Origin of the sequence: Pseudocalidococcus azoricus BACA0444 (genome assembly GCF_031729055.1) — a bacterium.
In the GTDB taxonomy this organism is placed as follows: domain Bacteria; phylum Cyanobacteriota; class Cyanobacteriia; order Thermosynechococcales; family Thermosynechococcaceae; genus Pseudocalidococcus; species Pseudocalidococcus azoricus.
On record NZ_JAVMIP010000009.1, the window covers coordinates 1 to 115343 of the forward strand.

General features: G+C 47.9%; 112 protein-coding genes, 1 other RNA gene and 1 pseudogene (1 of these 114 running past the window's edge). 55 read left to right on the forward strand and 59 right to left on the reverse strand.

Going from position 1 to position 115343, the window contains the following annotated elements; all coding sequences use genetic code 11:
- From RIF25_RS09745 to RIF25_RS09760, 4 genes are all read left to right on the forward strand, one after another.
- A partial coding sequence (locus RIF25_RS09745) for a hypothetical protein (protein ID WP_322878351.1) occupies positions 1–479 on the forward strand: 479 nt, incomplete at its 5' end.
- Positions 480–513: 34 nt separating this feature from the next.
- A complete protein-coding gene (locus RIF25_RS09750; RefSeq protein WP_407682388.1) occupies positions 514–906 on the forward strand; it encodes a DUF433 domain-containing protein in 393 nt (130 codons plus the stop codon).
- Position 907: 1 nt separating this feature from the next.
- On the forward strand, positions 908–1201 hold the full coding sequence (locus tag RIF25_RS09755; RefSeq protein ID WP_322878353.1) for a nucleotidyltransferase family protein: 294 nt from the start codon (positions 908–910) through the stop codon (positions 1199–1201).
- Positions 1198–1473 (forward strand): HepT-like ribonuclease domain-containing protein, encoded by a 276-nt coding sequence (locus RIF25_RS09760; RefSeq protein WP_322878354.1) that lies wholly within the window; start codon positions 1198–1200, stop codon positions 1471–1473. The genes RIF25_RS09755 and RIF25_RS09760 overlap by 4 nt, the downstream gene beginning before the upstream one ends.
- A 257-nt stretch (positions 1474–1730) precedes the next feature.
- On the opposite strand, the gene RIF25_RS09765 is transcribed toward RIF25_RS09760, so the two are convergent.
- A complete protein-coding gene (locus RIF25_RS09765) occupies positions 1731–3221 on the reverse strand; it encodes an isochorismate synthase (RefSeq protein WP_322878355.1) in 1491 nt (496 codons plus the stop codon).
- A gap of 223 nt (positions 3222–3444) precedes the next feature.
- On the opposite strand from RIF25_RS09765, the gene menA reads away from it, so the two are divergent.
- A complete protein-coding gene (gene menA / locus RIF25_RS09770; RefSeq protein ID WP_322878356.1) occupies positions 3445–4404 on the forward strand; it encodes a 2-carboxy-1,4-naphthoquinone phytyltransferase in 960 nt (319 codons plus the stop codon).
- A 596-nt stretch (positions 4405–5000) separates the two neighbouring features.
- On the opposite strand, the gene blaOXA is transcribed toward menA, so the two are convergent.
- Positions 5001–5870 (reverse strand): class D beta-lactamase, encoded by an 870-nt coding sequence (gene blaOXA, locus RIF25_RS09775; RefSeq protein ID WP_322878357.1) that lies wholly within the window; start codon positions 5868–5870, stop codon positions 5001–5003.
- A gap of 249 nt (positions 5871–6119) precedes the next feature.
- Between blaOXA and RIF25_RS09780 the strand changes: the two genes are divergently transcribed.
- From RIF25_RS09780 to RIF25_RS09790, 3 genes are all read left to right on the forward strand, one after another.
- Positions 6120–6665, forward strand: coding sequence for a protein-tyrosine phosphatase family protein (locus tag RIF25_RS09780; RefSeq protein ID WP_322878358.1), 546 nt, complete (start codon positions 6120–6122; stop codon positions 6663–6665).
- 267 nt (positions 6666–6932) lie between these two features.
- Positions 6933–7805: a bifunctional transcriptional activator/DNA repair enzyme AdaA gene (locus RIF25_RS09785; protein ID WP_322878359.1), complete on the forward strand. Its 873-nt coding sequence runs from the start codon at positions 6933–6935 to the stop codon at positions 7803–7805.
- 163 nt (positions 7806–7968) lie between these two features.
- Entirely contained in the window at positions 7969–8700 is a 732-nt protein-coding gene (locus tag RIF25_RS09790) for a DMT family transporter (RefSeq protein WP_322878455.1), read from the forward strand.
- Between the two features lie 121 nt (positions 8701–8821).
- On the opposite strand, the gene RIF25_RS09795 is transcribed toward RIF25_RS09790, so the two are convergent.
- Positions 8822–9382 (reverse strand): hypothetical protein, encoded by a 561-nt coding sequence (locus RIF25_RS09795; RefSeq protein ID WP_322878360.1) that lies wholly within the window; start codon positions 9380–9382, stop codon positions 8822–8824.
- 891 nt (positions 9383–10273) lie between these two features.
- Between RIF25_RS09795 and RIF25_RS09800 the strand changes: the two genes are divergently transcribed.
- Entirely contained in the window at positions 10274–10423 is a 150-nt protein-coding gene (locus RIF25_RS09800; RefSeq protein WP_407682385.1) for a phage integrase N-terminal SAM-like domain-containing protein, read from the forward strand.
- A gap of 324 nt (positions 10424–10747) precedes the next feature.
- On the opposite strand, the gene RIF25_RS09805 is transcribed toward RIF25_RS09800, so the two are convergent.
- From RIF25_RS09805 to tsaE, 6 genes are all read right to left on the reverse strand, one after another.
- On the reverse strand, positions 10748–11365 hold the full coding sequence (locus tag RIF25_RS09805) for a hypothetical protein (RefSeq protein ID WP_322878361.1): 618 nt from the start codon (positions 11363–11365) through the stop codon (positions 10748–10750).
- A gap of 146 nt (positions 11366–11511) precedes the next feature.
- The gene (locus RIF25_RS09810) at positions 11512–11874 is read right to left on the reverse strand and encodes a hypothetical protein (protein ID WP_322878362.1); all 363 of its coding nucleotides are present in this window, start codon (positions 11872–11874) and stop codon (positions 11512–11514) included.
- Positions 11875–12025: 151 nt separating this feature from the next.
- Positions 12026–12361 (reverse strand): NAD(P)H-quinone oxidoreductase subunit M, encoded by a 336-nt coding sequence (locus tag RIF25_RS09815; protein ID WP_322878363.1) that lies wholly within the window; start codon positions 12359–12361, stop codon positions 12026–12028.
- A gap of 95 nt (positions 12362–12456) precedes the next feature.
- Entirely contained in the window at positions 12457–13749 is a 1293-nt protein-coding gene (locus RIF25_RS09820; RefSeq protein WP_322878364.1) for a CHAT domain-containing protein, read from the reverse strand.
- A gap of 20 nt (positions 13750–13769) precedes the next feature.
- Complete coding sequence (locus RIF25_RS09825) at positions 13770–15038, reverse strand: metallophosphoesterase family protein (RefSeq protein WP_322878365.1); 1269 nt, start codon at positions 15036–15038, stop codon at positions 13770–13772.
- A 123-nt stretch (positions 15039–15161) separates the two neighbouring features.
- Positions 15162–15626, reverse strand: a complete 465-nt coding sequence (tsaE, locus tag RIF25_RS09830) for a tRNA (adenosine(37)-N6)-threonylcarbamoyltransferase complex ATPase subunit type 1 TsaE (RefSeq protein ID WP_322878366.1) — start codon at positions 15624–15626, stop codon at positions 15162–15164.
- Between the two features lie 167 nt (positions 15627–15793).
- Between tsaE and RIF25_RS09835 the strand changes: the two genes are divergently transcribed.
- The 5 genes from RIF25_RS09835 to RIF25_RS09855 all read left to right on the forward strand — a co-directional run bounded on the left by RIF25_RS09835 (position 15794) and on the right by RIF25_RS09855 (position 20421).
- Positions 15794–16507 (forward strand): biliverdin-producing heme oxygenase, encoded by a 714-nt coding sequence (locus tag RIF25_RS09835; RefSeq protein ID WP_322878367.1) that lies wholly within the window; start codon positions 15794–15796, stop codon positions 16505–16507.
- A gap of 148 nt (positions 16508–16655) precedes the next feature.
- Positions 16656–16862, forward strand: a complete 207-nt coding sequence (locus tag RIF25_RS09840) for a type II toxin-antitoxin system HicB family antitoxin (protein WP_322878368.1) — start codon at positions 16656–16658, stop codon at positions 16860–16862.
- Positions 16859–17068, forward strand: a complete 210-nt coding sequence (locus tag RIF25_RS09845; RefSeq protein ID WP_322878369.1) for a type II toxin-antitoxin system HicA family toxin — start codon at positions 16859–16861, stop codon at positions 17066–17068. Before RIF25_RS09840 ends, RIF25_RS09845 begins: the two co-directional genes overlap by 4 nt.
- Positions 17069–17097: 29 nt before the next feature.
- Positions 17098–18093, forward strand: coding sequence for a zinc-dependent alcohol dehydrogenase family protein (locus RIF25_RS09850; RefSeq protein ID WP_322878370.1), 996 nt, complete (start codon positions 17098–17100; stop codon positions 18091–18093).
- A gap of 171 nt (positions 18094–18264) precedes the next feature.
- Positions 18265–20421, forward strand: a complete 2157-nt coding sequence (locus RIF25_RS09855; RefSeq protein WP_322878371.1) for a CHASE2 domain-containing serine/threonine-protein kinase — start codon at positions 18265–18267, stop codon at positions 20419–20421.
- Between the two features lie 22 nt (positions 20422–20443).
- On the opposite strand, the gene RIF25_RS09860 is transcribed toward RIF25_RS09855, so the two are convergent.
- Positions 20444–20926, reverse strand: a complete 483-nt coding sequence (locus RIF25_RS09860; protein WP_322878372.1) for a hypothetical protein — start codon at positions 20924–20926, stop codon at positions 20444–20446.
- Between the two features lie 210 nt (positions 20927–21136).
- Positions 21137–21952 carry a carbon dioxide-concentrating mechanism protein gene (locus RIF25_RS09865; RefSeq protein WP_322878373.1) on the reverse strand — a complete coding sequence of 272 codons (816 nt, stop codon included), beginning with the start codon at positions 21950–21952 and terminating at the stop codon, positions 21137–21139.
- A gap of 190 nt (positions 21953–22142) precedes the next feature.
- On the opposite strand from RIF25_RS09865, the gene RIF25_RS09870 reads away from it, so the two are divergent.
- A complete protein-coding gene (locus RIF25_RS09870) occupies positions 22143–22295 on the forward strand; it encodes a hypothetical protein (RefSeq protein WP_015124692.1) in 153 nt (50 codons plus the stop codon).
- A gap of 63 nt (positions 22296–22358) precedes the next feature.
- Positions 22359–23690 (forward strand): helix-hairpin-helix domain-containing protein, encoded by a 1332-nt coding sequence (locus tag RIF25_RS09875; protein WP_322878374.1) that lies wholly within the window; start codon positions 22359–22361, stop codon positions 23688–23690.
- 27 nt (positions 23691–23717) lie between these two features.
- On the opposite strand, the gene RIF25_RS09880 is transcribed toward RIF25_RS09875, so the two are convergent.
- Both RIF25_RS09880 and rodA read right to left on the reverse strand, forming a co-directional pair.
- Positions 23718–23930, reverse strand: a complete 213-nt coding sequence (locus tag RIF25_RS09880; protein WP_407682386.1) for an NAD(P)H dehydrogenase subunit NdhS — start codon at positions 23928–23930, stop codon at positions 23718–23720.
- Positions 23931–24041: 111 nt separating this feature from the next.
- Positions 24042–25355 carry a rod shape-determining protein RodA gene (rodA, locus tag RIF25_RS09885; RefSeq protein ID WP_322878375.1) on the reverse strand — a complete coding sequence of 438 codons (1314 nt, stop codon included), beginning with the start codon at positions 25353–25355 and terminating at the stop codon, positions 24042–24044.
- A gap of 306 nt (positions 25356–25661) precedes the next feature.
- Here rodA and petG point away from each other — a divergent pair, with 306 nt between their 5' ends.
- The 3 genes from petG to der all read left to right on the forward strand — a co-directional run bounded on the left by petG (position 25662) and on the right by der (position 28700).
- A complete protein-coding gene (gene petG, locus RIF25_RS09890; RefSeq protein WP_015124688.1) occupies positions 25662–25775 on the forward strand; it encodes a cytochrome b6-f complex subunit V in 114 nt (37 codons plus the stop codon).
- 148 nt (positions 25776–25923) lie between these two features.
- Entirely contained in the window at positions 25924–27153 is a 1230-nt protein-coding gene (metK, locus tag RIF25_RS09895; RefSeq protein WP_322878376.1) for a methionine adenosyltransferase, read from the forward strand.
- 209 nt (positions 27154–27362) lie between these two features.
- Positions 27363–28700 (forward strand): ribosome biogenesis GTPase Der, encoded by a 1338-nt coding sequence (gene der / locus RIF25_RS09900; protein WP_322878377.1) that lies wholly within the window; start codon positions 27363–27365, stop codon positions 28698–28700.
- Between the two features lie 94 nt (positions 28701–28794).
- Here the strand turns inward: der and ssrA are convergent.
- The 6 genes from ssrA to RIF25_RS09930 all read right to left on the reverse strand — a co-directional run bounded on the left by ssrA (position 28795) and on the right by RIF25_RS09930 (position 35361).
- Positions 28795–29183, reverse strand: a transfer-messenger RNA (tmRNA) gene (gene ssrA / locus RIF25_RS09905).
- 83 nt (positions 29184–29266) lie between these two features.
- The gene (locus RIF25_RS09910; RefSeq protein ID WP_322878378.1) at positions 29267–31165 is read right to left on the reverse strand and encodes an FAD-dependent oxidoreductase; all 1899 of its coding nucleotides are present in this window, start codon (positions 31163–31165) and stop codon (positions 29267–29269) included.
- A gap of 219 nt (positions 31166–31384) precedes the next feature.
- Complete coding sequence (locus tag RIF25_RS09915) at positions 31385–32908, reverse strand: hypothetical protein (RefSeq protein WP_322878379.1); 1524 nt, start codon at positions 32906–32908, stop codon at positions 31385–31387.
- 149 nt (positions 32909–33057) lie between these two features.
- A complete protein-coding gene (locus RIF25_RS09920) occupies positions 33058–33405 on the reverse strand; it encodes a ribulose bisphosphate carboxylase small subunit (protein ID WP_322878380.1) in 348 nt (115 codons plus the stop codon).
- 24 nt (positions 33406–33429) lie between these two features.
- Entirely contained in the window at positions 33430–33846 is a 417-nt protein-coding gene (gene rcbX / locus RIF25_RS09925) for a RuBisCO chaperone RbcX (RefSeq protein WP_322878381.1), read from the reverse strand.
- Positions 33847–33933: 87 nt separating this feature from the next.
- The gene (locus RIF25_RS09930) at positions 33934–35361 is read right to left on the reverse strand and encodes a form I ribulose bisphosphate carboxylase large subunit (RefSeq protein ID WP_322878382.1); all 1428 of its coding nucleotides are present in this window, start codon (positions 35359–35361) and stop codon (positions 33934–33936) included.
- Between the two features lie 642 nt (positions 35362–36003).
- Between RIF25_RS09930 and hisS the strand changes: the two genes are divergently transcribed.
- Positions 36004–37293: a histidine--tRNA ligase gene (hisS, locus tag RIF25_RS09935; protein ID WP_322878383.1), complete on the forward strand. Its 1290-nt coding sequence runs from the start codon at positions 36004–36006 to the stop codon at positions 37291–37293.
- Positions 37294–37309: 16 nt separating this feature from the next.
- On the opposite strand, the gene topA is transcribed toward hisS, so the two are convergent.
- Positions 37310–39976 (reverse strand): type I DNA topoisomerase, encoded by a 2667-nt coding sequence (topA, locus tag RIF25_RS09940; RefSeq protein WP_322878384.1) that lies wholly within the window; start codon positions 39974–39976, stop codon positions 37310–37312.
- Between the two features lie 341 nt (positions 39977–40317).
- On the opposite strand from topA, the gene RIF25_RS09945 reads away from it, so the two are divergent.
- The 5 genes from RIF25_RS09945 to RIF25_RS09965 all read left to right on the forward strand — a co-directional run bounded on the left by RIF25_RS09945 (position 40318) and on the right by RIF25_RS09965 (position 48658).
- Positions 40318–44229: an EAL domain-containing protein gene (locus tag RIF25_RS09945; protein ID WP_322878385.1), complete on the forward strand. Its 3912-nt coding sequence runs from the start codon at positions 40318–40320 to the stop codon at positions 44227–44229.
- A gap of 42 nt (positions 44230–44271) precedes the next feature.
- Positions 44272–44952: a DsbA family oxidoreductase gene (locus RIF25_RS09950; protein WP_322878386.1), complete on the forward strand. Its 681-nt coding sequence runs from the start codon at positions 44272–44274 to the stop codon at positions 44950–44952.
- Between the two features lie 191 nt (positions 44953–45143).
- Positions 45144–46634, forward strand: a complete 1491-nt coding sequence (gene murC / locus RIF25_RS09955) for a UDP-N-acetylmuramate--L-alanine ligase (protein WP_322878387.1) — start codon at positions 45144–45146, stop codon at positions 46632–46634.
- On the forward strand, positions 46631–47548 hold the full coding sequence (gene murB, locus RIF25_RS09960) for a UDP-N-acetylmuramate dehydrogenase (RefSeq protein WP_322878388.1): 918 nt from the start codon (positions 46631–46633) through the stop codon (positions 47546–47548). The genes murC and murB overlap by 4 nt, the downstream gene beginning before the upstream one ends.
- Positions 47549–47563: 15 nt before the next feature.
- Positions 47564–48658 carry a glycosyltransferase gene (locus RIF25_RS09965; RefSeq protein ID WP_322878389.1) on the forward strand — a complete coding sequence of 365 codons (1095 nt, stop codon included), beginning with the start codon at positions 47564–47566 and terminating at the stop codon, positions 48656–48658.
- A gap of 44 nt (positions 48659–48702) precedes the next feature.
- Here RIF25_RS09965 and RIF25_RS09970 read toward each other — a convergent pair whose 3' ends face one another.
- The 4 genes from RIF25_RS09970 to cbiB all read right to left on the reverse strand — a co-directional run bounded on the left by RIF25_RS09970 (position 48703) and on the right by cbiB (position 51165).
- Entirely contained in the window at positions 48703–49116 is a 414-nt protein-coding gene (locus RIF25_RS09970; protein WP_322878390.1) for a DUF4168 domain-containing protein, read from the reverse strand.
- Between the two features lie 81 nt (positions 49117–49197).
- Positions 49198–49416: an Hfq-related RNA-binding protein gene (locus tag RIF25_RS09975; protein WP_015124668.1), complete on the reverse strand. Its 219-nt coding sequence runs from the start codon at positions 49414–49416 to the stop codon at positions 49198–49200.
- 133 nt (positions 49417–49549) lie between these two features.
- Positions 49550–50137 (reverse strand): prolyl hydroxylase family protein, encoded by a 588-nt coding sequence (locus RIF25_RS09980; RefSeq protein WP_322878391.1) that lies wholly within the window; start codon positions 50135–50137, stop codon positions 49550–49552.
- A gap of 5 nt (positions 50138–50142) precedes the next feature.
- A complete protein-coding gene (gene cbiB / locus RIF25_RS09985) occupies positions 50143–51165 on the reverse strand; it encodes an adenosylcobinamide-phosphate synthase CbiB (RefSeq protein WP_322878392.1) in 1023 nt (340 codons plus the stop codon).
- Between the two features lie 409 nt (positions 51166–51574).
- Here cbiB and RIF25_RS09990 point away from each other — a divergent pair, with 409 nt between their 5' ends.
- The 4 genes from RIF25_RS09990 (at position 51575) to petM (ending at position 53906) form a co-directional block, all read left to right on the forward strand.
- The gene (locus RIF25_RS09990) at positions 51575–52162 is read left to right on the forward strand and encodes a phosphate-starvation-inducible PsiE family protein (protein ID WP_322878393.1); all 588 of its coding nucleotides are present in this window, start codon (positions 51575–51577) and stop codon (positions 52160–52162) included.
- A gap of 66 nt (positions 52163–52228) precedes the next feature.
- A complete protein-coding gene (gene psb32 / locus RIF25_RS09995; RefSeq protein ID WP_322878394.1) occupies positions 52229–52948 on the forward strand; it encodes a photosystem II repair protein Psb32 in 720 nt (239 codons plus the stop codon).
- A gap of 52 nt (positions 52949–53000) precedes the next feature.
- On the forward strand, positions 53001–53735 hold the full coding sequence (locus RIF25_RS10000; RefSeq protein ID WP_407682389.1) for a 2-phosphosulfolactate phosphatase family protein: 735 nt from the start codon (positions 53001–53003) through the stop codon (positions 53733–53735).
- 69 nt (positions 53736–53804) lie between these two features.
- Positions 53805–53906: a cytochrome b6-f complex subunit PetM gene (gene petM, locus RIF25_RS10005; protein ID WP_322878396.1), complete on the forward strand. Its 102-nt coding sequence runs from the start codon at positions 53805–53807 to the stop codon at positions 53904–53906.
- A 149-nt stretch (positions 53907–54055) separates the two neighbouring features.
- On the opposite strand, the gene RIF25_RS10010 is transcribed toward petM, so the two are convergent.
- Together RIF25_RS10010 and RIF25_RS10015 are read right to left on the reverse strand one after the other, a co-directional pair.
- The gene (locus RIF25_RS10010; protein WP_322878397.1) at positions 54056–54190 is read right to left on the reverse strand and encodes a hypothetical protein; all 135 of its coding nucleotides are present in this window, start codon (positions 54188–54190) and stop codon (positions 54056–54058) included.
- A 27-nt stretch (positions 54191–54217) separates the two neighbouring features.
- Positions 54218–54397, reverse strand: a complete 180-nt coding sequence (locus tag RIF25_RS10015) for a hypothetical protein (protein ID WP_322878398.1) — start codon at positions 54395–54397, stop codon at positions 54218–54220.
- Positions 54398–54547: 150 nt separating this feature from the next.
- On the opposite strand from RIF25_RS10015, the gene RIF25_RS10020 reads away from it, so the two are divergent.
- On the forward strand, positions 54548–55072 hold the full coding sequence (locus RIF25_RS10020) for a P-loop NTPase family protein (protein WP_407682390.1): 525 nt from the start codon (positions 54548–54550) through the stop codon (positions 55070–55072).
- On the opposite strand, the gene RIF25_RS10025 is transcribed toward RIF25_RS10020, so the two are convergent.
- The 4 genes from RIF25_RS10025 to RIF25_RS10040 form a co-directional block, all read right to left on the reverse strand.
- Positions 55069–57771, reverse strand: coding sequence for an MGH1-like glycoside hydrolase domain-containing protein (locus RIF25_RS10025; protein WP_322878400.1), 2703 nt, complete (start codon positions 57769–57771; stop codon positions 55069–55071). The two genes, RIF25_RS10020 and RIF25_RS10025, sit on opposite strands and share 4 nt — an antisense overlap.
- A 334-nt stretch (positions 57772–58105) precedes the next feature.
- A complete protein-coding gene (locus RIF25_RS10030) occupies positions 58106–59302 on the reverse strand; it encodes a nucleotidyltransferase domain-containing protein (RefSeq protein ID WP_322878401.1) in 1197 nt (398 codons plus the stop codon).
- Between the two features lie 31 nt (positions 59303–59333).
- Positions 59334–61007, reverse strand: coding sequence for an ABC transporter ATP-binding protein (locus RIF25_RS10035; protein WP_322878402.1), 1674 nt, complete (start codon positions 61005–61007; stop codon positions 59334–59336).
- A 3-nt stretch (positions 61008–61010) separates the two neighbouring features.
- A complete protein-coding gene (locus RIF25_RS10040; protein ID WP_322878457.1) occupies positions 61011–61685 on the reverse strand; it encodes a glycosyltransferase family 2 protein in 675 nt (224 codons plus the stop codon).
- Here RIF25_RS10040 and RIF25_RS10045 point away from each other — a divergent pair.
- A complete protein-coding gene (locus RIF25_RS10045; protein ID WP_322878403.1) occupies positions 61678–62592 on the forward strand; it encodes a radical SAM protein in 915 nt (304 codons plus the stop codon). The two genes, RIF25_RS10040 and RIF25_RS10045, sit on opposite strands and share 8 nt — an antisense overlap.
- Before the next feature lie 21 nt (positions 62593–62613).
- On the opposite strand, the gene RIF25_RS10050 is transcribed toward RIF25_RS10045, so the two are convergent.
- The 8 genes from RIF25_RS10050 to RIF25_RS10085 all read right to left on the reverse strand — a co-directional run bounded on the left by RIF25_RS10050 (position 62614) and on the right by RIF25_RS10085 (position 68860).
- Positions 62614–63474, reverse strand: coding sequence for an SDR family NAD(P)-dependent oxidoreductase (locus RIF25_RS10050; protein WP_322878404.1), 861 nt, complete (start codon positions 63472–63474; stop codon positions 62614–62616).
- Between the two features lie 20 nt (positions 63475–63494).
- A complete protein-coding gene (locus RIF25_RS10055; RefSeq protein ID WP_322878405.1) occupies positions 63495–64247 on the reverse strand; it encodes a glycosyltransferase family 2 protein in 753 nt (250 codons plus the stop codon).
- Positions 64248–64251: 4 nt separating this feature from the next.
- Entirely contained in the window at positions 64252–64935 is a 684-nt protein-coding gene (locus RIF25_RS10060; protein WP_322878406.1) for a glycosyltransferase family 2 protein, read from the reverse strand.
- 11 nt (positions 64936–64946) lie between these two features.
- Complete coding sequence (locus tag RIF25_RS10065) at positions 64947–65702, reverse strand: glycosyltransferase family 2 protein (RefSeq protein WP_322878407.1); 756 nt, start codon at positions 65700–65702, stop codon at positions 64947–64949.
- Positions 65703–65796: 94 nt separating this feature from the next.
- The gene (locus RIF25_RS10070) at positions 65797–66537 is read right to left on the reverse strand and encodes a glycosyltransferase family 2 protein (protein ID WP_322878408.1); all 741 of its coding nucleotides are present in this window, start codon (positions 66535–66537) and stop codon (positions 65797–65799) included.
- A gap of 4 nt (positions 66538–66541) precedes the next feature.
- Entirely contained in the window at positions 66542–67291 is a 750-nt protein-coding gene (locus RIF25_RS10075; RefSeq protein WP_322878409.1) for a glycosyltransferase family 2 protein, read from the reverse strand.
- Between the two features lie 5 nt (positions 67292–67296).
- Positions 67297–68397, reverse strand: coding sequence for a hypothetical protein (locus RIF25_RS10080; protein WP_322878410.1), 1101 nt, complete (start codon positions 68395–68397; stop codon positions 67297–67299).
- A 34-nt stretch (positions 68398–68431) separates the two neighbouring features.
- Positions 68432–68860, reverse strand: a complete 429-nt coding sequence (locus tag RIF25_RS10085) for a PqqD family protein (RefSeq protein ID WP_322878411.1) — start codon at positions 68858–68860, stop codon at positions 68432–68434.
- Between the two features lie 101 nt (positions 68861–68961).
- Here RIF25_RS10085 and RIF25_RS10090 point away from each other — a divergent pair, with 101 nt between their 5' ends.
- Positions 68962–69699 (forward strand): class I SAM-dependent methyltransferase, encoded by a 738-nt coding sequence (locus RIF25_RS10090; RefSeq protein ID WP_322878412.1) that lies wholly within the window; start codon positions 68962–68964, stop codon positions 69697–69699.
- Positions 69700–69730: 31 nt separating this feature from the next.
- Here RIF25_RS10090 and thrB read toward each other — a convergent pair whose 3' ends face one another.
- The 3 genes from thrB to RIF25_RS10105 all read right to left on the reverse strand — a co-directional run bounded on the left by thrB (position 69731) and on the right by RIF25_RS10105 (position 72136).
- Positions 69731–70630, reverse strand: a complete 900-nt coding sequence (thrB, locus tag RIF25_RS10095) for a homoserine kinase (protein WP_322878413.1) — start codon at positions 70628–70630, stop codon at positions 69731–69733.
- A 129-nt stretch (positions 70631–70759) separates the two neighbouring features.
- A complete protein-coding gene (locus RIF25_RS10100; protein ID WP_322878414.1) occupies positions 70760–71536 on the reverse strand; it encodes an SDR family NAD(P)-dependent oxidoreductase in 777 nt (258 codons plus the stop codon).
- A gap of 93 nt (positions 71537–71629) precedes the next feature.
- Positions 71630–72136 carry an SRPBCC family protein gene (locus RIF25_RS10105; protein ID WP_322878415.1) on the reverse strand — a complete coding sequence of 169 codons (507 nt, stop codon included), beginning with the start codon at positions 72134–72136 and terminating at the stop codon, positions 71630–71632.
- A 338-nt stretch (positions 72137–72474) separates the two neighbouring features.
- Between RIF25_RS10105 and hemF the strand changes: the two genes are divergently transcribed.
- From hemF to RIF25_RS10120, 3 genes are all read left to right on the forward strand, one after another.
- The gene (gene hemF / locus RIF25_RS10110; RefSeq protein WP_322878416.1) at positions 72475–73500 is read left to right on the forward strand and encodes an oxygen-dependent coproporphyrinogen oxidase; all 1026 of its coding nucleotides are present in this window, start codon (positions 72475–72477) and stop codon (positions 73498–73500) included.
- A 131-nt stretch (positions 73501–73631) separates the two neighbouring features.
- The gene (locus tag RIF25_RS10115) at positions 73632–73895 is read left to right on the forward strand and encodes a hypothetical protein (protein ID WP_322878417.1); all 264 of its coding nucleotides are present in this window, start codon (positions 73632–73634) and stop codon (positions 73893–73895) included.
- A 41-nt stretch (positions 73896–73936) separates the two neighbouring features.
- Positions 73937–75265, forward strand: a complete 1329-nt coding sequence (locus RIF25_RS10120; RefSeq protein ID WP_322878418.1) for an aminopeptidase P N-terminal domain-containing protein — start codon at positions 73937–73939, stop codon at positions 75263–75265.
- A 5-nt stretch (positions 75266–75270) separates the two neighbouring features.
- Here the strand turns inward: RIF25_RS10120 and RIF25_RS10125 are convergent, their stop codons facing one another.
- Positions 75271–75738, reverse strand: a complete 468-nt coding sequence (locus tag RIF25_RS10125; protein ID WP_322878419.1) for a hypothetical protein — start codon at positions 75736–75738, stop codon at positions 75271–75273.
- Positions 75739–75963: 225 nt separating this feature from the next.
- Between RIF25_RS10125 and RIF25_RS10130 the strand changes: the two genes are divergently transcribed.
- From RIF25_RS10130 to RIF25_RS10155, 6 genes and pseudogenes are all read left to right on the forward strand, one after another.
- Positions 75964–77265, forward strand: coding sequence for a valine--pyruvate transaminase (locus RIF25_RS10130; protein ID WP_322878420.1), 1302 nt, complete (start codon positions 75964–75966; stop codon positions 77263–77265).
- Between the two features lie 630 nt (positions 77266–77895).
- Positions 77896–78573 (forward strand): annotated as a pseudogene (locus tag RIF25_RS10135) (IS630 family transposase); the annotation flags it as partial.
- Positions 78574–78749: 176 nt separating this feature from the next.
- Positions 78750–79895, forward strand: coding sequence for an iron-containing alcohol dehydrogenase family protein (locus RIF25_RS10140; protein WP_322878421.1), 1146 nt, complete (start codon positions 78750–78752; stop codon positions 79893–79895).
- Position 79896: 1 nt separating this feature from the next.
- On the forward strand, positions 79897–81078 hold the full coding sequence (locus tag RIF25_RS10145; protein ID WP_322878422.1) for an aspartate aminotransferase: 1182 nt from the start codon (positions 79897–79899) through the stop codon (positions 81076–81078).
- Between the two features lie 119 nt (positions 81079–81197).
- Positions 81198–81644: a fluoride efflux transporter CrcB gene (crcB, locus tag RIF25_RS10150; protein ID WP_322878423.1), complete on the forward strand. Its 447-nt coding sequence runs from the start codon at positions 81198–81200 to the stop codon at positions 81642–81644.
- Positions 81645–81666: 22 nt separating this feature from the next.
- Positions 81667–82800 (forward strand): glycosyltransferase family 2 protein, encoded by a 1134-nt coding sequence (locus RIF25_RS10155; RefSeq protein WP_322878424.1) that lies wholly within the window; start codon positions 81667–81669, stop codon positions 82798–82800.
- Between the two features lie 26 nt (positions 82801–82826).
- On the opposite strand, the gene mreD is transcribed toward RIF25_RS10155, so the two are convergent.
- The 4 genes from mreD to RIF25_RS10175 all read right to left on the reverse strand — a co-directional run bounded on the left by mreD (position 82827) and on the right by RIF25_RS10175 (position 86987).
- A complete protein-coding gene (mreD, locus tag RIF25_RS10160; RefSeq protein WP_322878425.1) occupies positions 82827–83375 on the reverse strand; it encodes a rod shape-determining protein MreD in 549 nt (182 codons plus the stop codon).
- Positions 83335–84105, reverse strand: coding sequence for a rod shape-determining protein MreC (mreC, locus tag RIF25_RS10165; RefSeq protein ID WP_322878426.1), 771 nt, complete (start codon positions 84103–84105; stop codon positions 83335–83337). The genes mreD and mreC overlap by 41 nt, the downstream gene beginning before the upstream one ends.
- Before the next feature lie 73 nt (positions 84106–84178).
- Positions 84179–85219, reverse strand: a complete 1041-nt coding sequence (locus RIF25_RS10170; protein WP_015124896.1) for a rod shape-determining protein — start codon at positions 85217–85219, stop codon at positions 84179–84181.
- Between the two features lie 133 nt (positions 85220–85352).
- A complete protein-coding gene (locus RIF25_RS10175; RefSeq protein ID WP_322878427.1) occupies positions 85353–86987 on the reverse strand; it encodes an alpha-D-glucose phosphate-specific phosphoglucomutase in 1635 nt (544 codons plus the stop codon).
- A 323-nt stretch (positions 86988–87310) separates the two neighbouring features.
- Here RIF25_RS10175 and RIF25_RS10180 point away from each other — a divergent pair, with 323 nt between their 5' ends.
- A complete protein-coding gene (locus RIF25_RS10180) occupies positions 87311–88123 on the forward strand; it encodes a hypothetical protein (protein WP_322878428.1) in 813 nt (270 codons plus the stop codon).
- 70 nt (positions 88124–88193) lie between these two features.
- Here RIF25_RS10180 and pxcA read toward each other — a convergent pair whose 3' ends face one another.
- From pxcA to cobG, 4 genes are all read right to left on the reverse strand, one after another.
- Entirely contained in the window at positions 88194–89621 is a 1428-nt protein-coding gene (gene pxcA, locus RIF25_RS10185) for a proton extrusion protein PcxA (RefSeq protein WP_322878429.1), read from the reverse strand.
- A gap of 141 nt (positions 89622–89762) precedes the next feature.
- Positions 89763–90488: a precorrin-2 C(20)-methyltransferase gene (cobI, locus tag RIF25_RS10190; RefSeq protein ID WP_407682387.1), complete on the reverse strand. Its 726-nt coding sequence runs from the start codon at positions 90486–90488 to the stop codon at positions 89763–89765.
- The gene (locus tag RIF25_RS10195; RefSeq protein ID WP_322878431.1) at positions 90485–91114 is read right to left on the reverse strand and encodes a precorrin-8X methylmutase; all 630 of its coding nucleotides are present in this window, start codon (positions 91112–91114) and stop codon (positions 90485–90487) included. Before RIF25_RS10195 ends, cobI begins: the two co-directional genes overlap by 4 nt.
- On the reverse strand, positions 91111–92601 hold the full coding sequence (cobG, locus tag RIF25_RS10200; RefSeq protein WP_322878432.1) for a precorrin-3B synthase: 1491 nt from the start codon (positions 92599–92601) through the stop codon (positions 91111–91113). Before cobG ends, RIF25_RS10195 begins: the two co-directional genes overlap by 4 nt.
- Positions 92602–92814: 213 nt before the next feature.
- Here cobG and RIF25_RS10205 point away from each other — a divergent pair, with 213 nt between their 5' ends.
- Positions 92815–93390: a (2Fe-2S) ferredoxin domain-containing protein gene (locus tag RIF25_RS10205; protein ID WP_322878433.1), complete on the forward strand. Its 576-nt coding sequence runs from the start codon at positions 92815–92817 to the stop codon at positions 93388–93390.
- Between the two features lie 5 nt (positions 93391–93395).
- Here RIF25_RS10205 and dpsA read toward each other — a convergent pair whose 3' ends face one another.
- Entirely contained in the window at positions 93396–93926 is a 531-nt protein-coding gene (gene dpsA, locus RIF25_RS10210; protein WP_322878434.1) for a DNA starvation/stress protection protein DpsA, read from the reverse strand.
- 450 nt (positions 93927–94376) lie between these two features.
- Between dpsA and RIF25_RS10215 the strand changes: the two genes are divergently transcribed.
- Positions 94377–94649, forward strand: a complete 273-nt coding sequence (locus RIF25_RS10215; RefSeq protein ID WP_322878435.1) for an Asr1405/Asl0597 family protein — start codon at positions 94377–94379, stop codon at positions 94647–94649.
- A gap of 124 nt (positions 94650–94773) precedes the next feature.
- Here RIF25_RS10215 and RIF25_RS10220 read toward each other — a convergent pair whose 3' ends face one another.
- Positions 94774–95406, reverse strand: a complete 633-nt coding sequence (locus tag RIF25_RS10220) for a hypothetical protein (RefSeq protein ID WP_322878436.1) — start codon at positions 95404–95406, stop codon at positions 94774–94776.
- A gap of 317 nt (positions 95407–95723) precedes the next feature.
- Between RIF25_RS10220 and RIF25_RS10225 the strand changes: the two genes are divergently transcribed.
- On the forward strand, positions 95724–96407 hold the full coding sequence (locus RIF25_RS10225) for a hypothetical protein (RefSeq protein ID WP_322878437.1): 684 nt from the start codon (positions 95724–95726) through the stop codon (positions 96405–96407).
- Between the two features lie 13 nt (positions 96408–96420).
- On the opposite strand, the gene ylqF is transcribed toward RIF25_RS10225, so the two are convergent.
- The 3 genes from ylqF to RIF25_RS10240 all read right to left on the reverse strand — a co-directional run bounded on the left by ylqF (position 96421) and on the right by RIF25_RS10240 (position 99604).
- Positions 96421–97329, reverse strand: coding sequence for a ribosome biogenesis GTPase YlqF (gene ylqF, locus RIF25_RS10230; RefSeq protein ID WP_322878438.1), 909 nt, complete (start codon positions 97327–97329; stop codon positions 96421–96423).
- 36 nt (positions 97330–97365) lie between these two features.
- Positions 97366–98025: a hypothetical protein gene (locus RIF25_RS10235; RefSeq protein ID WP_322878439.1), complete on the reverse strand. Its 660-nt coding sequence runs from the start codon at positions 98023–98025 to the stop codon at positions 97366–97368.
- Between the two features lie 181 nt (positions 98026–98206).
- Positions 98207–99604 carry a PP2C family protein-serine/threonine phosphatase gene (locus RIF25_RS10240; RefSeq protein ID WP_322878440.1) on the reverse strand — a complete coding sequence of 466 codons (1398 nt, stop codon included), beginning with the start codon at positions 99602–99604 and terminating at the stop codon, positions 98207–98209.
- A 302-nt stretch (positions 99605–99906) separates the two neighbouring features.
- Between RIF25_RS10240 and RIF25_RS10245 the strand changes: the two genes are divergently transcribed.
- The 8 genes from RIF25_RS10245 to egtD all read left to right on the forward strand — a co-directional run bounded on the left by RIF25_RS10245 (position 99907) and on the right by egtD (position 109079).
- Complete coding sequence (locus RIF25_RS10245) at positions 99907–100983, forward strand: isocitrate/isopropylmalate dehydrogenase family protein (RefSeq protein WP_322878441.1); 1077 nt, start codon at positions 99907–99909, stop codon at positions 100981–100983.
- A gap of 173 nt (positions 100984–101156) precedes the next feature.
- Complete coding sequence (locus RIF25_RS10250) at positions 101157–101450, forward strand: hypothetical protein (protein ID WP_322878442.1); 294 nt, start codon at positions 101157–101159, stop codon at positions 101448–101450.
- A 327-nt stretch (positions 101451–101777) separates the two neighbouring features.
- Positions 101778–102845, forward strand: coding sequence for an S-methyl-5-thioribose-1-phosphate isomerase (mtnA, locus tag RIF25_RS10255; protein ID WP_322878443.1), 1068 nt, complete (start codon positions 101778–101780; stop codon positions 102843–102845).
- 7 nt (positions 102846–102852) lie between these two features.
- Positions 102853–103485, forward strand: coding sequence for a precorrin-8X methylmutase (locus RIF25_RS10260; RefSeq protein WP_322878444.1), 633 nt, complete (start codon positions 102853–102855; stop codon positions 103483–103485).
- 88 nt (positions 103486–103573) lie between these two features.
- Positions 103574–104281 carry a Uma2 family endonuclease gene (locus RIF25_RS10265; RefSeq protein WP_322878445.1) on the forward strand — a complete coding sequence of 236 codons (708 nt, stop codon included), beginning with the start codon at positions 103574–103576 and terminating at the stop codon, positions 104279–104281.
- A gap of 27 nt (positions 104282–104308) precedes the next feature.
- Positions 104309–104887, forward strand: coding sequence for a ribosome maturation factor RimM (gene rimM, locus RIF25_RS10270; protein WP_322878446.1), 579 nt, complete (start codon positions 104309–104311; stop codon positions 104885–104887).
- A gap of 150 nt (positions 104888–105037) precedes the next feature.
- Positions 105038–108007: a translation initiation factor IF-2 gene (gene infB / locus RIF25_RS10275; protein WP_322878447.1), complete on the forward strand. Its 2970-nt coding sequence runs from the start codon at positions 105038–105040 to the stop codon at positions 108005–108007.
- A 79-nt stretch (positions 108008–108086) separates the two neighbouring features.
- Complete coding sequence (gene egtD, locus RIF25_RS10280) at positions 108087–109079, forward strand: L-histidine N(alpha)-methyltransferase (protein WP_322878448.1); 993 nt, start codon at positions 108087–108089, stop codon at positions 109077–109079.
- Between the two features lie 8 nt (positions 109080–109087).
- Here the strand turns inward: egtD and RIF25_RS10285 are convergent, their stop codons facing one another.
- From RIF25_RS10285 to glmU, 3 genes are read right to left on the reverse strand one after another with little or no spacing between them, the layout of a single operon-like run.
- Positions 109088–109573, reverse strand: coding sequence for a pentapeptide repeat-containing protein (locus RIF25_RS10285; protein ID WP_322878449.1), 486 nt, complete (start codon positions 109571–109573; stop codon positions 109088–109090).
- An 8-nt stretch (positions 109574–109581) separates the two neighbouring features.
- Positions 109582–110094, reverse strand: a complete 513-nt coding sequence (locus RIF25_RS10290) for a pentapeptide repeat-containing protein (protein ID WP_322878450.1) — start codon at positions 110092–110094, stop codon at positions 109582–109584.
- Positions 110095–110097: 3 nt separating this feature from the next.
- Entirely contained in the window at positions 110098–111459 is a 1362-nt protein-coding gene (gene glmU, locus RIF25_RS10295) for a bifunctional UDP-N-acetylglucosamine diphosphorylase/glucosamine-1-phosphate N-acetyltransferase GlmU (RefSeq protein ID WP_322878458.1), read from the reverse strand.
- 512 nt (positions 111460–111971) lie between these two features.
- Between glmU and RIF25_RS10300 the strand changes: the two genes are divergently transcribed.
- Positions 111972–112952: a TIGR04168 family protein gene (locus RIF25_RS10300; RefSeq protein WP_322878451.1), complete on the forward strand. Its 981-nt coding sequence runs from the start codon at positions 111972–111974 to the stop codon at positions 112950–112952.
- On the opposite strand, the gene RIF25_RS10305 is transcribed toward RIF25_RS10300, so the two are convergent.
- Positions 112935–113834 carry a DNA-methyltransferase gene (locus RIF25_RS10305; protein WP_322878452.1) on the reverse strand — a complete coding sequence of 300 codons (900 nt, stop codon included), beginning with the start codon at positions 113832–113834 and terminating at the stop codon, positions 112935–112937. The two genes, RIF25_RS10300 and RIF25_RS10305, sit on opposite strands and share 18 nt — an antisense overlap.
- A 374-nt stretch (positions 113835–114208) precedes the next feature.
- On the opposite strand from RIF25_RS10305, the gene RIF25_RS10310 reads away from it, so the two are divergent.
- A protein-coding gene (locus RIF25_RS10310) for an ABC transporter ATP-binding protein (RefSeq protein ID WP_322878453.1) crosses the window boundary here: on the forward strand, positions 114209–115343 show its 5' portion. It continues 653 nt past the right edge of the window; 1135 of the gene's 1788 nt are visible here — the first part of the coding sequence; the start codon lies at positions 114209–114211; the stop codon falls past the right edge of the window.

The window sequence follows — 115343 nt, forward strand, 5'->3', positions numbered from 1 at the left end:
AAATTATTTTACCCACTGTTGCTACTGTGCCAACTAGTCATGAAAAATGCTGTAACTTTCTCTCTTTCCATGCTTCTCATCTATCAGAAGTTAAATGTCCGCCTCAAGCTAGAAGTCTTGAAGTAAAGAGCAATAGCAGAGAACATTTAAAGTTGCAACATAAAAGAGTGTCGCTTGAAGAATTTATTGAACAAGTTCCTTCCGATACCTTTAATGAATATGACACTCTTGAAACTATTGCCCATAAAATTCAGCTTAGTTCAGTTGACTCTGAAGGTTTAGTTCCGGTTATTGAGATATGTGGTGATCTTAAAACTAAAGATATTAATTTAAAACTAAATCGCAACAGTTCAAAAATGCTGTTCAAGTCCTACAATAACGAACAAGTAAATATGAAGGGAAGGTTTTACTTTCCTGATTTATCCTCGGGAGCAATAATCTTAAAACATGGAAATCGAGAAATATTGAGGTTTGGTTAATCAACTACATAAATTAATTCTAAAAAAGATGGACATTACTCTCGGTGAAAATCAAGATTCATTAATTATTCGGACAGAGCGAGGGCTAACGATCTCAGGCACTCGGATTACCCTTTACGATGTGATGGATTATGTCATAGCTCAGTATCCTCCAAAATTTATCCAATCCTTATTTGATCTAACCGAGGCTCAACTTAACGCGGCACTCTCTTATATCGAGGCAAACCGTTCTGAAGTCGAAGCAGAATATCGGCAAGTCCCCCAAGAAGCAGAAGAACTCCGGCACTATTACAACCAGAAAAACTCTGAAATAGTCTCTCGTATCGCATCACAACCACCCCGGCCTGGAACAGAATTGGCCTGGGAAAAACTACGGTCAGCCAAGATAAAATACACCCAAAGTATGAATTTTCTCATCCTTAACTAATATGAAAACATTGGTAGAAATCATGGCCTGGCTAGAAGCAAATAAACCTCTATTGCAAGAACGGTATTTCATTAAAGAGCTTGGGATTTTTGGATCTTATGTCAGGCAGGAGCAAACAGATGCCAGTGATGTAGATATCCTTGTAGAATTTTCCCAAACACCTAGCTTGTTAAAATTTATTAACTTAGAAAATTATCTCAGTGATCATCTAGGGGTCAAAGTAGATTTAGTCCATAAGTCTGGCTTAAAACCTAGCATTGGAGAGCGCATTTTGAAAGAAGTAATTTACCTATGACTCAGCGACAGATCCAGGATTATTTGCAGGATATTTTAGATGCTGTCAGTGCGATTGAGCAATTTACAGATGGCGTTAGATTTGAAGATTTTTCCCAGAACTTAGAAAAGACGTTTGCAGTTTCCAGAGCAATTGAAATTATTGGCGAAGCTGTCAAGCAAATTCCACATTCAATTAGAGACCAATATCCTGATATTCTATGGAGAGACATTGCTGGTATGCGGGATAAACTAATTCATAATTATTTCAATACTGATGTAGAGATACTTTAGCAAGCTGTTATCGAAGATGTCCCACAACTCAAAACTATGGTCTCTCAGATATTAGAAGATATTCAAGATATAGCAATCCGTTTGTTGAGATACACAAAGACTCAAGGCAATTAGCTTGTGTATTGTAGACATTACAAATAAGAAGTAAATGAGTCATTATGAGTGGCTTCACGAGTGATCATTCGTAGAGATTACAGCCAATTTAGTGGGACTGGACATCCCGATTAATCTTATGCACCAGCAGCAAAATTTGCGGATTAATTCGAGCCAGCTAATGCGGTTAGCAAAGTTTTCAATTTCAGTAGAATTTCTTCCCATTCCCGTTCTGGCTCTGACCCTGCTACGATACCTGCGCCTCCATAGACCCTGGCTTCTTTCCCAGATAGCAATGCAGAACGAATTCCAACAATAAATTCTCCTTCTCCAGTGGCATTGATCCAACCCAGGGGAGCCGCATAAAGACCCCGTTCCCAATCTTCTTGGTTGACTAGGTGTTGACAGGCTTGACGTTGAGGATGCCCTGCAACCGCAGGTGTCGGATGTAAGCGCGCAACAATATCCAAAATGTGAACTTCGGTGCCTACCCAGGCCTGGATCAGGGTTTGTAAGTGTTGAATGTTTGCCAACTGGAGAAGAGTGGGTTGAGTAGGAATCATAATTTGACTCGTAAACTCCCCCAAGGCCTGACGCAGAAAATCAACAATAACCTGATGCTCACGGAGGTCTTTTTGACTTTGCTGTAGTTCCAGGCCAAGGCGTTGATCCACATCCGCCTGTTGATCACGGGGGGCAGAACCCGCTAAGGCATCCACCCGAATATGTCCTGCGGCTAAACTCACTAAACGCTCTGGACTGGCCCCAATAAATGTTTGTCCCTGGCCATTGCTAATACTAAAGCTGTAACAACTGGGATAGGTTTGGCGGAGATGGTGGACAGTAGGCAAGCCTTGGAGGTCTTGATTGGCACGAATATCTATGGCACAGGCCAAAACTAATTTCTCTAAGGTTCCAGTCGCTATTTCCTGGAGGGCCTGTTGGACTTGGGTTTGAAAAGCCTGGGCCTGGGCATCAAGGTTGGGTAAGGTGAGACTCAGTTTCGGAGGTAAGGGAAGGGACAAGGGGGTTTGGAGCGTTTGCCAGACCATCCATAGTTCTTTAATCAATCCCTGCCAGGCCTGATCATGACGAGGGCGTTTACTAGTTAAGGTTAAGGCTGTTCCTTGGTCAGTTTGGGCCAGTTGCCAGCGAGGAAGAACAGCCCAGGCGATGGGAAACCCAGGCGTTGTGGTTGGCGGCTCTAAGCCTGAATCATTGGCCTGATCAAAAAAACTAAACGTACAGAATATTCGTGTTCCCGTGGGGTCAGGCAGCCGCGGCGCAAGTTCTTCACTGAGGGGCCAAGCGGGAGTTATCTGGGTCAGTTCTGCGAGAGTTTGTTGACTAAAGAGACGGATTTGCTCAAAGCGGTCAGGTGCCTGGGCCTGGAAATCATGAAGAACCTCAACACCAAGGATGACCTGATGAGTATGAGGATGCTCCAAATAAAAATGCCAAGGCTGGGAACTATGGCAATGAGATAGTAATGCTGATAGCGCGGCTAAGGTGTCTAGTTCTGGTAAGGGCAAGGTCAAACTCACCCAGGTTGTTTCCATCTGGCTGCGCTCAGGAATTGCCGCTAACCACTCTGCCACAGCCGGATTGTCTAGGCCTGGGGAAATGGTTGTATGGGGAAGGGGTGAGACGGGCATATCATGTCACCCATATGGAGATGTCAAGGGTTGGGCGTAGGCGGGAATGGGGGCAAGTCCGAGGAAACTTGGTAGGCATTATCTTTAACATCTCTAGGTGTTTGGAAGCGTCACGCTATCGTTAGCGATTGAGAATAGGAAATCAGGCTGCCGTCATCAGATAGTCAAGGGTTCACCTCTCCATCGTAAAATTGTAGGGCTTTCTACGGTAAGGGATTATCAGATGGCTTCCACAAATCAGCCTTGGTCGCCGGAATCAGACCCCGCCGCAACCTCCCCTGCCTTGGCCCCAGCCCCAGCCCCAAGTACCGCTGGCAACCTTTGGTGGGCCGCCCTCAAACCGCCGATGTATAGTGTGGCTGTGATGCCGATTTGGGGGGGGACGGCCCTGGCCTGGCACTTAGAGGGAACCCTGAACGCGCCTGTTTTTGCGACATTTTTAGGGGCGGCAGTGCTGATTCTGGCTTGGTTGAATTTAACCAATGATGTCTTTGATTCTGAGACGGGGATTGATCAAAATAAACATCATTCGATTGTCAACCTAACGGGCCGCAAAACCCTAATTTTTGGGATTGCCAATCTTTGTTTGGGGTTGGGACTGGTTTCTTTAGCAATTTTATCGGTACTTCAAGGCAATTTTGTGGTGTTGGGGTTGGTTCTCCTCTGTTGCGGGTTGGGATATACCTATCAGGGGCCACCCTTTCGATTGGGGTATCTGGGCCTGGGAGAGCCGATCTGTTTTGTCACCTTTGGCCCCCTTGCGGTTGCGGCTGCCTACTATAGCCAGGCCCAGAGTTGGACTCCTCTCATTTGGCCGGTGGGGATAATCATTGGTCTAACCACAACCTTAATTTTGTTCTGTTCCCATTTTCATCAAGTGAAGGATGACTTAGCTGCGGGGAAATATTCACCCATTGTCCGGATCGGGACAAAAACTGGGGCTATCGTTACCCAAATTATGATTGGCTTGGTGTTTGGCTTAACGGTGTTAGGGTGGGGCCTGGGACAGTTTCCTGTAACTGTGTTGTTAGTTTTGGCAAGTTTACCCTGGGGAATCTACCTGGGGCAGTATGTGCAGCAATACTATGACATTCCCAGCATGATTCAATCCTCTAAATTTATTGCTGTGAGTCTCCATTTTTGGAGTGGCCTGTTGCTGGGCCTGGGCTGGATTTGGGCTTAAGGCTGAACCTCACAGCACCGAAGTCCTATATGTGCAAACAGGGATATATAGCAGTCCGTCTTGATTAGCAGAATGATTGATCATCACAGGCCTGGGGAAGGAATACCCCCTCTACACCAAGCCAAAACGGGGATAGATTTACCATTATGCTATCAAGATATAGCGTTACTCATTTCGGGTGAGACGGAGACAAGTCAGAAAATGCTTTATGGGCAGTCTTTTTAACATTTCTACTCTCTCAGAACAGTCTGCGTAACGCTATAAATCTAAAGCGAATGTCATACGAATGTAATCAGAATCAGGATGATGCTAAGAAAGGTAGAAAATTCTAGGAACTTTGACGGAACACAGAGTTGGAAAAATCAGGACAGGAGTAAATTTTTAGATGTTCCATATTATATCCTGAACTCAAGTTAATAAACTCGCGAAGAGTCAACATTTCCTCAATAGAGAACTAGAAATAATTATCTTGCCCTGAATAATTCTCTTGGGATAACGTTCCCAATCACTGGACGCAAATAAGCTTTGCATCCCAACGAGAAATGAGCCTCATTCCAGTGCATTGGGGTTGTTGTGCTGCATTGTGGAGTATAAACTTACAACAATCTCAGATCCTTCAAACAACGGCGTGTGACTTCCATTCGAGCAGCGGGATCTTTCTCGTTACGAATGTCGATATTAGTGGCAAAGAAGTAAACATCCTTTCCTTTCTCTAAGTACCCAACTAACCAACCGATTTGGGGTTTTACGCCATCGTCAAATCCGACCCAACCTGTTTTCCCTCGGATTGTATAGTCTGGAGTTTTCTCCAAAACCATGATGTCTTTGACAATTGAGAGTGATCGCTCAGAGAAGGGTAAATCATTCTTGTAAAAACGGTGAAGAAACTGAATTTGCTGTTCCGGCGTGATTCGCAACTCTCCTCGTAACCAGAATTTGTCAATATCTGCTTGACTCCCAATCTTTTGGTTGCCATATCCAACTTGCGTCACCCATTTTTGCATCCGATCGTGCCCTACTCGACGGGCTAAAACCTGATAAAACCAATAGGCAGAGAGCTTGATCGCTTCTCTCATATTCAGATCCCGATTCCATGCAGGCAGCTTTCTTTGAATGCCGTCCCATGTTAGAACCGCAATTTCATCTGAAATGACTCCCGTTTCTAAGGCAATCAAGGAATTCAGAATTTTGAAGGTCGAAGCAGGTAAAAAAGCAGTTGTGTTTCGAGACGGATCATGTTGAAAAATACGATCTCGGTTTGAGTCGTAAATCAGAATTGAACCTTCAATCCCTAGCTCTCGAAAGTGCGGCGCAAAATCAATGTTCTGGGCAATCTCTACGCGAGTTAGAGACTCAATCGGTGACTTTGGTGTTGTGGTTGCTGGTTGCACGGTCTGAAACAGGATAGTGGCAATGCAACCTAACGTAACGAAAACTATCATGGCATAGCGAACGATTCGATTCATCGACTTCCACCAGTAAGCGAGAGTATGAGCAGCCTTGAACTACATTAAGAGGCTATCAAATTTCGGAACTGGAGATGCATTAATCATCAATAATCCTGCACAAAAATAGACAAACCCCAAATCACTGCCTCAACCGATATTTTTGCAGCACAACGTTGCTACAGGACACCCGACCCTCGATTTGACACACTGCATTGATATAAAAACTTAAGAGTTAAGATTGGTTATTAACCATCTCGGCAATACAGCATGTACAAATTTGCTGCGGCTTCAGAGAATGAACTCATTGTATTTGGCTCTGCTCGACCCGGATACACCAACAAACAAGTCAATAGGTGGATCGAGTTCATGCAAAATCAAGGCATTCAGCGCGTCTGCTGTTTATTGCCCGAAACCCAGCTAAATCGCTATTCAAATTTGCTTAGCGATTATCGAAAAGTCTTTGGACTCGATCAAGTCTGTTGGTCACCAATCGAGGATTTTCACTTTGCGATGCCCGAAATTCTTGTTCACCAGATTTTGCCTTTTTTAGCCATTGCCAATCAACAGAATGAGAAGGTGGTTGTTCATTGCTCCGGTGGAATTGGGCGCACAGGACATATTTTAGCAGCATGGCTTGTAGCTGGACGCGAATTCTCCAAAAAATCGGCGATCTCTGCCGTCAAGCAAACTGGGAGAAATCCTTACGAAGCTGTAATCGCAGCCCCATTCAAAGGTCGAAATCCTTGGAAAGTTGCTGCGGAACTCAATACCCTCCTGGATGAGTGTAATCGTTTCAGAAACAAGCTGATCTAGCCTGATACCGAGCACCAACCAATAGGCTTGAAGCTACTGTCCCCAACGACAAACTAAGCAGCACAACGATTGCAATCAGGGGCGGCTAGTAGATCTTGCTGCTTCACCAGTATCTCCTACCGTCCGCTGCATTGCGATAGTTAGGTTGCCGTCAGACCCAGAGATAAGCTAGAAAACTCACTGCTCTACACCGCAAGAAACGGGTGGCTTTAAGTCTACGCCATCGCTAAAGTAAGGGAATACAAAAATTTCCTTGACCTAGTCTACATGATTTTGATGAAGAGTGAAAGTGTCTACAACAGTGAAGACTATGACCGGATTGCTCAAGCGATCGCGTTCATGCGTCAACATTATTTGAGCCAGCCCGATCTGGCAACGGTGGCACAACACATCGGACTCAGTGAATACCATTTTCAAAGACTATTTACTCGGTGGGCAGGCATCAGCCCAAAAAGGTTTTTGCAGTATCTGACGATTGAATATGCCAAATCGAAAATCAACCAAACCCAAAGCCTACTCGATCTAACCTTAGATGTGGGGCTATCTAGCCCAGGACGATTACACGACCTGTTTATAAACTTAGAAGCCATGTCCCCTGGTGAGTTCAAAGGAGGTGGAGCAGGTTTGCAAATTCACTATGGCATCCATGACACTCCCTTTGGTAAAGCTCTTATTGCCACAACTACCCGTGGTATTTGTAACCTTCATTTTTTAGATGCGGCTGATCAGCTAACCGCCGAGGAAACCCTGAGACAGTTATGGTCAAACGCTGAAATTATCCACGACGTAAAAGCCACTCAGCCCTTACATGACGTAATTTTTGATGCATCAATCTCCAAAGACAAAAAAACGCTAACGCTCTTAGTAAAGGGAACAAACTTTCAGATTCAAGTTTGGCGCGCTCTCTTGAAAGTGCCATTTGGGGGGATGACAACCTACCAAAGCGTCGCTGAAATGATTGGTCGCCCAACTGCAACAAGAGCCGTAGGAACTGCTGTCGGGAATAATCCCATCGGCTATCTAATTCCTTGCCATCGGGTGATTCGAGCATCTGGGGAACTCAGTGGCTATCGCTGGGGATTAGAGCGAAAGACCGCCATTCTGGGTTGGGAAGCCAGCCATGCAAGTTGTGAACCGTGAGATTATTGTATGAGATTTTCAGATGTCATCGAACTCCTTCTTTTAGCTGCATTGTGGGGTGGTTCTTTCCTATTTATGCGCATGGCTGCACCCGTATTAGGTCCAATTTGGTTGATTGAGATGCGAATCTTGTTAGCGGGTAGCGGGTCTTGCTTTACTCCCGATTCTCCTTCGCCTTAAACTCTGGAGTGAAGTTCGTCGGAGAGCAGTTCCATTATTTGTTGTGGGTTGCATCAATTCAGCATTACCATTTTTATTCCTTGCTTTTGCTTCTGTCTTTTTGCCTGCCGGATTTACTTCCATTTTGAATGCAGCTTCCCCTTTATTTGGTACGGTGGTGGCTGCTATCTGGTTGAAGGAAAACTTAGCCATTAGCCGGACGATTGGTTTTATTTTAGGATTTGTTGGAGTGACTATTCTAGTTGGATGGAAAACATTTACGGCAACACCCACATTTTTCGCTGCGGTCGGCGCTGGTTTGATGGCAGCCCTGATGTATGCGATCGCGGCTCCCTACGCTAAACGGCAATTATCCGGTGTTCCGCCTCTGGTGATTGCAACCATGAGCCAGCTTAGTGCAGCCCTATTTCTATTGCCTGCTTTACCGTTCACAGTGCCAAAGATAGCTCCCACAGCTATCATTATGCTTTCGGTTGTTGCCCTTGCCATATTTTCGACAGCAGCAGCCTATATTCTCTACTTTCGGCTTATTCAAAATGTCGGTTCAACCAAAGCATTGACTGTTACCTATCTCATTCCAGCATTTGCGATGGTTTGGGGTGCGGTCATTATAAAGGAGCCAGTCACCTCATCAATGATATTTGGCTGTAGCTTGATTCTGCTAGGTACAGCGATCGCCAACGATCTTTTTAAGAGCTTGCTAATAAAAAACTAACCAAATGATGCTGAGGATAAGAAACTGACCATTAATTTTCAAGTTATCGAACTCACCGGCGCAAGACCAACTTTGAGGCAAAATCAAGAGTGATCGCTGTGTGTCCGTGTGCAGTGAGTAGTTAGTAGTTTTGAGGCTCATGATATTCAATATGTAACATTCTTGCATCAGAAACTATTAAATCATAGCGTTCTACAAATGATTGAATCTTATTTCTATCTTTATCATATGTAAGACACCAGTTACTACATGCTTGAGCAATAATTTTAATCAAAGAAAACAAATTATAGCAACCTGTGTCTTTTTCATCTAGCTCAACATTAGGATGTAGTTTGCCGATATAGGGTATCAATGCTCTAACTCTCCCAGTTGCTACTTTTCTAGACTGCAAGTTGCTCATATGGAGTAATGAATTTCTATGCTCCCATAGCTCTTCAGCAGTAATTCCCAGACTACTTATTTCTGAGTAAGTCTTAAGCCACTTTATAAAAGTATTTTCACTTATGTCGCCATATTCGATAAAACCAATAGAATCTATAGCTACGACCAATAATTTAGATGCAGAAACATAATGCTTGGCATTAAAAAGTATTTTAACAAGTTGAAAAAAATCATCGTTTAGGAGCCTAGGTAAATCGAAGACTTCCTCATTAAAATACTTAACAAAATAATCAATAGCCATTGTTAATTCATGCAGCTAGCTTCAAAAAACAAGATTTTTGCCAAGTATATATGCTTACTGAGTCAACTCGGTTTCTCTCGCTTTGAAAGTGCGAAGAGCGGTGGATTGCTAACGGTGAAGCTCAGTGGTGCTCAATAAAATTAACGATCGCGTCAGCCGAATCCTGAAGCATCCACTATAGCGCATGTTAGACCTAATATAACCGAGGCAGCCAAACTTAAACACCCTACCAATCGCCAGCGCTTAGATCTTCATGCACTAACTTTATCGCACACTTAAAGTAAACCGCAATCGCCCCAAACTAATCTTTGAGCATCGCATTTAACAACCAAAGACTCCAAAACTGCACTTTTCGTTATGACTCGCAATGCTTGCCCGATAGCATTTCTAACCAAAAACCACGAATAATTGATATTTACAAAGACTGGAATCGCTGGCGGGGTCTAACTAGTGGATATACAGCGAAATGCTAGATAACCATCTGCATGATTTATTTATCAGGCACTTTGCTTGAAAGTAACCCAAATTTGCTAATTAATTATTTAATATTTTGCTGGATAATCACCCATATCAGCTTTTTATCAAGTTTTATGAGCGATAACATCCCACCACCAAAACCTAAGAAACTTTTAGTGCGGGGTAGCGATGCTCTGCGGATTAAGCATTACTCCTACCAAACTGAAAAGTCCTATATAGCAGTCCGTCTTTATTTGTGAGAATGACTGATCATCAGAAGCCTTGGTAAAGAATCCCCCCTCGTTGAGCCTAGGATGAAACCAAAACTTTGCAGGGATAGATAATTCTGGGCTATTCTCACGAATCATTACTGTTTACTATATTCACTAGATCCATCGGTACATCATTTTCTACAACAAGCAGCATCCTCAGGATATGGGGGCCGAGGAGATTACTGCTTTTTTGAGCCACTTAGCGGTTGAGGATAAAGTTTCCGCGGAAGAAGTTAAAGCCCTAATCCGTCAATTGTCCGGAGTCTATCGACTTCTGGTGCAGTTACTTTATGGTATGGCTTTACTCATTTAGGGTGAGATGGGGACAAGTCAGAAAATGCTTTTCAGCAGTCTTTTTGGCATTTCTACTCTCTCAGAACAGTCTGCATAACGCTATACCTAGGACTTGGAGAGCTTTCTTAATAGCTCCACAAGTCTCTCAGGCCTTAAATGCTGAAGAGCATCTAAAAATTGTGACTATCCAAAACTATAGCGTTACACAGACTGCCCTAGAGACGGGAGAATCTTGAAGGTTTACCTATCTTTCTGGGGAAGGCTATGCCAACAACTGTTTTTTAACTTGCGCCTGTCTAACCTGAAATCGGTAACACGATATCCCCTCAATTACCGATGCAGCTTACTTTACCTCACCTTTTAACCAAGGGGCACATTCTTTTTGGAGCCCTTGAAGGGTCAGATTAGAATAATTCTCCGCTTCAAAGGCTTCGGCTTCAACGGGAATTTCTTCCGGTGCATAACTGTGGTTTTGGCGAAGATTCAGCATGGTGCGCCGACTGACTTGTAGCCCCACTGGCATTAGGGTATTTGCGCCTTGCCCCGCTGCAAAACAGGCCTGGACAATATGCCACCCTTCATGACGCAGTGTTTCCAAAAAGATACCCCAATGGGCCACCGCAGAGGGGCGCAAGACCAAAACATCCTGGGTCACGTTGTAAGAGCCATAATTCCCATCCTGACTGGAGCGCAGATAAACTTCGGTACCCGTTTGGAGGATGGTGGTTAGCAGGGCATAGGCTTCTTTTTCTTCAGGGCCTTGGAGTTGGAAGCGTTGGGGATCTTGGCCCGGCCGATAGACTAAATCAAATAGGGCCTGAATGTCTGTATCGTCGCTAATCTGAATCCGGCGGGTTTGGGACTGGGCGGACGTAGCACTAGTCAAAATTGTCAGCGTAGTCAGGGTTACTCCCAGACAGGCCTGGTAAAACCCACGGGGGATCAGCCGAGAAATGGACATGGAGAGTTCAACAATTGGGGGGTGAAACTATGATAACGACCCAGCCCAGTAATCATTTGTTTCATGAGCCAGCCGTGTAATTGGCTCTCAGTTTCGGCCGAAGAACCCCAAATATCAATTATTTCTATTGTCCACAAAAATAAAGGCTATCCCCGAGCCAGAGGGGGTTGATTGCGCAGGGCCCGTAAGGCATTCAAACAGAGGGGACAATCACACCCAAAAAGCTGCACCGCAGTATTGCTTTCCTCTTCTGTAAATTCCAAGATAGCCTTGGGGTCAATCACGGTAGTGCGAGTTTTAGCCATCTCAACTGTAGGGACGGGGGCCGGGTTGGCGCGAGTACAAACAAGCTGAAACTTGCTGTGGGGGCTAGGGATACAAATCTGGTTCTCAGGGGACGGGACAGGGATAGTAATGGCAGTTTGTGCTAATGCGGGTTTAAGAGAGGCCACAAGACTAAAAGCCGACACTAACAGCGTGGGACTGGTCATGAGCACTAAGCGCAACATAAGCAATTTCCTGAGAGTCTTGAAACGTTTAAGGTATCAACGAACCTAACGGAGGTAATGATAAGTCACTAACACCATTGCTACAGATAATACCAGGGCAGTTGGGGTTTGATGCAGTCTGGAGAAGCCTAGCCTGACATCAAGGCTGAAATTAGCTTTCGGCTAAGCGAGGTAATCCCATGCTGTAGTTCTGGACTCGAGAGTTGAGGTTGTAGCTAATTTCGCCCTTGAGTAAGAGGTTGCGAATAAAGTGCTCCAAATCAGAGCCAATCCGGCGGATGTTGTATTCAATTAAGTCTTCCCCTTTGTAGCTGGCAACCAATTCACTAAATTTTTGCTCAACTTGGGCAATGGCCTGGGGGTTCCAAGTCAGTTCATTGTCAGGATCAATATTGAGGGTGAGACTATCCGTAGCTGGTGTAAGCTCCCCCTCATTGACGGTTGCGGCATAGATATGGATATGGCGGGTGGTTGACTTCAGGAGCATAGGGCTAATGATCTATTCCAAGGGAATTGTATGTGCGATTTTAGCATGGGCTGCTATGGGGATCATCTCTATGTTTTTTAGGTTATCCATAGAAATCACCAAGGGCTACCAATCATCGTAAAGCCAGCCCAATAGTATGGAGCTTGAAATTCCGGGTTTTGCTGGAGTTTTTGTTGGGCATGACGCAGAGCTAAGGCTTTGTAGGGGGCATTTTTCAAATCGGCATAAAATGCTTTCATCAGTTCAAAGGTGGCCTGGTCACTGACTTGCCATAAGCTCCCTAGGGCTGATTTTACCCCGGCCTGTAGTGCAAGCCCCGCAAATCCGAGTTCGGCTTGTTCATCGCCTAAGGCGGTTTGACAGGCACTCAAGACCAATAGTTCGGCGGGCGGACGGCCAAGATTTAAGCTGGGGAGTTGGTTGAGGCGGACAGAATTCTCTTGCCAGAGTTGAATAAAGGAATTATTGACTTTTCCGGGTTGAAACATGGCATGGGTTGCAAGATGCACAATCGGATAGCCGCGCCTCTGTCGTTCTTGACGGAGATTTTGAACCGTAAAGTCTTGATTGATTAGGGCGGGGCCACCCCAGAGGTCTTGAATGGTTTTGAGTTCGGCTGGGACATTGGGCAGAGGTGAGAAATTGAGAAACTCAGAAGCTCCCATCGCCAAAACTTGGCTATTTTTTAAGGACTTGTAACGCACATCTGTCAGGTCAAAGCCAGGAATCAGACTCATGTTAAATCGCTCAATCAGAAACTTTTTGCCATCAAATAAAGCTGCCCAAGGTAAGGAGCGTAAACCCGGCCCGACACAGAACAACAGGGTATCCACTTGATCCTTGGCCAGTTGTGCCTCGAGGGGCTTAATCCACCAGTCATAGAGCGTTTGTCCACTGCTGAGATAGGCCTTGGTGAATTGAGTCCGCGGGTCAGAAACATTCCGGCGAAAAGTGTTCATAACCCGATTCATTTCGGCCTGGGTAACAGCGGGTTGGGTGATCAGGATCGGCGGCGAGGCCCAAGTGCTGACTAGCAAGGCAAATTCATTTTCATGGGTAAAGAGGTGCAAGACAGCCGCACGACTCCCATTTTGGCGTTGAATCCGGGCCAGGGTGCGTTGAATGTACTGAGGAGTGTAGGTTTTGCCTTGGATATTCCGTTGGAAGTAGCTGGCATATTCCTCCCGCCAACCATTTTCCTTTAAGGCAACAAAATCAACAGCGCTGAGTCCGCGCCGATAATCCTGGGATGCTGGGGATGATGCTGTCCCTATTGGGGGGGTGGAGATGGCTGGCCATAGACCCAGGCCGAGGATCAGGCCCAATGTAACCACAAATAGCCCACCGTATAAGCCCAGGCGCCACTGCCGAAACCAGTTTGCCAGCATAAACCTTGCCCCGCTGAGAGTTAACCTTTCGTCCTGATGTTAAAGGATTCGCCCAGGGGTTGTTGATTTAGTTCCCAGGCCTGGGCTTGCCAACCCTCATTATTAGCTGTGAGAGTCATATAACCGAAATTTGCACTGGCCTGGCTGCTTTGAATCGTCTTCCCAGCAATAGTTTTCCCAACCAGGGGCGTTATGATCGGCTCATTTAACTCTGTCCCACTATTCCCCACAATAATTTGCCTGGGATCTGCGCCAAAGTTAAGAGACTGATAGAGATGAATATGTCCAGAGAAAATAGTATTAAGGGCAGTCAGATTCAGAGAAGAAACGGCTTGCTGGAGTGTGGCATTGATTCGATATAACGTCCCCTGAGCCGCTTCCCCAATTCCCCACACCGGCCGATGGGTGAGGAGCCAGGTTGGGCTGGAGTTGATTTTGAGAAAGGGGGAAAGTTGCTCCCGATAGGTTGCCGCAGAGGTCGGTTGTGCAATCAGGTCTTCAGCAGCGGCAGAATCCAACACGATGAGATTCAGGGGTGATAGGGGAATCTGGTAGGCCGGGGTGTAGTCTGAGCAGGGAGTGGGTTGGGGCCGAGGATCGAGAAAGTGAAACCAACCTTGTCCCCCACGGCTACACAGTTCATGATTTCCCCGCAGAAACACCCAAGGGGCCGCAGACAAAAGGGGTTGGGCTGGTGTGAAAAAGTCGGCATTCCAGGCCGGCCAGTTATCGCCCCAGGGACTACCTACACAACCGGCATGACCAGCTGGACAAGGAGCTTCTCGGTAATAGTAATCTCCCACATGGATAATCAGGTCAGGCTGCCAGGCCGCGGCTTCATGAGCAATCGTGGCCCAAGGCCAGGCCTGGGGGTCATTACAGGCTTGAAACTGTTTTCCCTTGAGTCGGCAGCCCGTATCCCCAACGACGAGAATTTTTTCGATCTTGGCTTTGGGCAATGCTAAAGGAGATGTCCCAATCCTGGCCTGGGTTGTACCGGGGGGAATTGTGGCTTCACAGACCATCACGGGAAACGCTACATTAGCTGCCCCATGAACGGTCATGGCCTGGAGTTGCTGATCAATGCGAATATCTGGGCAAGTTTTAGCAGTTGTGATCACTCTGGCAAGGGGAATAGCCTCTGGCCCCAACTCCACCCAGGCCTGGCTCAGTAGTTCTCCTTGACCGAAGAGAGTAGGCACAGTGGCCCAACTGCCCCAGCCCACCACGGACAAAAGCAATCCCAGCCCAAAGGCCCCGATCCATTTCCAGCGGTGACGCGCCAACATTACCGAACTTTGCCATCTTGCATGGGTTGAAACCTCTCTAGGGTATTACTGTCCTTTCTCCAGGCGAGGGGTTCAGTGATAAACCGTTACATAACATTCCAGGCCAGCAGATTTATCGCCATTTCAAGCGGTGATGACTTGCCAGGCCAATGCGCGCTGCCCTTCATCCAGCGTAGTTAACTGAAGCTCAATCACTGGCCCAGGGATGGGGAAAAGCTGCCTTAAGGTTTTCGGCCACTCAATCGCCACCAATCCCAAGGGAACGTCCGCCCCCTGCCAGTACACCTCAGGATGAAGAGCAAGGATTTCCGGTTCCGACAGGCGATAGAGATCAAAGTGATAAAGGGGTAAACGTCCCTCAAAATATTCCTGGATTAGGGTGAAGGTGGGACTGACAATCGGGTCGCTAATTCCTAGACCCAGGCCCAGACCTTGGACAAAGGTGGTTTTGCCGCTGCCTAAATCCCCATTCAGTAAAATCGTTGTGCCCGCGGGTAGATTCTCTCCCCAAGATTGGGCGAGGGCCTGGAGTTCCGCTTGGGTCAAGGGGATGGGAGTAAGGGATAGAGCCAGATCTGGCAAGGCCATAAAGGAGATAATCACCTCGTGATGAACGGTAAGGAGAAGCAGCGAAACTTAAAAATTTTTAACAAAAGGCACTGGCATCTCGGTTTAGGCTAGACATTAGGGCTACGAAGCTGAGAGCCATATAAACATTTTTTGCAAACCTTAACGCATCAATGGAACGGTTAACAATGAGCAGCAATTTAGCAATGCAACTTCGGGAAGGCACCAAAAAGGCTCACACCATGGCGGAAAACGTGGGCTTTGTCCGTTGCTTCCTTAAAGGGACGGTAGAAAAAACCTCCTACCGCAAGCTGGTTGCCTCCTTGTATTTTGTTTACAGCGCCATTGAAGCGGAAATGCAGCGGTTGCAAACTGATCCGATCATCAGCAAAATTTATTTTCCCGAACTCAACCGGAAAAATAGCCTCGAGCGGGACTTAGCCTTTTACTTTGGCCCCAATTGGCGCGACCAAATCAGCCCTTCTCCCGCCACCCAGACCTATGTTGCCCGCATCCATGAAATTGCTGAGTCAGCCCCTGAACTCTTGATTGCCCATTCCTACACCCGCTATATGGGAGATCTCTCTGGGGGACAAATTCTCAAGGGGATTGCGGAACGGGCCATGAACCTGACTGATGGCGGCACTGCTTTCTATACCTTTGAAACCATCACCGATGAAAAAGCCTTCAAAGCGAACTATCGGCAAAATTTGGATGATCTGGGTCTGGATGATGAAACCATTGCCCGGATTGTGGAAGAAGCGAACGATGCCTTTGGGATGAATATGCGCTTGTTCCAAGAACTGGAAGGCAACTTAATCAAAGCTATTGGGCAGTTGTTGTTTAATTCCCTAACTCGCCGGAAAATGCAAGGCAGCACCGAATTGGCCACCGCCGAGTAATGCATCTATCCGGCTCCAAGCCACGATTAAGCTCTGAAACTGAATGATTTAACGGGGGAGATGATTTTTACATCTCTCCTTTTTTGTGCAAGGTAGGATCAAGAGACATGAAAAAATCCTAGCAGTATGGATGTTGTAAGTTAATTCCATGAAAATTAAAGTCGTTATTTGGCAAGAGGATGGGGTTTGGTGTGGTTCCGTGCCAGCTTTACCCGGTAGTCACACCTGGGTTGAAAGCTATGAAGACCTCTTAGAAATGCTCAAGGAAGCTATTATTGGTTGGTTGGAGGTTGCCAGTGAAGATAGCAATATGGAGGTTAATTCTGAAAAGCAACTTGTTGAACTATCGTTATGAAGTCGGTTTCAGGAAAGACCTTTTGCCGGATTGTTGAACGTTATGGTTGGGTTTTACGGCGGCTTATGGGCAGCCATCATATCTATTCTCAAAAAGATTCTACGGTTCGCCTTGTCATGCCTGCGCATGGTAATCGAGACCTACCCATTGGCACTCTCAAAAGCCTAATGCGGTATGCGGGGCTACAAGAAGAAGATTTGCAGTAATGTAGGTTTTGCAATTTCCAGGATTGGTTATGAAAGCAATTTTGTTCCGCCAACCCGGCCCGGCCTCTGTCTTAGAACTCAGTGAAATTCCCAGACCCCAACTTGAAAACCCCGATGAAGTTTTAGTTAAACTCAAAGCCGCCGGAGTCAACCCGATTGATACCAAACTACGTCAACGGGGAACGTTTTACCCGGAGTTAATGCCTGCAATTTTAGGTTGTGATGGGGCGGGGGTGATTACGGAAGTCGGATCTGAAGTGACCCAATGGTGTGTGGGTGATGAAGTGTTATTTTGTCAAGGGGGATTAGGTAAGCGGTCTGGAACCTATGCTGAATATGCGGTTGTCTTTAGTCATTGCCTGGCCCGTAAGCCCCAACCTCTTTCCTTTACCCAAGCTGCTGCCTTACCCCTCGTCACCATCACGGCCTGGGAAGCTCTTTATGATCGGGCCCAACTGCAACCCGGCCAACGGGTTTTAATTCATGCTGGAGCCGGGGGAGTGGGTCATATTGCCATTCAGTTAGCTAAATTATCTAGGGCCGAAGTTGCCACCACCGTGAGTTCTACAGCTAAGGCTGAATTTGTTAAAACCCTCGGGGCCGATCTTGTCCTGAATTACCGAGAAACAGGCTGGCAAGGGGAATTACTGGCCTGGACAGGGGGAGAGGGAGTAGATGTGGGGTTTGATACAGTCGGTGGCGCAACTTTTTCGGAGACCGTTGCCTTAGTCAAGCCCTATGGTCAAGTTGTCACCCTCTTAGAGCCAGGCCCCGAAACCAATTGGAAGCTGGCCCGCCGCAAGAATTTGCAGATTAGTTTTACCCTGATGCTCACTCCAGAACTGGATAACCTTAAGTCGGCGCAAGTCCATCAAGCCCAACTTCTCCAACAGGCCATCGGTTGGGTCTTTTCCGACTATCTACACATTGAGGTTGCAAAAACATTTCCCTTGGGGGCTGTTGCCGATGCCCATCAGTTTTTGGAATCAGGACAGGGCCTGGGCAAGATTGCTTTAGTCATTTAAGGTATCGAAAAACCTAGATGGAGTAAATAATGGAGTAGGCTAATTTCAACCACAAGAATCCGCCACTATTGCGGGATTGAGGCTGTCTCCACCGATGAAGATCTCAGGCATCTGGCCAGTCATAGATCTTTCTTACTTGTCCTACCCTAGCCTTCATATGGATAACGCAATATGACTCCCAAACTGTGGCAAGGCTCTGCTCCCTTTTTGATCATTACCTTGGTGATCACGGGTTTGGTGGTAGGACTTCGCCAAGCGGGTGGCCTCCAACGGGTAGAGTTAAGGACTTATGATCTACTCCTCCAGGCCCGTCCTGATCCAGGCCCTGACCCCCGCCTGCTGACGGTTTTGATTACCGAAGATGATATTCAAGCTCAAAAGACTTGGCCCCTCAAGGATGCCACCATTGCCCAGGCCTTCCGCACCCTCTTAGCCGCCAATCCACGCGCCGTTGGCTTAGACATTTTCCGAGATTTACCCGTTGAGCCTGGCCACGCCGAACTGTCCCAGCTATTTGCCACCGACAACCGCCTCATCCCGATTTGTAAAGCTGCCTCTACCGATAGTCAAGAAGTGGGGCCGCCGCCAATGATTCCCCAAACGCAAGTGGAAGCTCAGGTGGGCCTGGTCAACATTCCCGTCGATATTGATGGAGTGGCCCGCCGTAACTTGTTTTTGGTTAGTCCCAGCCCTGGCCTCTGTCAGACTCCCTATTCCCTTGCCTTACAACTCACATTGCACTACCTGGCCAAGGAAAATATCGTCCCCAAACTCACGACCGCTGGTCTGTTGCAACTGGGTCAGGCTGAATTTCCCACCTTAAGCAGCAATTCCGGCGGTTATCACAATTTGGATGCTCGCGGGGCCCAGATCATGCTGAATTATCGCTCTGGCCAGGCGGTTTCTGAGACAGTCACTCTTACGGAACTTCTCAAGGGAAAAGTGCCAGCCAGTCAAATTCAGGATCGAGTCATCTTGGTGGGAGTTGCTGCCGCTAGTTTGAAGGATTCCTTTTTAACGCCCTATAGTGACTCGGCCAATAACTCCCAACTGATGCCTGGGGTCACGGTTCATGCCCAAATGGTGAGTCAGTTTCTGAGTACAGTCTTGGATGGTCGCCCCCTGATTTGGTCTTGGCCAGCTTGGGTTGAGGTAATTTGGGTCTGGGTGTGGGCAGGTGTGGGTGTGGGCCTGGCCTGGCGACTTCGCCAACCCCTCTGGCTCGGTGGGGCATTACTCGCGTCTTTGGTGGTTTTAGGCGGAGTGGCCCTTGGGGCGATGTTGGCCTCTGGCTGGATTCCTCTAGTCCCACCCTTCTGGGGCCTGGTTTTGGGGGCAGGGGTAACGATTTCCTATGTCAACTATCAGGGGCAACAGGAGCAAAAACGGTTTTTACAACGGGTCAAGGAACAGGAAGATGCCCTAGCCGTGTTAAGGTCGCTACTGGCAGAAAATACCGCCGCCAATGTTCAAGCCGCAACACCCATTACAGAGATTAAAAATAAGCCCAGTTCCCTCCTTAGCGGTCGCTATCAAATTAAAAAAGTGTTGGGATCGGGTGGCTTTGGCCGAACCTATTTAGCGGCAGATACGCAACGGCCTGGACAACCGATTTGTGTGGTTAAGCATCTCCGTCCGGGGCGTAAGGACGAACGGTTTATGCAGGTGGCCCGGCGTTTATTTGCAACTGAAGCGGAAATTCTTGAAGCTCTCGGACGCTATGATCAAATCCCCCTATTGCTGGCCTATGTTGAAGAAAATCAGGAGTTTTACTTAGTTCAAGAATTTATTGACGGCACATCCCTAAGCCGAGAGCTAACCAAGCCATTACCCGTGGCCTGGGCTATAACGTTTCTCCAGGATTTGTTAACAACCTTAAGTTTTGTCCATAGCTATCACGTTATCCACCGGGATATTAAGCCGGATAATCTCATTCGCCGAACCAGTGACCATAAAATTGTTCTGATTGATTTTGGCGCTGTTAAGCAGATGCAGCCCCCCCAAAAAGACCAGGCCAGTTCGGCCCAAGACAGTACGGTGATTATTGGCACGATGGGTTATGCGCCACCGGAACAACTGGCGGGCCAACCGGGATTAAATAGTGATCTTTATGCAGCTGGGATGATTGCGATCCAGGCCTTGACAGGGGTAAAACCACGGGACATTGAACGGAATCAGGAAACGGGAGAACTGGACTGGCAAAAGCATATCAGTGTTGACCTGGGCCTGGCCACGATCCTTAACCGCATGATCCGCTTTAATTTTACAGAGCGCTATCAATCAGCCCCTGAGGTTTTAGGAGATTTAGGAAAGCTGCGAGTGAAATAGCCTGGGTGGAGATAACGTCTGCCTAGCGACGGGTGCGTGATGACCAAATTGGATCCCCTGGCAAGTAAATCACCAAGTTGCCATCATTTTGCATGACCACAAAGGATTCTCGCCGCCCCACGGTTCCTGAAGACCATAAGGGTGACTGGCCTGGACTGTACAGCACTAAATTGCCATCATTTTGCATCACCAGTCGTTCAACAGCCCGATTATTTGTTTTGGATGACCATAGAGGAAATTCCTGACCACCCCGACGTTCATAAACAACTAAGTTGCCATCACTCTGCAACCGCAAAAAATAAACACCATTAGTCGAAGCTAAATATTCGCCTGGACGTAGAACTTCTCCTGGGTTGAGCCGATCTGATCCAGCCCCAGCCATGACCATCATTGCCCCCCAGGCCAGAATCAGGGATGCACCTACTCCAACAGTGGTTAACTTAAAAACTTGGCGCGACAAAACCTTGAGCATTTTTAAACTATTCAAAACATCCAACTGCACCATACCCTAAAAAAAGTCTTAGTTAAGCTGAGAGAGAAGAGAACAACACAACGTATTTTGAATAGATAAAAGCCACTGGGCATTACGGATTAGACCCTTATTTAGAGCCTCTATGTCTTAATCTATATGAGTAGAGCTACAGAGAATTTAAGGATATCTATAACTTTGAAAAGTGAAAATAGCTATCCCCCACTCATTGATGGCTGACCCGCATTAGGCGGACGGTGGGTTTTTCCTGGTACGGCTGGCCCTTGGTTTTGGAACTGGGGTAGGTTCAACAACGGCAGGCACGGCTTCAGCAATGGGTTGTTCTAGGGCTAGGGGTTGACTTGCCGAGGCAGGTTGGATCAAAACGGGGGCGGTTTCTTTTTGTTTAAGGCTCAGGGGAATCCGAATCGGTTGCAACTGCTCCAATAAACAACTGGCCAAGGGTAGGGTTTGATCCAATTCATCCAAAGGCCGTGGTACAAGCATGACTGCATGGAGTTCACCAATCCGGTCTGCTGCGGCCATCCCCGCCTCAAGAGCCATTGCTGCATTGGAGGCCGTTCCCCGAACAATCACCGTACAGAGGCCCGCCCCAATCACTTCATAGGCCGTCAGCACTACCTCAGCTGCTTTGAGCATGGCATCAGCCGCCCCGACCATGGCCGGAAAGCCCCTTGTTTCCAGTAAACCCACCGCATGACTACTGAGCCGATGTCCTGAATGTTTCCCGGTCAATTCCGCTAAACGACTACCAATGGGCAGAATCTGATCCAGGTTCGGGTCAGGGCGGGCTAAAACCAAGGTGGATAATTCTTGTCCAAATTGGCTGGCCCGTTCAGCCCCTTCCGCAACGGCCAAACGCACATCGGAAATATTGCCCCGCACAATTGCTGTACAGTGGCCACTACCAATTTTTTCATAGCCAATCAGATGGACATCAGAGGACTTGAGCATATGATCGGCAATCCCGACAATGGCCGGAAAACTTTGGGCCGATACTAAACCCAAAGCCAAATCAGTGTAGTCGGTGGGACGATTCATTCCGGTTGTTTGTAGGATATAAAGGCTGTGGCTTCATTTTACCGTGAGTCTCTTGTTTCCTGGGGTTGGGGCAGAATTAGCAATTGGGGCCTGGGCCGCAATTGGAGAAAATAATCAGGTCAGCAACCCTAATTTCCCCCGGCAGATTAACCAAGCTAAAATAGGGCAGAGTCTCTCTGGTAGTTAAGCCATGCGACCTGTGATTACATCTGTGGCGGTAGTCCTGGCCCTAGTCTCAATCTATGCCTGGGGTAACTTTTGGCTGCGGAATCTTGGGGCCTTCTCAGTCCTGGTACTTTGGTATTTCGCAGTTCTCCAACCCCCCAAGCAATCAGGCTTTTGAGGTAAGTGAGGACTGGGATGTTTCCCCTTGGCGATCAAGGATATTAACCGGAGGACAGGAATCATGGTCAAAATTATTAGTCGCCGCAGTTTAGGTATTCAACCGGTCTATGACATTGGTGTGGCAGAGGATCATAATTTTGTGATTCGGGGGGGCCTGGTGGCCAGCAACTGCTTTAATAAGTCCCACTCCACCGCCTACGGGTACGTCACCTTCCAAACAGCCTACTTGAAGGCCCATTACCCGGTGGAGTACATGGCGGCCCTCCTTACGGCCAACAGTGGTGATCAAGATAAGGTTCAACGCTATCTGGCCACCTGCATGACGATGGGGATTGAGATTCAACCACCGGATATTAATCGCTCTGGGGTGGACTTTACACCGATTGGGCAAAGTATTTTGTTTGGCTTGTCGGCGGTGCGTAACGTTGGCCTGGCGGCGATTGAAGCGATTTTGGCAGCCCGTCAAGACGGGGGAGAATTTCAATCCCTAGCCGATTTTTGTGATCGGGTTGATCCACGGGTGGCCAATAAACGGGCGGTGGAAGCCTTAATTTCATCTGGGGGCTTTGACAAAATTGAACCTAACCGCAACCAACTCCTCCATGATCTGGAACTGGTGCTGGAGTGGGCCCAGGGGCGGGCTAAAGATCGGGCGGTGGGGCAAGGCAATTTGTTTGATATGTTCGGTGGCATGGCCGCGGAAACCCCCACTAGCAGTTATGAAGCGGCTCCCAAAGCTCCCCCGGTGGCAGATTTACCCGATGGGGATAAGTTACGAATGGAAAAAGAACTGCTCGGTTTTTATGTTTCAGATCATCCCTTAAAAGGAGTCCAAACTGCAGCCCGGATGTTAGCCCCCATTAACCTTGGCGACCTAGATCAGCAAGGAGATCAAAGTCTCAGTGCCATTGTCTTAATTACAGAGCTAAAACCGATTGTCACCAAAAAAGGAGATCGGATGGCGGTCATCCAAATGGAAGATCTCACGGGTAAAGCCGAAGCAGTGGTTTTTCCCCGAACATTTGAGCGGATTGGGCATTTACTAGCAGCAGATCGACGGCTGATGGTTTGGGGCAAGGTGGATCAACGGGATGATCGGCGGCAATTTCTGATCGAGGATGCCGAACCCATCGAAGAAGTACGGATGATTATGGTTGAACTCCCCCCAGCCCAGGCCAGTGATCTCCAGGCCCAGCATCGTCTTTCCGAAATTCTCAAAGCCCAGGCCGGCGAAGCACCTAAAATCCCCATCATTGCCAAAATCACGGATCAACACCAGGCCCAGTATGTCCGGTTGGGGGCCCAGTTCCGGGTCGAGTCCGATGCAAGAACCGTGACAGCCTTGAACCAGGCCGGATTTGTAGCAAAATCTTCCCAATTAGTCCCAGCGTAGTTTTGAGTCGAAATTAGCTTAGGAGAATTACTTTTTCTTGCCCTTAGGTGGTTCTTGGGGAGTTAACTCAGCCAGCCGAAACGTCACCAGTTTGTCCCAATTCCCGCCTTCAAATAAAACCGCTGCTTTCCCATCTGTGATCCGCTGCACCAGGCCTTGAAAGCCATAGTAGGTATCCCCAGGATTAATCACTTTCACAATGGTTCCGGGCAAAATCAAGGTCTGAGTTAGGGCTGCCATAATAAAATATCCTTGTTGAGTCGTGACAAGATAGATAATAGTCTAGCCTAGAGTGGCTTATGTCATTGCAAATATCATCTCAGGGAAACCCTGCCTAGAACATTCTCCAAGTTAGGGACGGCGATTGGTCTGACGCGGACGAAAATTAGCCACTGACTGCACCAGGCCCAGGGCAATGGCATTGGCCATCAGGGAGGAGCGACCATAACTCAACCAAGGTAAGGGGATCCCTGTCACAGGGGAGAGGCCAATGGTCATACCAATGTTAATCACCACCTGAAAAATGATCATTGCGAACATCCCGATGGCAATCAGGGAACCAAAATCATCCGCGGCACTGTTGGCAATTTGAATAATCCGCAAACAGATAAACCAGAATAGGACCAGAACTAGAAAAGTCCCAATTAAGCCAAATTCCTCACCAATGGCCGAAAAGATAAAATCCGTATGTTGTTCGGGAATGAACCCCAATTGGGTTTGCGTGCCATGATTTAAGCCCCGTCCAAACAACCCCCCGGCCCCCACCGCAATCCGAGACTGAATCAGGTGATAGCCCCCCCCAAGGGGATCTTTATCGGGGTTGAGAAAGAGGGTAATCCGGTCTTTTTGATAGTCGTGGAGTAAATTCCAGAGGACTTGCCCCAGGCCCCCACTGGCTAAATTTAATACCCCGGCCCCAACCGCCCCCGTCAAGCCCAAGGGCAAACACCACCAGGCCAAGATCGCCATGCCCACTACCCAAGCCAACCAGAGCCAAAGGGAGAGATTGTAGGGCAACGCCAGTCCCAGGATAATTGCTGAGACTAAAGGAGAAATCATCAGGACAATCCAGCCCCCGTGAGCATTGGCCCAATAGAGCATTCCCACTGTAATTGCCACAAATACTAAAGCTGTGCCTAAATTAGGCTGGGCTAAAATTAAGCCCATTGGCAGGATCAAGGCTCCCACAACGCGGGCAATTCCCAATAAATTATTGGCCGGCCGCCGATTTAACAAAGCTGCGATAGTGACAATCACCCCGACTTTGGCAAATTCTGAGGGTTGGACATTAAAGCCCCCAATCTGAATCCAGCGTTGGGCCCCCAAGGCCGTAACCCCAAAGAGAGAGACCGCCACCAAAGCAAGATTTGTTGCCCCGTAAGTGTACCAATGCCAGGCCTGGAGGGTATCATAGCGCCAGCGGGCAATCCCTAACGTGGTGATCAACGCCACCCCAGCCGTGAGCAAATGATCGAGCCAGTTCATCTCACCTTTATTGAAATCAATGCTGTAAATGGACACGACTCCAATCAAGAGGAGACTGACTACGGCCCCCATTAACAACCAGTCAATGTTTTGCCAGGGCCGCCACCAAACAGACCATCCCTGCCAAAGACGGACAAAATAGGGAGGTTGGCTGGCCGAACGGGAAGGTGAACTAGGCATAGGCAATAAGCAAGTTGCGCCGATAAACGATTAGATGCCTTTAGAGAGGAAAAAACCACTCAAGAGGATAGATTTTTGTCAGTTCCCGATTGAAGATGGAGGTCATAGCCAAGGCTAATGCTTTTGAAGCAGTGACTTCATCGCCTCCGTCAGCCTCCATCTTAGAAGTAGTCTGGTTACTCTAGTCAGGGGATTGACAATAATCATGGGCAGCGGGGGCATCTCTGCGACAAACCGACCGCGACCCCTGTTATAGTAACTTGAGACCGTCTTAGGCGGATTCATTAAATTCTTTCAATGAAAAATATGATTGAACCTTTACTCTGTGGGATTGTTCTCGGTCTAATTCCTGTCACCCTAGCGGGCCTCTTTGTGGCGGCTTATTTGCAGTACAAGCGGGGCGATCAACTCGGAGTCTAACAAAAAACAGTTTGCCTTGAGGGTTTTGACATTTCCCCTCATCCTCAAAACAGGATCAGCCTTTGATAGATGATCGCTCCATTACTTTTAGCAGGAGTGAATCTATCAATTTGAGAAAGAACTAATACTTGGTTAAGGAGTCAGAGAATTGCGGTATCTATTCACCTCAGAATCGGTTACAGAAGGCCACCCCGATAAAATTTGTGACCAGATTTCCGACTCTATCCTAGATGCCCTCTTGACCCAAGATTCTCGGAGTCGGGTGGCGGCGGAAGTGGTGGTGAATACGGGCCTGGTCTTGATTACTGGGGAAGTGACAACCCTGGCCAATGTTAATCTGGTGGATATTGTTCGCCATAAAATTGCCGAAATTGGCTACACCGATGCGGACAATGGCTTTGCGGCCCATAGTTGTACCGTACTCACCGCTTTAGATCGTCAATCTCCAGACATTGCCCAAGGGGTTGACTCGGCCCAAGAGCAGCGGGAAGCCCTAAGTGAATCAGATCTCGATTGCATTGGCGCAGGTGATCAAGGGATTATGTTTGGCTATGCCTGCAACGAAACCCCAGAATTGATGCCTTTGCCCATTAGTCTGGCCCACCGTGCTGCCCGGAGACTGGCTGAAGTTCGCAAAGAAGGAAAACTCCCCTACCTCCGTCCAGATGGGAAAACCCAAGTCACGGTTATTTATGAAGATGGTCAGCCGGTGGGGATTGATACAATCCTGATTTCGACTCAGCACACGGCTACCATTGGGGACATTACCGAAGATAAAGCCATCCAGGCCAGGATTAAAAAAGATCTTTGGGACTATGTTGTCCAACCCATCTTTGCCGATATTGCGCTCAAACCCGATAGCCAAACCCGCTTTTTTGTGAATCCGACCGGGAAATTTGTCATTGGCGGCCCCCAAGGGGATGCGGGTTTAACGGGGCGGAAAATTATTGTTGATACCTACGGGGGTTATTCCCGGCATGGGGGCGGCGCATTTTCGGGTAAGGATCCGACCAAGGTAGATCGCAGCGCGGCCTATGCGGCTCGGTATGTGGCTAAAAATATCGTGGCAGCCGGCCTGGCAGATAAATGTGAAGTTCAATTGAGCTATGCCATTGGGGTTGCTCGTCCGGTGAGTATTTTTATTGATACCTTTGGCACAGGGAAAGTTGATAACCAAGTTCTCCTGGATTTGGTTGAAAAACACTTTGAACTCCGACCAGCGGGAATGATCCAAGCCTTTGGCCTGCAAACCCTTCCAGCAGAACGGGGTGGACGCTTTTATCAAGATGTTGCTGCCTATGGCCATTTTGGGCGGAATGATCTAGATTTACCTTGGGAAAAAACAGATAAGGCAGAGATTTTGAAAGCAGCACTTTAATGACTGGCAACAACCCGATGCAACATTACCTTTCTTGTTAAAAAACTAATTCTCCAAGGGTGGAGGGGTAGTCCTAAATTCAACCTATGAGGTTTTAATTATGACTGATACCTTCAAGCTGAGTTGGGGCTAAAAGCGTTACGATACTAGATCCATTGCGCCTCTTCCAGGCCTCGCTGTGACCAAACCCTTTTCCGGCAAATTTTTCTATGAGTCTTCCGATTGTGGCCATTGTCGGCCGTCCTAATGTTGGTAAATCTACCCTAGTCAATCGGCTCACGGGAGAAATGGCTTCAATTGTCCATGATCAACCGGGTGTGACCCGCGACCGCACCTATCGCCCTGCGTTTTGGCAAGATCGGGAATTTGTGGTCGTAGATACCGGGGGCCTAGTTTTTGGTGATGACAGTGAGTTCTTACCCTTAATTCGCCAGCAAGCGATAGTTGCCCTCAATGAAGCCAAAGTCGCCATCTTCATGGTGGATGGTCAAATTGGCCCAACAGCCTTGGATTTAGAAATTGCCGCTTGGCTCCGACAGCAACCCGTGCCTATTTTACTTGCAGTGAATAAATGTGAATCTCCCCAGCAAGGCCTGGCCCAAGCGGCAGAATTTTGGCAACTGGGCCTGGGGGAACCCTATCCGATTTCCAGTATTCATGGCAGTGGCACTGGCGAACTTCTAGATCAACTCCTGGACTATATCCCACCCACTGATCCCGAAATTACTACTGATGAAATTCGCGTTGCGATTGCGGGCCGTCCCAATGTAGGTAAATCTAGCCTACTTAATGCCTTTCTAGGGGCTGAGCGGGCCATTGTTAGTCCAATTTCTGGAACCACTCGGGATGCGATTGATACGGTTGTGGAGCGGGATGGCCAAACCTATCGCTTAATTGACACGGCTGGAATTCGGCGGCGTAAAAGTGTGGACTATGGCCCAGAGATGTTTGGGGTGCATCGCGCCTTCCAGGCCATCCATCGAGCGGATGTCGTCTTGTTCATTTTAGATGCCCTAGAAGATATTACGGAACAAGATCAACGCCTAGCTGGACACATTGCGGAACAGGGGCGGGCCTGTGTGCTGGTTGTGAACAAGTGGGATGCGGTCGAAAAAGATACCTATACAATCAATGATTACCGTCATCGTGTCTATCAACGCCTCAACTTTGTGGATTGGGCTGAGGCAATTTTTGTCAGTGCCTTGACCGGGCAGCGAGTTAATAAGGTTTTTGACTTCGTGAACCAGGCCGTAGAGCAACATCGCCGGCGGGTGAGTACCGCTGTGGTGAATGAAGTTGTTCAAGATGCCGTCAATGGGCATAGCCCGCCTGCAACCCGCCAAGGTCGTCAAGGGAAAGTGTATTATGCCACCCAAGTCAGTACTCAGCCCCCAACTATGGCTATTTTTGTCAACGATACTAAGTTATTTAAGGACAATTACCGCCGCTATTTAGAAAAACAGTTTCGGGAACAATTGGGTTTTAAGGGAACACCCATCCGATTGCTGTGGCGCGGTAAAAAACCCCGACATGGTGTACCCGAATAGCGAGCACAGTCCTAGTATTATTGACTCAATTGCTTGGACAACATAAAACCGCTCAAGCCCATCAGGAAGAATTAGGCAGTTGCGGATAATATTCAAATGGAGCTGACGGGAGTCGAACCCGTGTCCGCCCAAGTTATTAAGTGTCCTACTCATTCACAGGTTTAGCCTTTCTAATCCTTAGGCGGGAACTGCTCCTTATTCCGAACAGTAGGATTCTCAGAGAGGGTCTTGGTTAATTACTGTCCCCGAGAGCAGTAACTAAAGCATCCGTTGGGGGGTTAATCTATAATCTTTAACGGAGTCAGACTATAGATGCTCGAACCAAAAGAGTGGTATTTAGGCTACAGCAGCAGCTTTACGAGCAAAAGGAACGATGTTGTTCGCAGTTACATTTTTTTGAACTCTTGATTTGCGAGAGGGAGTTCGCTCTCGACCTGTATCATAGAACCCGGTTCACAAGAACGTCGAAACCGTTACAGCCCCGTGTCTATATCTTCAATTATACAGAGCAGAAACTATTGTTGCAGAACAAAAGCTCCCCGAATATGGAATTTGGCCAACAGGGTTCAAGGCCAGGCCTGCCAGTTATCGTTAAAAATTGACATTCTGGGAAAGGCAATCGGATTATCATTGGCTATCAAGTGCTGTTGGAGTTGAGCTAAGGGTTTGCTTTCCAGGGGTAGGGGTTGAATTAAGTCCGGCGGTAACAGGTTCCGTTTCAAGACAAATGCTGCGGCTGTTCCGGCTCCGGCTCCGGCTGACCACTCATAGGCCTGGACTCGATAGGCAGCAGCGGCAATATGACTGACGGCAATATTCTTGCCTGTAGCAATTAAATTATCAATCCGGGGGGGAATCATGGCCCGCAAGGGAATTTGAAAAGGATAGGTTTCCGCTGCCCCTTGGCGTTCTCCCGGCCGTTCAATATTGCCTGGTTTTTCCGGGGGATTTTTTAACATACAGGGATGAAAATCAATCGGATAATGCCCAATCCCCACACTATCGGGATAGAGTCGTGCTCGGGTGCGCCAGGCCATGTCTTGAATTGCCAGTTCTCCCGTCATTACCTTCAGTCCTTGTAAGCCCCCCAGGCCAATGGATAAATCCTGAAACAGTTCCGGTGGTAACTGGGTTTGATAGTAAGGATCTTTGGCGTAGTCCTTCCGAGAAATATCCACCTCGTTTACCTGAAACCCCTGGGGCCAGCCACTGGCATACCGGCCAATCAACCGCCGCCCTTCGCGCACATAGGGAAATTTTGAAAGGCCGTGAGCCGTTCCCATGGGAGAATCCAGGCCAGATAAATATCGTAAATAGGGGTTCGGGCGTTTGGGTTCCGTCAGTTTAGAGTCCGTTGTGCCGCCCCAGAGCCAATAGAAATAGCCTAAGGCCAGGTTTTCCCCGCCGGCTAAACTTTCAGCGCGAATTCCCCCTAACCAGCCCCCTGGATTGAGTTGCCCCTTGGCCTGGAGTTGAGCGCGGGTATAAATCCAGTTATCAGTAGCATTTCCCGGCCCGTAATCATTGCCACCGCCCCAGTTCTGCATCGAAATATCCCCAGGGGTGACGGAGCGGAAATTTTGCCCGACTTTGGCACTGTGGATCCGGCGATAGGTAAACACTAACTCTGGCTCTAGGGCATAACGGGGCAGATCAAAGCTATAAAACGGCTCGAATTGGGGATAAAACTCCGGTTTAGTGTAGTCCTGTGGTGTTGCGGTTGCCTCCATTGCAAAGGTATAGGTGAAGGCCTGGGGGCAGTAGGGATAGGGGGTTTTACTTGACGAGGAGGGGTTTTGGGCATCTACCGGATCAATCCCGAGTTTGTAGGGTAAGTCGGCCAGGCCTAACAGTTCTCCGGTTTCCGTGGCTTCGATGACAATCCAAGGGCGATTCGGGGGCGGCGTGAACTGAATAATCTTCTTCATAAAGTTAACTGAGTCGGTTTCGGTATAAATATCTTTGAGAATTTGCGAGAGTAAAAATGTATTTAGGGGCGGGGCGTTGGCGGCGGGTTGATGTTGGATTGCTCTCAGGGTTTGAATTTGCTCCCCATTTCCCACGGGCTGAATCGTTAACTCTTTGGGTACGGTGTTCAAAAATAGATGGAGTTTCCCTTTACCTTCTTTCTCAGCTTCTGTCAGCATTTGGCTAATGATTTCGTGACCGGCCTGGGGGAGAAAACACACTTCACTCACCCAACAATCACCGGGGCGCGGGTTCTTGGCCTGGGCAATCAGTCGCTGTCGGAGTGTGTTGTAGCCTCTAGGAAAATACAGTAATTCCCGTTGGCGCGGCCGTTCATCCAGAGCCGCAGTCCCCTGAGCCGAAATTTGTCCTCCCAGCCAATCGGTAAGTTCGGTTAAGCAAACGGTTTTTCCCGCTAACAAGGCTTCATAGGTCGCTGCAACACCTGCTAGGCCGCCACCAACAACGAGAATGTCACAGGTGATGTTTTGAGCCATTGGTCGTAACGTGTTTGCCTGGCCTGGTTCAATAACACTCCAACCTAAACTTAGCAAGGTGAGAGAAAGCAAACGAAAACCTAGCTTAACTCTTTCCCCCAAGTGCCTAGCATTCAAACAATTTAGAAAGATTTGAGCAAAAAAGATCATAACAAATTCGGCTTTAGATTTAAGTGATCCGACAATCACCAAGCCTAGACTTACATAATAATGAACAATCTAGGAAGATAATTTTCGCAATGTTGATGCCAGATCACCAAATGTAATTACCTTTAATGAGTATTTTCTTTCAAGGTCGCGAGCAGTATCACGATTTAAGCTATAAAATACAATCAATATTACGTTATCATCTCTACCAAAACGCTCTTGTATGGATTGATAGCGAAGAAAAGACTCTGGACAATCACGATGAGATGCGGACTTACACTCAACAATTAAATACTTTTTGGGAAGCTTGAATATCAAGTCGATCTCGGCATCTAAGTTGCCATTGTTATTTTCTGAGAAGTATATTTTGACCTTTTCAAGATACTCAACCTGTTTTACTACAGAAAGTACTTTTTGTCTGGTAGCAACTTCAAACCAATCACCATTTATAAAATTGCGAACATTCGGATCATCCTTGATTTTGATATTAAGAATATTTGAAGTCTTATCATAATGATATTCTTCAGTTAGCCCATGTTTATGGAATGCCTCGGCCAACTTCAAGCAAGAATTCCTTACGATTTCATGTTTCTTCTCAAAATCAATTTCAATAGTGGTTTCATTCCCGGAGATGGCTTGTTTTATCGCTTGATGTAAAGGAGAAATTTCAGTTTTTTGGAGTTTATCTGCGAGAGATTCAAAACAAGACTGGGAAGAACTACATGACTTGACAGAAACCCCTTTTGATTCAAGCCAGCTAGCTATTGTTGGAAAATTACTAGAGTAAGAATCTTTCTTATGAAGAAATGAGTGATAATCATCCAGAAATTTTCTAAGAAAGACCCATTGGTAATGAAAGTCACCTTTGATAGCTTCTAACCGTTGTGCTAAAAGATTTAACCATTCGATGTAGTCTTGCTTTTGCTGACTATGCAGTTTATGGTTATCGTCAATTGTAGTTTGCAAAATTCCTGAAGTATTAGTAGTATAAGTATCTAAATTTTCTACTACCTTATTTTTCTGTTGAGGGGGCTGATCAATTTTAATAACCTCTGAATTTAGCTGAAGTTGAACAAGTTTTTCTAGATTGATAAGGCTATTTTCAATAGATGCTATTCTTTCTTGATTTTTCTGTTCGTATTGATCCAGTTTTTCGCTAAATTTCGATAAAACAGTCATTAAACTTGCCATGTCAATTTGATCTTTCTTCCTATTCGACTTTAATATCTTATCTGGAGATTGATAACTTTGCCCTAACTGGCGATTATTACGAGAGAACAAAAGAAATAAACTGATTGAGACAGTACTACTTGCTACAAACGTTAGAACGAGAGCAGAAAAACCATGTTTAATGACGATTTGATCCAGAAAAAATTGGGGATTATCTACTTGATAAGTAGATTCAGGGTTAGAGTCTATGGCAGGAGGATTATTTTGGGCAATAAGCGTCTCTGAGGCAATTTCGCGAAAACCTATGTGATGAGTGTTTGCTGCATTAAGCTCTTGATATTTTGGAGAACTACCAGCAAATGTAGAAAGCAGAATAGTGGCCAGGCCTGGAATTAAGACTTGAGGAACAATCCAAGAGTAGGTCATGGGGCTTGATACGACTATTTTTTGAGCATTTTAGCTTATGTGAGCGGCAACCCTGTTCGTTGTATAGAAATTTTAACCTTATGATTCCATAAAAAAAGAGGAGCTAACTGCCCCCCTCTTGATATATCTAATTCAACAGAGTACTGAGATTAGTAACGATAGCCACTCCCGCTTTGGTTAGGTTTGTGAACGATAAAGCTCATCACCTGGCACTGTTTGATGTTGTCAAAGGCGACAATCCGGATGTAGCAGTTGGGATATTCAGAGCGGCATTGTTGGACTTCATTCAAGACTTCTTGGGGAGAAGAGCAATCAAACAAGGGCAACTTCCACATTGTCCAGTAGTAGATTTCAGCGGCAGAGCTTTCGTTAAATTCCACACAGGGGTGGTAGCCTTGGTCGATGGTGTACTGGATTTGGCGGGCAATCTGGGCATCGCTCAAGGGAGGCAAATAGGAGAAGGTTTCGTAACGCCGCTCTTTGGGTAATGTTTTCATAATGTCGTCAATGTCCTCAAAGGTTTAGGAATTAGATTGATGGGTTGAATCGGTCAAATCGGCAGCAGTCGGGCTAGAGGTCTCGGGTGAGGCCTGGGGAGTCGCAACTTGGGTCATCCGTTCCAGTTGTTGACAGCGTTGGTGCAAATTAGCTTTTTGAATCCCAGTGCGTAACATTTCAGGCAGAAAGTCAGCCACTTGATCCGCTAAATCCTCGCGCACCGTCAAAATCCGAAAGGCTAAGTCTTGCTTTTCCTGAAACAGGTCTTGCAAGTAGCGTTCACCATCCTGCACCCGTTCTTTGGTTGTAAACCGTTGTAGCCAGAGAGAGCGTGGCGGGTCTGTTTCGTCCAGTTGGGCAATCACAGTCCGCACGGCCTGGTAAGTTAGGTAACTAATCAGGGTTTTGGCGGTCTCTTTGGCAACGTGCTTGACATCCATAGACTGACCTAGACCAAGGGGGAGAAGCAGATGATATTGGGGATAGGATAACCAACTTTTTCTACTTCCCACCACCAGGCATCTGGCTTAGACGGTATCCACAGCCTCAAATTCAAACTTGATTTCTTTCCAGAGTTCGCAAGCTGCTGCCAATTCCGGTGACCACTTACAGGCTTCCCGGATAATATCGCCACCTTCACGCATCAGGTCGCGACCTTCATTCCGGGCCTGGACACAGGCTTCAAGGGCGACCCGGTTGGCAGTTGCACCCGGCGCATTCCCCCAGGGGTGACCCAAAGTCCCACCACCAAACTGGAGCACAGAATCATCACCAAAGATTTCCACGAGGGCAGGCATGTGCCAGACGTGAATCCCCCCGGAAGCGACGGCCATCACCCCACCCATAGAAGCCCAGTCTTGGGTAAAGTAAACCCCCCGCGAGCGGTCTTGTTCGATGTAGTTTTCCCGGAGCAGATCAATGAACCCGAGGGTAATGGCTTTGTCACCCTCCAATTTACCGACAACGGTACCGGTGTGAATGTGGTCACCGCCGGACATCCGCAAACACTTGGCCAGCACCCGGAAGTGGATCCCGTGGTTTTTCTGCCGGTCAATCACGGCGTGCATGGCCCGGTGAATATGGAGTAACACCCCATTATCCCGACACCAATGGGCCAAGGTTGTGTTGGCGGTGAAACCACCGGTTAAAAAGTCATGCATGATGATCGGCATTTCCAGTTCTTTGGCGAACTCGGCCCGCTTCAGCATTTCTTCACAGGTGGCGGCGGTCACGTTGAGGTAGTGGCCTTTAACTTCGCCCGTCTCGGCCTGGGATTTATGAATGGCATCGGCAACAAAGAGGAAGCGATCACGCCAGCGTTGGAAGGGTTGGGAGTTGATGTTTTCGTCGTCCTTGGTGAAATCTAAACCACCCCGGAGACATTCATAGACTGCCCGCCCATAGTTTTTAGCCGACAAGCCCAGTTTTGGTTTAATCGTACAGCCGAGCAGGGGACGACCATACTTGTTAATTTTATCCCGCTCAACTTGAATCCCGTGGGGTGGGCCTTGGAAGGTTTTCAGGTAAGCAACGGGAACACGCAGGTCTTCCAAACGCAGAGCTTTTAGGGCTTTGAAGCCAAACACGTTCCCGACCAGTGAGGTCAAGAGGTTAGTGACAGAGCCTTCTTCAAATAGATCCAAAGGATAGGCAATGTAGGCAATGAATTGATTATCTTCACCGGGAACGGTTTCGATGTCGTAGCAGCGACCTTTGTAGCGATCTAAGTCGGTCAACAAGTCTGTCCACACCGTTGTCCAGGTTCCGGTCGAGGACTCAGCCGCCACAGCCGCAGCAGCTTCTTCATAGGGGACACCGGGTTGGGGCGTGACCCGAAAGGCCGCTAAGACATCCGTATCTTTGGGGGTGTAGTCCGGTGTGTAGTAGGTGAGCCGATAGTCTTGCACCCCGGCTTTGTACCCAGCTTTACCGGGGGCTTTTTGTGCGTAGGACATAAAATGAGCTTCCTCTTGGTTTAGTCACCTGTACATCAAACAGGTGGTGCGTCGCAAAATCCAACCCTACAGTTTTGAGATCACTCCCAGGCCCAGTGTTCCTAACATCATTAGCCATAAAAATCAGACCAGAATTAAATCTGTCAATTAACAGAGATAAATTATGACATCAAAATGCTGAAGAGGGATTAAGCTCTCCGGAGTGCTCACAAGTTTGTAGGCTATCTATATAAAGCATTAGCTTAAATGACCCCAATTGCAATAACTAGGGCTTTGGAGATTCTTAATGTTTGTATAGGAACTAGTTATCAATCTTTGCGTTTATTTACAGCTAAATTCCTATCACCAATTATGCCATAGAAACAAGTCAATTGTCATCGAGTTTTTTCATTCTTATATTCAATGATTGTAGGCTGTGTTTCCTGACCAAATTGTGCTTTCAAAGCCTTGGCAGGGGAGTCCCCCTCAGGAAAAAATGATTGCTAAGGGGTGGGCCGCTGGTCTGGAGAATGACGACTTCTCGGTAGGTCTAATCGTGAAGTTATGAAACAGATAATTTTTAGATTCTCTGTAAATATTTAATCGGAGTTCGCTAGACTGAGAAATGATCAGGAACAAGATAAGTCGTATCGGGATGAGGCAATGGCAGGGATGCAAGCTCCACGGGGAACCCGGGATATTTTGCCCACAGAAGTCTCCTATTGGCAGCAAATTGAAGGCATCGCTCGGCAGATTCTTCACCAGGCCGCGTTTCAAGAAATTCGTACCCCACTATTTGAACAAACTGAATTATTTCAACGGGGAATTGGGGAGGCGACAGATATTGTTGGCAAGGAAATGTACACCTTTACGGATCGGGGCGGGCGTTCTTTAACCTTGCGGCCAGAGGGAACAGCCAGTGTGGTGCGGGCCTATATTGAGCATGGGTTCCAGGCCCAGGGGGGAATCCAACGCCTTTGGTACACCGGCCCGATGTTTCGCTATGAACGTCCCCAGGCCGGCCGGTATCGGCAATTTCATCAGTTGGGGGTGGAAGTTTTAGGTACTCATTCGCCCCGAGCCGATGCGGAGGTGATTGCCTTGGGCCTGGATATTCTCAAAGCCCTGGGCCTGGGGGATGTGACCTTAATGCTCAATTCTGTGGGAAGTCGAGAAGATCGGCAGCGGTATCGCCAGGCCTTGGTGGATTACTTAACCCCCTTTCGCGACGAATTAGATCCGGACTCTCAAACGCGGCTGGAGCGCAACCCGTTACGGATTTTGGATAGCAAAGACCCGAAAACCCAGGCGATTGCCCAAGATGCTCCCCAATTACTCGCGTACTTAGCTCCCGCCTCCGCAGAACATTTTGAACAGGTACAGCAGTATTTAACGGATTTGGGGATTACCTACACCATCAATCCCTGCCTAGTGCGGGGCCTGGACTACTACACCCATACGGCCTTTGAGTTTCAACAACTAGACCTGAATCAAGAGGCAACGGTCTGTGGGGGAGGACGTTATGATCACCTCGTCAGCGAATTGGGCGGCCCAGAAACTCCGGCCGTGGGTTGGGCGATGGGGCTAGAACGGTTGATTTTACTCCTCCAGGCCCAGCAGGTGGCTCCAGAGATTCATCTAGATTTCTATGTCGTGGCCAAAGGTGACACAGCAGAACGACAAGCCTTAAAACTCGCCCAGCAGCTTCGACATTTAGAATTTGCCGTCGAGCAGGATTTAAGTGGCAGTGCCTTTGGGAAACAGATGAAACGGGCCGACCGCAGTGGGGCCAAACTGTGCCTGATTATTGGCGAAACTGAAGCCACTCAGCAAACTGTCCAAGTCAAAGCCCTCAGAACTAGCGAGCAAACCCTGATCAGCCAGGCCAAACTCGTTCACAATCGTGCTCAACTTCAGCAATGGCTCAATGGAGCGGGCCTGGAACTGCCTTAATCTTAGCCCTCCCTAACTAACCGGACGTTGTTTTCTTGGCTCTGGTTGAGGTTGACTGCGTGGATTTTTTGGGCGTAGTTTTGCGGGTTGTGGTTTTCTTTGGGGTAGATTTATTGGCTGTGGTGTTTTTTGTGCCCGCTTTACCTTTGGGGGCTTTTGCGGCTAACAAGGGGAGTGCTAACTCTAAGGTCATCTCCTCAACTGTGACTCCTTCCGGTAATGAAGCATTCACCTTGCCATGATTCACATAGGGGCCGTAGGGGCCATTAAAAATCTGGATGGGCGCGTCATCACCAGGATGGTTGCCTAAGTTTTTGAGAGCTTCTTTCTTGGTGCGGCCGCGGGTGGCTTTCGGTTCTGCCAGGATTTCTAAAGCACGCTCCAAGGTGATGGTAAACAGGTCATCCCCAGCTTTGAGGGAGCGGTATTCTTTTTCCCCATCGGGATCTACCACCACATAGGGGCCAAACCGACCTTGATTGGCCTGGATGAGTTTGCCCGTTTCAGGATGAAGGCCGAGGGTGCGCGGCAGAGATAGCAACGTTACCGCCAGATCTAGGGTCACTTCTTCAGCGGTCACTCCCTTTGGCAAAGAGGCACGCTTGGGTTTTGGGTTTTCCGTTGTCGCTTCACCCAATTGCACATAGGGGCCAAACCGGCCTGAGAGCAAGAAAATAGGTTCCCCAGTTTCAGGATGGAGGCCTAATTTGTCGGGGCCTTCCAGCTTTTGGCGAATTAGTTGTTCAATTTGCTCGTGGTTGAGACTGCCAGGGGTGGCATCTTGGGGCAAGGAGGCTTTAACGGGGGCATCCCCATTCTCCATGACCACAAACGGGCCATAGCGACCGACCACAACTTCGGCTTTGACATTGGGTAAATGAATCGCTCGGGCGGAACTGGGATCAATGCCTTGTTCGCGCTCCTTGACTTGGGTTTCCAGGCCCTTATCCCCTAAATAAAACTCCTCTAGGTAGGGTAACCAGTTCACCTCCCCTGTAGAAATATCATCTAAGGTTTGTTCCATCCGGGCCGTAAACCGTAAATCCACTAAGTCCGGGAAATTTTGCTCCAAAAGTCCGGTAACGGCAAAGGCCGTGAACGTGGGTTCTAAAGCATTACCGCGGCGGATGGCATATTCCCGATCCAAAATCGTGCTGATGATCGTGGCGTAGGTACTGGGGCGGCCGATGCCTTCACTTTCGAGGGCTTTAACGAGGGTGGCTTCCGTAAACCGGGCCGGGGGTTGGGTTTCATGGGCTTGGGCATCCAGCTTCTGACAAACCAGAGCATCCCCTTGGGTGAGGGTGGGAAGAATCACCTCTTGGCTTTCAAGGGCCGCATCTGGATCATCAGACCCTTCCACATAGGCCCGGAAAAATCCTGGAAAATCAATCTGCTTGCCACTGGCGCGGAAAATGGCATTGTCGGCCTGAATCTGAGCCGTGATTAAGGTCAAGCGGGCCTCAGCCATCTGACTGGCAATAGTGCGTTTCCAGATCAGGTCATAAACATCTAACTCCCGACCACTTAATCCCGTCGCGTTCGGCAACACAAAAGCACTTCCCGCCGGACGAATCGCTTCATGAGCTTCCTGAGCACCTTTGGATTTAGTCGTAAACTGGCGGGGCTTGGGGGCAAGGAAATTCTGCCCATACATCCGGCTGACACAAGCGCGCGCGGCGGTAATCGCTTGCTCCGAGAGATGCACTGAGTCTGTCCGCATATAGGTAATTAAGCCCTCTTCATAGAGTTTTTGGGCAATCCGCATTGTGTCTTTGGCCGAGAGATGCAGTTTCCGGTTGGCTTCCTGTTGGAGGGTCGAGGTGGTAAAAGGGGGGGCCGGTTTGCGGGTTTGGGGCCGGGATTCCAACTGACTGACCCGCCAATCAGTTTGGATCAGACGGTCTCGCAAGGCCTGGGCCGTGGTGGCATTGAGTAAAACCACATTCCGATTGGCCTGGATTTGCCCAGTGGCGGGGTCAAAATCACTCCCTGTGGCGACGCGCTGCCCTCCGAGTTCAATTAAGGTGGCCGTAAAGGGAGATTTATTTTTATCTAAAGTCGCCTTTAAGTCCCAATAGCTCCCAGAATGAAAGGCCAGCCGCTCCCGTTCCCGATTGACAAGTAAGCGCACCGCCACCGACTGCACCCGCCCGGCCGAGAGATGGGGAGCAATTTTCCGCCACAACAGCGGGGAAAGGGTATAACCCACTAAGCGATCTAAAATCCGGCGCGTTTCCTGGGCCCGGACTAGCTTCTGATCCACTTGTCGGCAATTTTCTAGGGCAGCTTGAATGGCTTCGGCGGTAATTTCATGGAAGACCATCCGTTTAGTGGGGATTTTCGGCTTCAGTAACTGCAACAAATGCCAGCTAATACTTTCCCCTTCCCGATCTTCATCCGTGGCCAGGAGCAGTTCATCGGCATCGGCCAAGGCAGATTTCAGTTCTTTAACGATTTTTTGTTTATCCTTTGGCACGATGTAAAGGGGTTCAAATCCTTCCTCCACATTTACCCCTAAGGTGGCCCAGTCCAGGCCCTTGAGATCCGTGGGAATATCTGCCGCACTCCGAGGTAAATCGCGCACATGGCCCATTGAGGCTTCAACCCGGTAGTCTTTGGGAAGATATTTACGAATCGTGCGGGCTTTTGTGGGCGATTCAACAATGACAAGGGTGGACATAAGCAGAAGAAAGTTCCAAACCAGAGAGAAAGTAATTAAGACAAATTAGCAGTCCTGACGAAAAACCGCTTAGATCTCACAGGGTAGCAGTAGAGGCTCAGGAATGGGTATGCCCAGGCCCTAGGGAGGGGTGAATGTAACATCATTATTGACGATACATTGCCCAGAAGTTGGAGCAGCCCCGCTCCGAAAAAAGTTTATTTTGTGTAATTCGTAGCTGTGCCCCTGGTCCGAAGTCTGCTATGAAAGTTGGATTATAACTTTTTTTATTGTTTTAACTACTTTAGTAAACCCTTTTTAATCTACCCTTGGGGTAAAGGAAATTTGCCAGCTTGGCCCCAATGAATCCGCTGTCGCCCTTGTCCGAGTCCAGTTTCTTCACTCCAGTATCAGCCCAGGCCCCATGGGTTGGTGGCCTATTCCAGTCCCTTTTGTCTTTTACTGCTGAACCGATCTTTTTAGTGGGAGTCCAGGCCATAACCGGGGAATTTTTCTTCTTAGAGTCTAACGAGCAGGCTCGCCAAGTTTTAGGCCTCAAGGCATCAGGTAGTTTGCCCTGTCGGGTGGATCTGGCCCTTGTTGAGAGCGTAGGCAGTTGGCTGATGCCCCATCTCCAGGCCTGCTGGCAGCAACAAGAACCCTTATCTGTCGGTGGCGGACCATTGCTCCTCGATTTGCAGCCCTTAAGTGCCGCACTGGGCCTAGGGGATTTAATTTTAGGGAGTTGTCATCATGCTACTGCCCCCGCCGCGCTCCAAGACTCAGCCCACCGCCTCGGTAACCTTTTGAATGGATTACCTGGGATTGTTTTTTCCTTTGCCAATAGTTCTCATTGGCCGATGCAATATCTGAGTCAAGGCTGTCGAGAACTGACGGGTTACACCAATACGGAGTTGCTCTATCGCAGTGGAGAAGCCTTTAATGCCATTACCCACCCCCAAGACCTCGGCCGAGTCCTCCAAACCCTTGAATTGGCCATCACTCAGGCAAAATCCTATGAAATTGAATATCGGATTATCACCAAAGCCGGCCTGGAGCGTTGGGTGCGAGAATATGGCATCCCGGTGTTAGACCCGACCGCCTCAAGTGGTGCCGCCCCAGTCATTGCGGTGGATGGTTTTATTCGGGACATTACCGATTGGAAATTTATTAACCAGGCCCTCGACCTGCCCTTATCCCAGGTCAGTTCCAACACTGGGGATGACTTTTGCCGGGACTTAGCTCTCCATTTGACCGAGGGCCTGCGGGTAGATTTTGCCATGATTGCTGAATTAACCCCACCTCACCAGGCCGAGACGCGGGTCGTTTGCTATCAGCAGCAGGTAGAGGAAAATTTTTGCTATGACCTCAGGGGCGCGCCCTGTGAAATGGTCGCAACATCCCCAGAACCCTGCTTTTATCCCTGTAACGTTCAAGCTGCCTTTCCCGAAGATCGTCTCTTACAAGAGATGGAGATTGAAGCCTATGCAGGGATTCCCTTAATTAATGCCCGGCAAGAATGTCTGGGTTTAATGGCCGTGATGCATCAGTCCCCGATTGAAAACTTGTCCCTGATTGCCGCTGTTCTCCAAATCCATGCCCCGCGAGTTACTGCCGAACTGGAACGTCAACGGGGCGAACGGGCTCTCCAAGCCGCAGAAGCGAAATGGCGGGCCTTGGTGGAATATAGTTCTGACTTGATCTCTATTCTGGCCCCCAGTGGTGAAATTCGCTATCACAGTCCCGCTATTAACCGCTTACTGGGTTACACGGCTGCAGAACGCTTAGGTCGAAGCTTTTGGGAATTGATTGATCCGGCGGATTATCCCTTTCTTCAGCAGGCCTGGCAACGGTTAATTACCCAAAACAGCATTCTGATTACGGTTGAATATCGGGCTAAACATCGGGATGGCACCTGGCGATACCTCGAATCCACCGCCCAAAGTTATATTGACGATCCCTTCATTGCTGGCATTGTTGTCAATACCCGGGATGTGGGGGAACACAAGGAAACCACCGCTAACCTCAAGCAACTGATTCACTTTGAACAATTAGTTACCACCCTGGCCACCCAGTTTATTAACCTACCCATTGAAGACATAGATGGGGGTTTACAACGTATTCTCCAGGCCACGGGGGAATTTACAATGGCCGATCGGAGTTATTTATTTTTACTTGATGATGCCAGTGGAACTACCATTAGTAACACTCACGAATGGTGTGCTCCGGGGGTTCGTCCAGAAATCCAGACCCTCCAACACCTTGTTGTGGCGGATCTCTATCACTTTTTTCAGCCTCTATTTGACTTAGAATCCATTTGCTTAACCCGCATTGACCAGTTCCCAGCCGATAGTCCCACTCGGGAAATTTTAGAACGCCAGGATATTCAAGCCCTCTTAGCCGTCCCCTTAAGTTCAGAAGGGAAATTCATCGGCTTTCTCGGCTTTGACTATGTCCATCCTTGCAATCATGATTTGGAAACCTACATTCCCCTGCTAGAAATTTTGAGTGAACTGTTTATTAACGTCTTAGGGCGACAGCAGCAAGAAAAAGAACTGCGCCAGGCCATTGTTCAAAGCGCAAAATCCGAAGCGAAATATCGGAGTATTTTTGAGAACACCATTGAGGGTATTTTTCAATCCAGTCCCAGTGGCTCCTACATCAGTGCTAATCCCGCCCTGGCGAAAATTTATGGCTACAGCACCCCTGCCGAGTTGCAAGCGAACTTGACCGATATTAGTAACCAACTCTATGTCTTACCGGAACGCCGCCAGGAATTTGTTGAAATCCTCAGTCAACAGGGCTATGTGACAGATTTTGAGTCTCAAGTCTATCGGCGGGATGGGCAAATTATTTGGATTTCTGAAAATGCCCGGGTTGTTAAGGATACCGAGGGCCAGCCCCTTTATTTTGAAGGCACAGTTGTTGACATTACCGAGAGGAAACTAGCAGAAAGTACGATCTACTACCAGGCCTTTCACGATTTGTTAACGGGCTTACCCAATCGGGTCTTGTTTGATGATCGCTTACCCTTGGCCTTAGCGGAGGCTCGCCGTCACCATGATTTTGTGGCTGTGATGTTTTTAGACCTGGATCGTTTCAAAGCCATCAACGATACCCTCGGTCATGCCATTGGCGATCAACTCCTCCAAGAAGTGGCGGCCCGTCTAACGCGATGCTTACGGGAAGTGGATACTGTTGCCCGCTGGGGTGGCGATGAATTTACGATCCTGTTGCCCGGCCTGGCCCAACCCCAAGATGCCGCCCTCGTGGCCGAACGCATTATTACCACCCTCAAACCCAGCTTTAATCTGGAAGATCATCATCTACACATCACCACCAGTCTCGGGATTGCGATTTTTCCCCAGGATGGCGAGGATGCGGATACTCTCCTGCGTAATGCGGATGCCGCCCTTTACCGAGCCAAAGATACGGGCCGGGATAACTATCAGTTTTATCAAGCGACCTTTAACGCCCAGGCCAGCTTTTTACTCCAACTGGAGCAGGATTTACGCCAGGCTCTCCCCCAAGCGCAACTGCAACTGTTCTATCAGCCCCAAGTTGATTTGGTCACTGGCGAGATTTTACATTTAGAAGCCCTGGCCCGTTGGCAACACCCGGTACACGGCTTGCTCTCCCCAGGAGACTTTATTTTAATGGCTGAGGAAAACGGCTTAATCGTTAGTATTGGCCAGTGGATATTGCACCACGCCTGTGGGGAATGCCAGGCCTGGCAAAGCATCGAGGGACTTCAAGGAGTCGGTGTTTCTGTTAATTTATCTGCTCGACAATTTTTGGATCCCAATTTGGTCCAGACCATTAAAACTGCCTTAATAGAAAGTCAATTACCCCCAACATTATTGACCGTAGAAGTGACGGAAACCATTGCCATGCAAAACCTCCAACGCAGCCAAGAAATTCTGGCCGAACTGCGGGACTTGGGCCTGGGCATTGCCTTGGATGATTTTGGCACGGGGTATGCGTCTTTGAATTACTTAAAACGGTTTCCCTTAACCAGCTTAAAAATAGATCGCAGTTTTATTATCGACCTAGCTGAAGATGCCCAAGATCAGGCAATTATCCGGGCAATTTTGTCCCTTGGGCAGGGCTTAAACCTAGAGATTGTGGCTGAAGGTGTCGAAACCCAAGCCCAACTGCAAGTTTTACAAGCCCTCGGCTGTCATGGGATCCAAGGCTATTATTGCTCTCGTCCTTTACCCTATGCCCAACTCCTGGCCTGGGTCGCAGCGGGCGGCTGTCATTGGCCTTGGTAAAATGTGCTATGGGGATACCTCACCGCTGGAGAGGATTTAATCGTGACAGAGCCAATTCGGATTGCTCATTTTTCGGATATTCTCTGTATCTGGGCTTATATTGGCCAAATTCGCCTCACTCAATTACAGGAAACCTTCCCAACTCAGGTAGTTTTTGACTATCACTTTGTCGAGATATTTGGAAACACCCAGGAAAAGTTAACTAAACGGTGGCAAGCGCGCGGGGGCCTGGCAGCCTACAATCAGCACGTTCTGTCTGTGGCCGCGAAGTTTGACCATATCCAGGTACATCCAGAGATTTGGACAAAGGATATTCCCCCTTCCTCAACGGCTTGTCATCTGTTCCTTCACGCCATCAAACTCCTCGAACAAAACGCTTTGATTGATTCAGCCAAAAATCTCTATGCCCAGGCCATTTGGCGGTGTCGAGAAGCCTTTTTTATAGATTTAGCCAATATTTCCCAGCGGTCAGTGTTGTTAGCGATTGCCGAAGACCTGAAGCTCCCCATTGCCGCCATTGAGTCGGAAATTAACTCGGGCGCGGCCTTTGCTCAACTAGTCGAAAACCTTGATCGAGTCAAAGACTATGGTGTTTCCGTCAGCCCAACCCTAATTTTTAATGAGGGCCGCCAGCGATTATCTGGAAATGTTGGCTATCGGGTGATCCAGGCCAATGTTCAAGAATTGCTCCATAATCCGCCTGGGGAATTGTCTTGGTGTTAATTGCACCTTGATTCTGGGTCTTAATACCTGCCCAGTTTTAAGCCTCATCTGTCAAAGTCTGGGTTAATCTTCCTGGCTGAGAGTCACATAGAACTCGACCGTTTTCAGTAATACTCAGGGAATACAAAAACTTCCTGCTATCATAAGCCTGAGGTTTTTATACCTATTGACTTCCTTGTGGGGTGAGTGTAATGGAGTTGGCTAAACCACAGTCTATACCGATGAGTTTTAATGGGCGACCCTTCCATTTCATTGGTATCGGTGGGATTGGGATGTCCGCCTTAGCCTATATCTTGGCCAAACAGAAATTTGCGGTTTCCGGTTCAGATTTACGCGCCACCAACTTGACCCATCAGTTGCAAGCCATGGGTGTGACCTTTTTTGAGCACCAAGTTGCTGAGAATTTAACGGACTACCCGGCCCGCACTGGCCATCGCCAACTCCCCCAAGTCATCTGCTCCACGGCAATTCGGGAGAACAATCCTGAGTTTCAAGCCGCCCAGGCCCTTGGTTGCCCAATTTTTCACCGCTCGGATATTTTAGCGGCCCTGATTGAACGCTCCCAAGGCATTGCCGTTGCTGGCACCCATGGCAAAACCACCACCAGTAGCATGGTCGGCTATGTGCTCTTGGAAGGGGGATTGGATCCCACCATTGTGGTTGGCGGCGAAGTGGCGGCTTGGCAGGGGAATGCCCGGATTGGCGATGGGTCTCATCTGGTTGCGGAAGCGGATGAGTCCGATGGGTCTCTGCAAAAATTTGCCCCTCGTTTAGGAGTGATTACAAATATTGAGTTGGATCATCCCGATCACTACCAAACCCTGGATCAAGTGGTGGCGATTTTTGCACAGTTTGCCCAACAATCTCAGGGCCTGGTGGTCTGCTGGGATTGTCCAACTGTCCGGGAGCGCTTAAACCACAAAAACTTGATTACCTACAGCCTCAGGCGGGAATCGGGGGCTGACTATACTGTGGATCATGTCCAATACGGGGCCAATGGCACAACCGCCCATGTATCGGAGCGGGGAAAATCCTTGGGAATTTTGCAATTGAAGCTCCTCGGGGCCCACAATCTCCAAAATGCCCTTGCGGCCATTGCGGTGGGTCGGGAAGTTAGCCTGGATTTTGCCACAATTTCCGCAGCTTTAGCCAAGTTTGAGGGAGCTAGGCGGCGGTTTGAGGAACGGGGCCAGGCCAATGGGGTGCGGTTTATTGATGACTATGCTCACCATCCCAGTGAAATTCAGGTGACGCTCCAGGCCGGTCGGTTACAAGTGGGCCATGATCAACCCTGGCGGCGGCTGGTGGCAGTGTTTCAACCCCATCGTTATAGTCGAACCTTCACCTTTCTGGAAGAATTTAGTCAAAGTTTCCAGGCCGCGGACGTGGTTGTGATTACGGATATTTATAGTGCCGGAGAACCCGATCAAGGTCTTGTCGAAGCGAAGGATCTGGTTAACCGCTTAAGTCAGTATCATCCCCATGTGAGTTACGCCCCAACCGCCACCGATGTGCGTTATCATTTGCGGCAAGTCCTATCTCCTGGAGATCTGGTGATTTTCCTAGGGGCCGGCAACCTCAATCAACTCATTCCTGATGCGATTGCGGATCAAGTCCCCTCACCAGTGAATGGAGCCGAGGTGATTGCTGTTAATGCTTGCGTGCAGGTGGTGGCTCAATGATTAAAACACCCACAGCCCAGATTATTCCCGGCACTCAATGTGTCATTTCACCCCAAGTCCCCCTGAATGGGTTTACGACTCTGAATGTGGGGGGTGCAGCCCAGTGGTTTGTGGCCCCGGAATCCATTCAAGACCTGCAAGCGGCCTATCGCTGGGCCCAGGAATATGATTTACCGATTACAGTCTTGGGGGCTGGCTCCAATTTACTCATTAGTGATCAAGGGCTGCCTGGCCTGGTGATTGCCACCAAACATCTACGCCGGATCAAGTGGGACAAGGAAACTGGCCAAGTCACCGCCGGAGCCGGACGCGCCCTGCCCCAATTAGCCCATCATGCGGCTCGCCTTGGGTGGTCAGGGATGGAATGGTCGGTGGGAATTCCGGGCACTGTGGGGGGGGCAGTAGTGATGAATGCGGGGGCCCACGGCGGCTGTGCGGCTGATTATTTAGTTTCGGCCTTAGTGTTAGAACCTGATGGCTGTTTATCTGTGGTGACTGGCTCAGATTTAGCCTATGGTTATCGCTCTTCCGTCTTACAGGGAACCCAACGCTTAGTCCTCCAGGCCACTTGGCAAATGGAACCGGAGCAGGATCCGCAGCGGGTCAAGGCCACAACCCAAGAGCATCTCAATCAACGGCTTTCGACCCAGCCCTATCATCTCCCCAGTTGTGGCAGTGTGTTTCGTAATCCCCAACCCCATACCGCTGGCTGGCTGATTGAGAAAGTTGGCCTTAAGGGGTATCAAATTGGCCAGGCCCAGGTGGCAGAACGGCACGCAAACTTTATCCTCAATCGGGGTGGGGCGAAGGCGATGGATGTGTTTCAACTGATTCGCCATGTCCAGGCCTGTGTTTCTGAGCGTTGGGATGTCCTGTTACACCCGGAAGTGAAAATCTTGGGCGAATTTGCCTAATGTGATGCGTTGACGATGACTGCCTCCCTTGGCCTGGCGATGATTGTCCGGGATGAAGCCCAGGATTTACCCAGGTGTCTTGCCAGTGTCCAAGATGTTGTGGATCAAGTTGTCATTGTTGATACGGGGTCAAGGGATCAGACCATAGAAATAGCCCAGGCCTGGGGTGCAGAGGTCATTTGTTCCCCTTGGCAGAATGATTTTGGCCAGGCTAGAAATATCAGTCTCCAGGCCATCCAAACCGACTGGATTTTAGTCCTTGATGCCGATGAAGCCCTAGTACCAGAGATTAAGCCAAGGATCCAGGCCAGCATTCAGCAAGATAATTTAATTGCCATTATGCTGCTGCGTCACGAAGTCGGTGTCATTCCCCCCTACTCGGCAGTATCCAGGCTATTTCGCCGCCATCCAGATATTTACTTTAACCGGCCCTACCATGAAACCGTGGATGATGCGGTTTTAGCCCTTGTTCACAAGGAACCCCATTGGCAGATTGGGCAGTTAGAGGGAGTGGCCATTGAGCATTGGGGCTATACAGGGGCACAACTACAAAAACGGGATAAAACCACCCAGGCCATTGTCATTATGGCGGACTATTTCGCGACTCACCCAGATGATGCCTATATATGCTGTAAATTGGGCGGGATGTATTTACAAACAGGTCAAGGGGAATTAGCCCAGGCCACCCTCCAACAGGGCCTCAAGATTAAGAACCCGGAAGCCCCTGTCACCTATGAACTCCACTATCACCTCGGCAATTATTACGGTCAAATGGGGGATCAAGCTCAGGCCATCCAGCACTATCAAGCCGCAATTCATCAAGAAATTCCCCCCATCACCAAGATTTCAGCCCATATTCGCCTTGCCCAGGCCTGGAGCCAGCAAAAAAAATACTCCCAAGCCATCCAAGCCTATGAAACGATTCTGCAAATTGCCCCGGAGGTTCCCCTGGCCTGGCAGAATTTAGGGGTAATTTATCTCAAGCTTGGACAAATTCAAACCAGCCTCAGTTATTTTCGCCAGGCCATAGATTGTCTTAAGATGACAGACCCACCTGAAGCACAACGCCTGCAAACCGAACTGGCGGCAATGGGTTTTCCACTTTCTTAAACCTTGACCAAATTGGCAAAAGAGTAACGCGCAGATTAATGAATCTAATCCGACTCTTGCAATTGGGTCACAATCCGCTGGCTCAGTTCTGGATATGTATTGGCCAGACCCAGGAGTTGTAAATATTCGGGCCCCGTTAATCCAGCCGCTTCAATTTGGGTAATGGCCGCTGTTTCAATATCCTGCTCAATTTGCAAAGCTTCGGCCTGGGTTTCAGCACTGCGTAATTCCGCTTCTCGGGAATCAATCAGGGCAATCACTTGGCGGTAGGCCTGGGCAAACTGACTAATTTTCTCAGCGGATATATCACTAGCGGTTAATTCCGGAGTTTCTGGCGTAGTTGCGGCCCAGGCCGGCCCACTAAAGTTACTTAGGCCACCGATGACTAACCCTAAAACAATGAGTAAGCCCAGACCCCAGCGAGCTAGAGCTTGTCCATAAGCACAAATTTTATTCATGTACAGTCTCCTGATTGGCAGAATTTCTAACGGTGGCTTGGAGAGATCAGGCTTTTTGTCTGGGGCTATGTCAGCCAGACCTTAAGAAACTTTTGGCTTGATAAAGACAATGGACTGCTTCCAGACAATAGTTGGCTGATCGTAGTGATCGAGAATGCAGAGGCAATTATTATCCTGCCAGCGAACCTTGCCCACCACCAAATCGCTCGTTACCAGTTTGACCTCAACTTCGGTGTTATCTTTAATCAAAGTTTGGACTTGCCGGACACTGGGTAAATTGGCATCAAAATCATCACCCATGACTGATCTTCCTCCTTGATGAGTAGCGCATTGGGGGTACTAGCCTTGCCTCACTCACTGTAGCCTACTGACGGAATTGGCCCAACCCTGCCCCCAGCTATCCCCTGTCACTTGCGTCATTGTTCCTGAATTATTAGTAATACAGCCAAGTGGTAAAGGCATATTTTACTCCCGATTGAACTGGCAAGGCCTGGTGGGGATGGGTAAAGGAGGAGGGAAAAACCAACACAGAACCCGTTTGGGGGATGACCTTCACATCTTGCCGATCAAAAAAAGTTTCTCCGCCGCTAAAGTCCTGATTCAAGTAGCCGACAATACTAATATCCCGAGTCGGAATCCCCTCGGCCACCTCCATCATGCGGCTGGCTAAGAGCAAATTATCCACATGGCGGCGATACCCTTCCCCGGCCTGGTAACGCAGAATTGAAAACCTCTCAACATTGGGAAAATCAATCCCGTAACGCCCATAGATCAGGCCTTGGATGATTTTAATTTTCTCATATAACAAATCTTGTGTGGACTTTTGGAGGGGATCATCGCCATCGAGGGGTAATAATCCCCCACTGCGCACCTCCCTATCCACAACACCCATCAGAATCTTGGAGGGATCAAACTGGATACATTCGGCCACTTGGATAATGTGCTGACAGAGGGTCGCATCCAGTAACTTCTCAACCAAGAGAATATCCTGTCCCAAATCAAGTAACCGAGGGGAAGTCATAGGGTTCAGCCAGATACATTCAGTTCAAATAGATGCCGTAACCCAAGGATGCCCACCAGTAACAGTAACCAGGCCAGGGAAAGCCAGCGGGTTAAATTCAAGGCTTGCTCAATTGTACCCACCGTCATTGGCTGCTTGGGTTCACCCAAAAGGGGCTTAACTTTTCGTTCCCCCTGATAATAGTTTTCGCCCCCCATTTGGACCCCTAAAACCACTGCATAGGCACATTCACTCCAGCCAGCATTGGGACTTGGATCCAAGGGGGCATCGCGACAACAAATCTCCCAGGCCTGGCGCGGGTTTTGGGCCCATAGCAGTAAGGATAAAACCACCAACCGACAGGGAAACCAGGTTAAAACATCCTCTGTTTTCGCCGCCACCCAACCCAGATCTGCATAGGGAAATCGCCGATAGCCAATCATCGAGTCGAGGGTACTAGCCGCTTTGTAGGCCATTGCCAAGGGAACTGGCCCCAGGCCTGGGATTAAACAGCCCAATCCGGCATAAAACAAGGGGGCAAAAACTCCATCGGTGGCATTTTCCGTCACAGTCTCCAAAACGGCCCGCAAAATTTCCCCAGCCCCTAGATTTGCTGTATCTCGCCCGACATAGCGACTTAATCGGTCTCTAGCTGTGATCAAATCTCCCTGTTGCCAAGGAGTCAGGACATCTACTGCCGCCGCCCGCAAACTCCGCCCTGCCCAACAACTGGCCAAAAGAATGACGGAAATCACGAATCCCAGGCCTGGCCATAATCGCTCTCCCCCTGCAACCAGCAACCAACTCACCCCGCCTGTGCCCAAAATGATCCCCCAGGCCAAGAGTCCCCCACTGATGCGGAAATAGAGCCGTTGAGTTGTGGCAGACATGGGAATTCGTTGGCCCAGTCCGAAAATGAATTGCTGACCCGCTGCAATCGCCGCCCCCATGACCTGGACTGGATGGAGCCACGACCAAGGATCCCCCAGCCAAAAATCGAGGAGGGCAGCCCAGCAGAGAATATAGCCATTGTTTAAGGAAGGTGCCATCATCTTCTCTAGGGTGACGCAGACTATGCTGGCTTAACAAATTGGCCAATCTAGCCTTTCGCAGCCTGTTTTGAGAGCGTAGAACTGTTACCAAGACGGCCCATCAAGCATTTTTTGACTTAGCTCCATCTCACCGTCAAGCAGTCACGCTAGTCAGGAATGCTAGTCACGCTATGGTTGCCCAATCAGCCCCTTACTAATTTGCCCCAGGCCTGGCCATAACCTAGGTCATCTCATACCGCTCCTGTTGGCAACCCCATCCTCCAGCAGTCCTAGTTGTTGATGAATTTAATTAGTAAATTTAATCGAAAGACTCTCGACCGATAAGCCAAGATAAACTTTAATCAATTTTAGGCCTCATCAACATTGGGCCAGGGTAGTTCATCTCCGTGCAAAGCGAGGTTTCTCTATGGCCCCTAGAATCGCGGCAAATTCTAACATTGCGCCCCAAATCACTTGGTTCAGTCGCCAGGGCCTGGTGGCAATTCTAGAAACCATTCAGGACTTAATTGTGATTTCCCTTTGCATTGGCCTGTTTAGTTTCATGGTCTTGGAGTTACGGGAGATGTTTATTTCCCTGTTGCCCCCCCTAGATTTTCCCAATGTGACGGCCGATATTCTTTTCCTACTCATTTTGGTTGAGCTCTTTCGGTTGTTGATCATTTACCTCCAAGAACAGCGTGTCTCCATTGGGGTCGCGGTTGAAGTGGCCATTGTCTCTGTCCTGCGGGAGGTGATTGTCCGTGGTGTCTTGGAAGTGCCTTGGAGTCATGTCCTATCAGCCTGTGCATTTTTATTAGTCATGGGCGCGTTATTAGTCATTCGGGTTTGGTTACCACCGACCTTTGCAGGGGTTGATCCCGAACGGGAAATTCGCCGCCGCTACCAACTCAGCAGTATTCTCCCCAACAATCTGACTCGGGAAGACCCACCCCCTCAAGATTTATTGACGAGTCACAATGACGCAAGGGCCAATCAAGCTGATAATAAAACTTAATGACGGTTATTCGATCCGCTAATTTCCATGTTGGCAGATCAGTAAAATTTATTAGATTCTCCAGTTATGAACGGTTTTAACTCAGCATCTCGGCCCTTATCCCTTGGCCGGTTCAAGGCTTTCACCCAGGCCCTTGGGATGATCATCAGCTTTTTTCTCTTGATTGCCCCACCTGTTTTAGCGACCGGAGCCTATGCCTTTCCTATCCCGAATGACAGTAATCCCCTCTGGGTGGTGGATCAGGGAGATATCATTAGCCCATTAACAGAGGGCCGCCTGGAGGGGATTGCCAAGAACCTGGCTCAATCCACAGACACTCAGGTACACTTTGTGACAGTCCATCGCCTCGACTACGAAGAAACGCCCACCACTTTTGCAACCAAACTCCTCAATCGCTGGTATCCTGAACCAGAGGATCAAGCCAATCAAGCCATTCTCGCCCTTGATACTGTTACCAATGGGACCTATTTAATCACAGGGGAAGCCGTTAAAGCCAAGCTACCCGATGATATTGCTGAGAGTATTGCCCAGGCCACAATGCGCGTCCCGATTAAAAATGGCAACTATAATCAGGCTTTTTTGGATGCCAGTGCCCGGATTGAAGCGGTTTTAAGCGGACAACCTGACCCTGGCCCCCCAGTTGAAAAGGAAGTTGTCGCCGAAAAGACCTACAAAAGCCTTGACGAAACCGATGATCGCTCAGCCACTGTGATTGTGATTGTTTTACTGATTGCCGCTACCGTCATTCCAATGGTCACCTACTACTGGTATCAAGGTTCGTCATAAGATTGGGGACAGTGTGGCGGACAGAATCAATCCGGTGGAGGCTATTACGATTATGCAGGTTTACATTTATCACACCCCAGAGCGTGTTCCCCCGGATTGGGTTCCCGATTGCGCCATTGCTGTAGATGTCTTGCGGGCCACGACAACTATTGCCACCGCCCTGGCCGCTGGAGCCGAAGCCGTCCAAGTATTTAGTGACCTAGAAGATCTAGAGCAAGTCAGCCAGGCCTGGCCAGCAGAGCAGCGGATTCGGGTTGGAGAACGGGGCGGGAAAAAAGTTGAGGGCTTTGATCTGGGAAACTCCCCCTTTGATTGCACCCCAGAGCGAGTCAAAGACTGTCGGTTGTTTATGAGTACGACCAATGGCACCCGCTCCCTAGCCCGGATTCAATCGGCCAAAATTGTCCTCGCTGCTGCCTTAGTGAATCGGGCTGCGGTGGTGAATTATGTCCATCAACTCTATCCGCCCACAGTTTGGATTGTTGGCTCCGGTTGGGAAGGGGCCTATTCCTTGGAAGATACGGTTTGTGCGGGTGCTATCGCCCATAGTTTATGGATGTTGACAGGACTGTCAGTGGCAGAATTTGCCGGGAATGATGAAACAGTGGCGGCCTTGGCTCTCTATCGTCACTATGAGCATGATTTACTGTCTCTCTTCCACCAGGCCAGTCATGGACAACGGCTCCTGAAACTTGGCTCGTTGGATGATTTGAAATACTGTGCCCAGACGGATATTTTGGATGTGCTGCCGATCCAAACGGAACCCAAAGTATTAGTCGCCGGATAGGGCTAAGATAAGTTTTGATTGTTTTTTGATGGGGCGACCCGTCTTTCATTTTGGAGAGGTTGGAGCATCATGGCTGGAGAGATTTTTAATACCGCAGTAATTTCCTTTACCTTAGTCCTCGTTGGCCTGGGCCTAGGTTACTTTCTGCTGCGGGTTACCCCTGATGAGTAAATCGAGGGCCAGGGTCTTGGATCCATGAGGGCTAGATAGTCCCAATCGAGAACCTGAATCAGCGAATCTAACCCTATCCCTCCCCAGTCCTCCCCTGAAAACAAAAAAACCTCGCTGCCACTACTGGGGAGTGAAATTGGCACATTACTTTAACCCAATACATCAGCACTCACAGGGACATCCATCGAAACAAATGCTTTGCTACCCTGTAGAGCCGGAGGAGTCGTGACCCGGTATTCACATTGATTGTTGGCCACAGATTTGACATGGGCAGATTGGGTCATGATCGGTGGGAAAGTGGCCCCATTTAATCACTTGACCTTGAGTTGAGAACAGATACCGGGTGCACTATTGAGGAAGATTTTTCCGCTAACCGTGGGGGCAAGTTCAATCCGGTTGGGAATCCCATTAGGCTTCAGGGTTGGGTTGTTAATTTGGGTTGATACAGTTGCAGGGATTTCCGCGTGAACTGCCGTTGGGGTGAGAGTCATGAGGCTAACTACGGAGCAGATCGCAAACCGTTTCATAATAGTGTTACGCAGGCTGTTCTGAGAGAGTAAAAATGTCAAAAAGACTGCCCATCAAGCATTTTCTGACTTGTCCCCATCTGACCTTAAATGAGTAACGCTATAGTGAGAGCTATGCAGAAAGTTGCGATCTTTGGCAATGCTGGGGGCGGAAAATCAACACTCAGTCGCGAACTAGCTACAATAACCGGTTTGCCGCTTTACACCTTAGACAAGATTAAGTTTCAATCTGATGGGCAAGAAGTCCCCCAGGCCGAGTATGAGCAAGTCCACCAGGCCATTTTAGACTCTGAGAGATGGATTATTGATGGCTTTGGATCACTGGACACCCTCTGGCCCAGACTAAATGCTGCTGATACCCTGATTTATGTTGATTTACCCCTAGCCCGGCATTTCTGGTGGGTGACAAAGCGATTCCTGACAGGGTATATTTCGCCCCCAGCTGGTTGGCCAGAAAACAGTCCCATTCTCAAGAGCTCGCTGCGGAGTTACCAAGTCCTCTGGCTATGCGATAAACGTCTTACCCCCAAATATCGTGACTATGTGCACCAGGCCCGCAGCCGAAAAACGGTTTATCACCTCCGCACCACTGAGGAAATGGCTCAGTTTTTGCAATCCATCCAAAATCAGTCGGGTTAGGCCGTCCCAATGGTGGTGGAGACGGCGGACATATAGGTTTTTTCCAAGACTTCTTTGCTGGAAAGGGAGGCCTGGCCTACTAAGTTACGGGCTGCTAATCCAGACCATCCAGTTTGGTGGCTGGCCCCAATCCCGGCCCCATTGTCGCCATGGAAGTATTCATAGAACAAAATTAAATCCCGCCAATGGGGATCTGTTTGAAACTTCTCGGTTTCCCCATAGACTGGTCGCCGTCCTTCGGTTTGCAGAAAAATATTGTTCAGGCGGGTCAGAATTAAGTCGGAAACATCCCAGAGGGTCAGCCAATTCCCGGAGCCGGTGGGACATTCCACCTTAAACTCATCGCCATAATAGCCATACATTTTTCGCAGAGCTTGGACAATAATGGCATTCACCGGCATCCAGACCGGGCCGCGCCAATTGGAATTTCCGCCAAACATCCCCGATGTTGATTCGGCCGGTAAGTAATCCACCCGGTAAATGTCGCGCCCTAAGACGAATTTATAGGGATGCTCGAGATGATAACGGGATAGGGATCTCAGGCCGTAATCACTCAAAAATTCTGATTCATCCAGCATTTTACTCAGGATACGCCGGAGCTTTTCAGGGCCAACCGGACAGAACAGATGGCGGTTTTTCACTCCGAGAGCATTGGGATCGTTGATATTGGCCAAAAGTTCGGGATGGCGGGCATTAAACTCGGCGAGGCGGGCTTTGAATTTTGGTAAACGCTCAAGAATTTCATCACTGACAACGGCCGTGGCACAGAGGGGAATCAGGCCCACCATGGACCGGACTTTTAAGCGTTGGGCCCGGCCATCGGGGAGGTGGAGAATGTCATAGAAAAAGCCGTCCTCTTCGTCCCAGAGTTCATCTTTGTTGTTTCCAACCCGATCCATCGCTCCGGCAATGTAGATGAAATGCTCATAAAACTTGCAACAGAGGTCTTCGTAGGCGGGATTGTCGAGGGCCAACTCCACAGCCATGTTCAACATATCGAGGGAATACATGGCCATCCAACTGGTGCCATCGGCTTGCTCTAAGCGTCCCCCCATCGGTAATGGTGCGCTGCGGTCAAAGACTCCAATGTTGTCCAGGCCAAGGAAGCCGCCTTCAAAGACATTATTGCCTGAGGTATCTTTGCGATTCACCCACCAGGTAAAGTTAAGCAGGAGTTTGTGAAACACACTTTCGAGGAAGACCTGATCGCCTTGACCGCCATTCAAAGCCTTGTCCAACATATAGATTTGATAGGTGGAAATGGCGTGAACCGGCGGGTTAACATCCCCAAAATTCCATTCGTAGGCGGGGAGTTGACCATTGGGATGAAGATGGAGTTCATCGACCATCAGGCATAGTTGTTCTTTGGTAAATTCCATATCCACCAGGGACAAGGCGGCACAGTGAAAGGCCAGATCCCAGGCGGCAAACCAAGGATATTCCCATTTGTCGGGCATGGAGATAATGGCAGAACTCTGGAGATGAAACCAATCTTTGTTGCGGGTGGGGAAGCGTTCCGGGCAATCAGGGGGGAGAATTTCATCTTCAAGCCATTCTTTAACTGGGAAGTTGTAATACTGTTTTGTCCACATCATCCCGGCAATAGCCTGGCGGGCAATATTTTTAGCATCAGGACTGAGGGTATCGGGAATCACTTTACCGAAAAATTCATCGGCTTCTTGACGGCGGGCCTGGAATGTTTCTGTAAAGGTGGGGCCAAAGTCCGAGTTAGGAGTTGGGCCGAGGCGAACTTGAATGATTTGACTGCCCCCGGCCGGAATTTCGAGAAAATAATCAGCCGCAGCTTTTGTCCCGACTCGGCCGGGATTCACAGCATCGGTTTGACCATGGACTAAATAGTTATTAATCCCATCTTTGACGTAGGGTTGCGGATTCTCCAGGCCAAACACCCGTTCCAGATTCGTTTCATTCTCGGTAAACAACAGAGGTGGGGCCCGATGACAGGATAAATAGCGAGTTCCCAATTCAGGATGTTGGGCGGCAATGATTCCAGCACTGGTTTGGCATAATTGGGGTTTTGTAACGGGGTGTTTAAACCAACTCCAAGTATTACGGAACCAAATAGAAGGCAACACATGGAGGCTTGCGGCTTGATCTCCCCGATTAAAGACTTCAATTTGAATTAACCAATCTTCAGGAGATTCCTTGGCATACTCCACAAAGACATCAAAATAGTGATCTTCGTCAAAGACACCCGTATCAATAAGTTCATATTCTTGGTCGTAGTAGCCGCGCCGGGCATTGGTCTGCACTAAGTCATCATAAGGAAACTCAGCCTGGGGATATTTGTAGAGATATTTCATGTAGGAATGAGTTGGCGTACTATCTAGGTAAAAATAGTATTCCTTAACATCTTCACCGTGATTCCCTTCACTATTGGTTAGACCAAAAAGTCGTTCTTTAATAATGGGATCAACGCCATTCCAAAGGGCCAGGCCAAAACAGAGTTGCTGTTGATCATCACAAATCCCCGCTAGGCCATCTTCTCCCCAGCGATAGGCCCGTGAACGTGCTTGATCGTGGGAAAAATAATCCCAAGCATTGCCATCGGTAGAGTAATCTTCTCGGACAGTCCCCCACTGTCGCTCACTCAGATAAGGACCCCATTTTCGCCAAGGATGTGTACCGGCTTTAGCTTGATTGAGTCGTTGAATTTCAGGAATATTTTGGGTTGACATCGTGAAGTCCTTAGGTAGGGGTAGTTCTGTATCGGATTTGACAGGGGTAACAACTAATCAAGGATTTTAGGCGTATTTAGCTTAAACGTACCAAAGTAAGTCCTAGGCCTGGTTAATCTTCAAAAATTCTTTATAGTTACCCATCTCTAGCCTTCCCTATTCCAAACATTGACGAGTCAAGATAGTTTATTCCTAGAACTGATTATTTTAAGCATAAGCATTTGATCTACTTGGCAAAACTAGTTATGGTGGAGTCTGCGATGATTTAAGACTGATAAATCAAATAATCTCACTGATATAAACTGATAGTATGGATGAATAAATTTCATGGTTTTTATCGACAAATCTTGAAGAAAACTATCAATATTGTGTTAAATAGTTTATTAATTCTATGTATGAGCTTTTTCCAACAGAATTCTGATCGAAAATACGTCCATAGAAAAGATAATAGGTTTTTCTTTGGTTTTGATAATTGACCTGGGTATGAATTAAAACTCTGATACATAAGCTGTAAGCTCATGAACTCCGCCAAGATAGAGTTAAGAGGATTTTTAGAGAAAACATCCACAGAGGAATTAGTTCTTATATAATGTGCGAACTTCTCCTTTTTAGTAGCAGAGTGATGATTGATATCAATAAATATATTTCTGGGAACTGACAGTTCTAGATTGTCATTAAGATAATTTAATGTGGTCAACAAAGGAAGATTAAGTGAAAATAAATTAGTTCGTTTTACTAATTCCAACCAGTTAAAAAAATCTTGCTTATTATAAATTGTTAATGCATCAGCAATCCAACGAATAGGAGGCTCCGGAGACCAGCAAGAACCGTGAACACAGACATGAAGAAAACGGTCAATTGGTTTAAGTATTCTTGTTTTTAAACCCATAAATTTTACTAGCTGACTGTCATCCCAAAAAACTTTCTGATCACAAAGGGTAAAACTATTTTGAAAAACTCGCCAATGTAAATCTAGGCTCCACCCATCTTGATCTCTTAATCCAGAAGCATGTCGTAAAGATATATGTTCATGGGCTTTGTCAGAATTATAATGGGTAGACTTCCAACCATTTTGCATTAAAATCATCATAGCTTTTTCAGTCAATTCAGGAGGAACTAAAACATCCATATCTGCCATAGGCCGTACCCCCCAATCTTGATAATCGGCAATGCATAAACTCATCCCCTTTAGTAAAACAGTTGGAATATTTGCTTCTTGAAACTTCTCTAAAACTTTTCTTAGCCTTTGAACACGAAGCTGATTCATTGACCAAGTATGTCGATAGATACCTTTAAGCTTTTCTATTGTTGGGTGTTCGACACCAAGTTGAGATAAATTTCGGTATAGTAGCGGCAGTAGCCGATTAGAGCCAGCATCAAGATTTTCAAAGTCCACTTGCTGTATCCAGGCCTGCCACGCGTGAATTGCCCTTTCTCCAGGCCAAAGGGATGCCCGCAATAATAAAATTTGTTCAGGAGTTGCTTGGTAGTTTCCACCGCTTAATAGCCGGTTCGCCTGTGTAATAGACATAGACAAAGATAACCCAAAAACGAATCAACAATTAAATAAGAGGAGAAACTAGTCTTAACCTACCATTATTCATTTCTAAGACTTGATCTGCCTGTTCAGTTAGCTTTAAGTTGTGGCTGACAATTAAAATTCCAGGCCTGGATGATATTTTTTTCAAATTAGCCATCAATTCCGCAATTGCCTCTTGATCCAAATGATTAGTTGGTTCATCCAGAATTAACATCTTAGGATGACGCAATAAACTACGAGCCAATGCCAGTCGCTGCCGTTGGCCACCAGATAAGAGAGTACCATCTTCACCAATGTTTGTCTGAAGTCCTTGTGGCAATTGTTGAATGAAATAATCTGCCATAGCAATTTCAAGAACATGGTTGACTTCGGATTCAGGATGATTATCCAGGCCATAGGTCAAATTTTCCCAAACCGTACCAGGAAAGAAGAAATTTTCTTGCCGTACAACCCCAATTTGTTGACGAAAAGAAGCCATATCAATATCCGCATATGATGACTCATCAGCTATAATCTCTCCAGAATCGGGTCGGTAAAACCCTAAGATCAAATCAATGAGAGTACTTTTACCACAACCATTTGGACCGAGAATGACAATAACTTGGCCTGGCCATAGGGTTAAGCTTAAGTCCGACAAGAGTGGAGTCTCACCATGAGAGAAGGTAATATGGGCTAAAGATAGTTTACCTTGCCAATCAATTTGTACCTGACCATTGTAGGACTGAAAAATTGGATGGTGGAAAAAGCGATAAATATTATCTAAAGATGCTTGTCCCGAAATAAAAACTGGAATTGTTCCCAATATTGATTGTAAGGCAGTTTGCAACAGATTTGTAGCGATATAAAATCCAATCAACTCACCCAAGCTAATTGTATTACCAATCACAGCCCAACCACCACCTATTAAAAGTATTAACTTAGCAATGGTTAGTAAATTACTTTGAGTTAAAGTATAAGCACTATTTAACCAGGCCACTTGAATGGATTTATGGTATAAATTTTTGATTGATTCGTTCTGACGAGACCGTTCCCAATTTTGAGCAGATTGAATATGAATGAGATCTAAACCGCGAATAGTAAATAAAATTCCCTTACTAAACTGTTCAAATGCTCTCAAAAATAATGGTGTGGTATATTTTAACTTTCTTCTTGCATAGTAATTATAAATAAATGCCAGTGGTGAAATTAGGGCCATTAAGGCTAAAAGCAATGGGTTCCAATACCAAAGCAAGATAACTAAGCTAATAGTTGTAACAACGGATGGCAGCACCACTGTGAGAGAGTTATTACTCATAATGTCCAGGCGTTCGGTATCTTGAACAATAGTCGTATGCCAGTGAACATAATCTGCTTGACGATATATTCCTCTGGGAATAATGAATAATCTTTCTAGGAGTTGCACGCGCATTTTTAGAATTGCTGTTTTGGTAACAATCAATGTTAAATAACGATTTGTGAGAGCGATAGTAGCACTTAAAAGACTAAAAAGAAGCATCCCTAAGCCAACTTGAAAAAGAGAGACTAAGCTTCGACTTGGAATGGCCCAATCAAATGCGGCGCGAGCCAAATACATACTCGGCAAAACCATAAGTGATTGCAAGAAAGAGAGAAAGATACTCCAGGAAAGTTTGCCATATCGCCGCTCGTAAAATGATAAATAAAATTGCCACAACTTTAGAGAATGTCTTGTCTTCACAGTTTAAGATTGACTCCTTCTACGGTCTAAAGAAGATTTTATAATCCGCACATAGTCTTGCCAATAACGCTTCGATTTTTGAGATGAATTATCATTGTGAACACGCCTTAAGAGCACGACATCGGGTGGAAAAAAGCTGATTAGATTCAATTCAATAGCTCTTAAATACCAATCAAGAAATTGTCCAACTTCACAAGTTTCTGAGAATTTGCCAACCTGGTTAAAGGTTTCTCGTCTTAATAACATCGCTCCAGCGGCGTAGGCGGGCATAATCTTGTGAGGATAGTTCCAGCGTTGCGCTTCTTGGGTAGACAGTTCAGGGCTGATGAAATGCTCAACTTGTCCAAAGACAATATCTATATCTGGATTTTGCTTGAATGCATTTATCTGGATGGTTAATTTATTAGCTGCCCAAAGATCATCAGCATCCAGGAAAGTGAGAAATTCACCCTGAGAGATTTCAACACCATAATTACGAGCTACTCCAACCCCTCGATTTTCTTGATATTTGTAGTAGATATTCTGATAATTCTGTATCAACTCCTGTACAACTGTGGATGTGTGATCATTAGAACCGTCATCAATCACGACGATTTCCAAAAAATGTTTCATCTGAGACAGCACGCTAGTAATAGCAGCTTTGATATATTTTTCACCATTAAAAACAGGTATGATCACACTGATCAAACTATCATCCTTAATTATATTTGTCATGCTAAATAAATTTACATCGGACTATGTAGTATTATGCATCAGTATAAGTAGCTTTAGTCAGTTAAAATCTATGAAAATAGTTAGAAATCTTGAACTTCATATCATTCATAGCTGTAATCTACACTGTGAAAGTTGTGCACATTACTCTAATCAATATCATCAAGGACTAGTAACTCTGGGGGAAGCAGCGCAATGGTTTGAGCAATGGCAAGGACGAGTTCAGCCAATTTCCTTTTCTTTACTTGGGGGTGAGCCGACTCTTCATCCTCAGTTAGCAGAATTTGTACCGCTTGTTAAGAAATATTTTCCGCACAGTAAGTTGCGTTTAGTGACCAATGGTTTTTTCCTTGAACGGCATCCTGATCTCCCTCGATTTCTTAGGTCTTACCCTAGGGCTGAACTTCATATTTCAATTCATCACGACAGCCCAGAATATGTAAGCCATCTACAACCCCAATTAGATTTAGTTTTTCAATGGCAACAAGAGTATGAAATCAGTATAAAGATTTTAAACTCTCAAAAATATTGGACACGGCGATATTATGGCGTTGGTTCACAGATGGAGCCTTTTGCAGATAATCAACCCCGACAAAGTTGGGAAAATTGCCCTGCGAAGCATTGTTTGCAGTTATTTCAAGGGCAACTTTGGAAATGTCCTCCCCTAGCATACTTACAACTTCAAGCAAAAAAATACTCTCTTTCTGAATACTGGCAACCCTATTTAAACTACACACCACTATCATCAAATTGCACCGAGCCAGAGCTACACGAGTTTTTAGGGCGTGAAGATGAAAGCTACTGTGCGATGTGTCCATCAGAACCGCAGATCTTCTCATTGCCAAATCCTATTGAAAATATTTCTGTTAAATAAACATGATCATTGGCTTTCGGACTAGGATTGCTGAGAACGAAAATTCAGACTTGTTACGCCATTGTCAACTGTTAAAACTGCACCGGTAGTAAAGCGACTAAAATAATCAGAAGCAAGATAAACTACAGCTCTACCAATATACTTCGGGGGAATAGAGGTTTTTTGTAATTGACCATACTGCCAGTAACGAGGGTAACCTTGCTCATCTTCCTTCACGAACCCCGGGGCGATGCCATTAACACGAATCCCAAATTTACTCAAGTCAATGGCCATTTCTTTGATAACCATGCCTAATGCTGCCTTCGAGGAGGAGTAGCTTGGATCGTTATGGATCAGCCATTGGTGGATTGACGTTATGAATATAATTGATCCCTTTGTTGAGGTTTTAATCATGTTATTAGCCACTAACTGAGTTAAGTAGAGAGGGCTGAATACATTAGTATCATAAACCATCTTCCAATCCGATAGATAAAAGTCATCGATCCGCGATTTTCTAACAGCAATCCCAATATTATTTACTAAGGTATCAATGGTGATATTTTCCTGACTTAAATACTCAATAATCTGGTCAATATCCTGCTGATTGGTAATATCAGCTTGAAAGCCCTTAGACTGCACAGCGTAAGTACTTAATTCGAGTTCCAGTTTTTTACATTTATCTAGGTCTAAGTCTAAAAAATAGATATTTGCCCCCTGCTTGGCCATCTCTAGGGCAATGCTGCGTCCAATATTTTGCCCAGCACCAGTAATAAATACATTTTTGCCATATAAAAGCTGATTATCCATCACCAATTTTGGTTCAGCAGTTAGGATAATAAATACTGGATTGTACTTACCCCTTAATACATTAATAAGCAACTTGAGGCGATACAAGATATTCATTAACTTACCCAAATAAAAGTCTAAAAAATGTTTAACCTTTCAGGCCAGGCCCCGAGATAGTCCATCAATGAGCTATGGTTATTATCCATAATCTGAGAATTTTTCTGCTTCATTCGTTGGAGATGTCGATGAAACGCTTCTAATCGCCCCTTCTGTAATATTTTTATAGATTTAGTTATGTTTTTATCGTGGCGGCGGTAATATAAAACTACCTGAGCAAGGCGATGTTTAATAATTCCTAACTCCCAAGCCCGAATAAACCAATCCATATCCTGACCACTATATAAACTTTCATCAAAAGTACCCACTTTCTGAAAAAGAGATTTTCGATAGAGACAACAACCTAGCTGCATCAGAAATACCGGTTGAGAATCGGGTAAAAACACACCAAGCTCTGAATTTAAGACATAAGGTTGCATTAGGCCTTGAACTATATCAACCAATGGCCTGATTTGTAGATATTCAACAAATTTTCCCAATATGTTATCCAACCAAAAATCATCAGAGTCTAAAAATGTTACGAACTCTCCCTTAGCAATTTCTAAACCCCGATTTCGGGCTGGGCCTGGGCCGGCACAAGAAGACTTTAAATAATGAACTAGTGGGTCGGATTTTGCAATGTCTGCGGTCTGATCAGTTGAATCATCATCAACCACGATAACTTCAATTGGCTCGTAATATTGTCTGTGAATACTAGCTAGTGCTTCACCGAGGAAAAGCTCTCCATTATGCACAGGTATGATAATACTCACTAAGGGTTTATCGTCAATCATAAAGTTAGTCATTTCTTTTTTCTAATCTTTTCTGCTGGATGTGCTGACGAAGAATATTAAGTAGTTCCTGAGAGTTCACACCAGCATTAATCGTTGCGGTATTCCCGCTCCAAACTCGCTTGTGAAGCAATATTTGTGGGATAGTCTTCATAGGGATATTCTTCTGTTCAGCTCGAATGAACCACTCAACATCATTAGCAAACGCAAGAGATGGTGACAGCAAGCCTACCTGCTTAAACACACTTTTTCGAGCTACTAGAGTTTCCATGATGCGCCCAGTAAGCTCTTGTTTTAGTAGGGATGGCTTAAAACTATAGGCATCTTCTGGAGCAGACTCTGTAAAGTAACAAAAATTGGTAATTGTGTATCCTAAATTCGGTTCTCTCTTCATTAATTCAATCTGTAATTGAAGCTTCTGAGGTAGCCATCGATCATCATGGGACAAAAAAGCAATAAATTCCCCTTCAGCACTTTCAATCCCTTGATTATAGGCTTGAGCCAGGCCTGGTTCTCGCTGTAACTGATATTGAACTAGATCATAGGATTGGGCAATTATTGCAGTTCGATCTGTTGAGTTACCATCAATCAGAATAATTTCATCAACAGGATAGGTTTGAGTGACAATACTGTCGATGGCTTCAGATAAATAAGGTTCGCCATTTTTAACCACCATAACCACACTGATCATAGAAATGGAGTTCATGAAATTTTTGGTAACTCCGGAGATGAAACATAACCAAAATAATCGGCCACAGTAATTGAGGAGGGCAGAACCTCTGATTCTTGGCGAGTTCGTTTTAGATGGCGATAAAAAGCCTGCACTAATCCCTGTTGAACTCGGAGCTTATCATTAGTCATATTTTGATCATGCCTACGACGTAAGAGAGTGACTTCATAAATTCGATCTTTAGGAATTCCAAGCTCCCAGGCCCGCATAAACCAGTCTACATCTTCATTTGTTTTCAGTGAAATATCAAAGTAGCCTATCTTCTCAAATACAGATTTCCGATATAGTGCACTGGCAAAGTTTACATTCCAATGCGGAATTCCCGAGTAATCGAATGTTTCTGTTTGCGGATTATAGTTAAGTTGCTGAACTAAGCCATGGACAATATCAACCGTGGTATTTTGGCTCAAATAAGTCGCTAAGTTAAGTAGCATTCCAGGTGGATATAAGTCATCAGAATCTAAAAATGTGATGTATTCTCCTTTGGCAGCTTTAATACCCGTGTTTTTTGCAGCAGCAGCACCCTGGTTGTGTTGATAAATATAGGAAACTTTCGGATTTGATCGGGCAATTGATGCGGTCTTATCCGTAGATCCATCATCGACTAGAATTATTTCGAGTGACTGGTAATTTTGGGAGTGAACTGAATCTAACGCCTCGGTTAGAAACCGCTCTCCGTTATACACAGGTATAATCACTGAAATTAGAGGTAAACTGATAATCATCATAACTTATCCAACATAATCCGGTGATCTAAGACTCTAAGAAAATAAATTCAAGTAGTAAATTAATCACTTCATAACTGTTAGTGATCAACTGAAATCAATAGGGCCAATGTCCAAAATAATCCAATGTTTTCTCTACTTGTAAATTTCGCGTTTTATTCTCCTGTTGACGTATTCGTTTTAAATGACGGTGATATACTTTAACCAAATTTAGCTGAGATAGTGTTAGAAACTTGGTCATATTATTATCATGTTTTCGATACAATAAGGATGTAAATTCCAGCTTTTCTTTGTGAATATTTATTTCGTATGCTCTTAACGTCCAATCCCAGTCTTCACTACAACTTAATGTTGTATCAAAGAATCCTACAGAATCAAACACATATTTACGATATAAAGAACTTGCCATTAAAGCAAACATGAAATAAGGGACAGTTATTGGGTTGAATTTTTGATCATAATTATTAAGACAATATTCTTGAACCTGAGATTGAATAATATCAACAGAGGGATTATTAACAAGATAGCTTGAGTGTCGCCGTAGTGTATCTCTCGTCCAGATATCATCACAATCTAAAAATGCAATAAATTTACCATTGGCCTTCTCTAATCCCATATTCTTTGCCGCACCAGGCCCCTGGTTATTCTGATAATAATAATTAACGGTTGGGTCAGATTGAGCGATGACAGCACTGTTATCTGTTGAGCCATCATCAACAACAATAATTTCTAGAGATGGATACTCTTGAGCATGAATACTTTCTAATGCTTCCGACAAGAATTTTTCGCCGTTCCAGACAGGAATTATCACGGTAATTAGGGGGTAATCAGTATTCATATAATCATTTCTTTTGATTATTTTTAAAGTATTTATTAAAGCCAATATATTCGAGAAAACTTTGTTTGTTATGGCTAAGCTGTAGATTTTGACGATTATATTGAATGTGTTCATAGTAAACTCTCATTATTCCTTTTTTTATTGTTATGGTATCCCACGTCATATTATTGTCATGTCTGCGATAGTGAAGAGTAACTTTCTCAAGACTATAATTTGGAACTTCTTGATACCAGGCCCGCATAAACCATTCAATATCATCACAACCTTTAAGCCCATCAGACAATAGACCTACCTTGAAAAATATTGATTTGCGAAAAAGAGCACTACCTAGGTTGACATGCCAATAGGGAATTCTATCGGAAATATAGAACTTGCTGTCATCCAAACAATAGTTATACTCTTGTACTAATCCATGAACTAATGCAACATCGGGCATTTTCTGTAATATTTCAACTAGATTAATCAAGCTACCTTTGGGCCATACATCATCTTGATCAAGAAAGGTAATTAAGTCTCCTTTTGCTTGAATTATGCCATTATTCCGTGCTACAGCCTGTCCTTGATTTTCTTGATAAAAGTAACGAACTCTTGAATCGGCTTTGGCAATTTCAGCACTATTATCCATAGAACCATCATCAACAACAATTAGTTCTAGTGGGTCATAGTTTTGAGCATGTATACTGGCAAGAGCCTCTGCTAAAAAATGCTCTCCATTGTAAACAGGAATAATGACTGAGATTAAAGGGAGTGTCATAATAGCTACAACTCATTTAATATTTGCAGAATATTCTCAGGAATTTGCTTTATATCTGTCCCAATTTTTAGATAAAAACAAGGTAAGTGTGATGCAACTTTGGAAATCATCTGAAATGTATTTTGATTCGTATAGGGCAACTGGAGAATACTACTAGGAGCGATTGAGAAAAGTGCTTTAGCCGGAGATGTTCTTTCCCATGTTGTTGCGCTTAAACCAGTGACCTTGGGAATACAAATAGCTTTTAAGGGTAACTCATTTAACAAAGCTTCGGGTGCAAACTGGTTAACAAATGCCATTGCTTTCTCATATTCGATATTTCTAGAATTAGATAGATACTTGTTGATGAATGGAAAACGTTTTAAATCATTTTTACCGACTAACTTCACTGTACTAAATAAGCTATGGACTTTTAGAGGTTGCTCCCAAGTTACAACACAGTAATCATCACTTAAATATTTTAGTTTGCTATCTACACAGGCCAAGGCTGTAGTTGACTTTCCTGAGCCGCCTTTACCAACCAATAGTACTCCCTTATCCTCTAAGCCGACTGCACCAGCATGAAGCATTAATTGTCCTTTACTTTGAACTAACCAATGCCAAATAACTTTAAATGGTGAGCCAATTTCATAGTAGGGCAGTCTATTTATATCTTGGATTAAGCAGAGAGCAATATTTTTCTCCAAATGATAGAGGTTGACAATACCTGATCCACCATTATAGGCAATTAAAATTTGCTGATTGTCACCATTAGTTATTTCACCTCGAGGAGCAAGATACTTTTCAGGATGCTGGGCTATTGCTCCAAACCAAGCTTTAACTAATTGCGGTAAAGGTTGATTATGAGAAACTTGCTCTGATACAAAGATGGTTAAATCTGCTTTCATCTGAGAAGTCTTAGGAATAATTAAATGTAGTTGAGCTGGAGAGATGATTTTTTGAATAGTCTCATTTGCAAATTTTAAGTGAATGGTGTAATCGCCTATTTTATAGAAGCTTTCGCAGACTGTGGTTGTATGACTGATACTATTTTGGCAGTATTGATAAAAACTCCAAAAAATATCATGATTGCCTATCATTAAGTTAGAATCTCTTATCAAAGTCATACGCTATATTTTTTATAATCTGTCTTTTAATCGTCTACTCAATGTTAGCTTTTGGCCAACCGCTGTCTGTAACATCGTGAATTGGGTCTAATATCAACAAATCTTGCAAATCACTATATTTACACAGCTTTGGTTCAACAAAACTCTTTCCTACTGCCATATTGTCTAAGTTCAACGACTCAGAATCAGGCAAATCTTCCCCTAGGGGTACAATCAAGCCCTCCATCTGCAACTCATCCACCAGGCCGGCCACAGTATTGATCATCTGATCAGAATGGGCATTAAATGTCTTGGCTAGCCAATTACCAACTTCAGTAACCGTTAGTCCTTGGGATAATAACTCCCAGATTATGGCTCCAGAACCTTCCATACTGTAATAGTTACCACTGTCAAGATTGAGAATCACGGCTTCCCCCTCAATCACTTCGCTGACAACCGTAGGCGTATTGACTCTAAACTTCATAACTTATCTCGAAAGATATTTGTCTAAGAGGACGTTGGATTAATATTTTTGTTAGCCTACCACAAATGGTTCGTTGTTAAAAAACTAATTGGTATAACTCTATGCTCATGAACTCTTTTTGGGGGAAGCAAATTCTTGCATTAATTCGTGAAGGAAACTATGCCCATCCTGGAGAAGAGGAAGCCATTGAGTTAATGTTTGCCACAATTCCGTCAAATCCGGACCGAAAGATGTTAGATGTTGGTTGTGGTCGGGGCGGCACGGCTCATTATTTGCAGTCCCACGGTTGGGGAAACGTGACTGGCCTGGATTTGGATGCAGACTCGATTCAATATGCCCAAGAGCACTATCCCGGCTGCAAATTTTTCACTGCAAATGTTCTAAACGCACCAAACACTCTACCGACAACCTATGATTTGCTCTACCTATTCAACTCGTTCTATGCTTTCGAGGATCAGGCCCAGGCCCTAGATGCTCTTCACCAAGTTGCCCATCCCGGCTCCACCCTTTTAATCTTTGACTATATAGATTTAGGAACCTATCACCAGGCCCCGATTACCCAAGCTAACAAACCTTTTATTCCCCATCCCATTGTTTTAGCTGAAATCACATCTCTACTGGGAACACAGTGGCAGTTAACCCGTATTCAGGATCTTTCGGCACAGTATCAACAGTGGTATCAACACTTTATGGCCCAGGCCCATAGTAAACGGCTCGACATTATTGAATTGGCTGGAGTCCAGGCCTGGGAAACTGTTAGCCAAGTCTATGGAGAACTATTAGAATCCATTCGGCGGGGAGAATTAGGGGGCGCAATCATCACCACTCAGGCCCAGTAAGGCTCACTGATTCCTCCATGAAGATCACTACCTAAGCGACCTCAGCACCCTGAACATTAAGTTGGGTCACCTGAGTTTGAGCCAAGACCCCGACCTTAGCCCAAGCCGAACCCATTGCTTCAGCTACCCCTTGAGAGGATTGAGGAGGTGTTAATGCCAGCAACGTTGGCCCCGCCCCACTAATCACCAGGCCATAGGCCCCCGCTGCCAGTGCTGCAATTTGGACTTGCTCATAACCCGGAATCAGGGAATGACGATAGGGTTGATGGAGTCGATCTTGCAGGCCAGCCGCCAGCCATTGAGCATTACCAGTCCCCAACCCTTGAATCAGTAGGGCGAGGTGGGCTGCATTAAAAATGGCATCCCCATAGCTGAGATGGGGCGGGAGAACTTGCCGAGCCGTCTGGGTCGCTAATTCAAACTCTGGGATCGCAATCACGGGAACAACAGACTCATGCCAGGCCAAGGGAACTGTCACCCACCCCTGATCCCCTGCTCCCGTTGCCGTCAATTGACAGCCCCCCAACAAGGCCGGAACCACATTATCTGGATGCCCCTCCATCTCAATCGCTAGGTCTAGGAGTTGTCGAGGATTCAAAGGCTGATCCATAAGTGCATTGGCCCCCAGCAGTCCCCCGATGATAGCCGTAGCTGAACTGCCCAGGCCTCGCGCTAAGGGGACTCCCAACTCAATCTCTAACTGAATATCAGGAATATCTTCGTCAAGGGAATCATAAAAATAACAAAAAGCTTGATAGGCTAAATTCCGTTCATCCGTCAAGACTTTGCCAGCATCCAGGCCCCGAGCCATAATCTTGGTCGTTGGAGATTTTTGGAACTTAAATTGATTGGTCAGGGATAGGGCTGCTCCTAAACAATCAAACCCAGGCCCAAGATTTGCTGTTGTTGCGGGTACTGTTACCGTGATCATCGTATTTGCCGTTCAAAAAAGTGGTTCATACCTTACGCTGATCAATCCAATCACATAATGGCCTGACGGCAAGCTCGGAACCAAAAATATCCCAAAATTGACAATATCTTTATCAGTGCTTAGTTAAAGTTAAGCTGGGGGGCGAAACCGTGGCTCTAGGGTTTTGACAAGAACATCCCTAGGCAAAAAACGCGGGAGGCTGACAACAACGCGATTTTGCAACTGCCCGCTCACCAGATGAGAACGCCGCGCCGCCAGAGCCATCAATGCTTCTTTAACAACCCCTTCCGGTGCATCCCCTTTTGACATCCCTGGGGCTTGGGTCATCTCGGCCACATCAAAAAATTCAGTTCGGGTTGGGCCTGGACAAACCGCCATGACTGTAATTCCCCGCCCATAGTTTTCGGCCCAAAGAGCTTCGCTGAAATGAAGCACAAAAGCCTTAGTGGCGGCATAAACACTGATGTAGGGCATGGGGAGGAAACCCGCAATGGAGCTAACATTGAGAACTTCCCCCTGTTGCCGTTGTTGCATTTCCCCCAGGAACAAGTGGGTCAGTTCCACCAAGGCCGTAATATTCACTTGGATCATAGCGGTAAACTTGCCTAGATCACGGCTGGCAAACTCCCCATAGTCCCCAAAGCCAGCATTATTGATCAATAAATCAACAGTCATCCCCCAGGCCTGGACTTGCTGAAAAATCCCTTGAGCCGCCTCCGATTGACTTAAATCTTGAACAATATATTTAACAGTGATTCCATATTGTTGTTGGAGGGGATCTCCCACGGCCTGGAGTTGTGCTTGGTTCCGAGCCGAAAGGATCAAGTCATACTGTTTGGCTGCCAAAGCCTGAGCAAACGCCGCTCCAATCCCCCGTGATGCACCCGTAATCAATGCAACTGGCATACCCACTCCCCTGCGCCTCTAACGCTCTGAGCAAATGTCCATACTCTAGCGAAGATTCTGCCCAAAGCTAGGGATGCTTTTGAGATGGAAGACTCAAAACCCTAAGCAGGGATCTGGCGGCGGGGTCTTTGTTGGGGGGTCTGTTTCTGCGGCCATAGCTAAACGATTGGCCACTGTTGCGGCATAACCTCGGACTAAGGACCAAACTAAGGGTGCGAGCCAGCCCCGCATTAACACCGAGTAGGTGATTTTTGTGCCGCAGACCGTAGATTCCATCCGATAAATGACTCGCTCCTCAACCCCAGGCAGAACCATAATTCGGATACTGAGGAGATCTTCAGGGGAAACCCGCTCCACAAAAATCTGCATTGGCCAGGGAATTAACCGACTGACGGCCCCAAAAATTAGACCCGGCTTGGGCATTAATCCATAGGGAACATTGGTGCGGGCAATTAGCGGGTGCCAAGAAACATCCGCCAAGTTGGCAATTTTTTTCCAAATCAAATCCACAGAGGCGGAGCTAATGGCCTGGTAAGTCCGAGCAAGAGGCCAACTGGCAGGTGACAACTTGAGGGATTTAGGTAAACGATGCGGGCCCACTCGGCTTCTCCTAACCTTAGCTATCGGGTTACGCAGACGGTTTTAAGGGGATAGAAATCTTCTACGAGCGTTGGCAATGGCCTACCGGAGGCGCAGCAAAGCTCTACACAGCATTGTCCATAGACCATTTCCTAACTTGCCTTGATGGAACTCTAAATTGAGTGACGGGGTATATCGGAGGAAACCGATAACTAATCCATTAAAACGCAAATCTTCCAAGGGATAAACCCAGCTTAAGGGAACTTTAAGATTGATAACTCAGCCTCTCATCTGACCACAATCTCATGGATCATTTTAGATAGCGTCTGATCTCAAGTTTTGATGGAACTTCATTAATTATGTCCGCCCCTGCCACCATACCAACTGTTACGTCTCTACCTCCCGATAATTCCCGCGAGCAAGTTGCCACCTTTTTAAAAGGCTTACAAGACCGGATTTGCCAGGGACTAACCACCGCAGACGGGCAAGGGGAGTTTCAAGAAGATAGTTGGACGCGACCGGAAGGCGGGGGGGGCCGATCTCGGGTGATTCGCCACGGCGGTTTACTGGAGCAAGGGGGAGTGAATTTCTCCGAGGTTTGGGGGGATCATCTGCCACCGTCCATTTTGCAGCAACGTCCAGAGGCTGAGGGCCATCGGTTTTATGCCACCGGAACCTCAATGGTGTTGCATCCCTGGAACCCCTATGTCCCCACTGTGCACTTGAACTACCGGTATTTTGAAGCCGGGCCCGTGTGGTGGTTTGGGGGTGGTGCAGATTTAACCCCCTACTATCCCTTTGCTGAAGATGCAGCCCATTTCCATCACACCCTCAAACAGGCCTGTGACCCATATCATCCCGATTACTATCCCGTTTTTAAGCTCTGGTGTGATGAATACTTCTATCTGAAGCATCGGGGGGAATCTCGCGGCATCGGCGGTATTTTCTTTGACTACCAAGACGGTGAACGGGAGTTGTATCGCGGCCCCGATCCCCATGGTCTGGCAGCCCAACTGAGTCAAGAAAAGGGAATTCCTCCACAACGGACTTGGCAAGACCTCTTTGGCTTAATTAAAACCTGTGGCAATGCCTTTTTAGATAGCTATTTACCCATTGTGGAACGGCGGCGAGGCCTGGAGTATGGTGACCGAGAGCGGCAATTTCAACTCTATCGGCGCGGGCGTTATGTGGAATTTAATCTGGTTTATGACCGCGGGACTATTTTTGGGTTGCAAACCAATGGCCGAACCGAATCTATCCTGATGTCTCTGCCGCCCCTAGTCCGCTGGGAATATGGCTATCAACCAGCCCCCAACTCCCCGGAAGCCGAGCTCTATGAGATTTTTCTCAAGCCTCAAGATTGGGTCAACTGGCAACCCGCCTAATGCCGTTCTCCCATCATCTTTCCCGATTCTTGTAGAAAGTTCCGTATTTTTACGATGGTTGACCTACTCCAGATTTGACAGAGTGGTATGAGCATAACTGCCTAAACCTCAGAGCTTCTATGGCGTTCCCGATGGGTGTTCCCTCCATTTTGTCCACCGGAGTAGTGATGGACTCGTCTATTCTGAATCAGATCATGGCCCGGCTTTCCCATGCGGATCAGATTCGTTTGCTGGTTTCTCATCCCTTTTTTACGGGCCGTTGCCCCCAATGTCATAGTCGCGTCCCCCTTTCCCAGGCCAATCTTGGCCAAGCCCAGTGTACCCATTGTGGCTGGCTGGATCTAGACCTGCAACAGGAAGAATTACGCGACGACAGCATTACCCCCTCCTGCTAAATTTTTCCCATATCATGGTTCTATGGCTTGGAGTGATTGGGATGCAGGCAGATTATCAGCAACGGCGGGAGACCTTAAAGGCAAAAATCGGCACAGGAGTTGCGGTCTTTAAGAGCGCGCCGCGGGCGGTCATGCACAACGATGTGGAATACAACTTTCGTCAAGATAGTGACTTTTATTATCTGACTGGTTTCAATGAACCCGGAGCCGTTGCCATCTTCGCCCCTAACCATAGTGAGCATCAATTTATCCTGTTTGTCCGTCCCAAGGATTTAGAGCAAGAAACCTGGTCAGGGCGGCGGGTTGGTGTAGATGCAGCGAAAGATTTATGCGGGGCTGATGCGGTTTTTCCCATTGCCGAACTTGATGAAAAACTACCGGGCTATTTAGAAACTGGGGATCAGATTTACTATCATCTTGGTCGGGATGAAAAATTTGACCAGAAAATCCTCAACCATTATCAACACCTACTGCGAACCCTGCCCAAACGAGGCACTGGCCCAGTGGCTCTAGCAGATCCGACTGCGATTTTAGCTCCCTTGCGTTTAATCAAGTCTCCATCAGAGTTAGCCCTAATTACCCGCGCCATTGAAATTACCGTAGAAGCCCACAAGCTGGCCCGAGAGATGGCCAAACCCGGATGTTACGAGTATGAAATCCAGGCCGAGATGGAACGCCTATTTCGCCTCCGGGGGGGAGATGGGCCGGCCTATCCGTCAATTGTTGCTTCTGGGGAAAATGCCTGTATTCTGCACTATACGGAAAATAAGCGCCAACTCCAGGCCGGGGATTTACTGCTAATTGATGCGGGCTGTGCCTATGGCTACTACAACGCCGATATTACCCGTACCTTTCCCGTCAGTAGGACGTTTACCGATGAGCAATATATTCTTTACAACTTAGTGTTGAAAGCCCAAAAAGCGGCGATTGCCCAGGCCTGGAGTGGGAATACCTTTAATCAAGTCCATGAGGCGGCCGTCCAAGTGATTGTTGAGGGTCTTTTAGAACTCAATCTGTTGGCTGGGGATGTGGAAACCTTGATGACCGAGGGCAAAGAAGACAATAAACAAAAATATCGCACCTTTTTTATGCACGGCACGAGTCACTGGCTGGGCCTCGATGTCCATGATGTCGGTCTATACAAACACAACAAAGAAACTTGGGTGACACTCCAACCTGGGCAACTCCTGACCGTTGAACCCGGAATTTATATTGCTCCAGAAGTGCAACCGGCCGAAGGTCAACCAGAAATTCCAGATAAGTGGCGGGGCCTGGGAATTCGGATTGAAGATGATGTTTTAATTACTACAGGCGAACCGGATATTCTCACCGCCGCAGTTCCCAAAGAAATTGTGGACATCACCAATTGAATTGATCAAGGAGTTCGGCGGGTTAAGGTGGCTTCCATCAGGCTAAGATTTTTACTCCCAGCAGTATAAACTATTGTCATTACATATTGATTGGAGTTGATTTGCCAATAGGTTTCTGTGCCACCCCGTTTAGCGGGATCCCCTAAAACCCAAAATCGTTTGGTGATTGCTTTTTCTCCGACCCACCCCACCCCTTCGACTCGGCCCCACTGACTATGCTGTAGTACAAGGGTATAGTGACTTTGACCGTAAGCTAACTTGCCCCGATATTGCAGAGTCAATGGTGATTGTGGCTCTAACTGATCTGGAAATATAAATTTTGCGGCCATTGTGAACCAATCATCAGAAGTCCAACTGACTAGGATCCGCCCACTGACTTTTTGCTGACTTTGATTTGGGAGGAATAAAGAGCCTTCCGCAGCCCAATCTCCGGCATCTACAAAAAACGTATGTCCCGCTGCCTGTGCCACCATAACTAGACCCCTACTCCCCAACCTGGCTGTCTCAACATTTAAGGTTAAACTCTAAATACTGGAGATGCCTATCAAATGTTCAAATTTCCACCAGAATAATAGGGCATAATCATTACAGTTTAAGGGTCAGATGGACAAGAGATACGGATGTGATTCGGTTAGGGCGTGCTCCTGTCCGTCCAGGCCTACTTTACTCCCTGAAAAATACTGCAAAAGGTTAGCTCAATGAACCCACCCCTTTCAGCCATTGGTCAGCAAATGTCCCATTTGTCGGGGGTGCGGGCAATCATGAAAGATATTATTGAAACCCTCCATGCCCACAAGGGTAAAGAACTCATTAATCTCAGTGCGGGTAATCCCTTAATCGTTCCCGAAGTTGAGCAACTCTGGCGGGATTGTACCCAAGAACTCTTAGCCAGTTCTGAATATGGGCAAGTGGTTTGTCGCTATGGCACAAGTCAAGGCTATGAACCGCTGATTGAAGCCATTGTCGCTGATTTTAACCGCCGCTACGATCTCAATCTAACGGAGAAGAATGTTTTAATTACCCCCGGTAGTCAAACACTCTATTTTTATGCAGCCAACGGTTATGCTGGGCTAACGGAATCCGGGGAGATGAAGCAGGTGGTGCTGCCCCTCAGCCCAGAATATACTGGCTATGGCGGCATTAGCTTACATCCCGATATGGTGACCGCCTATCGCCCCCGTTTAGACATAGATGTTGCGCGGCATCGCTTTAAGTACCGTCCAGACTTTGAACAACTGAAAATTGACCAGAGTACGGGCTGTGTGATCTTTTCTCGTCCCTGTAACCCCACAGGCAATGTTTTAACTGATTTGGAAGTTCGGCAAATTGCTGACCAGGCCTTGCCCTATGGTGTGCCCGTATTTGTGGATGCTGCCTATGGCCCGCCCTTTCCCAGCCTCAACTTTACGGAACTCAATCCCATTTTTGGCTCGAATCTAGTCCATTGTCTGAGTCTTTCCAAAGCTGGCCTGCCAGGGGAACGGGTGGGAGTAGCCATTGGGGATGCCTCGCTCCTGCGAGTGTTAGAAGCCTTTCAAACTAACGCCTGTATTCACGCCTCCCGATACGGCCAGGCCATTGCTGCGCTAGCGATTGCCAATGGAGCATTAGCCCAGGTATCCACAGAGGTGATCCGCCCCTTCTACCAGGCCAAGTTTACAATCCTCGAATCAACCTTAGCAGAGTATTTATCCCCAGAATTACCCTGGTTTCTCCATCAAGGGGAGGGGGGAATTTTTGCCTGGCTCTGGTTGCAAGACTTACCAATTTCGGATTGGGAGTTGTACCAGCGGCTCAAGCAAGTCGGGGTGATTGTCGTCCCTGGCAGTTCTTTTTTCCCAGGCCTGCGGGAGGATTGGCCCCATAAACAGGAATGTATTCGCATTAGCCTCACCGCCGGAGATACTGAAATTGCCACGGGGATGAAACGCTTGGCCCAAACCATTATCCAGGTCTATCAGGAAGCATCCCGGCCGATGATAGCCACTCTGAAGTACTAGAAGCACTAGACAAAAGGCAATAGGGATATGAATCTACCCTCCGATGTCCTGCTCAACAGGCCTTTCCTCAAAAACCGTAACAGCAACTCGCTGCCATTCGGCGCTTCTTACATTCCCAATCCCAAGAGGGGACTATCGAGCAAATCATGGCCCACTTCAAAAATGCCAACCGTAAAAAACAAACCAGCCTTGGCTATTTAGATGCCCTAGGGCCTGGGGATTGTCGCTCAACATCTATATAGCAATCCGTTTTCAAATATGAGAGAATAAGAATGTGTCTTGGATAACCCTATGGATGAACTCAATCAATTTATAGATATATGCCTAGATTCAAGAGAAATGAAGCGTGCCCTAGCGGTCAAGATGACATTGCAAGGATGTACTCATTCAGAAATCATGGCTCTACTCCAGGTTTCATCCGGATTCATTACTAAGTAGAAACAAGCATTTTTACTGTCCGGTATTAATACATCAAAACTGGACTATAAAGGCAAGATTAGATATTGATCAGATTTAGAAAAACAACAGATTATTCAGTGATTAAAACAACAGAATCATTAGAATTTTGAAGAGTTAGAAGCGTATATTTTAGATACATTTAACATTGTCTAATCTGCAAAATCTAGCTATTATAATTTATTACATAAAGCGGATCTATCTTGGCAAAAAGCCCAGGTCACTCATTCCTTGAAAGACCCCGAGAAAGTTACCTTAAAAAAAGAGATTTGTCAGTATTTAGAAGCGAATCGAGTTTCAATTGAATCAGGAAAAACCGTTGTCTACTGCGTGGATCAGTGTCATCTTGTTTCAGAGGATATTTGTGGATACGCTTGGGGTAAAGCGGATGAAAGAATACAGGTTCCCATCAAGAATATAAAGGAGAGGCAAACCGATTATGGTGCAATTAACTATGTCACAGGTCGCCTAATTGTGAAACCTTATTCGAGTGGAAATAGTCAGAATACTATTCAGTTTGTCAAAGCGATAAAGGCGATTCATCCCAATCAGAAAATTATGGTGATTTGGGATGGTGCAGCATATCATAACAGTGATGATTTCCGTAAATATTTACATCAAGTCAATGGAGATAAGTCAGAACAAGAATGGCCGATTTACTGCATCAAATTAGCCCCATACGCACCGGAACAAAATCCGATTGAAGCAGTGTGGCTGCAAGTTAAAAACTTCTTAAGAAACGTGTGGTACTTATTGAAGACGTTTAAAATTATAAAATGGCTGTTTGAATTATTTTTAAGTCATTTTGTTCTCCATTCTTCTCATCTGACTATGTATGGTATGTTCTCATGAATAATTACTGTTTGCTATATGCCTGTGATTTTTATCTTTGGCTAGGTGACTGAGTCACAACCAGGCCCGGAAATGACCATGAATCAAGGTTAAGATAGGAGATCACCACGATTAGGCATTAATTTAGCCTCAGGATGATGGTTAGCTACCGTGGGTTGTTTCCTTGTTCATTGTCTATGAAGCCCCTCACCACCTCTGAATTATTCTTACCTCTCACCATTGCTCCGGCCCAAGTTCAGCGTGGATGGGGAATTTTAGCCCAGGCCCCGGAATTGATCACAGCCTATGGCCGCAAGCCGTTGATCATTGGTGGACAACAAGCCCAAGCCGCCCTTAAGCCTTATTTCGCCAACCTCCAAAACAGTGATCTGATCCCAGCTTGGGGGTCTCCGGTGCAAGATTGTAGTGAACCCACCTTAGGCATCCTCGCAACAGAACTGGCAGCCCACAGTGGGGATGTGATTATTGGGGTTGGTGGGGGCAAAGCACTGGATACAGCCAAGTTAGTCGCCCAGCGGGCCAAGTTACCGATTGTGACGATTCCCACCTCAGGAGCCACCTGTGCGGCCTGGACAGCTTTATCCAATGTTTACAATTCCGCTGGGGCGTTTCAATATGATGTCGCTTTAGACCATTGCCCTAATTTACTGCTTTTGGATTATCAACTCATTGCCACGGCCCCGCAACGGACGCTCATCGCTGGAATTGGGGATGCCTTAGCCAAATGGTATGAAGCTTCGATTAGTAGTGGTCATTCCCAACACACCCTGATTATTGCCGCAGTCCAACAGGCCCGCGTCTTACGGGATCTGCTCCTGCAAAAATCCTCTGAGGCCCTACAAGAGATTGGCGGCCCGGCCTGGCAGGAGGTGGTGGATGCCACGGTGTTGATGGCGGGAATGATTGGTGGCCTGGGGGGCGCGCAATGTCGGACGGTGGCGGCCCATGCGGTTCATAATGGCTTGACCCATCTATCCTTGACGAAGCAAAGCCTTCACGGGGAAAAAGTGGCCTACGGGATTTTAGCCCAGTTACGTTTGGAAGAACTGATTCAGGGCAGCCACCTAGCCGCATCCTCTCGCCAACAACTTCTCAGTTTTTACCGGGAGATTGGTTTGCCCACGACACTATCTGATTTGGGTCTGGGGGATATTTCGTTGCGAGAACTGGAAACCGCGGCAACCCAGGCCTGTCTACCTACGTCTGATATTCACCACCTCCCCTTTACTGTAACCCCGGCTGAACTGATGGCTGCGATGATCTCCACCACTGCGGAAACAACGGCGATGGCTCGTGCCAATTCCAAGGAAGGGCTTGCCTAAGATGGGTCTGGATTGGATTAAACCGGCCGACCGCCTCGGCTCTTTGCCGCCCTATGTTTTTGCCCGTTTGGATGAACTGAAAGCGCGGGCGAGAGAACAGGGCCTGGACTTGATTGATCTCGGCATGGGGAATCCCGATGGCATGGCCCCGCAACCCGTGATTGATGCAGCCATTCAAGCCTTTCAAGTCCCCAGCCATCATGGCTATCCCCCCTTTGAAGGCACAGCTAATTTTCGCAAAGCCATTACTCAGTGGTATCACCGCCGCTATCAGGTTGAACTGGATCCCGATGGGGAAGCCTTACCCTTACTCGGCTCTAAGGAAGGCCTGACCCACTTAGCCCTGGCCTATGTCAATCCGGGGGATGTAGTTCTCGTCCCCAGTCCGGCCTATCCGGCCCATTTCCGCGGCCCGGCCATTGCTGGAGCAAATATTTATCCGTTAATTCTCAAGCCGGAAAATAACTGGCTGATTGACCTGAATCAGATTCCTGAAGCTATTGCCCACCAGGCCAAGATTCTTTACTTTAACTATCCCAGTAACCCAACAGCAGCCACGGCTCCCCGGCAATTCTTTCTGGATATGGTTGAGTTTGCGCGGGCATATAACATCCTCTTAGTTCATGACCTTTGTTACGCAGAATTGGCTTTCGATGGCTATCAACCCACCAGCTTGTTAGAAATTCCGGGAGCCAAAGAGATTGGGGTTGAGTTTCATACCCTTTCCAAAACCTACAATATGGCGGGTTGGCGGGTGGGCTTTGTGGTTGGCAATCGGCATATTATCCAAGGCCTGCGGACTCTGAAAACCAATTTGGATTATGGCTTATTTGCCGTTCTCCAAACTGCGGCGGAAACTGCTCTAAACTTGCCCGATGAGTATTTAACCACCGTTTGTGATCGCTATCGAACCCGGCGTGATTTTCTCATTGCTGGCCTGGGGAAACTGGGGTGGACAGTGCCGAAAACTCAAGCCACGATGTATCTCTGGGTACCTTGTCCCGTGGGCGTGAGTTCGACAGATTTTGCCCTCAAGCTTCTCCAAGAAACGGGTGTGGTTGTTACCCCTGGTAATGCCTTTGGCGAGGGAGGAGAAGGATTTGTGCGGGTGAGTTTGATTACGGATTGCGAGCGATTGGGTGAGGCCTTACAGCGAATGGAACAAGCCGGGATTCATTTTTAGTCAAGATTTCCTACCCCTAAATTCAGCCAGATACCAGGCCTTAAACCAAGCATTAGAAGTATTTTTAAGTCCGTCACCAGGCCGGAACTTGTTACAATAGGGCAGTTTTTCAAAGCATCATGGCATTGGCCTCAATGTTCAGCAACCCAATCTGGAGAACACCAATGGCCATTGGCCTGGGAGCAATTGTTGGGGCTATTTCCCGCTATGGAGTCGTCACTGTCTGCCAATCACAGTGGGGCCTAGGCTTTCCTTGGGGAACATTCATTGTCAATGTCTCTGGCTGCTATGTGATGGGGTTTGTGGTTGTCTTTTTCCTCAACGAGGCAATACGCATCCATCCCGATGTCTATGTGATGATGACGACGGGTTTTCTCGGTTCCTACACAACATTTTCCAGTTATGAGTTAGACACTTTTGTGCTTTGGCAGGATCAAAATGGCCAGATTGCCTTATTTTATTGGATTATCTCCGCTGCCCTAGGTATTATTGGGCTACGTTTGGGAGAGCGCACGGCCGAGCGTTTTTTACCGCCCCTTTTACCCCCCGATCTTCCCCCAGACTAAATCCTGCCTTTAGAGATCACCTGTGGCCCAACCCTTCCTATCCCTGTGCATGATTGTCAAAAATGAGGCCGCCCACTTAGCCCGCTGTTTAGCTAGTGTCCAGGCCTGGGTGGATGAAATTATTGTGGTGGATACCGGCTCAACGGATGAAACGATAGCCATTGCTGAATCCTTCCAGGCCCGGATTTTTAGCTTTACGTGGTGTGATGACTTTGCTGCCGCTCGTAATGTGTCTTTAGCCCAGGCCCAAGGGGAATGGATTTTTGTCATTGATGCTGATGAGGAATTAATTGTTACCGACCCGGCCTGGTTATCCCAACTGCGAGAACAAACCGATTTGAGTTATCAGCAATATTCAATTCGGCGTTTAGAAGCTCCCCAGGATAAAAATAGCCCCACCATGACCGACTTCTGGATGAATCGCTTTGGTCGCAATCAAGGGGGAATCCACTATACCGGCCGCCTCCATGAACAACTCACCCATCTCGGCAGTTACCAAATGGGCTATGTCACCGGGGCCTATCTTTATCACCATGGCTGCTCTACCCGGGCGGAAATGATCCAAAAAATGAAAACCCGCAATATTCCCATTCTGGAGGCGATGCGGCAGGAGGGAACCATTGGCTTAATGTGGTTAATTACCCTCGGGGATCATTACAAGGCCTGTGGAGAGATGGAGTCAGCCCAAGACTGTTTTCAAGCCGCCTACGAGTGGATTTTACCCAACCTATTTTCGGGAGAAATACCCACGGAAACAGGCTTTGTCCGGCAATTGCTGTTTGTCTTGGCCTGGGATGCTTTAGAAGCAGAAGATTATGACCAGGCCCAGTTCTTAATCCATAACGGGATTCGCTGGTTTCCCACCTATGCGCCTTTAATCTATGAAGCTGGCCTGTTGATGTTCTATTTGGGGTTTTACTTGGGGGCCGTCCCCTATTTAGAACAGTGCTTAAGAATGGGGGAAAGCCGAACCTATGATCGCAGTGAACCCTTTGACCAGGCCTTTCTCAAGGCTCATCCGGCCTTTAGTTTGGGCTATTGCTGGCTGAAACTCGGACGAATCGATCAAGCCCAGACTTTTTTTGAATTAACTCTCACCCATGACCCGAATCATCAACCAGCCCAAGAACAACTCCAACAACTCAGGGAACTCTGAACTCTAATGTTGCCAGGCCTGGATATCTAATCTTTTTCCGCCTCAATTAACCACTGCCACCAAAGATTGAGGGGGGCATAGAGAATTGGGGCCCAAAGACTACTGAGAATGGCCGAACCGAGGGCAATCTGACGATGCTGTTGCCAAATCTCAGCCAGAGGACGGCTATTTTCCAGACTGAGTTGACCCGCAATGACCGTGGCACTAATGATCGCCATCGCAAAGGTAATCAGGGCAATGGAAATAAAGTCTTCAGAAACATACCGTTGTTTTTGCAGGAGTGCCGTAATCAGCCCCACAATTCCCAAAGACAGCGCATGGGTCGGTTGATGCCCCGTCAGCCCATCTTGAATCAGGCCCAGTCCGACACCACCAACAATCCCCTGCCAGGCCGGCCGCTTGACACTCCAAGCCACCACCCAAATCAAAAACCAGTCGGGGCTAATTCCCGTCATTTCCCAGGCCGAGTGATGCCAGAGGGCGGCCACCGCGCAGATAAAAATGGAGGTGACGATCACAACCCCATTTAAGCCGTTACGGACTAGGGGTGAGAGTTGTTTGAGAGGATTGTCCATTCACCATTACCTGTACCCATTCCAACCGATCGACGGGGGCGGCTAATTGCACAATTGCGTGGGGGCGGGTTGGATCGGATAGATCTACTGATTCAATCACTCCCACAGGCAAACCGGCCGGAAATAGACTACTGAGTTCCGAAGTTAAAACGGCATCTTGGGGCTGCACCTTGGGATCTTTGTCAAAGAATTCTAAGACCGCCTTATTTCCCAATTGCCCCCGGAGAATACCCATTTGCCGAGTTCTACCCACGACCACCCCCACCCGACTGCTGGGATCCGTCAATAATAAAATCCGACTGGTATTGGGGGTAATGCTGGTAATTCGCCCGACTACGCCACCACTGGCTAAAACCACCGCCCCTTGGGCAAGCCCCTCACGACTACCCTGATTGAGTAGAACCTGCTGCCACCAATGATCCGCGCTGCGACCAATCACCCGCGCCACCACCGCTTTATTTTGTTTAACTTGGGGGATATTTAGCAGTTGCCGGAGTTGGTCATTTTGGCTTTGGACTTCGGCCAGGCGTTGTTCTAGTTCCCAAGTCCGGGCCTGAATTAACTGATCCGTATTATTGGCACCACCATAAATCGGTAATGTCACCACCCGATAAAGTTCGCGAATGCCCGCCCCATTGGTTTCTCGGACAATCCAGGCCACGCCTAAGGTCACTCCCGTTAACATTAACAGGCTACTAAAGCGCGTCCACCACCGAACCACTGCCCCCATCGGCTTATTCCTGCCCTTGATAACGCTGCATCATGTTCTGACCTTGGGTGATGAGACTGGCCTGGTTAAACGCCTAGTGTGACATTGAACTTTGGCCGCCAAAGACCCGCCCTAGTTCCTTAAAGTTTTCCAAAACTCGGCCGGTGCCCAGCACCACGCAGCGCAACGGATCCGGAGCCACATGGACAACAATCCCGGTTTCATGACTAATGAGGGTATCCAGGCCCTTCAGGAGCGCCCCACCCCCCGCCAGCATAATACCTCGATCCACAATGTCGGCAGCCAGTTCCGGGGGAGTCCGCTCAAGGGTGCGTTTAATGGCTTCAATAATTCCGGTTAAGGGTTCTGCCATGCTTTCACGAATTTCTGGGGTTTTGATGCTCACGGTACGGGGTAGGCCAGAGAGTTGGTGTAACCCCCGTACTTCCATGAGTTCATCGTCATAGTGATCATTGGGATAGGCCGAACCAATCCGAATTTTGATTTCCTCGGCAGTCCGCTCGCCGACAATCATGTTGTGAACTTTCTTCATGTATTGGGTAATGGAATCTGATAATTCATCCCCAGCAATCCGCACCGATTCACTTAGAACCGTACCCTGCATACTCAGCACTGCTACTTCGGTTGTGCCGCCGCCAATGTCCACGATCATGTTGCCAGTGGGTTCCTCAACGGGTAAGCCAGCCCCAAAGGCCGCCGCCACCGGTTCATCAATTAAATAGACCTCCCGCGCCCCGGCCCCGCGCGCGGCATCTTCAATGGCCCGGCGTTCAACCCCGGTCACACCACTGGGAATCCCGACCACCACCCGCGGTGCAAAGAGATTTTTGCCACCGTGAACCTGCCGCATAAAGTATTTGAGCATGATCTCGGCCCGTTCAAAGTCAGCAATCACCCCATCCCGCAAGGGGCGCACTGCGACAACATTTCCGGGAGTTCGCCCCAGCATCCGTTTGGCTTCTGTGCCCACGGCTAAGGGTTGTTGGGTAATTTGATCAATGGCGACAACAGAGGGTTCTTCTAAGACCACACCCCGCCCGGAGACATAGACCAAGGTATTGGCAGTGCCTAAATCGATACCAATATCTCGCGAAAGTCTGTTAAACACTCCCACAGTTTTTTACCCCTGTCTTGGTAATGAACGAATCGCTGAATTGTAACAAAGTGGTTTACACAACAATGTGACGGATTCTAGTATGTTTGGGGTAACTTTGCAATGAAAAAGTTTTTCCCTATAGTTCTGCGTCTTAAGTAATCACGGTGGGCTTGTCTCGGCCGGTCAGCAGTTTGATTTGGGCGAGGGAGTCTGCCAGGCCAATTAAATCTTGCAGCGCAACTTGGGCATCCAGGCCGTGGTTTTGGGGATTGGGTTCATAGCGTTCTAAGTAAACCCGCAGTGTAGCCCCTTCTGTGCCTGTGCCTGAGAGCCGAAAAACAATCCGACTCCCATCTTCAAAGCCAATCCGAATTCCCTGGTTGGCACTGACACTCTGATCCACAGGGTCTTGATAACTAAAATCATCGGCATAGGCAACCCGACCGGCTCCTAGAGTTTTCCCCGTTAAGGTCGGCAGTTTGGCCTGGAGTTGGGTCATTAATTCATTGGCCCGATCACTGGCAACTCCCTCGTAATCGTGACGGGAATAGAAGTTCCGGCCATAGGTTTGCCAATGTTGAGTGACAATTTCCGCCACAGACTGTTGCCGCACAGCGAGGATATTTAACCAAAACAACACCGCCCAAAGACCATCCTTTTCCCGGACATGGTTGGATCCCGTGCCAAAGCTTTCTTCCCCACAAAGCGTGGCCTGGCCAGAGTCGAGGAGATTGCCGAAAAATTTCCAGCCCGTGGGAGTTTCAAAGGCCGGAATTCCCAATTGTTGGGCCACCCGATCAGGGGCTTGACTGGTGGGCATGGAGCGGGCAATTCCAGCTAACCCCTGGCGGTATCCGGGAACTAAGGTCGCATTGGCCGCTAGGATGGCTAAACTATCGCTGGGGGTGACAAAGAAGTTCCGACCCAAAATCATATTTCGATCCCCATCTCCATCGGAAGCAGCCCCAAAGTCCGGCCCATGGTCTGTAAACAGTTGCGCTACCAAGTCATGGGCATAGACCAAATTTGGATCCGGATGGCCACCGCCAAAGTCTTCCAAGGGAAATCCGGCCTGGACGGTTCCAGCGGGCGCACCTAAACGCTCCTCAAAAATTCTCCGCCCATAGGGTCCGGTGACGGCGTGCATGGCATCGAAAATAAACCGAAAGGAACCGCTGGCAATGAACTGCTGAATCCGGTCAAAGTCAAACAACGTTTCCAAAAGTTGGGCATAGTCAGTAACGGAATCAATGACCTCTACCACCATAGTTCCCAGTTTTGTTTCCCCTAATCGCCCTAGGTCGATGTCGGCAGCATCGAGAATTTTGTAGGTTTCAATGGCCTGGGTGCGCTCGTAAATTGCCTTGGTCACTTTTTCAGGAGCCGGGCCACCATTGCTGGTATTGAACTTAACGCCAAAATCTCCCCCAGGCCCCGCCGGATTATGACTAGCTGAAAGAATAATACCACCAATGGTGCGATATTTGCGAATAAGGCAGGAAGTTGCCGGAGTGGAGAGAATCCCGTTTTGCCCGACTTTGACCCGAGAAAATCCATTGGCCGCTGCCATTTTCAGAATGATTTGAATCGCCGGCTGGTTAAAATATCGTCCGTCTCCACCCACGACCAAAATTTGCCCCTGACAGCTTTCCAGGGTATCAAAGGTGGCCTGGATAAAGTTTTCGAGGTAGTGCGGCGTTTGAAAGACAGTAACTTTTTTCCGCAGGCCAGATGTACCCGGTTTTTGATCTGAGAAAGGATGAGTCGCAACAACCTGAATCGTCATAGCATTCTGGATAAAGACTAGAGACAAGTTTACAAGTCTTTGGCCAAAGCCGCCTACGCCAACTTACTTAGGGAGTTTTTCGTAGTCCAGACTACAAAGGTAGGCTTTCTGAACAATATAAACTGAGAAAAATTATGAGATTGACATTACTTTTACTGTTTTCTCAGCTTAACAAGGCTTAACAAGTTATAGAAAATCCTGCCAACACACCTGAAATGTTGATTTTTCAGTTTTTCTTTGATTGGGTTTGTGAGAATATTAAATGATCAGTAGTCCTTATTTTTTGTCATTGTAAAAATCAGAGTAGTTGTGGGAAGGTAGAGATGGATAACTCATTCTTAGTAAGATTACAGCATTTTGCTCAAGTGGTTGATTTAGTAGATGAAACCTTTGGTGGCGACCTCAGTGGGCATAATCCTAAGCTAGTGGGCCTGGATAGTTCGGATTTTCTTAATATAATCAATCGCTCAAAAGCAGTTATTGATGTGATTAAAAGTAATCTTGACTTTCAAAAGGCCCCACAAAGTTCAGAGAGTATAGTTAGTCAATTACTAATTCTTCGGTCAAGAATCGAGAAGATCGAATTTTTGTTAAAAATATCAAAAGAAAATTCAATCCAAATTCTTCCCTATGTCATGCAACTCAAAGAATCGGTTGATTATGCTCAACATCAGTTAACGCAGGGAGAAATAAATGGAGTTATTCTTCGTTTGATTAGTCTGAATATGCTATGTGCAATATTTGCCTATCTGGAACAGTATGACGCAGAGCTAGTCAAAGAACTTAAGGTTATTGTCACTCAAGTGAGGGAGTTAATCCTAACAGAAGTAATTGCTTGTTTGCTCAAAAATTATCAACCAATACCCTGGAGCATGATCAAAAATGTCTTAGAGGCTCAGGTTAGTTCTCTGAAATGCTTATTAGAAACTATAGCTGGCTTGAAAATCTCATCGAAAAAGCTATCCTACCATTCGACCATTACTGGGTTTGCATACCCTCAGGCTATGATCAACTGTCCCAAATGTAGTCTTGAAATTTCTGTTGAAATGTCAGCCGATGAGATGAATTGTCCTCAATGTGGTTGTTACATTAATGTGAAAGCTCGACTGGGTGAGTTCCTAGACAAGCCACATTGAGGTTACGATTTTATAATTTTTACATCAATATAAATTTAAGGTTGATTACTTAGAAGAATAACTTCTGCTCTTACTCATTCATATTCTTATAGGTTGCCACGGCCGAAGGTGAAATCTGATTGAGATAGCGGAAAATCCAATACTTAAAGACTGTATCCAACATCACTGGGAACGTGGCAATAAACATATCAATAAAGTCCTCGTTTTGAGGTAGGCCAAAGTGCTCCAGAGTATTATTAACAATGACTGTCCAGCCGTGGGGTGAGTGGAAACCCACAAATACATCCGTAAACAGAATGATAATAAAGGCCTTTGCACTGTCACTTAATCCATAAACCACTTCATCCATAAAGGTTTTCAGAATAGCAATTTGAGGCCGATTCAAGAGCAGCAGTAACGTAAATGCCGAAACCCCCAAACTATCGGAAAGAATATTTTTCAGAGGTTCGATAAGTTCCTTTTGATATTCCGTAGAAAGTTCGATTGCTTTTTCCCGTAACTGTTCTTGAAGTTCGGTTGGCGGCACAGGAACTTGACTAATCAGACTTTGAAAGCGGATTTTATTTTCAAACTGATCTAATTCATTTAAGACTCGCTCTTGAATTTGGGTATTGATGATCATTTCAATTTTTCCCACTGCCTTAAAGTGGTTTACAATTGGCCCAATCACAAGTATTTTTGAAAGCTGTTGAGTCAGTAAAGGAATAATAATCAAAAGTAAGATAAAGCGAATTGCAATTCTTGTTCGAGCTTTGGATGTCCGAAAGTCCCGCACAATTTCTTCTTCATTGTTATCCCCTGGATCAAGTTCCCGGCGAAAGCGATCCGCTGTCCGTAAAATTGAACGGGGAATAAAACCACTATCCAGCTTTGAGTCATCGGTTAAATCTTCATTACTGTAGCCCGACTCGTAAAAAGACCCCAGTTCTAGGTTGGCGGGATCTGTTCTAGCCGCGGTGGACTTGCTTGTTTTTTTGCCGCTACCATTCTGCTCCGGATTTTGGCGACTGACGGAGGGGGTACCAAGGGCAGATAATTCCGAGTCGTGGAGCCGTTTATAGCGGTTCAGAGTGGCATCAATAAACCGGAGCTTGGCAGGAATCGTCACATCATCAGGATTGATGACCTCGGCGGTAACCGTATAGGTGGCAGGGCTGGCTTCACGGTCAAGATTCTGAACTGGCTGGCTGTTGCTAAGGTTGCCTTGGAATATGACAGACGAGGCTGGGGCATCAATTTCTAAGATCCGGTGGGTTGCCTTAAATTCCGTCAGACGCATCCGCACTGTTTTGAGGAGTTTTTGTAACTCGGCTTGAAAATAGGTTCCTTCTGATCCATCGCTGAGGGCAAGGCGACTAATGGGACGACCGCCAAAGTGCTCATTTTCAATTGCTCTGATTTTGAGGGCAGCAGTGTAGGAAGCATTGAGGGCCCGTTCCGGGGTAGAAAGATACCAATGTTCAGAATCCTTAATAAACTGCCTAATTTTTTGAAACATCGGGAGAGTTAGCCCCTCAACCAAGACGGTACTAGAATCGTAGCAAATCCCAACTCTAACCCATGCCGCCGAGTCATAGTGATCTGTGGTGCTCTGCTGTTCCTGATTTTGGGCTAGGGCAGTAAATCAAGCCGCAAAAGATTATGGGTTTTGATCCAGGCCGCGGCTGGGAATGACAATTAAAGACCAGTAGGGAACTGTTTCGGCAGTAATTTCCCTAATCGGGCGAATCTGCTGAGTCGGTTGGGTTGCATATTCAATGTAGTGGGCCCGTTCCAACAAGCCCAACTCTGCTAAAACTTGATAAACCTTAGGAAAATGTCGCCCCAGTTTGAGAATAATCGCCGCATCAATCCCCGCCAATTTGATCCGTAAATCCTCAATCTTCAGGGTGGCCGGAATCATGGTTAAGACATCATCGCGAAAGGTTAAGGGAACACCCAACATATCGGCACAGGCCAAGGTTGAGGAGATGCCTGGCACAACTTCCGTGGGAAACTGCCCCGCTAAACGCTGAAACAGATACATAAAACTGCCATAGAGCATCGGTTCCCCCTCACAGAGTACCGCCACATCCTGCCCGATCTGGAGATGGGAGATAATTTTAGCCGCGGCTAAGTCGTAATAGGGTTGGGAAGACCGCTCTACACTGAACGGTAACGGCATCGGAATTTCAATCTGGTGGGCTTGAATGTAGTCCGCCACAATTGCCCGGGCCAAAACTTTGCCATTTTCCATGCAGGGGTAGGCAATCACCGGCACTGTCGTGAGGATTCGATGGGCCTTGAGGGTCAGTAACTCCGGATCCCCAGGCCCGATTCCCAGGCCATAGAGCTTACCGAGTTTGGTTTCTGTTGCACTCATCATTCCTGCTCCTGGGCCAAGGCGTTAATCGCAGCGGCGGCCATGGCACTTCCCCCCCGCCGGCCATGCACCGTGATAAAGGGAATTTGCTGGGGATGGGTGGTCAAGGCCTGTTTAGATTCCGCTGCCCCGACAAATCCGACTGGAAACCCCAAAATAAGGGCAGGTGGCCTTAGACCCTGATCTAGTAATTCCAACAGATAAAACAAAGCCGTTGGCGCGTTCCCAATGGCTACCACAGAGTTGGCTAAGTAGGGTCGCCATAACTCAATGGCTGCGGCGGAACGGGTATTGCCAATGTTCACCGCCAGGCCGGGGACTTCTGGGGCATTCAACGTACACAAGACCAAATTATCCGCAGGGAGTCGTTTGCGTGTCACCCCCCCAGCCACCATTTGGGCATCACAGAGAATGACGGCCCCCTGTTGTAAGGCTTGGCGACCAATTGTGACGGCCCCTGGGGAGGCTTCCAAGTCCCCAACAATATCCGGCATTCCACAGGCATGAATGAGTCGGACTGCCACTGTCGCTAAATCTGCATCCAGGCCTGTTAAATTAGCCTCGGCCCGAATCGTGGCAAAAGACTGGCGATAAATCTCATTCCCATCATGGATATAGTCGTAGGTCATATTCGGCCAGGATGAGACGGTAAAACCTTGACTCCCAAGGCGGCAGCAATTCGGGGTAAGAGGTCAACTAAGGGAGCTTCGGCCATCAATGGGGCTTGGTCATCCCGAAAATCCCCCCTATAAAACCGATAGATTTCCTCTTTTCCTTGGCCCCCATCAATGCCTAGGAGGGTCATCGCCGCCGGACTGGGATGGGCACAGGCCTTAGGGCAAGCGGTCAGGTGAATATTCACGGGTTGGGGCAAGGGCAAGGTGTCTAAATAGGCTCCTAAGAGTTGGGCATGGGCTTGGGTTGAGGTGTGGGCCGCGACACAGCCAGGTTTTCCAGCACAGGCGATAATTCCTTGCCGCGGTGGGGGAAAGGGGGATAAATTCAACTGGCCCAATTGCTTCAGCACCAGCGGAATCTGGGCCGCGACAATATTAACCAATAAGATTGTCTGCCAAGGGGTTAAACGCAGATCGCCAGAGCCGAACCGCGCCGATAGATCCACCAGGCCCCGTAACTGGGCTGAGGAAATTTGCCCTTGGGGTAAGCCAATCCCGATATAGACCTGCTCCGGCTCGGCCTGGGGGTGAATCCCAAGGTGTGCTTGACCAGGGTGGGTGGGTGGGGGAGGAATTTTGGAGTGGCGAATGAGGGGAAAGTCGAGGTAACGCTTGGCCTGGGTTAAGAACGTTTCTAAGCCCCAATCAGCTATAATTTCTCGTAAACGGATTTTTGGGGAACGATCCGGGGCCTGGCAATAGTCAAGGTAAGCCCAGATCAGTGCTTTGATCAGAGGTAGGCCTTGGTCAGGGGAGACTAAAATTCCTGTGGGCAGACAGCCTTTGTCAATTCCGAAGGTTAAATGTAAATAAATCCCAGGATACAGGCCGGGGACTAGTTCTGGATCAACGGCTAGGGCGGTGAACTGGATTTCGTTATAGCGATGCTCGGCCGGGTGTTCGGATCGCTGCCCAATGCTACAGGGGCCACCCCCATCCAGACCAATGGAAAACTTAGCGGGTAATTGGGCCAGGCCGGGGTGCTGGGTCAAAAATAGGTCTAACTCCCGCAGCCAGGGGGAAAAATCAACCAACTCAGTGGCCGTTAATCCCGCCAAGGGGCTAATCATGACATTGCGTAAGACATCCACAGCCGGACTTTTGGCGGCCAAGCCCAGTGCTTGTAATCGTTCTAAGACCTCAGGCCTGGGAATCTCCTTGAGTCTGCGCAGTTGGATATTAGCCCGATTGGTAATCTGTAAGGTTTCTACTCCCAGGTGTTCGGCCAACGCCACCAGGCCCTGTCCCTGTTCACGCCTCAGTTGCCCCCCAGAAATGCGGATCCGTAGCAGTAAGCCATCGGCCGCTGTTACCCCATAAAACAGGCCTGGGCAGACGGGGGATAAAGAGTTTGTCAATTGGGGCAAATCTGACACCGAATCTCCGTGAACCGCAGAGAGGGCTAAATGAAAATGTAATGTTCTATTCCCGATTGGCATTCTGACTTACTCCAATAACCTGCTGTCTGAAGTTATTTGGACTTTACAGTTGCGGCACAGTACCGGACTTTCACCGGGTTTTCCCAATCAAGCATCCCCTCATCCTAACATGGCTCGATTCTCTAAGCTGAGGCTCCCTGAGAAGCCCGCAGGGTGAAATCTGCAATAACAAATATGCTAGCCTAGGCTTACTAAGAATAATTATTAATAATTATGGCAACTACCAAGTTTCCCCGCATTCAGCCATTCTCCTTAACAGGTGTGGTGACAGCCTTTGATGAAGAAAAGGGCCCCTATCCTAAGGTGATATATCTTAAGCACAATGAAGAAATTTATCGCATTAAACTGACCAAACTAGCTCGCAAATCCCTCCAGCAGCCTCCAGGCCTGGAAGCCATTATCCAAGTCTCCGGGGAACGGGAATATAAACCGGAAAACAATCAATTTCGCTATAAAGCCCACGATTGCCAAATTGTTGCCCAACCCCCAGAAAAAATCCTCTCTCTAGAGACAGGAGTCTCCGGGGAGAAGGGAGTGAGTCAACCTAGAAAAATCTTAATTTGTCAAAAATCTAACTGTTGTCGCCGCGGTGGTACCGTAATCTGGGACGAGTTAACCCAAGAAATTGCCGCCCAAGGCCTGGAAGGACAAATTACCCTCAAAGCAGTCGGGTGTATTGGGGAATGTAAACGGGGACCAGCCCTAGTGGTGATGCCGAGCAAAAGTCGTTTTACCCATGTCACCCCCAGCCAAGTTCCCCAATTACTCGCCGCCTGCACAATGCACTAGCAATCCTAGGCTTTCAGACTGTCTGCGGCCAAGAAATGGGCCAAATGGTAGGCCCGCTCTTCCGTCTTGAGCAAAATCTGATCGTACAAATAGGCAGTGGCTCGATCACCCAAGGTTTCGGCTTGGGCGGCCTGTTGACGCAGAATTTGGAGCAGGGATTGTTCTGCCAATAAATCATGGTTGATCATCTCCCGGCAGCTAAAGGCATGACTGGGTTCCGGAGTAAAGCAGCATAACTCTGCCAATTGCATAAAGTTAGCCGCTGGAATTCCCCCCAGGCCATTGAGTCGCTCACCCAAATCATGGACATGGCCCTGGACAGCTTCGTAGCAATCTTGGAAAAATTCATGCAACTGATAGAATTCAGCTCCCTCAACAACAAAATGATGCTTTTGATATTGCAGATACAAGGCCTGGAAACTAGCCAAAAGCCGATTCATGCCTTCACAGACTGGAGTGGTAGAGGCCAGATCCAGTAGCACAACATTTTCAGCAATGACCCCAAAATCCTGGCGAGGTTGAGTCGTAGTTGTCATGGCAGTCTCTCAAATTTAAAGTTAGAGGTTAGTCAGCATCTCACTGCGCCGGGCAAGGAACCAGAAGTAGGTTATGGGCACAGGATATCAAAGTTTCCAAATTGATAATCCAGCAGAAAACCCTTGCCAATCGCAATAACCTTAGTTTATTGATAACACAATTAACCGCGGTTAGTCGTCCATTCTGCCAGGAAGTTTTCAGGACTGGACAGGTAATTGGGAAGATTTCTAAGTTTGCTGGATGTCTTTATTGCTATATAATATCAATAAATTGGTGGTCAGTTGACTTATCCTCGGGTGATCCTGGAGCCGGTCTTAGCCTTATTCATTAGGGATTAAGTAGTTTTAGCCTAGGGAGAACCTCTATCGTCTAAGGTTTTTGCAAAAAAGTAGCATTTTCTAGAATTGATTGGATTTTTCAAATTTATCTTTGGAGGATTATTCGGCCCCATGCAATCCCACTCCCACGCCCATCATGATTTCTCCGAAACAACTCGGCATATTATTGCGGTTCGCTGGGATCATCGCTGGCCCATCTACCATCGGCTTTCTGGTTTGGGGATTCGCTGTTGGTGTACTCCCTATCAACCCCTCCAGGTAGAAATTCCCTCCCCAGCCGTTGCCATTCAAATCTGGAGCGTGATCCGCCAACTGACTACCTCTCGTCAAGAGCAAGCCGCTTGGTTAGGGCAGTGCTGGCAGCTTTCTCCCATTGAGTCTTAGGGCAAGTCTATAAAATTTAGCCTAGAGGGATTTAGTGTCACTCAAACCCTAGAAAGAACTCCTTCTCAACATTCCGGCCTGGTACTATCAACACCCTCTATGGATAACCTTAAGGGGTTCCGGCCTAGGTGAGGGGATTGCAAGTGCGTGGGGGCAATTCCGAACCCGCATTGTAGAGATAAAACGAGCCTACATCTAAGACGGCATTCCGGTAGCGAATCTCACCCAGTAAGGGCTGTTTATCCTTGTCGCCCTCTTTTCCACCGGTGAGATCAATGGCCTGATTTCGACTGTCATTAATGCCATAGGGAACAAGCTGGAGGGCATAGCCCTGTTGGGGATTAACAATAAATTTGCGAACTTCCACCTCGGCCACCTTCAAGAAGGGAGCCAATTGTCGATATTCAGAGGTTGGTGAGAGAGAACTGAGTAAGTAGTTTATGGGTAATGTTCCAGTTGTGGAAGCAAGCCCGGAAATTGTGCTTTGATTTATAGTTCCAGCTAAACACCAAGAAACGGCAGCAGTCGGATTTTCCCGGTAGGTTCCGATCACTTTATTGCCTTGTTTGGTGAAGATAAAACAGGTGCCACTGGGCTGGCCCGCCGGTAATGCAGTTGGGGGTTGGCTACAAACGCGGTAATTACCATCAGGCAAAGCGGCAATGGTTTCCACGGCCTGGGCGGCTGGACTGCCAAGGAAGATTGTTAGCAGGCTTGTTGTCACTAAAGGAATGCCGAAGCGCAATGATGGCAGCATTTCCATTCCCCTAACCTTAAGTTAAAACTCTATCATCCCCTAGTGAACATCAATCCCTTTCCAAAGCCAAGACAACTTGTGCCAGTTTCCGTGGCTCAATGATTGCCTGTGCCAATTTTTTGCACCTGTGCCAATTAACCGAAATGGTCTGACATAAATTGTAATCTGATCATGATCTGGGAATACTGTTAACTAGTCACTGTGCATAGGCTAGTTTCCAGTGCGTAAAGTTAGGTGTGCCTTGAGTATCCCATTGGCTGGATAGATGGCCGACACGATTAAGTTTGGTGTGGAATTAGGGTGTGAGGATTACGAAAATGTTGAGAAAAATTAGCTCTGCCTTGGTGCTGGGCCTGGTGACAAGCCACTTAGTGGGCTGTGGTGGTGGAGGGGAACCCGAATCAACGGCAATTAGTCCGCCCCCCTTACCCACTCCATCGCCCCCTGCCCCAGAAACTCCCCCGGCAGCTGGTGTTGGCCCCTCAGTTTTAGGAAATCTCACCCCGCCAACCAATCCCCAAATGCGGGTGAAAACTATTGCCCAGGCCAAGGATGTAGGTCGCCCCAATCCCTTTAGTAGCGTTAGTCCGGCAGCCGCTCCCCCTGGATTGAATACCCAAGATGCTCCCTTACCGGCCCCGATTCAGTTTGTTCCTGTATCCCAAATTAATCAGCGGCTGGCGGAAATCCTCCCCCCTTCGGCCCTGCCCCCAGGCCGAGTTCCCGCGGCTCCCTTACCTCCGCCTAAAGATGCCCAGGGTGTGCAGTTATTTGGTGTGGCGGTGGTTGGTGGGATTCCCCAGGCCATTATTCAGGCCCCTGGTGAAGTCGTAAGCCGCACTGTCCGGGTGGGAGATACCTTAGCTAATGGGGTACGAGTGACCAGCATTTTAGCCTATGGCTCCAATCCGGCCATTGTTTTAGAGCAGTTTGGGCAACAGGTGACTGTGGGTATTGGCCAGGCCCAGGCTAGCGCAGCCAGCAATAACGCTCCCCTCTAAGCTGGGATTTCAGCTATGGGCTGGGTGGTCTCTCAAGGCAGATGGGGCCAAGGGCAAGGCGGCGAAAATCTTGGAGGAGTTGGCGGCCAGTCCGTTCGTTGTCCTTTTGAAAACGCTGGGTAGCTAGATAAACAATATATTCTTCCCCCGAACGTTCCCCGAGGCTGGCCTGATAGCGGTTTAGCAAACGGGGGGCCTGGTTTAAGTCCTGCAATAAGTCCACCAGAGCGGCTGCAACCCGTTGATTGTCATAGGCCGCTTCGCCAATATCATCACAAATGGCTAACTTGATGGCGGCATTTTGATCTTTGAGGTTTGCAGGCAAGACCCCAGGGGCATCTAACAGTTCCAGTTGATCGGAAATGCGGATCCAGCGGAGTTGACGAGTCACCCCAGGCCGGGCGGCACTAGCAGCAATTTTTCGTTTCAGTAAGCGATTAATCAAGGCAGACTTACCGACATTGGGAAACCCTAACACCACGGCTCGTACCGGCCGGGGATTCATGCCTCGGAGTTTGCGCCGTTCATTAATTGTCACCCCTGCGGCCTGGGCAGCTTTGAAAATGGCCATCACCCCATCACCAGTTTGCCCATTGGCGCAATAGGGACTCTCCCCTTGGGCCCGAAACCAGGCCTGCCATTGTTCCCGCTCCCAGGGGCTAATCATATCCACACGATTCAGAATCAGCAGCCGTGGTTTTGTCCCAATCCAGGCCGGAATTTGGGGGTGAAAACTTGCTAAAGGGATCCGGGCATCCCGAACTTCTAAGACTACATCTACCCGGCTGAGTTGTTCCTGGAGGGCTTTTTCAGCTTTGGCAATATGCCCGGGATACCACTGAATCAAGGGAGTGGCGACAACCCCCCGCTCAATCCGGGCTAATTGGTCTAGGTCAAGTTCAGACTTGGGTTTGCGGGGCATGGGTCTAGGCTCATGAGCATTAAAACTGTTACGGACTTATTGCACCGTGGGCCGGCGACCATTTCCCCCTGTGACAAAGGTAATCGGTTGCTGATTGTTTAACGGCTCCCAGCCCACATCAAACCCCTGTTGCCAGGCCACAGTCCGGGCGGCCCGAAAACAATCAAAACTATCGGGACGGACAAAAAATAACAGGGCATCGGTTTGGGGACGGAGTTGATTTAGGGTTTGGCGAAAGACGGAATTGGCCTGGCCAACTCGCTCTGGGGTCTCTCCAGCAAAGGGATCGAGGGGTTGATAGCGGGTTTGCAGAATCGGCTGCCCCTGATACTCAAAAACAGAGAGCCTGGCCTGGTAATAGCGAGTGTTGACCTCGAAGTTATTCAGTTGACTAAAGACCATGAGGGGATCGCCGAGGGAGGTAGCACTTAACAACCGCACCTGCTTTTCCATCGCAACTTCAACTTTATTGGCCTCCAGAGGAGTTGCCCGATTCTCCCGACATTCGACAAAACTGATGCTTTTCTTACTTTCGCGAGCCAAGGGAGTCCGAATCAAAGCAGGGGCCTCGGCCGCCATTAAGCTGGCAAATAAACAGACAAAAATTAACACCCCAACCGTATTGGTCAGCACATCCATAAAAGAGTCTAGGTTTTGGGCCGGGGGTTGAACCTTCCGGTAAATACGCCGTCTCATGGGTCAATATCTCTCGCCTTAGCCATGAAGAAAAACACTGTGGATTAATGCCGAGGACTGCCAGACGATCCTGCTTCAATCTTACTGGTTTTGTCTCAGCCGTTTTCTGAAGCACCCATGCTTCCTCAGACCAGAGGACTTTGCGGTAAACGGGTTGGCCCAGGCCTGGGGCGCGTTCAGCCTAGTCTGTGACGGATAAAACAATCAGGGTCATATCATCCTGTTCCTCTTTGACCGGGCCGGTAAATTGGCTCACTGTTGTAAAAATATGTTCTAAAACCCGATCGGGAGAGAGTGCTAACTGACAGGCCTGGCGGAGGGCGGCTTGGAGGCGAAACTCTTCAAAACGTTCCCGCTGCGGATTCTCAGCCTCGGTAATCCCATCGGTATAAAAAATAATTCGATCCCCCGGCTCCAATTGCACCGCCACTTCCTGGTATTGGGCCCGCCCATCTAAACCAATCAACATCCCATAGGTATCTAATCGGCGGACGGATGCTGTTCTGGCCTGCCAGAGGAGGGGAGGTAAATGGGCGGCATTACTGTAGGAGAGGATGCGGGTCTGGGGATTATATTCCGCATAAAACAAGGTGACAAAGCGGTGGGAGTTTTCCAAATCCGGCTGCATGGCCCGATTTAAGTGCTGCATAATCCGGCTGGGACGATGGCCATTCAAGGCTTCCGCTCGCAACATGCCCCGGGTCATGGTCATAATTAGGCCGGCTGGAACTCCTTTACCCATGACATCCCCAACGGCAATGCCCCACCGTCCCTGGGCTATGGTGTTGTGGTCTCCCTGGCCATAGGTGATTGGAATAAAGTCATAATAATCACCGCCAACCCAACTGGCTGTGCGACAGGCCGCAGCTAATTCCAGGCCGCGAATCTCTGGGCAATGGCTGGGGAGGAGATTTTTTTGAATTTCCGCGCCAATTTCCAGTTCTCGGTCTAGGCGTTGCCGTTCTCGAAGTTTGACCGCCAGTTCATCGTTAGCAATGGCCATCGCGGTTTGATCGGCAATCACCTGCATCAGATGTTGGCGGGTTTCTGACCAGTCATAGGTGGGAGCTTGGGTAAAAATGTAAAGCCGGCCCCGTTCCCGGAGTTGGGAATCCTTGACGAGAATACTGGTGCCAAAAAATCTAATCCCTGGGGGGATCCGGGCGGCCAGTTGGGCATCCAGTTGGCTTTCCAGGGAGTCTTGGGCATGGGTCGGATCCACATTGGCCAGGCCATTGGCGAGGGTACGGGTCGCTGTTTCCAGGGCTGAGCGAATATTCGGGCATTGATCACTGGCATGGCAGTGGAGTTGTTCGAGACGCACCTGTCCATCAGCCCGAAAGAGGACTAAGGCGGTGGCATCGGCTTCTGTGACCCGCGAGGTAATTAAGGGAATCAGTTCAAAAAATTGGTTGAGATTGTTGAGGGTACGCAGCGCAAAACTGAGGGAGGCTAAGAGTTCTTGAATTTTGCTATTTTCCCGTTGCAGGCGCGCCACCAGTTGCTTGAGGGCTAAAACCGGGCCTGGGGAGGGTTGCAGCAGGGTGGATAATGATGCTGGGGGGACAGTCGTGGTCATGGAAAAAGACTCAGGCAAATTAGTATCCAAGGAATCGGACGCTCGCAAGTGAGGATCGGGCAGAGAATGCAGAGTGAATGCCGGAGGGGGACAGTGTGGCGAAAAAAATGGTCAATTTGACTTGATAGTGTAGCACCTCTGTTCTGGGAGAACCCGCCAAATCAGGCCCCGCAAATCTTAAGATTTTTAGGCTGGGTTAATTTGGGCTAAATCTTAAAGATTTCCTGACATGGGCCTGGATAAATTGACGGTATGATTCTGAGACATAATCACGCTCCCATCACATTTTAGGAGGATACCCCGTGGCCCACGCAGTCACCTTAATTCGCGGCGATGGAATTGGCCCTGAAGTTGCTTTAGCGACCCAAACTGCCTTGGATGCAACGGGAGTAGCTTTTGATTGGCACGTGGTTGATGCAGGCGTGGACATGATGGATAAATATGGGACACCCTTACCGGAGCACGTCCTAGACACAATTAAGGCCACTAAAACCGCTATCAAGGGGCCGATCACAACTCCTGTGGGGACAGGCTTTCGCTCGGTAAATGTGGAGATTCGGAAACGCCTAAATCTGTACGCCAACTTACGACCTGCGAAGTCTATTGTCGGGGTAAAAAGCTATTTCCATGATATTGATCTGGTGATTGTCCGGGAAAACACCGAAGACCTCTATGCCGGGATTGAGTTTGACTACAGGACTCCGGAAGCCGCCAAAGCTAGGGCCTTTTTAAGTGAGTTATCTGGCAAGCTGATTCGGGATGATGCCGCCATTGGGGTCAAACCCATTTCCGTATTGGGGAGCCAAAAAATTGTTGATTTTGCCTTCAAGTATGCCCAGACCAATGGCCGCAAAAAAGTCACCGCAGTCCACAAAGCCAACATTATGAAATTTACCGATGGCTTATTTTTAGAGACAGCCCGGAAAATTGCCCCCAACTATCCAGAGCTAGAATTTGAAGATCGGATTGTGGACAATATGTGTATGCAGTTAATGCAAAAGCCGGAACTCTACGATGTCATGGTCATGCCCAACCTCTACGGCGATATTCTCTCGGATATGTGTGCTGGGATGATCGGGGGCCTGGGAATTGCACCAGGGGCCAATATTGGCGATGACTATGCGGTGTTTGAGGCCATTCACGGCTCGGCCCCGAAATATGCTGGCCAAAATAAAGCCAATCCGACCGCGTTGATTCTTTCCGGGGTGTTGATGTTGCAATACCTAGGGGAAATGGAGGCGGCAAAACGGTTACAAGCGGCGGTGGAAAAAGTAATCGGCGAGAAGAAATTTGTCACTTATGATTTAATTCCCTCTGGCCAAACCCCAGTCGGTACCCAGCAAATGGCCGAAGCGATTGCCCAGGAAGTACAACGTTAAGCGGGGCCTAGCGGTCATCGTATCTGAGCAGGCATCCGTACAATGTTGCATTGGTAGTGCCAAGGGTATCTTTAAGTAAGACGCATCATCGACTGCTTATTTCACTGCCGTAGTAAAATAAGTAAATGTCGCAAAATTCTCTTGGCAGGGCTTTTCCTAGGGATATTGTTTGTATGAAATTTTTAATTTCCGTACCAATTTTATCCATTGCTCTTTTTGTCCCAGGCCCAGTACTGGCGACCAGCTACCCCCCGGCATCAATACAAAAATTTATGGTTGATTGTACTCGAAGGTTTCAGAAACAGGCTCCTCCTGGTTTTGGTGGGCGTGGCACAGCTTTCTGCACCTGCATGATTGAGGGAATTCAGGCAAAAATGAGCTTTAAGCAGTTTCAACGATTGGCCAGTAATCCAAATGATCCGGCTTTAAAACCAATTCAAAGGGGATGTATGTTTCATCTCTTTTAGACCCAATTAATTCTTGGTAATGCTGATTTAATTGATTAGGTCGTTCCGAAAAAGTAATGTTCAACGCTTCACAGACTCTTTTTATACCCTAGTCTCTAATATGTCCCTACAAAATAGCTATTGAGCCATCAAGACAAGCATAATCAACAAACTCTTGAATTGAATCAAAGGTATTTAGGTATTTCTATAACGAATGATAAATTGTGCGTCTGAATAATTTATTATTTTTCTCTGGAATTATAGCATTAAGGCTGTACTTCAAGAAATTGGAGGAATTAGACCTCTTTTAGTGATAATTAAGGGGTGATCTACCCAAAGGACAAGTGCATGAGTCAGGGGATTTTTCCGGTGCAGTGGCATGAAGAGAGTGTCCGCCTGATTGATCAAACCCGCTTGCCGGCTGAATACAGTGTTGTGGATATTCACTGTGTTGAGGATATGGCCACGGCGATTACCACGATGATTGTTCGGGGTGCTCCTGCAATTGGCGTGGCGGCGGCCTTTGGGATGTATTTGGGGGCACGGGACTTTAGCGGCTCAGACCTGCAAGAATTTTTCGCCCATTTAGACCAAGTGGCCACCCGACTCAGACAAACGCGACCCACCGCAGTTAATTTGTTTTGGGCAATAGATAAAATGTCAACAGCAGCCCAGGCCTGTTCCGGTTCAGTGGGTGAGATTCAGGCTCATCTTCTCCAAACTGCCCAAAAAATCTGTGCTGACGATATTCGCACTTGTCAACAAATTGGGGCTCATGGGTTAACGGCCTTGCCCCAAACTCCTGAGAAGTTAAGAATTTTGACCCACTGTAATGCCGGGGCCTTGGCCACTGCGGGCTATGGAACTGCCTTGGGGGTGATTCGCTCGGCCTGGGCTGCAGGACGGTTAGAACGAGTGTATGCCGATGAAACGCGGCCAAGATGGCAGGGGGCCAAGCTTACCACCTGGGAATGTGTCCAAGAAGGAATTCCAGTGACCTTATTAGCGGATACGATGGCGGCCCATTGTATGCAGCAGGGGATGATCGATGCGGTCGTAGTTGGAGCCGATCGAATTGCGGCTAATGGGGACACAGCCAACAAAATTGGGACGTACAGTGTTGCCCTCGCAGCCCAGGCCCATCGCATTCCGTTTTTTATTGCGGCACCAGCTTCGACCGTGGATTTGAATTTACCTGAGGGGACGCTTATCCCGATTGAACAGCGAGATCCGCAAGAAGTCTATTTACCTGATACTCATCGCATTTGTCCTGAGGGCGTGGAGTTCTATAACCCGGCCTTTGATGTTACCCCGGCCCAGTTCATTAAAGGGATTATGACCGAGTTTGGGGTCTTTCCCCCTGCCCAGTTGGAAGCCGCCATAAGGAGCCATCTCAGTTCGGGAAATCAAGGCTAGGGCATCTATGGACTGGCACAGCAGTGATATTCAAAGTTTGCACCTGATTGACCAAGAGTTAGGTGATCACAAGTTTACTCCGGCTGAATATGAAATTATCCGGCGAGTTATTTACGCCACAGGAGATTTTGACTATCCCACCCTGATCCAGTTTTCGCCCCAGGCCCTAGCTGCGGGTGTGGCGGCTTTGTCGGTGCGGACTCCCATTATTGTCGATGTGCCTTTAGTGCAGATGGGGATTTTGCCGCAACTTCAAACTACTTTTGCGAATCCGGTTTATTGTGGCAGTGAAACCTTTACCCGCCCCCAGACTGAAAAATCCCGCGCTGCCTTTGGTGTAGAAACCCTCTCCCGCCGCCATCCAACCGCCATTTTTGTGATTGGAGCTTCCCAAACAACTCTGTCTCCCTTGCTAGAACTGGTGCAGGCCGATGAAATTAAGCCAGCCTTGATTATCCACACACCGGTGGGATTTTTGCCCCAAGGGCGCGAGGAACTGGAAAAATCTTGGTTACCCAATATTATGCTGAATGGGCAAAAAGGGGGGCCAGGGGTCGCAGCAGCTATTTTATCGGGTCTGATTGATTTGGCCTGGGGAGCTTATGGGCATGACTTAAAAGATCAAGCTAGATCTCGTTAGGGTTCATGGTTATCCTGATAGATCGTCTCATGACGCTGACTGGCAGATTCGTTAGGATATGGATGCTCCTGGCGACAGTGAATCGATTATGACGACCCTGGAATTGTCCACCGCGCCATCCTTCAGCCCAGCACTCTTTCTGCCTGGTGAAGATGAACTGCCTGCCGATGACAATCAAACCATGGAAACCCAACGTCACAAGATGCAGATGGATTTACTCATCGAGGGCTTGGATACTTGGTTGGAGCCGCGAGCCGATGGCTATGTGGGCGGCAATATGTTTATCTACTTCAGCCAGGCCCAAATTAAATCCCAAGACTTCAAAGGCCCGGATTTTTTTGCGGTGACTGATGTTCCGAAGCGAGAACGTAAATCCTGGGTCATTTGGGAGGAAGAAAAAGCCCCCGATGTGGTGATTGAACTGCTATCTCCCTCCACGGCGGATGAGGATAAAACCACTAAAAAAGCTGTGTATCAGACGAAATTGCGAGTGCCGGAATTCTACTGGTATGACCCCTTTAACCCCGATGACTTTGCTGGCTTTAGCCTGATCAGCGGTCACTATCAGCCGATGGAATTGAGTCCGCAAGGGTGGCTCAGCAGTGAATCCTTGGGCTTGGTGTTGCGACCCTGGCCTGGGATTTATCGAGGCGTGGAAGCGGTTTGGTTACGCTGGGCGACCTTAGAGGGCGAAATCTTACCCACAGGTTGGGAACGGGCGGCTCAAGAATCCCAACGGGCGGAACTCTTGGCGGCTAAACTCAAAGAACTGGGTGTTGACCCCGACTTGATCTAACTGAAACTTACGGCAAATCTCCAACCTATGGCTCAAACCCTTTTAACTGATCCAAACCCTGACACTGCTTCCGAATCTGATTGGTTAGCAATTGGCCAAATTGTCGCTCCCCAAGGCCTGGCTGGGGCAGTCCGAGTTTATCCAGAATCAGATTTTCCGGAGCGATTTTTAGAACCTGGGCCCCGTTGGCTAAAAACTAATCATCAAAACTCCCCAATTCCAGTCACCCTGACTGAGGGCAGATTTTTAAATGGCCCAGGCCTGTATGTTCTTACCTTTTCAGAATATAAAACCCGGACAGAGGCTGAAAATTTACGGGGAAGTCAGTTAGTTGTGCCAGTGTCTGACCGCCCCCCCCTAGAGCCTAATGAATTTCATTTGATGGATTTGATCGGGCTGGATGTTTTTATTCCCCCCGATTCAGAGGTGATTGGGACGGTGATCGGCCTGATCAATGCCGGGAATGATCTCCTTGAAGTCCGGCTCCACCGCCCCCAAGAGCCAATTGTCCTGATTCCCTTGGTTCGGGAAATTGTTCCCACGATTGACCTCAAACATCGGCGGATTGAACTCACCCCCCCGACCGGATTAATTCCCGTAAAATAAACATTCGCCTGGCAAACTGGCAAAATGGTTAATAATGGCTATAGGGCCAAATTTCGCCAAGGTTGTGGAACTTCCTGTGAGTTAGCATCTTTACGTGCTGATCCACCATTTTGGGGACTGAGTTGGTAGCAATTGCAGACAGGGTAAAGAATGAGTAACGGTAAAGTCAGAATTTACGATCTTGCTAAGGAACTGAATCGGGATAATAAGGACTTATTGACGATTTGTGAAAAGTTGGCCATCTCGGTGAAAAGCCATAGCAGCACCATTTCTGATGAGGAAGCCGCCCAAATTCGCCAAGAAGCAGAGACCTTTACACCTCCCGTGGCCCCGAAACCGATGCGTCCGGCCCAGGCTCCAGCGCGACCGAAACCTTCTGTCCCGATGCCCGTCAAGAAATCTCAACAGATTGTGGCGGTTCACAGTACCCATTCTCGCCCGACCCCTGCCTTGGCCCCAACTAGTGAGGGCAATTCAACCCCTAGCCTGGTGGAGCAACCATCTCGACCTGTACCGCAACTCCACCGCCCCCCAGCCCGGGAGGGAAGTCTGCAACCGCCGATTAAGCCCATCGTGCGCGCCCCTCAGCCCCCAGCCCCGCCAGCACCTGCTACGCCGGAAGTTGAACAACTTGTCCAGGCCCAGGAACCTGCCCCTTTACCGACTCTCCAAGGCCCCCCACCCCGCCCCCGCCAATCTACCCCATCTACTCTCGGGACTACTGCTTCAGCCTCGAGTTTGGAAGGCATTGCTCCACCTCGTAAAGTCCGCCTCCCCGCCCCCCCCCGTTCCCAACAACTCCAACACCCTGAACCCCTGAAAGTTCCAGGGCCTAAAATTAGTGTGTCTGGTTCAGAACCTGTCAGCCCGGACGTTCTGCCTAAACCGGTTCATAAACTCCAGCCGCCCCCTCGCCTCCTAGATGCTCCAGTCCGGCCTGCACCGCCAAAACCCCCCGGAACCGGGACATCCGAAGATGCGATTGAAGTTCTCCAAAATGACTCTGTTAATCGCGTTCTCTCAACCCGTGGCCGCCGGACTCGGGGTAAAACCGCCCAAGAGGAAGAAGAGGAACTCCGGGCCAAAAATGCCGCCAAGGGTAAACGCCGCACCTCAGGCATTGAGGAGGAAGATGAGCTAGATTTTGGGGCTGACTCTCTCTTGAAGCTACAAACCATAGATGTTAGCCAATCCCTAGTTCGCCCACCCAAGCCAAAAGCCACCAAGAGTAGCCGCCCAGTTACAGTTAAACCTGAGGCCAAACCAGCACCCAAGAAAGCGGATAAGACTGATCGGCGTAGTCATCGCGGGCGAGATCGCCAAGAGGAAGAAGAAGCTACCCGGCCTGAGAAAATCACCCTCGACGGTAGCCTGACGGTTCAGGAATTGGCCATGAAGCTGGTTGTCCCGGAATCGGAAGTGATCAAGATTCTCTTCTTCAAAGGCATTGCTGCTACCATCAACCAGGCCCTAGATTTGGAAACCGCTGAAATGGTGACCAAGGAATTGGGAATTGAGGTGGAAGCGGGGACTCAAGAATCGGCTGCTAAGAAAGTTACAGAGATGATCGAGGCAGGAGATTTAGATTACCTGCAACGCCGTCCGCCCGTAGTCACAATTATGGGCCATGTGGATCACGGCAAAACCAGTCTTTTGGATGCAATTCGCCATGCCAAAGTTGCCCAAGGAGAAGCTGGTGGGATTACTCAACATATTGGGGCCTACCATGTGGATGTGGAACATAATGGCGAACCGGCCCAGGTTGTGTTCCTGGATACTCCCGGTCACGAAGCCTTTACAGCTATGCGAGCCAGGGGAGCGCGGGTTACAGATGTGGCAGTCTTAGTGGTGGCCGCCGATGATGGAGTGCAACCGCAGACCATTGAAGCCATTAGCCATGCCAAAGCTGCCGGCGTACCGATTGTTGTGGCCATTAACAAAATTGATAAGGAATCTGCCCAGCCCGATCGGGTAAAACAGGAGTTAACAGAATTTAACCTGGTTCCTGAAGAATGGGGGGGCGATACGATCATGGTTCCGGTCAGTGCCCTCCAACGGGAAAACTTGGATACCTTACTGGAAATGATCTTGTTGGTTTCCGAGGTTGAAGATCTCTATGCCAACCCAGACCGACCGGCGAAAGGGACAGTGATTGAAGCTCATTTAGATAAAGCCCGAGGTGCCGTAGCCACCTTCTTGGTTCAAAATGGTACCTTACGCGTTGGTGATGTCTTTGTGGCCGGGGCCTGCTTAGGGAAAGTCCGGGCGATGATTGACGACCGGAGCCAACGGGTTGAGGCGGCTGGGCCATCCTTTGCGGTGGAGGTCTTGGGTCTAACGGATGTCCCTGCGGCTGGGGATGAATTTGAGGTCTTTACCGATGAAAAAGCGGCCCGTTCTTTGGCCGATCAGCGGACGATGGAACAGCGGCAAGTGCGTCTGGCCCAGGCCATGGCTGCCCGGCGTGTTTCCCTCACCACCTTGTCTGACCAGGCTCGCGAAGGGGAACTCAAAGAACTGAATCTGGTTCTGAAAGCAGATGTGCAGGGATCCTTAGAGGCGATTTTGGCTTCCTTAGGGCAACTTCCCCAAGATCAAGTTCAACTGCGGATTTTACTCTCAGCCCCTGGGGAAATTACCGAAACCGATGTGGACTTAGCCGCTGCCAGTAGTGCCGTGATTGTCGGGTTTAACACCACCTTAGCCAGTGGGGCCCGCCAGGCCGCGGATCAAAACAACGTGGACATTCGCGAGTACAACATCATCTACAAACTCTTGGATGATCTCCAGGCCGCGATGGAAGGGTTACTCGATCCGGAAATGGTCGAAGAAGAACTCGGACAAGCGGAAGTTCGGGCAACCTTTGCAGTGGCCAAAGGCGTGGTCGCAGGGTGTTATGTCCAATCTGGAAAACTGGTGCGTAACTGTAAAATCCGGGTACAACGGGGCAGCCAAACCGTCCATTCTGGGGTCTTAACCTCCTTAAAACGGATGAAGGATGATGCCAAGGAAGTCGCAACGGGTTTCGAGTGTGGGGTGCGTCTTGATGACTTCCAGGGTTGGCAAGAGGGGGATGTAATCGCCGCCTATCAAACTGTGGCCAAACGCCGGACACTCTAAGGAACCTCTCAGGAGATTTTCAGGATGTCTTGCCAAGATTGTTCCCAGGCCCCCTTGCTGTATTTTTGAGAATGCTCCTGTGATTGCCACCCCGATTCAATCCCGCTTGAATGTCATCTATCTTGAGCCAGGCCAGCAGGGGCGAGATGGGGAGGATGTGGTCTTGGGGTTATCACAGCCCTTAAAAACGGTTCCTCCCAAGTATTTTTATGATGGGCGCGGCTCGCATCTATTTGAGCAAATTTGCCAGTTACCAGAGTATTATCCAACCCGCACTGAAATGGGAATTCTCCACCAGGCGGCGCAGGAAATTGTTGAGATTACCGGGGCCTGTGAATTGGTGGAGTTGGGCAGTGGGAGTTCGCTGAAAACCCGGATTTTGCTCGATGCCGCCCAGGCCAAGGGACAATCGCTCCATTATTTACCGATAGATGTCAGTGGCAGCATTCTCAAAGATAGTGCCTTAGCTTTACTCAATGACTATCCAAATCTAGCTGTCACAGGAATTATTGGCACCTACGAACAAGGGTTAAGCCATCTGCCCCCCCGGAAACTCCCAGAACGGATGATTAGTTTTTTGGGCAGCACCCTTGGTAATTTAACTCCTGGGGAATGTGAGCAGTTTTTTCAATGGATTCAAGCCAGCCTGAAACCGCAAGAATACTTTCTTTTGGGAGTTGATTTGGTCAAACCGCCGAAGATTTTAGAAGCAGCTTATAACGATGGACAAGGGATCACGGCGGAATTTAATTTAAATTTGTTGGCTCACCTGAATTGGCGTTTTGATGGCAACTTTAACTTAAACGCCTGGCAACATCGAGCAATTTATAACGCCCAGGCCCAGCAAATTGAAATGTATTTAGTCAGTCTTGCCTCACAGCAGATTACCTTAAATGCCCTAGACTTTAGCTGTGAATTTCAACCCGGTGAACTCCTCCATACGGAAATCTCCCGCAAGTTTAACTTAGAGCAAATTCAAGCCCAACTGCGACACCATCAATTGGCAACCGTCCAGGCCTGGACTGATGAGCAGAACTGGTTTGGGGTGATTTTAGCTCAACGTCAAAGCTAGCGACTCGGTCAATCTTGGATCAGACTGAGCATCCGTTTACGTTTGGTATAGAGATGATGGATTTCTAACCTGGCCTGGCGACAATCAGCCCGATTGAGTTTGACTTGATAGAGAGTTGCCCCTGTAAAGTCGGCCTGTTTTAATAACGCTGCCACAAATTTAGATTCCCAAATTTCAGCCAGTAAGAAATTCGCACCTGTTAAATTGGCATGGGAAAAACGACAGCGATAAATGCGAGTTTGACTAAAATCTGTATGTGTGAGATCCGCCTCGAAAAAATCAGTCCCATTCAGATAAGCGCGGTTGAATTTAGCTCCAATCATCCGACAGCCGCGGAAATAGGTCCGGTCGAGGCGGGCCTGGTCAAAATTACAACCGCTAAAGTCTAAGCCAGTTAAGTTAATTTCGGATAAATCTAGGCCAGTAAAATCCTGGGCCGGGCCAGCCGCCAAACGCACCTTCACATCTTGACGGGTGAGCCGATTGGGCAACATTCCTTCACCTAGCTGGGTAGCTCATAAACAGTCCCATCGGGCATGGTTGTCTTGTCCAAAACGGCCTCGAGCAATTCCGGCCGCAAGGCATCTGCCCCCAATAAATCCGCCCCCGTCAGATCCGTGCAGTCAAAATTTGCCCCCCGCAGCTTTGCCCCCCGCAGATTTGTTCCCCGCATAATCGCACAACTCAACACCGCCCGCCGTAAATTGGCCTTGGGTAATTGCGCCCCCATCAGGTTAGAACTACTCACCAAGGCATTACTCAGATCTGCTTCAGTTAAGTTAGCCGCACTTAAATCCGCCCCCAAAATTTTGGCTGAGACGAGATTGGCCTGGGTAAAGTTACAACCAATTAAATCGGCCCCATTCAGTACCGCCCCGGCCAAGTTGGAACCGGTAAAGTCAGTATCGTTCACTTCTTCGAGGGTCAAATCCACTCGCCGCAGATCCAGGCCAGAAAAGTCCCGTTCACCAGCGCGCCAGCGGAGGAAAAAATCACGAGTATTCAGGGCTTCCATAGGTTAGGGTGCAGAAGGAGGGGACAGTTGCCAACCGGGCTTAATCACTTGACGGGCGCGGGCAATAACTAGGCTCTGGGCGGGAACATCTGCGGTTACGGTTGAACCTGCGGCGACAGTCACATCTTCACCTAATTCCACCGGAGCGACCAAAACAGAATTTGCCCCAGTTTTACTGCGATGTCCAATCACAGTGCGATGTTTGCGAACACCATCATAATTAGCGGTAATTGTCCCTGCCCCAATATTAACCTGATCGCCTAAGTGGGCATCCCCAAGATAGGACAGATGTGAGGCTTTGGTGTGATTGCCGAGGGTTGCTTGCTTGAGTTCAACAAAATTGCCAATCCGACAATGGCTGCCGATTTGACTGTGGCCGCGCAGATGAGCATAGGGGCCAATTTGGCTAGCTTCAGCAATTTGAGAGTCGGTAATCACAGAAAACTTGACAGAGACGTTGGCCGCAATTTGGCTATTTTCAATGTAGCTGCCTGGGCCAATTTGGGAACCGGAGCCGATGGAGGTTTGGCCTCGCAGATGAGTTTGGGGTTCCAAAATAACATCGGGGGCTAACTGCACGGTGTCGTCAATGGTAATGCTGTCGGGATCAATCAAGGTGACACCTGCCATCATCCAATATTGCTTAATCCGTCTTTGGAGGATTTGATAGGCGGCGGCTAATTGTTGCCGATCATTCACCCCCAGGATTTCTTCATAGTCCTCGACATCCATAGCCATGACTGGTTCTAGATCATTGACGGCATCGGTGAGATAGAACTCCTGCTGGTCGTTTTCGCTTTTTAGGTGAGGCAACACTTCCGCAAGTTCAGGGTAATGGAAGCAATAGACTCCAGCATTGATCCGGCGGTTTTGCTTTTGGGCCGCGGTGCAGTCTCGGTCTTCAACAATTTGCTTGACAATGTTATTCCCATCACAAATGACGCGACCATAGCCCTGGGGATCAGGAATTTGGGCTGTGAGGATGGTGGCGGCATTACCGTGGGCCTGGTGGGTTGTCAGTAATGCTCTGAGCGTTTCTCGCCGCAGCAGGGGCACATCCCCATTGAGTACCAGTAGATCCCCTGTAAAATTCTCCAGTAATGGCATGACCTGTTGGACGGCGTGACCTGTGCCTAATTGCTTGCTTTGGTCAACAAATTGGATCTGAGGTAGGTCTTGGAGGGCCTGGCGAACCATGTCCCCGGCATAACCGACAATCACAATTTTGTGAGTTGGGGCTAAATCGGCCACACTTTGAAAAACCCATTCGACTAATGAGCGGCCCCCAAGGGGATGGAGAACTTTCGGTAACTGAGACTTCATCCTGGTTCCCCGCCCGGCTGCCAGTACCGCTACGGCTATCATCATTTGTCCTCAACTGGGTTTGATTGTGATTTTACGGGGAATCGGCCTCAGTTTCTAGGGACAGACTGCGATGGTTGGGAAATTCTCAGGCCTGAGCCAATATTGGCATATCTGAAGATTTGACTTAAGAGTATAGCAAACATTAATTATTCATGAGAGCATACCATACATATAGCAGGCAGTAATGATTCGTGAGATTAGCTCGAGATTATTTGTGCCCGATAAATTTTGACTTAACCCTAGGCCTAAAGAAGGGCTACTCCTTGCCAAGGGCAGTGATGATCAAACATTCTCACAAATGAAGACGGATTGCTATATTGCGGAGTTTCTGAAGATACCCTGTGCAGAAGAGTCCCAGGCCTGGAATTTCGTAGATGGATCTACTATTCAAAAACCAAAACACGCCAGTCTATTTTGTGCCCATGCTTTTGGCGAGGAGTAGTGGATAAAATTAAGGAGTTGAGTCGCACCAGGGCCTAAGCAGCAATGTTTTCGTCTTTTTTACTGATCCCATGACCGTTATTACCAGCTCCCCTGACTTAAACATAAAAACTATTGCGGTGGTGGGTGATATTCACGAACTCTGGAACAGTGATGATACCACGGCCCTGAAGCTCTTAAATGTGGATGTCGCCCTTTTCGTTGGGGACTTTGGTAATGAAGCGGTGGCGGTTGTCCAAGGAATTGCGGCCATTGATCTACCTAAGGCAGTGGCGTTGGGAAATCATGATGCTTGGTACAGTGCCACGGATTGGGGCCGGAAAAAATGCCCTTACAATCGCCAAATTGAAGACCGAGTCCAGCAACAACTCGATTTACTTGGGGTGGCCCATGTTGGGTATGGCTATCGGGATTTTCCCAGTTGTGGGTTTGCAGTGGTGGGGGGACGGCCCTTTAGTTGGGGTGGGCCGGAGCTAAAAAATATTCACTACCTTCAGGAGCGATTTGGGATTCATAACTTATCGGAGTCCACAGCAGAGATCATCCAGGCCGCACGCCAGGCCCCGACTGATACCCTTTGGTTTATTTCCCACAATGGCCCGGCTGGTTTAGGGGATTACCCAGAATCTCCCTGTGGACGAGATTGGCAACCTTTGGGCGGAGATTTTGGTGATCCGGATTTAGCAGCGGCCATTCAGCAGTTAAAACAGGAGGGGAAACGGATTCCTTTAGTTGCCTTTGGTCATATGCATCACCGTTTACGACACCGGAATGATCGCCAACGCACCCCAATTGCCATTCATGGAGATACCATTTATCTCAATGCGGCGGTTTGTCCCCGAATGATCCAGGCCCAGAATCAAACATGGCGCACCTTTATGGTGGTCTTTTGGGATGGAGAACGAATTATGGACATTAACCAGGCCTGGGTGAATGTGAAGGATCAACGGATTCAACGCCAATCACTACTCCATCAAGCCAATTTACAACCCTTTCTCCCTCAAATCAGCACCATCGAAGAATTAAACTTATCCCTATGCCAGAAGCGATGATGTGGCTTTGAGAAGATAGGGTTCAAGTCGGATATTTGCTAAGTCAATATAGTGCTGATCTAACTCATAGCCCACATAATGGCGATTAGCAGTAATAGCCGCAATTGCAGTAGAACCACTTCCCATAAAGGGATCAAGAATAACATCATTCTTGTAGCTATAAAGCTGGATCAAGCGAAAGGGTAATTCAATGGGAAATGGGGCAGGATGACCAACTTTTCTAGCAGATTCGGGGTTCATTGTCCAAACAGATTTTGTCCATTCCATAAATTGGTCTTTGGTAATCGTATTCTCCCGATCCTGTTTTTTTCGTGCAAATGTGCCTTTGGAAAACACCAAAATATATTCATGGGTATCCCGTAAGACAGGATTTGAAGCCGACTGCCAACTTCCCCAGGCCATGGATCCCCCCGCGCCTGCGCCTTTTTGCCAGATAATTTCCCCTCGCATTAAAAAACCAATTTCAAGCATCATTTGAGAAATATAGTCAGACAAGGGAATATAAGGTTTTCGGCCTAAGTTAGCGACATTAATACAGGCTCGCCCACCATGTGTTAAAACTCGATAGGTTTCTTGAAAAACGCTTTTGAGTAAATCTAAATATTCTGCAAGTGATAAATCTAAATCATAGGTTTTACTGACATTATAGGGGGGAGAAGTAATCATCAAATGCAAACAGTTATCGGGCAATTCTGACATTTTCTCAGAACTGTGATGGATAGTTTTATCTAAGTAAGAATTAGGAAAAGGCAAATCTGCCTGACTGTAAGCTTGGGGAGTATGCTTGAGGTCTTGATAAAGCTTGGATTCATAATAACCAGAGGCATCATGATTAATTCGCTGACTTGAACCAAATGACCGGGTTCTACTCCCTTTTTTCATGACAAATCACTACCAAATTCAGTCACATTCTTTTGGGTTTCTGATGGAGTAAAAGTGTATTGATTTAGCTAGTTTTAATCATCACGATTGCACCGGGAAAGCGTAGTGACAAATTCTGGATTGGGAAATGCAGATTATATTTATGACATTCTAGAGTACTTAGCGATAGAATGTCGGCATTGTCTGCTGAGAATAGCAATGTGGAGATTGAGTGACTTAGGCCCCACCCAGCCATTGCTATTCTTTGCCTACATCCTCCATGACTAGCTCCCGGACTACATGGGCTGTCACTCAAGATTTGAACTCCAATTAAGGTAAAGAGATTGTCTAGGATTGAACTATGACTGTTAACTCATTCTAGGCTGAGAAACTTTGTGGCTAATCATCCCCTCCTCCAACTCCTCCGCCATACCCATCGTCATCAAGCCCAAATTTGGCGAGCCTCCCTTTGTTCAGTCCTCAATAAAGTCTTTGATCTAGCACCGCCGCTCTTAATTGGCATGGCCGTAGATGTGGTGGTCGAACGACAAAACTCTCTCCTCGCCCGTTGGGGGATTGGGGATGTCACACAGCAGTTAATTCTGTTGTCCATTCTTTCCTTTGTGATTTGGAGTTTGGAATCCCTGTTTGAATACCTTTACGACCGACTCTGGCGGAACTTGGCCCAAACAGTCCAACATGAATTGCGCCTGGAAGCCTATGCCCACCTGCAAAACCTGGAAATGGCCTATTTTGAAGAACGCAGCAGTGGCACGTTGATGGCCATTTTGAATGATGACATTAACCAATTGGAACGATTTTTAGACCGGGGGGCGAATGAAATTCTCCAAGTAACCACAACCGTTTTGGTGATTGGGGCAGTCTTTTTTGCTCTAGCTCCCGGCGTGGCCTGGTTTTCGATGATTCCGATGCCGTTTATTTTTTGGGGTTCTGTTGCCTTTCAGAAAAGACTGGCCCCTCGCTATGCTGATGTCCGGGAAAAAGCTGGCCTGATCAACGAGCGACTCACCAATAACTTAGGCGGCATTCTGACCATTAAAAGTTTTACCTCCGAAGGGTATGAATTAGACCGCCTTGGCCTGGACAGTGAAGCCTATCGCCAAAGTAACCAGCGCGCCATTGCCCTCAGTGCCGCCTATGTTCCCCTGATTCGGTTTGTGATTTTATTTGGGTTCACGGCAACCTTATTGTTTGGGGGGATTGCGGCCAGTCGAGGTGCATTGGATGTCGGTGCCTACAGTGTGATGGTCTTTCTGACTCAGCGTTTACTCTGGCCCTTAACCCGGCTTGGGGAAACCTTGGATCAATATCAACGGGCTATGGCCTCCACCCAGCGAGTGATTAACCTCCTAGAAACCCCGATTGCGATTCACCCAGGCCAACGTCCGCTACTACCAACTCAAGTCAGAGGGGAACTGGAATTTATCAGCGTGAATTTTGGTTATGCGAACCGGCCTGGCATCCTCAAAAACATCAATCTGAAAATTCCAGCCGGTCAAACCATTGGAG

Coding starts and splice junctions, on each gene's coding strand:
- RIF25_RS09755 (WP_322878353.1), top strand. CDS start 908: ATGAAAACATTGGTAGAAATCATGGCCTGGCTAGAAGCAAATAAACCT.
- RIF25_RS09760 (WP_322878354.1), top strand. CDS start 1,198: ATGACTCAGCGACAGATCCAGGATTATTTGCAGGATATTTTAGATGCT.
- RIF25_RS09765 (WP_322878355.1), bottom strand. CDS start 3,221: ATGCCCGTCTCACCCCTTCCCCATACAACCATTTCCCCAGGCCTAGAC.
- menA (WP_322878356.1), top strand. CDS start 3,445: ATGGCTTCCACAAATCAGCCTTGGTCGCCGGAATCAGACCCCGCCGCA.
- blaOXA (WP_322878357.1), bottom strand. CDS start 5,870: ATGAATCGAATCGTTCGCTATGCCATGATAGTTTTCGTTACGTTAGGT.
- RIF25_RS09780 (WP_322878358.1), top strand. CDS start 6,120: ATGTACAAATTTGCTGCGGCTTCAGAGAATGAACTCATTGTATTTGGC.
- RIF25_RS09785 (WP_322878359.1), top strand. CDS start 6,933: ATGATTTTGATGAAGAGTGAAAGTGTCTACAACAGTGAAGACTATGAC.
- RIF25_RS09795 (WP_322878360.1), bottom strand. CDS start 9,382: ATGGCTATTGATTATTTTGTTAAGTATTTTAATGAGGAAGTCTTCGAT.
- RIF25_RS09800 (WP_407682385.1), top strand. CDS start 10,274: ATGGGGGCCGAGGAGATTACTGCTTTTTTGAGCCACTTAGCGGTTGAG.
- RIF25_RS09805 (WP_322878361.1), bottom strand. CDS start 11,365: ATGTCCATTTCTCGGCTGATCCCCCGTGGGTTTTACCAGGCCTGTCTG.
- RIF25_RS09810 (WP_322878362.1), bottom strand. CDS start 11,874: ATGTTGCGCTTAGTGCTCATGACCAGTCCCACGCTGTTAGTGTCGGCT.
- RIF25_RS09815 (WP_322878363.1), bottom strand. CDS start 12,361: ATGCTCCTGAAGTCAACCACCCGCCATATCCATATCTATGCCGCAACC.
- RIF25_RS09820 (WP_322878364.1), bottom strand. CDS start 13,749: ATGCTGGCAAACTGGTTTCGGCAGTGGCGCCTGGGCTTATACGGTGGG.
- RIF25_RS09825 (WP_322878365.1), bottom strand. CDS start 15,038: ATGTTGGCGCGTCACCGCTGGAAATGGATCGGGGCCTTTGGGCTGGGA.
- tsaE (WP_322878366.1), bottom strand. CDS start 15,626: ATGGCCTTGCCAGATCTGGCTCTATCCCTTACTCCCATCCCCTTGACC.
- RIF25_RS09835 (WP_322878367.1), top strand. CDS start 15,794: ATGAGCAGCAATTTAGCAATGCAACTTCGGGAAGGCACCAAAAAGGCT.
- RIF25_RS09840 (WP_322878368.1), top strand. CDS start 16,656: ATGAAAATTAAAGTCGTTATTTGGCAAGAGGATGGGGTTTGGTGTGGT.
- RIF25_RS09845 (WP_322878369.1), top strand. CDS start 16,859: ATGAAGTCGGTTTCAGGAAAGACCTTTTGCCGGATTGTTGAACGTTAT.
- RIF25_RS09850 (WP_322878370.1), top strand. CDS start 17,098: ATGAAAGCAATTTTGTTCCGCCAACCCGGCCCGGCCTCTGTCTTAGAA.
- RIF25_RS09855 (WP_322878371.1), top strand. CDS start 18,265: ATGACTCCCAAACTGTGGCAAGGCTCTGCTCCCTTTTTGATCATTACC.
- RIF25_RS09860 (WP_322878372.1), bottom strand. CDS start 20,926: ATGGTGCAGTTGGATGTTTTGAATAGTTTAAAAATGCTCAAGGTTTTG.
- RIF25_RS09865 (WP_322878373.1), bottom strand. CDS start 21,952: ATGAATCGTCCCACCGACTACACTGATTTGGCTTTGGGTTTAGTATCG.
- RIF25_RS09870 (WP_015124692.1), top strand. CDS start 22,143: ATGCGACCTGTGATTACATCTGTGGCGGTAGTCCTGGCCCTAGTCTCA.
- RIF25_RS09875 (WP_322878374.1), top strand. CDS start 22,359: ATGGTCAAAATTATTAGTCGCCGCAGTTTAGGTATTCAACCGGTCTAT.
- RIF25_RS09880 (WP_407682386.1), bottom strand. CDS start 23,930: ATGGCAGCCCTAACTCAGACCTTGATTTTGCCCGGAACCATTGTGAAA.
- rodA (WP_322878375.1), bottom strand. CDS start 25,355: ATGCCTAGTTCACCTTCCCGTTCGGCCAGCCAACCTCCCTATTTTGTC.
- petG (WP_015124688.1), top strand. CDS start 25,662: ATGATTGAACCTTTACTCTGTGGGATTGTTCTCGGTCTAATTCCTGTC.
- der (WP_322878377.1), top strand. CDS start 27,363: ATGAGTCTTCCGATTGTGGCCATTGTCGGCCGTCCTAATGTTGGTAAA.
- RIF25_RS09910 (WP_322878378.1), bottom strand. CDS start 31,165: ATGGCTCAAAACATCACCTGTGACATTCTCGTTGTTGGTGGCGGCCTA.
- RIF25_RS09915 (WP_322878379.1), bottom strand. CDS start 32,908: ATGACCTACTCTTGGATTGTTCCTCAAGTCTTAATTCCAGGCCTGGCC.
- RIF25_RS09920 (WP_322878380.1), bottom strand. CDS start 33,405: ATGAAAACATTACCCAAAGAGCGGCGTTACGAAACCTTCTCCTATTTG.
- rcbX (WP_322878381.1), bottom strand. CDS start 33,846: ATGGATGTCAAGCACGTTGCCAAAGAGACCGCCAAAACCCTGATTAGT.
- RIF25_RS09930 (WP_322878382.1), bottom strand. CDS start 35,361: ATGTCCTACGCACAAAAAGCCCCCGGTAAAGCTGGGTACAAAGCCGGG.
- hisS (WP_322878383.1), top strand. CDS start 36,004: ATGGCAGGGATGCAAGCTCCACGGGGAACCCGGGATATTTTGCCCACA.
- topA (WP_322878384.1), bottom strand. CDS start 39,976: ATGTCCACCCTTGTCATTGTTGAATCGCCCACAAAAGCCCGCACGATT.
- RIF25_RS09945 (WP_322878385.1), top strand. CDS start 40,318: ATGAATCCGCTGTCGCCCTTGTCCGAGTCCAGTTTCTTCACTCCAGTA.
- murC (WP_322878387.1), top strand. CDS start 45,144: ATGGAGTTGGCTAAACCACAGTCTATACCGATGAGTTTTAATGGGCGA.
- murB (WP_322878388.1), top strand. CDS start 46,631: ATGATTAAAACACCCACAGCCCAGATTATTCCCGGCACTCAATGTGTC.
- RIF25_RS09965 (WP_322878389.1), top strand. CDS start 47,564: ATGACTGCCTCCCTTGGCCTGGCGATGATTGTCCGGGATGAAGCCCAG.
- RIF25_RS09970 (WP_322878390.1), bottom strand. CDS start 49,116: ATGAATAAAATTTGTGCTTATGGACAAGCTCTAGCTCGCTGGGGTCTG.
- RIF25_RS09975 (WP_015124668.1), bottom strand. CDS start 49,416: ATGGGTGATGATTTTGATGCCAATTTACCCAGTGTCCGGCAAGTCCAA.
- RIF25_RS09980 (WP_322878391.1), bottom strand. CDS start 50,137: ATGACTTCCCCTCGGTTACTTGATTTGGGACAGGATATTCTCTTGGTT.
- cbiB (WP_322878392.1), bottom strand. CDS start 51,165: ATGGCACCTTCCTTAAACAATGGCTATATTCTCTGCTGGGCTGCCCTC.
- RIF25_RS09990 (WP_322878393.1), top strand. CDS start 51,575: ATGGCCCCTAGAATCGCGGCAAATTCTAACATTGCGCCCCAAATCACT.
- psb32 (WP_322878394.1), top strand. CDS start 52,229: ATGAACGGTTTTAACTCAGCATCTCGGCCCTTATCCCTTGGCCGGTTC.
- RIF25_RS10000 (WP_407682389.1), top strand. CDS start 53,001: ATGCAGGTTTACATTTATCACACCCCAGAGCGTGTTCCCCCGGATTGG.
- petM (WP_322878396.1), top strand. CDS start 53,805: ATGGCTGGAGAGATTTTTAATACCGCAGTAATTTCCTTTACCTTAGTC.
- RIF25_RS10010 (WP_322878397.1), bottom strand. CDS start 54,190: ATGACCCAATCTGCCCATGTCAAATCTGTGGCCAACAATCAATGTGAA.
- RIF25_RS10015 (WP_322878398.1), bottom strand. CDS start 54,397: ATGACTCTCACCCCAACGGCAGTTCACGCGGAAATCCCTGCAACTGTA.
- RIF25_RS10020 (WP_407682390.1), top strand. CDS start 54,548: ATGCAGAAAGTTGCGATCTTTGGCAATGCTGGGGGCGGAAAATCAACA.
- RIF25_RS10025 (WP_322878400.1), bottom strand. CDS start 57,771: ATGTCAACCCAAAATATTCCTGAAATTCAACGACTCAATCAAGCTAAA.
- RIF25_RS10030 (WP_322878401.1), bottom strand. CDS start 59,302: ATGTCTATTACACAGGCGAACCGGCTATTAAGCGGTGGAAACTACCAA.
- RIF25_RS10045 (WP_322878403.1), top strand. CDS start 61,678: ATGATCACACTGATCAAACTATCATCCTTAATTATATTTGTCATGCTA.
- RIF25_RS10050 (WP_322878404.1), bottom strand. CDS start 63,474: ATGAATATCTTGTATCGCCTCAAGTTGCTTATTAATGTATTAAGGGGT.
- RIF25_RS10055 (WP_322878405.1), bottom strand. CDS start 64,247: ATGATTGACGATAAACCCTTAGTGAGTATTATCATACCTGTGCATAAT.
- RIF25_RS10060 (WP_322878406.1), bottom strand. CDS start 64,935: ATGATCAGTGTGGTTATGGTGGTTAAAAATGGCGAACCTTATTTATCT.
- RIF25_RS10065 (WP_322878407.1), bottom strand. CDS start 65,702: ATGATGATTATCAGTTTACCTCTAATTTCAGTGATTATACCTGTGTAT.
- RIF25_RS10070 (WP_322878408.1), bottom strand. CDS start 66,537: ATGAATACTGATTACCCCCTAATTACCGTGATAATTCCTGTCTGGAAC.
- RIF25_RS10075 (WP_322878409.1), bottom strand. CDS start 67,291: ATGACACTCCCTTTAATCTCAGTCATTATTCCTGTTTACAATGGAGAG.
- RIF25_RS10080 (WP_322878410.1), bottom strand. CDS start 68,397: ATGACTTTGATAAGAGATTCTAACTTAATGATAGGCAATCATGATATT.
- RIF25_RS10085 (WP_322878411.1), bottom strand. CDS start 68,860: ATGAAGTTTAGAGTCAATACGCCTACGGTTGTCAGCGAAGTGATTGAG.
- RIF25_RS10090 (WP_322878412.1), top strand. CDS start 68,962: ATGCTCATGAACTCTTTTTGGGGGAAGCAAATTCTTGCATTAATTCGT.
- thrB (WP_322878413.1), bottom strand. CDS start 70,630: ATGATCACGGTAACAGTACCCGCAACAACAGCAAATCTTGGGCCTGGG.
- RIF25_RS10100 (WP_322878414.1), bottom strand. CDS start 71,536: ATGCCAGTTGCATTGATTACGGGTGCATCACGGGGGATTGGAGCGGCG.
- hemF (WP_322878416.1), top strand. CDS start 72,475: ATGTCCGCCCCTGCCACCATACCAACTGTTACGTCTCTACCTCCCGAT.
- RIF25_RS10115 (WP_322878417.1), top strand. CDS start 73,632: ATGGGTGTTCCCTCCATTTTGTCCACCGGAGTAGTGATGGACTCGTCT.
- RIF25_RS10120 (WP_322878418.1), top strand. CDS start 73,937: ATGCAGGCAGATTATCAGCAACGGCGGGAGACCTTAAAGGCAAAAATC.
- RIF25_RS10125 (WP_322878419.1), bottom strand. CDS start 75,738: ATGGTGGCACAGGCAGCGGGACATACGTTTTTTGTAGATGCCGGAGAT.
- RIF25_RS10130 (WP_322878420.1), top strand. CDS start 75,964: ATGAACCCACCCCTTTCAGCCATTGGTCAGCAAATGTCCCATTTGTCG.
- RIF25_RS10140 (WP_322878421.1), top strand. CDS start 78,750: ATGAAGCCCCTCACCACCTCTGAATTATTCTTACCTCTCACCATTGCT.
- RIF25_RS10145 (WP_322878422.1), top strand. CDS start 79,897: ATGGGTCTGGATTGGATTAAACCGGCCGACCGCCTCGGCTCTTTGCCG.
- crcB (WP_322878423.1), top strand. CDS start 81,198: ATGGCATTGGCCTCAATGTTCAGCAACCCAATCTGGAGAACACCAATG.
- mreD (WP_322878425.1), bottom strand. CDS start 83,375: ATGGACAATCCTCTCAAACAACTCTCACCCCTAGTCCGTAACGGCTTA.
- mreC (WP_322878426.1), bottom strand. CDS start 84,105: ATGGGGGCAGTGGTTCGGTGGTGGACGCGCTTTAGTAGCCTGTTAATG.
- RIF25_RS10175 (WP_322878427.1), bottom strand. CDS start 86,987: ATGACGATTCAGGTTGTTGCGACTCATCCTTTCTCAGATCAAAAACCG.
- RIF25_RS10180 (WP_322878428.1), top strand. CDS start 87,311: ATGGATAACTCATTCTTAGTAAGATTACAGCATTTTGCTCAAGTGGTT.
- pxcA (WP_322878429.1), bottom strand. CDS start 89,621: ATGTTTCAAAAAATTAGGCAGTTTATTAAGGATTCTGAACATTGGTAT.
- cobI (WP_407682387.1), bottom strand. CDS start 90,488: ATGATGAGTGCAACAGAAACCAAACTCGGTAAGCTCTATGGCCTGGGA.
- RIF25_RS10195 (WP_322878431.1), bottom strand. CDS start 91,114: ATGACCTACGACTATATCCATGATGGGAATGAGATTTATCGCCAGTCT.
- cobG (WP_322878432.1), bottom strand. CDS start 92,601: ATGCCAATCGGGAATAGAACATTACATTTTCATTTAGCCCTCTCTGCG.
- RIF25_RS10205 (WP_322878433.1), top strand. CDS start 92,815: ATGGCAACTACCAAGTTTCCCCGCATTCAGCCATTCTCCTTAACAGGT.
- dpsA (WP_322878434.1), bottom strand. CDS start 93,926: ATGACAACTACGACTCAACCTCGCCAGGATTTTGGGGTCATTGCTGAA.
- RIF25_RS10215 (WP_322878435.1), top strand. CDS start 94,377: ATGCAATCCCACTCCCACGCCCATCATGATTTCTCCGAAACAACTCGG.
- RIF25_RS10220 (WP_322878436.1), bottom strand. CDS start 95,406: ATGCTGCCATCATTGCGCTTCGGCATTCCTTTAGTGACAACAAGCCTG.
- RIF25_RS10225 (WP_322878437.1), top strand. CDS start 95,724: ATGTTGAGAAAAATTAGCTCTGCCTTGGTGCTGGGCCTGGTGACAAGC.
- ylqF (WP_322878438.1), bottom strand. CDS start 97,329: ATGCCCCGCAAACCCAAGTCTGAACTTGACCTAGACCAATTAGCCCGG.
- RIF25_RS10235 (WP_322878439.1), bottom strand. CDS start 98,025: ATGAGACGGCGTATTTACCGGAAGGTTCAACCCCCGGCCCAAAACCTA.
- RIF25_RS10240 (WP_322878440.1), bottom strand. CDS start 99,604: ATGACCACGACTGTCCCCCCAGCATCATTATCCACCCTGCTGCAACCC.
- RIF25_RS10250 (WP_322878442.1), top strand. CDS start 101,157: ATGAAATTTTTAATTTCCGTACCAATTTTATCCATTGCTCTTTTTGTC.
- mtnA (WP_322878443.1), top strand. CDS start 101,778: ATGAGTCAGGGGATTTTTCCGGTGCAGTGGCATGAAGAGAGTGTCCGC.
- RIF25_RS10260 (WP_322878444.1), top strand. CDS start 102,853: ATGGACTGGCACAGCAGTGATATTCAAAGTTTGCACCTGATTGACCAA.
- RIF25_RS10265 (WP_322878445.1), top strand. CDS start 103,574: ATGACGACCCTGGAATTGTCCACCGCGCCATCCTTCAGCCCAGCACTC.
- rimM (WP_322878446.1), top strand. CDS start 104,309: ATGGCTCAAACCCTTTTAACTGATCCAAACCCTGACACTGCTTCCGAA.
- infB (WP_322878447.1), top strand. CDS start 105,038: ATGAGTAACGGTAAAGTCAGAATTTACGATCTTGCTAAGGAACTGAAT.
- RIF25_RS10285 (WP_322878449.1), bottom strand. CDS start 109,573: ATGTTGCCCAATCGGCTCACCCGTCAAGATGTGAAGGTGCGTTTGGCG.
- RIF25_RS10290 (WP_322878450.1), bottom strand. CDS start 110,094: ATGGAAGCCCTGAATACTCGTGATTTTTTCCTCCGCTGGCGCGCTGGT.
- glmU (WP_322878458.1), bottom strand. CDS start 111,459: ATGATAGCCGTAGCGGTACTGGCAGCCGGGCGGGGAACCAGGATGAAG.
- RIF25_RS10300 (WP_322878451.1), top strand. CDS start 111,972: ATGACCGTTATTACCAGCTCCCCTGACTTAAACATAAAAACTATTGCG.
- RIF25_RS10305 (WP_322878452.1), bottom strand. CDS start 113,834: ATGAAAAAAGGGAGTAGAACCCGGTCATTTGGTTCAAGTCAGCGAATT.